The organism is Akkermansia sp. BCRC 18949, assembly GCF_045011645.1.
In the GTDB taxonomy this organism is placed as follows: domain Bacteria; phylum Verrucomicrobiota; class Verrucomicrobiia; order Verrucomicrobiales; family Akkermansiaceae; genus Akkermansia; species Akkermansia massiliensis.
Window position 1 is genome coordinate 1,263,791 of record NZ_CP123619.1, and the last position, 113,996, is coordinate 1,377,786.

Genomic DNA, 113,996 nt, shown 5'->3' on the forward strand with positions numbered 1-113,996 from the left:
TCCGCCTTGTACACGTGCAGTTCCGCCAGGCGGACCTTGCCCCCCTTCTGGAAGAGCTTGACGCGCAGCCTGTTGGTGGTGATAGGCTCAAACGTCCTCATGCACTTGATAAAGCCGTTGCCGGGGAGCTGGAGCATGCGCAGCACCTCCGGCTCATTGGCGTACATGGCTTTCTGCGCATCGCTGACGCCGGCGGTAGCGGCTCCCAGGGAACCCCAGTGGATGGGAATCCACTTGCCGCCCTTGTTGGCTTCAATGACGAGGCGGTTGTACCCCTTTTCAATCTTGATGTCCACGGCGCGCAGGGAGGCGGCGTTTTTCAGGGAGAGTTCCAGCACCAGGGGATCGTCTTCCGTGGGGGAGGCGTCCAGTTCCTCGATGGTGGTGGCGTCCCGGTCCAGCAGCTTGGCGGTGTCCACATGGCCTCCGGTGGAGGCTTTCAGCTTGTAGTCCGTGACTTCCTCCGTGGCGCTGCCCAGCAGCTTCAGTTCTCGCACGCGGCATTCCAGGCCGTGCCAGTCCGTGGAAACGCGGAACAGGCAGCGGGAGCCTTGCGTCAGGCAGGAGTCGTTCGGGGAGACCCAGGTTTTCACCTTCTTCTTGTCGGTTTCATCATACACCTCTATCTGGTTGCCCTGGGAGGCGGCGGAGATGTAGGTGCCGTCCGGCAGGTGGAAGGAGCAACCCCAGTTGCCGTGGTCGCGGATCAGGATGCCCGGCACCCACAGGTGGTTGCAGTTGGTGACCGGGTGGGCTTTTTCCCCGCAGCCCACTTCAAAGCCGCCTACGGCGATGGGGCGGTCATATTCCACGTCCAGGTCGTTCACGCGCCATTTGATTTTGGCGCTCATTTTCTGCACGCCCGGCTGGGTGGGGCCGCTGAGCTCCTTCTTGTAGGAGTACACGTTCCACTGGCCGCCGAATTTGGAGTCGGGGGTCCAGGAAATGGTTTCCATGGGGGAGAAGGTGGTGGCGTCACTGAATTGGACGGTGCCGGCAAAGTCGTACTTGTAGGCGGAATTGGCCTTTCCTTCCAGTTCCTTGTCGCGGTGAAGGCCCAGGGCGCGGCCCCCCAGCGGCTGCTGGACGTCCACGTTCAGGGAGTATTCCCCGGGCTGGGGCTTGTCGTCCTTCCGCTTGGGTTCAAAGAAGATGCGCACGTCCATGCCCAGGATCATTTCCGCACAGGTGGCCTTGGTGAGCTGGTCCAGGCCGGGAATGGCCATGATGGCCTTGGCGACGGGAAGGGCCCGGGCGTTGACGACGCTCATGAGCTTGAAGCGGCAGCCCTGTTCCACGGGGATGTTTTTCAGTTCCCGGATGGCGGATTTCAGGGAGCCGGGAGCCTTGGCGCCCAGCGCGGCGCTGACCATGGACCAGTTGCGCACATAGGTGTTCAGGAAGCGGGATTCCGTGTCAATGATGGGGGGAACCTTCCGGAAGGATTTGGCCTGGAATTCCGGCTTGCCCGTGATCGCCAGGTTCTGGCGTTCCGCGCACAGCGCCGTGATCCAGACGCTGGTGCGGATGTAGGTGCCGATGACCGGGTCTGCCGTCATCAGTTCCAGGCGGTTGGGGTTTTGCATCATGCCGCCGTCAAACGGGCGCAGGAGCGTCAGCTTCCAGCGGAACGCCTCCATGTTCTTGTAGTAGACTTCCGGGTTCGTGCGCCAGTAGGCGGGAAGGGCCCACATGATGGAGAGCGTCTCGGAGGAGTGGCCCTGGTCGCAGCCGCCGATGGGGCCTTCCCCGTACATGATGCGGCTGTTTTTAGTGTAGAGTTCCGGTCCCCCGCAGATGAGGGAGGCGATGTAGTACGGGCCGTGGCGGCCGGAGTAGGTGCCCCCGCATTCGCGGTTGGGTTCAAAGGTGAAGGCCTCCGTCATGCGGCCGTACGGGCCCATGCCGGTGGGGCAGATGGACTGGGCGTGGTCCATCATCTTGTCCAGCACGTCGTCTTCCGTGCGCGCCGGGGTTTTGCTGGCCAGCGCCAGGAACAGGCACATGTGGGAGCCGCCGATGCTGACGCCCGTGCCCGCATAGCCGGGGTGGATGCCGTGGCCGGTGACGAAGTCCCCGTAAAGAACCTCGTTTTTCATGCGCTGCACGCCGTTGCGGATGGCCGGCAGAACGGAGTTGTCCCGGTAGCGCAGCCAGTATTCGCACAGGAAGATGCCCGCGGAGGCCTGGGGGACGGCCCACCAGCACTGGGAGCCGGAGAAGGCGATGTACTGAGCCGCCTTTTTAATGACGGGATCATATTTCGGGTTGCCCGTGGCCATCAGGGCTAGCCCGGCCCAGCCCGTGTCGTAGTGGTTGCCGCAGTAGCCGCCCGGGCGTTCCCAGGAGCCGTCCTCGCGCTGCTGGGCCGCCAGCCATTCGCTCATCATGTGGACCACGGCCTTGCTCTTGGCGCAGTTTTTCGGGAAGCCGAGAGCGTAGCTTCCCAGCTGGGGAATCTTGAACGTGACGTTTTTCACGTATTTCTTCACGGAGTCCGGCAGGGTGGCGGAACCGCCCACATGGACAGCCACGCCCACGGAGGCCGCCCCTCCGGGCGTTCCGGTGCCTTTCAGCTTCCAGTCTCCCTTGGGAATGTCAAAGACCAGGGAGGAGACGGCGTGAGCCAGCCACACCTTGCGCTCGGGGTCATATTTGGCCGCGCCGTAGCCCACGCTGTATTGCAGGGGCTTGAGCTTGGTCAGCGGAACAGGGCCGCCGGGGCCTTCCAGCCTCAGGTCCGACCATTCGAAGCCGTCGCTGCCGATGCCGTTGCCGCCGTCATCCACATGAAGGCGCACCTGCTGGCCTCCCTTCACCGGAATGGAGAGGGAGACGGGCTTTTTGGCCCGTTCCTCCCGGAAGACTTCCTTCCAGAGCGGCTGGATGCCCTGGATTTTCTCCACATTTTCCGCAGGAATGAGGTTCAGGGTGATTTTTCCGGCGCCTTCCGCCTTGTCCACCAGCAGGCCCGCGTGCATGTCCAGGCCGCGCCTGTCCTGGTGCTGGTAGGGACCGTAAAGCACATCCAGGCTTTGGGCCGTCTTGAAGGGCTGGCCGTCAATGCCCAGGATCAGGTCGCCCTCCTTCACGTGTTTTTCAGCAGGGGAGCCTTCAATCACCTGGGTGACCATGTAGAGGTTCGCCACGGGTTCCCCATTGGGGTCCAGCAGGGTTTTTGGGAAAAAGCCGCGGAAGTTCGTGTCCGGCCAGGAGGCGTCCAGGCCGCGGGCGCGGAAGCCCAGAGGGCCGAAGGTGGTGATCCAGCCCTTGGCCACTTCCTCGGAGTTGCCGAACCAGCTCGTGTACAGGTTGGCGTACTGCTTCCTCCACTGGTTCAGCGTCATGGCCTTGGCGAATTTTTTCACGTAGGCGTTGACGTCCCCCATGTTGGTGGTCTGCCTGGCGGCTTTTCCGCGCGGACGGCCGGGGGAGGCGGGTTTGACGGCAGCTTGTGCCGCCAGGGCTGGAGCATCCTTCTGTTTGGTGGGAGTTTCCGGTTCCGGCTGTTCCGCAGACGTGGCGTCGTCTGCCGGAGCGTCCGCCTCTCCGGCAGGCTGTTCAGGTTCGGGAGCAGGTTCTTCCGCGGGAGTGGCGGAGCCGTCTTCGTCCTGTTCCTCAGGGGCACTGGCGGACGGCGTTTCTTCCGGCTGTTCCGCTGCTCCAGCCGGGGGGGCCTCCGCGGCGGCGCTTTCCTGTTCAAAGGGGTCTTCCACTTCCGCAGCAGGCAGGGCGGCTTTCTTTTCCGGTTTGGGTGCTTCCTTCTTCTCTTTTTTGGGCTGCGTACTGGACGGTTCCTGCGGGGCGGCGGGGGCCTCCGCAGGCTTCTGCGTGTAGTAATAGGCGCCGCAGGCGCCTCCCAGCAGAATCAGGATAAGGATCCAGATGCCGGCGGAGCTTTTCTTTTTCCGGGGCTGGGGAAGGGGTACCGCATGGACGGGGGCCGCTCCTGCTGCGGGAGTGGCCAGGGTTCTCTGGTCGCGCTGGAGGGGCTCCACGGGAGTAGCCGGAAGCGGGGACTGCTCCGCGGCGGGATGAACGCCGGGCAGGGCATAAACCAGGTACAGGGTGCCCAGGGCGGGGATTTCCCCCAGGGAGCCGGTGCGGAACTGGGCTTCAAAATCGTTTTTCAGCGGAAGGACTTCCTGTTCGATGTCCGTAGTTTCCGGATAACGCAGTTTTCCGCTTTCCGGATCGCGCACGGCAAGGCCCTGCGGACAGAATTCACGGACCAGGTATTGCACGTGGTTGGCGTCCGACGCGTAATAGACATGGCAGAGGGCATCCGTCTGCTTCAGTGACTGGATAAGGTAGCCGTTGATATTAAATCCGGAAGGCAGTGGGGGAGTGGTTTCCATGGTCAGGAGGCAATTGATAATCCGGCTACTTATTACCACATCCGGAGAGCTCTTTCAATGTAAAAGGGCGCTTTCCGGCTGCGGCGTGTGACGCGATTAATTGATTATTTACTTGAATACATGGCTATTATGTGGTGCAAGCAAGGCTCGATTTTCCGTTTTTTCATTACGATCATGAGTTCCGACATTAGATTAGATGCCTTGCAGTACCATTCCCAGCCCCGCCCCGGCAAGGTGGAAACGCTGCCCTGCAAGCCCTGCTTTTCGCAACGGGATTTGACGCTTGCCTATTCTCCGGGCGTAGCCGAACCCTGCCTCCGCATCAAGGAGGATCCTTCCCAGAGCGCCCTGTACACAGGACGCTCCAACCTGGTGGGCGTGGTGACCAACGGCACCGCCGTTCTGGGCCTGGGCAACATCGGTCCGGATGCGGCCAAGCCGGTGATGGAAGGCAAGGGCGTTCTGTTCAAGGTGTTCGCGGACATTGACGTTTTTGACATTGAATTGAACGTCAAGGAGCCGGAAAAACTGATCGAGGTTATCAAGACCATGGAGCCCACCTTCGGCGCCATCAACCTGGAAGACATCAAGGCCCCGGAATGCTTCATGGTGGAGGAACGCCTCCGCGAGGAAATGAACATCCCCGTGTTCCATGACGACCAGCACGGAACGGCCGTCATCTCCGGCGCCGCCCTGCTGAACGCCGCAGAACTGACGGGCCGCAAGCTGGAAGACATGAAGGTGGTCGTCGTAGGGGCCGGGGCCGCGGGCATTTCCTGCGCCAAGTTTTACATGACGCTGGGCGTCCGCCGCGAACATATCTACATGTTTGACTCCAAGGGGCTGATTCATACCGGGCGCATCGACCTGCACGCCACGAAGGCCCAGTTCTCCCAGTCGGAGGACTGCTCACTGGATGAAGCCCTCACCGGGGCGGACGTGTTCCTGGGGCTTTCCACCAAGGGGCTGCTCACGCAGGACATGGTGAAGCTCATGGCTCCTTCCCCCATCATCTTCGCCTGCGCTAATCCGGATCCGGAAATTACGTACCAGGACGCCAAGAAGGCGCGCCCGGACTGCATCATGGGTTCCGGCCGTTCCGACTGGCCCAACCAGGTGAACAACGTCTCCTGCTTCCCCTTCATTTTCCGCGCCGCCCTGGACGTGCACGCTTCCGTCATCAATGAACAGATGAAGATTGCCGCCGCCCGGGCGTTGGCGGATCTGGCGAAGGAACCCGTTCCGCAGGAGGTGGTTGACCTGTACGGGGGCGCTCCCCTCAGCTTCGGCATCGATTACGTGATTCCCAAGCCCATCGATCCCCGCATCATTGAATGGGAATGCCCGGCAGTGGCCCAGGCGGCCATGATTTCCGGCGTGGCCCAGTCCCCCATCCGGGACATGGAGGCTTACACGCTTGAACTGCGCAAGCGCATTGCCGCCGCCCGGGAGCGCGTTTCCGGCGTAGTGCGCAGTTATTTGTAAACGGCTCCGGCGTAAAGCCGGAAAATCCATGCCGCCGTAGTACGCGCCCGGCGGCTGCATTTGGCCGGGGGAGATTTGTTCCCCCGGTTTTTTATGCCGGGTAGCGGTGAGGCGGTGTTGAGCCCTTCATTTGGAAAGAGGCCTTCAGGGGGGGAACGCCTCCGGCCTCTGCCGCTTCCGGATGAATAGGCGGTTGAAGGACGCACTGGCTTTTCCAATGTTCGTTCGTCCGCGCTCCGCTTTTTCAGTTGCCGCAAGGGGTTGCGGCTCTCCATCCGGCTGAGGGGAGGGAGGGGGGCGTTGGGCGGAACGGTTCAGTGTTTAGCCAGCGCGTTTCTGACCTGTTCCGTCTGTTCCCGGTCCGGGATGAGTTCCGCGAGAACCTGGCTGTTTTCCTCCAGGGCGTCAAGCTGGTCGAAGTCTTCCGCCGTGCGGATGGCCAGGTAGCGCATGCCCCATTGTTCCGCAATGGCCTTGAAGGAGTAGGCGTGGGGCTGCACAAGCAGGTTACGCATGGCTTCCGAATGGACGTCCGCTCCGGGCAGGGCGCGGAAAATGCCGCCCCCGCCGTTGTTGATGACGCCGAGCACGCGGGTTCCCGTGTCCAGCTGGGGGAGGAGGGCCAGGGCGTTGGAATCGTACATGGCGGTCAGGTCCCCCACGAGGGCCCAGGAACGGGAACACCGGGCAGAGACCCCCAGAAAGCCGGAGATTTGCCCGTCAATGCCGTTGGCCCCGCGGTTGGCGCGGACGTTTTCCGTGGGGACGGCCATTTGGGCGAAGCTGTTCCAATACCGCACGGGCATGGAGTTGCCCAGGTAAATGCAGTCGCCGTCCGCGGCAAAGCAGGAGAAGGCGCGCACCATGGCCTGCTCGCTGTCCGGGCAGGTGATGAGCAGTTCCTCCATCAGGGCCTTCCTGCGCTTGTTCATGGCGCGCAGGCCGTTGACGTCCCCCACGGGGTCCACGTCGCCCAGAGCGTGCAGAATGGCTTCTAGGTCTCCGGTGACGACGGCGGAGGGCCGGGCCAGCCCGGAGAATCCGGTGCGGGTGACGGAGAAGACTTCCGTGGAAGGGATGTCCTCCAGGTCGCGCCAGAAGCGGGCCACGGGCACGTCCCCTATTCTGAGCAGGATGGCGGGCGGGTTTTCCCTCAGCAGGGCGTCCGCATCCGTCAGGGCCAGATGGGCCAGTTCCTCCCGGAGGCCGGAGGTGGCGTCCGCCACCACGGGGGCTTTCAGTTCATTCGCGAGCCACAGGGCAGGGGCCTGCTCCGTGGGGTCCAGTCCGCCGAGCATGACCACCAGCCCGCCGCGCGATTTGAAGCGCAGGGCTTGGGCCAGTTCCGCCAGGGAACCGCGGAATTCGCTGTCTTCCGGCGGTTCCGCCGGGTAAAGGTCGCAGTTGCCGGGATTCCAGGCGGGGTCCGGGTCCGGCAGGCAGACGTTGATGTGCAGGGGGGAGGCGTAATCCCAGTCTTCCAGAATGTCTTCCGGCAGGCTGTCCGGCGTTTCCAGATCAATCGTGGGCGCGTAAATGCCGAACAGGTCCGCCTGTTCGATGGCCTGCGGAGCGGCGGAGCCGCGGTAGTCCGCCGGGCGGTCCGCGGTGAGCAGGAGCAGGGGCCGGCGCTCATAGTACGCCTCCACTACGGCGGGGAGCAGTTCCGCCGCCGCCGTGCCGGACGTGGTGACCACGGCCACGGGAAGCCCCATGTCCTGAATGCGGCCCAGCGCGAAGAAGGCGGCGGACCGTTCGTCAAAGTGGGTCCATTTCACCAGGTCCTCCGCGGCGGCCAGCACCTGGAGCAGCGCCATGTTGCGCGCGCCGGGGCAGACCACCCATTCACAGATGCCGCCCAGACAGCACTGGGCCAGCAGGGATTTGACGAAGGATGCGGAGGCACTCACGGGAATCAGCCTTGTTTTTTGGCCGTCCTGGCCGCTTTTTCAGCCAGCTTGGCCTTTTCCTCTTCCGAGAGAATGCGGGGGAAGACGGGGGCCGGATCATTGATGCGGTGCCCTGCGGGAAGGATTCCCCAGGCCAGCGTATCCGGCGTGCGGCCCCGGAACAGGTCCGCGGCGTTGAGCTGGTCCAGGATGCGGGCGGAAGCGTCCGGCAGGACGCAGCCGATGAGGTAGCCCGTCTGGGCGCAGCATTCCAGCAGGTGGCGCAGCACGCAGCGGAGGCGCGGCGCGGCGGCCTCATCCTTGGCAAGCTGCCAGGGCTGCTGCTGTTCAATGTACGCGTTGCAGGCGGAAACCTGGGCGTTCAGGGCCGCCAGGGCGTCGGAGACCATGTTGTCGTCCATGTATTTGGAGAACAGGGTGACGGCCTGGTCCATGGTGACGCGCAGGGCCTTGGAGGCTTCGTCATCGTATTCCTCCGCACCGGAGATGACGGAATCGCAGTAGCGGCGCGTCATGTTGATGGAACGGTTGCACAGGTTGCCGAGGTCATTGGCCAGCTCCGTGTTGTACAGCATGACCAGGCGGTCCGCGTCAAAGTTGGCGTCCTTTCCGGTGGTGATGTCCCGCACCAGGTAATAGCGCACGGGTTCCGAGCCGAATTGTTCCGCCAGCAGGTTGGGGTCCACCACGTTGCCGATGGATTTGGACATTTTTTCCCCGTTGATGTTCCACCAGCCGTGGACGAGCAGGGTGGGCATTTCCTCGTCGGAGAAGCCCATGGCATGCAGCATGGCGGGCCAGTACACGCCGTGGGCGGGCACCAGGATGTCCTTGCCGATCACTTCGCAGTCCGCGGGCCAGAGCTTGGAGAATTCCGGCAGCCCGCTGTCCGGTTCCGCCAGGTAACCGGCGAAGGAGACGTAGTTGATGAGAGCGTCAAACCAGACGTAAGTCACGAATTCCGGGTCAAACGGAAGTTCTATTCCCCAGGAAAGGCGGCTCTTGGGGCGGGAAATGCAGAGGTCCGAGTCAAAGTCAATGGCATTGAGCACCTCCGCCTTGCGGAAGGCCGGAAGAACGAAGCCGCTGCTCTTTTCCACGAACTTCTTCATCCACTCCACATGGTCGGTCAGGCGGAAGTACCAGTTTTCTTCCTCCAGTTCCACCACTTCCCCCCATTCCGGGCCGAAGCTGCCTTCCGCGTCCCTCTCCTTGTCCGTCAGGAATTGTTCCTGGCGCACGGAGTAGAATCCCTTGTAGGATTTTTTGTAAAGCTGCCCCCTGTCCTTCAGGTTCGTCAGGATTTTCTGCACGCAGGCCTTGTGGCGCGGATCCGTGGTGGAGGCCCACCCGTCATTGCTGATGCCCAGGCGTTCCCACAGGGCCAGGAATTTGGCTGTGATGTTGTCCACATGCTCCTGCGGCGTAATGCCCAGTTTTTCCGCCGTCTGCTGTACTTTTTGCCCATGCTGGTCCACCCCGGTCAGGAAATAGACTTCCTCCCCCTTCATCCGGTGCCAGCGCGCGAGAACGTCCGCAAGGACTTTTTCATAGGCGTGCCCGATGTGGGGCGGTCCGTTGGTGTAGTCAATGGCCGTGGTGATATAGTACATGCGGGGAACGATACTCCTTTCCTTCCGTTTTGCAAGCAAAGTCACTCCCTGCCAGTGTTCGGGGAGTGAAGACCGGCGTTTGCCCTCACACTGCCGGGAGCGTGCATGCCGATGCGGCTGCTGAAAAAGAAAATGAACGCAGGAGAACGAATATTAAGAGAGCTTCCTTGAATAGCGGCCTTTGGCCGTGCATTTTTAATGCCACAGAGGCCGGCGGTGCTCCCCGGAGGTTTTTCCCGGACAACCCCGGAAAGGGGTGTTTAGCCGTCCTGTTCTTTCAGCGGTGTTTCTCCCAGACGCCGGCGGTGACCGGCTGGGAATCTGGTGAACCGCAAGTGCGTAAAGTTCATGTGATCGCTTTATCTCCGGTTTGTTTGCCTGTCGAACGTCCCATCATGATACAGCAAAGGGAAGCGTGAACGCTTCCCTTTGCTGAAATGGACCGGACCTTACGGCCTTGAAGCATTTTTGTCAGAAACCGCGCTCCCGGTAGGCCGCTTCCAGCTGGTTGAGCGCCCGTTCCAGGATGGAGCGCGGGCAGCCCGCGTTCAGGCGCATGAAGCCTTCCCCTTCCTTGCCGAAGATGGATCCGTCGTTCAGGGCCAGGCGCGCTCCGTCCACAAAGAATTCCGCCAGTTCCTTCTGAGGCAGGTTCAGTTCCCGGCAGTCCAGGAAAACCAGGTAGGAGGCGTCCGGAAGCATGGCCTTGATTTTAGGCATGCGGCGGCGCAGTTCCCGGTCAATGTAGCGGATGTTTTCCTGGATGTAGTCCACCGCTTGCTTGAGCCATTCCTCCCCTTCCGGGCCGGAGTAGGCGCTGATGAGCCCTTCGTAGGCAAAGACATGGCCTTCCGCCAGTTCCCTGCCGCTGACGAAGCTCTGGTATTTCCCGAAGAGGGCCGGATTCTGGCAGATCAGGTAGGAGCTTCCCAGTCCGGGCACGTTGAAGGCCTTGCTGGGCGCCATGTACGTGACGGAGTTCATGCGCGCCTGTTCGGAGACGGTGGCGAATACGGTGTGCCTGTGGCCAGGAAGGGCCAGGTCCGCATGGATTTCGTCAGAGACGACCAGCGTGCCGCTTTCCGCGCAGATTTCCGCCACGCGGCGGAGTTCCTCCGGGCTCCACACGCGGCCGCCGGGGTTGTGGGGGTTGCACAGGATGAACATGCGGCAGCCGCGCACGGCCTCCCGCATGTGGTCAACGTCCATGCGGTAGCGCCCATTTTCCAGAAGGAGGGGGTTGTTCACGATTTCCCGTCCGTTTTCCCGGATAATCATGGCAAAGGGATGGTACACCGGAGGCTGGATCATGATTTTATCCCCCGGTTCCGTGAAGCACTGGATGGCGCTGGAAATGCCGGGAACAATGCCCGGGGCAAAGCCGATTTCCGAGGCGCGCACCTCCCAGCCGTGGCGGCGGCCCACCCAGTTCCGGATGGCGTCAAAGAAGGCGCGGGGCTTGACGGTATAGCCCAGTATTTCATGTTCGCAGCGGCGGCGGATGGCCTCCATGATGAAGGGGGGCGTTTTGAAGTCCATGTCCGCCACCCACAGGGGGATCAGGTCATCCCGGCCCCAGCGGGGCAGCAGGGCTTCATATTTCAGGGCGCCGGTGCCGCGGCGGTCGATTATTTCGTCAAAGTCGTACTGCATGGAATGGTCTGTCTGCGCGGGCAAAGGTCAGGAAAGCGGGGTAACGCCCTTTTTCAGGATGATGTTGCCGTATTTGGCGGTTTCACCGGTAATGACGACGGCATAGGCCTTTTTGGCGCGTTCATAGAAGGCGTAGCGCTCCATTTGTTCAATGTCCCCGTCATAGTTCAGCGCCTTGCGGTATTTGGCCTCCACCGCCGGGTCCAGGGAGTCTCCCGGCACCGGGGCCATCATGATGACGGGCGTGGCGTAGGCGTCCAGTTCAAATAGGGGGATGACGGCGGCCAGCAGGGCGTCCGCCCCCAGTCCGTCCGCCCTCAGCACCGTGGGGTTGAAGGTGTGGCCGGGAAAGTGGGCGTCGGAAAAGACGATTTCATCGCCATGCCCCATTTCCGCAAGAATTTTCAGCAGGGAAGGGCTGATGAGGGGAGAGATGTTTTTTAACATGGTCCGCAGTATAGCACCTTCCCGCGTTCCGGTACTACCATAAAAGTTGAAGGAGCGCGGATGATTCTCCCTCAGCCGTTAACGGCATGAAAGCATTTACGGATGCATTCTTCCATTTCAGGCATCTGCTGTTCCATGCTTTCCACCAGCTTGAGCTGGGTGCGCGCCCGATGCAGGTTGTGGCGCTCCCTTTCCGTTTTAAAGTAGACGTCCCCTTCCAGGTAGTCCGTCAGGAAGCGGATGCCGGTTTCCAGCGTGATGAGCAGGCCGGAAAAGGCGAGTTTGGAGATTTCCAGCGGTGTGATGAAGTCTTTGACGGCATCCAGGTAGCCCTTGACGACGGCTTCAAACATGGGCATGCGCAGGTAGGTTTTGTCCAGGTCTTCCTCATCTTCCGCCGCAGGAGAGGTCATGGTGCGCACCATGTCCCCGAAGTCGTACAGGATGCTGCCGGGCATGACGGTGTCCAGGTCAATGACGCAGACGGCCTTGTCCGTTTCCCTGTCCAGCATCACGTTGTTGATCTTGGTGTCGTTGTGGACGATTCTGACGGGGAGTTCCCCGCGCTCCTGAAGGTCCAGCAGCACGTCCACGTACCGTTCGCGGCGGCGGATGAAGTCCAGCTCCCTCCGGCAGGAGTCCAAACGCCCGCGGGAGTCCCTGGCAGCCGCTTTCTGCAACCGGTCAAAGCGCTTGCGGGTGTGGTGGAAGAACGGGATGGTTTCATGGATGTCCTCCGGGTTCATGTCGCACAGGAGCTGCTGGAAGGCGCCGAAGGCGCGGGCGGCCTCATACGCCTGGCGCGGATGTTCCGCCACGTCAAACGTGTGTGTGCTTTCAATGCAGTTGTAGCAGCGCCAGAAGCCGGAACCGGGGATTTCCAGGTACTTGCGGCCTCCACGGGCGGAGTACAGGTTCAGCGTCTGGCGGAAGGGCGTTTTCAGCACCCGGAGCATCTTCCACCGGATGTGGTTGGTTACCTTTTCCACGTTGTGCATGACGTCCCTGGGGCACGGGAAAACGGCGTCATTCACGCGCTGGAAGATGTAGCGGTCCGTGGTGCCGTCCATTTTCCGGTAGGTGGCCCGGAAGGTCATGTTGATATGGCCGCTGTTGATGGTGTCGCAATGGAGGAATTCTCCGGCGATGGCGAAGGCGTCGCCCAGGGCGGCAACCTGTTCCTGGAGGGAATCAGTATGGAAAACGGCGGACAGAGGCATGAGCGGGGAAGGAAGAGGCTCCCGGCGCATGCGGGGAAGTGCCGGGAGCCGCGGGAGTAGGGATTGAAGGAGGCTTAGAAGGAGTAGGTGAGCCCCAGCCCCGCCACAAACGTGAAGTTGCGGTAAATTCTGGCGGGGATTCTGGAGGGGAAGCGGTCGGAAGGACCGCGGTAGTTGCCCGCCATGCCTCCGTTGCCCAGCCAGACGGTACTGACGAAGGGGGTGAGGACCAGGCGGTCCACCGCCTTGAAGGGCACGGCCACGGTCACGGAAATGCCCTGGGTTCCGTTGGCGTTGAGGGAGTCCCTGTCAAAGTAGCCGGCGGAGGCGTTCCAGGTTCCCGCTACAATCAGGGAGGAAGACGGGTTGAAGTCATATTTGTAGCCCAGCGTGTTGGTGAACCACCAGCCGGACATCCAGCGGAAGGTGTATTGCACGCGGCAGTCCCAGAAGAAGTTTTCCAGTCCTTTCCCGAAGTCGTGGTGGATGTCCAGTACAAAGCTGTGTTCTTCGGAACGGCTGTGTTCAAACGCCGGGAAGTCGCTGGAGGTCTGGCCCAGATGGACGTTCATCAGGCCCGGCAGGCCGCCGTTGACGAACTGGTAGCCCAGGGAGGCCATCGTATAGTCGCTGAATTTGCGGCTGACGCCCAGCAGGGCCGTTGCCTCGTCGGAAATGCCCGTGCTGTTGTGCGTCAGGTCATTCTGGGTCAGCCACTGGTATTTCACGCCGGCCAGGATGGAGTATTTTTTGTTGAGGTCGTAAGCGCCTATGGCTTCCACGGGAACCACATGGTCGCTGCCGGACTGCTGAAAAGCCAGTCCGCGGCTGACGTACTTGGTAGCGTAGCCCGTTCCCAGCAGGGCGGAAAACGGACGGGACGCGTCATAAGTGGAATTCAGCACCCGGAGGGGAACTTGAATATCGGCGGAAGCCATTCCTGAGAGAGCGAAGGCCGCCGTACATGCCGCAGCGGTAATAGTTGTATATTGCATGGTTTGCCGACATAGTAATGGCGCCGTTCAATTCCGCAAGACAATCTTTATAAATTCGAAAGAATTTTCAGTTAAATTACAGGGGGAAGTTATAATGGAATGAGTCGGAGAATCCATTCCTTCAATTTTAACAGGGTTCCTTCCAATTTAAGGGACAGTTCGCGGATGTGCAGCAGCCGGAACAGGCCGCTCCGCACGTAGTCGATCAGGGAGCAGGCGAGGTAGATGCCCAGGCTGGCTCCCAGCGCCCCGGCGGCCGTGAAGTACCAGGGGCAGGCCTGCAATTCCGCAAACCGCGCCTTGATGATGTTTTGCCAGATGAGGGGATTGTTATGGATGAGGTAAACGGCAAAGGAAAGCGGGGCGAAGAAGGAAATGAGGCGGATGGCGGTTCCGCTGCTGATGCGCATGCGCGCGCAGGCCATGAGCAGGAAGAAGGAGGACAGGCAGCAGAACGGCGCCGTATAAGAGACAAAGAGTTTTTCCGCAATGCCCGGATTGAGGGGAAGATACCCCAACGCGATTACTCCGGCGGTGGGGAGGATGCAGCACAGGACGTAGTAAAGCGCGGGCCGCTTTAACGTGCTCCAGAGCTGGAAGTGCCCCAGGCAGCCGCCGACGACGTACAGGCAGACCAGCCAGATGGCGCTGTAGCCGCCCTGGCTGAGCCAGTTCCCGTAGCCGGATATGGTGGAAAAGAGGGAGAAGACAATCAGGACCAGCAGGCAGAGCCACCTGGCGGATTCCCTGCTGAGGGAACGGATGGCCGGATTAAGGAAGGGAATAAAGCAGAACAGGACGGCATAAGCCGTAAAGTACCAGTAGGCCAGGCGCAGCACGGGAAAGAATGCCTGGATCATTCCCTTAAAGCTTACACTGCCCGGCACGAGCCATTTAAATAAAAAGGTTATTCCAGCGGTGTAAAAGAAGACCTGAAACCATAAGTTGATAAAACGGGAAATCCGGTACGGCACATTGACGCCCACGTAGCCTGTGATAAGGGCAAAGCAGTTGACGGCGCAGTAGGCGCTGAGTTCAAGATACCAGGAGACGGCGTAATTGGGCGTTCCGAGGAAGCTGTTGTCCAGGTTGCCGCCCTCCCCCCATTTGAGCACATGAAGAAGGACGACGAAGAACATGGACAGGCACCGGAGAAGGTCAATGCCGTGATTTCTGGAATGGGCCGGGGCTGCCATGAGAAATGCCAAGGAAAAGGTGATGCTGCTGGGATCTTACGCCGGGACTGCCGCCATTGCCTGCAAACGCTTCATGATTTTATTTTTCTTCCTCAACGTTCTTCGCGGCTCCCTCCACGGCTCGCGCCATGAATTCCTCCAGCGTGAGGTTTTTCCGGACGGCGGCTTTCATGGCAAGATTGATGATCCGGTTTTTCAGGGGAACCGTGATGAGGGAAGATACCTCATTGGAGGCGGCCAGGGCTTCCTGGCCGTCCATGAACCGCTTGATGAGGATTTGGGCATGCCGGGAGAGCTTTTTTCTGACAAAGTAGTTGTCGATGGCGCTTCTGTTCATGCCAATGGCCGAAGCCAGCGTGGAGCGGCTGATATGATTTTCAGCCATCCAACGCCCCAGCTCCAGAATATCCACAAGAGGTTCTTCCATGTGGGGTACTTTGCTCATTGTAATGATGAATCAAAGATTTTGAGCGGAGTATGATTGATAATCGCTCAATGAATGTCCTTGTTGAACACAATAAAGGGTGGGTGCCATCAATGAGTGTTGTGGATTCCCCGGAGAGCCGGGTAATTTTTGGAGGGAGGCATGCGCCTTCCTTTCTTTTCTGGATACTTCATCCATTGGTCAGAAATGAATAAAAAATCATCGGCGGCGTTCTTGCCGCGGCCCGTAATCCTTGTTGATTCCGTTAGGGACATTCTCCATTCTCCGGAATCTTATTGCTTGAATTAAAGTTTCCTTGCCCTTTCTTAAATTCTGCCCTGCCGCATTTGCAGGGGCCGGAACTTGGCGAATGCATCCGGGACAGGCGGCCATGGAAGATAACAAGGCGGTCCCGGAGGGACATGGACGGACAGCGCATCAATTCATGGAGATGCATGCAGCCGAACGGATGAGGGCACATTCTTTTTCTGCGTAAGGAATGTGTTTTATCCCAGGCAGAAACTGGCGGAAGCTTCCCCCATGTGGCTTGGGCGGCATTTCTCCGGCTGTGACCGGGTATCCTTTCCCGGTGGACGGGGCGGATGTCTTTAATGGGTCTTTGCCCTTTAAGCCGACGGCTTTCCTGACGGCCGTTTAACATGGGCCAGATACGGCAGCAGGAAAGGGGTGAAACGTTTCAAGGCAAAATAGAACAGCACAATAGCCGTGAATGCCAGCAGCGGGGTGAACAGGGAGAAGGCACCAAATTTCATGGATGAAGGAAGGCATTCGTAAATGGGCAGGTGCAGCATGAACGTCAGAAAACAGGCGGGAGCCAGCAGGGCTATTCTGGCGGCAACGCCGGGCAGACGCTTTTCCATCCAGATGCCTGCGTACATAATCAGCATGACTCCCAGCAGCATGCCCGCGACCGTTTCCGTCCACAGGGAAAGGATTCCGGCGGAGTGCAGCAGAACCATCGCGGAGGAAACGAGAATGCTCACGCAGAAGACGACGCCGAATTTTTTGTTCAGCACCAGATGGATGTCGTCAATCCGGCGGGAACTGAGCACGACGCCCAGCAGGTAGAAGGCGCAGGACCCCACGGAGAGCGTCACCAGGGGATCGGGAGCCATGTTGCAGAAGGAGAAAAAGAGGAGCAGCGCGGGCGGCAGCAGTATTTTAATGCGGGCCAGCAGCGGCGTCAGCAGGGTAAGAATGATGATGTCCCTCAGAAACCAGGAGGGGCCGATGGGGGGAACGTCGGGGGACTCGCTCCCAAAGGAGAAGAGGTCCATGCCCGGCAGGAAGACGTCCCGGATGCCGGCCAGGTCCGCAAGCTGGAAGGAGCTGCCGGCAGGGAGGGAGAGAAGGAACAGGTACAGCACGTTCCAGATCATGTACGGGATGAACAGCCATAAAGCCCGGTCAACTGCCTTGTTCCAGGTGATGTTTCTTGCCAGAAAGTAGCCGGCCAGCACCAGGAAGAAGGGAACCCTGCCGTTGTAGAAGAGGTGGATGCCCGTTGTCTTGAGCAAGGGGGAGGACAGGTGCACGTACATGATCAGGAGCGCTGCAAGCACCCGCGACACGTCAATCCATGCGACACGTTTTTTAGGGATTTCCATGGGAAGGGAGTTTTTCTGCGGCATGAGCCGGATATTGAGTTGGCAGAGGGTTGAAGTTAATGAAGGGCGGAAGGTAGGGAACCGTCCGGGCGTCATGATCTGCGGATGCGGTGGTACGCCCGTGCCAGGAGTTTTCTTCCTTTTTTCCTGAGCCGCCCCCACCGGGACGGCGGTCTCCTGGTCAGTTTTTTCTCCGTCAGGCGGCTGTATTCTGCCAGGGTGGCATCCCTTTCCCCGGAGAACGCCTGCTGAAGCCATTCCCGGGATTGCGAGATTTTCTGTTCCAGCAGTTCATTGACGGGAGCGTAGTCCATCGTGAGCGGGACGTTCTCCGGCAGGGCTTCCGCGTCTTCGGGCAGCATGCGGTCCTGAAGCCGGAGAAGGTTCAGCAGGGAGTGGAAGCGCCCGGAGCCGCGCATGGGATTGTTGATGCACAAGAACGGCTTGTTGAAGATCAGGGCGAAGCAGACGCCGTGGAAGGAGTCTGTAATGAAAAACTCGCAGTGGAGGATGTTGCCGAGCCATTCATATAACGTGGCTTCCTTCATGGTATTGGGCAGGTTCAGCCTGCCGAGGTTGTCCACCTCCTCTTTCTGGATGTCCACCATGTTCAGCAGGGGGAGCCCGAGTTTGGAGGAGGCGTCCAGCAGGAGCTTCCTTTTTTCCGCCGCCGGGTCCAGGATGTAGGAGACGATGCGGCCTTTGGCCGCCGGAGGCGCCTGCCGTGCCAGCTCCTCCCAGCGTTCCCTACCCAGCAGGAAGACGGGGTCCATCACCCAGGCGCTTTCACGCCCATAGTGCCGCTTGAGGTGCTCCACCATCGGTTTTTCCCGGACGGAAACGGCATCGAACCGTTTGAGCAGCATGGCCGTTTTTTTAAGATATTTCCCGGAAGGTTCCGTCAACTGCCCCATGGACGGCCCGTAGGCGATTTTCCGTTTCTCCCCTCTGGCGAAGTCCAGGAAGAAGAAGTGCCCCATGAAACCCTGGTTCCACACCTGGTCGGAGCCTACCATGAACGTGTCAAACTGGTCGTTTAAGTGGTAGGCGTAGTCCAGGGAGTGCAGCGGCGTTGTGGAAATGCGCTCCCGGACCAGGAATTTTCTGAATACCGTCGCAGGGTCTTTCTGCCGCTCCGTGAAGGAAAAATCAATCAGGGAAACGCTTTTTCCCATTTGCTCCAGCAGCCGGTAAAGGGCGAAGGAGGTGAGCACGGCTCCATAGTTGCACGTCATCCAGACGCCCAGCAGGCCCACCTCCGCCCGGGGTTTGAAGCGGGCCGTGTGCTGCGCCACCGCTTCCGTGAAGGGTTTCTGCCGGAGGTCCCGGAGGAAGTTCCGGCGCGCCAGCCGGGAGGGGAAGGCAGGCTTCCGCCGGATGCCCCTGTTGGTGTGTTTGACGGCCTGCCAGTTCTCCCGGTGCAGAAAGAGCTCCTTCCCGCATTGGTTTAAAAGTTCTTCCCCGCGGGGAGTGCTCGCCAGCAGCAGGGAGATTCCCCTGGAATCATCCCACTTGGGATGGAAGTATCCCGCGCCCCAGAAGTCGGCCAGGGTCAGGTCACTGGTGCGGGGGCCGGAAGCATGCGGGCAGTTGTAGCATGCTTCCCCCAGGCAGATGTCTGACAGGTACGCCTGCATGAAAAGGTCTTCCGTATAAATGCGCGCGCCGGAACCGGAGCCGTCCCGGTGGAATTTCATCACGGAGTAGTGATTCCAGCCGTGGGTTTTGTCCCGGAAGTTGATGCAGCTTATCTGCCGGCCCGTGCTCCGTTCATAATCCTGCCGGTACGCGTCAAAAAGGTTTTTGGAGGGTACGCCGTGGCAGGCGATGTCAATGATGAAGAGGCTGTCCCAGGGCTTTTTCAGATAGGCTCTCAGGGCCGCCGCCTGGCAGGGCGTCCCGGAAAACAGGACCGTTTTCCCCTCTTTCAGGTCCTTCTTGATGTCCCGGTAGGCGTGGCCGGGGTCCGCCTGAAGGTATTTGCTGCCGTTCAGGAGCTTGAGCTCCGGCAGGGAGTCCAGGCGCACATGGCGGACGGAAAGTTCCCTGTCCGTGTTCCACGCCACGCCGTAGACCACGCCTCCCTGTGCAAGAATATGCCGGGCCAGGATGGTGAATACGCCTCCGCTGGAGGAGTTCAGGCGCACGGCCTCGTCCAGCGCCCAGGCCGCGTATGCCCTGGGCTCGTCAAACGCCTGGGGGGGCCGTGCGGGCGCATTCAGGTCCGGGCAGGTTTTGGTGCAGAGGCCGCAGTGGACGCACGCTTCCAGATTAACCGCGGGCGTTAAGAAGCCGGAGGGGCTCCAGTTCATGGAAATAGCGTCCCTGGGGCAGATGTTGGCGCAGGCGGAGCAGCCCGTGCACAGGGTGGAGAGCTCAGGCGGGGCATCAGTTTTTATCATGGCGGGAAGGAATCAGTTTTTGCAGGGGGCCGAGAAACATGTCCCGTTCATCCCGGTTGAGGTAGAAGAACCAGATGGTTCCCACGGCCAGGAGGCCGTAGCAGAAGGCGAAGGCCAGGAAGGAGAACCAGTTGTCCAGCGTTAGCAGGGCAACCGCTCCCAGCCCCGCCAGGATCATGACGGCGGAGGGCAGCAGCAGGGGCCCGTAGGTGCGGCGGAAGAAGAGCCTCATGTCCAGACCGGCGGTGCGGGCGTAGTAGCGGTTGATCATCAGCACCTGGCCGATGAACAGGGAAATGGCGGTGCCGATGAACATTCCGATGGTGCCGTAGTACAGGGAGATGAAGTAGCCCAGGATGACGCAGAGCAGGGAGGAGTAAAAGAGGATGATGGCCCTCCCCTTGTGGATGTTGAGGGCCTGGAGGATGGCGAGTCCCGTGTTTTGAGTCAGCGGAACCAGCAGGGGGAGCAGCACGATGACGGCCCCCACCCAGACCGTGCCTGTCTGGTCCCCGATGGTTTTCCCCACCCACAGGTGCAGGAAGTCGTGGCCGCAGCTGATGAAGGAAACCAGGATGACGCTCAGCAGGGCCAGTTGAAGGCGCCCCACCCGTATCATCATGCGGGTGAGCTGCTCCTTGGTGGAATCCAGGGCCACCATCTGCATGATTTTGGGGGCAATGACTCCGGAAATGGCGGTGGAAGCCGTCATGAAGTACTGGGAGAACGAGATTCCCAGCGTGAACAGGGTGACCGCCTGGGCGCCCGCCGTCCTTGCCAGGATGGGAGTGCCCGCCCGCCAGTAGAACAGGTCCATGAGCTGGTTCAGCAGAATCCAGAAGGAAAAGGTGAACATCTCCCGGTACAGCTTCCAGTCAGGCTTGCGGAAAATGATGCGCACGCCCAGGCAGCGGATGGTGTAATACGTTCCCCACGCCAGGCTGGCTACGCCGATGCCCACGCCCAGGACGGTGAGGGCGATCGCCTTGTACCCCCACACCAGGAGCAGGACCGTAAGAAGCGTATTGAAGAGGGAGAGGCCCAGGCTGACCAGTCCGGGAACGATGAATTTCATGTAGGACCCAGGCACGCAGGACAGCGGCCGCAGGGGGAAGGCCAGGATGATGTTGCCCAGCGTCAGCAGGTACAGGATTTTCAGGGTGTCAAGCTCCGGCCCGGACAGATTGGGGAACAGGGCGCCCAGGTTCACGTAGCAGATCATGCCCGCCGCGAAGGTGAGCAGCCCCAGGAAGGAGAAGAGCATCATAGCCTGTCCCAGGAAATGGGCCTCCCGGTCGTTCTCCTTTTTCGCGTGATAGGTGGCGATGTATTTGTTGACGGTCACCCCCAGGCCGAAGTCCGTCAGGGACAGCCACGCAATCACGGAATTGCTGAGCATGAAAATGCCGTATTCATTCTCTCCCAGACTGGACAGGGTAAACGGGGTCAGAAAGAACTGCGTCGCCAGCCTGACGATGATGGATATGTAATTAATGCAGGCCCCCGTCTTGATTTCATTCATGTGGAATTTATTTCTTGTTGGCCAGCAGGTTCCCGAGCAGGTGCCCGTAATTTGATTTGAGGGAAAAGTAAAGTATCCGCGGCAGGTTGACAAGCGTCACATATTTTTTTAAGGCGGAAAAAGCTTCTTTCCGTATGGCCTTTTCCCGGTCGGGGTAAAGGCTTTTTATTCTATCCGCAAGAAGTTTATAGTTGGCATAGCAAAGCCTGAACAGGACCAGGAGGCTCCGGCTCCGCTGGAAATAGTTGCTGCTGTACGGGGAACGCCCGTCAATGCAGTTGCTCAGGTCCAGGATGGCGCGAAGGGCGTTCATGTAATCCTCCAGAGGCCTTTTCCGGTTGAAGAAATTGCTGGTAACCCCTGTTTCTCCGTCGGCGGAATATTGATAAAAAGGCTTGTTGATGACGGTTACGGAGCTGCAATGGCAGAAACATTGCGCCGTGAAATAAAGATCTTCCGCAAATTTGACGTTTTCCGGGAATTTAATTTTATTTTTAACCAGAATTTCCTTTTTATATATCTTGGCCCAGCAGGCCGGAATGTTGTTGTTTTCCACAAACGGTGTTCCCGCGTGGAAAACAGCCGTGGAATCCGGAGGCAGGGGGCGGATGGAAGGGGACATGAAGCCCGTCCATTCCGCCGCGCAGGAAACGAGGCTTGCGCCGAAGACGACCATGTCCGCTGCGGTCTCCCGCATCGTTTCATGGCAGGCCTGGAGCGTTTCCGGGAGGAGCCGGTCGTCCGCGTCCACAAACGCCAGATGCGGGGCATGCGCCAGGCTTATCCCCAGGTTGCGCGCCGCGGACACCCCTTCATTCCGCTTGTGGATGACGCGGAAGCGCGCGTCCTTCCGGGCGTATTCATCCAGAATCGCGCCGCTGCCGTCCGTAGAGCCGTCGTCAATGCAGAGGCATTCCCAGTCCGCCAGGGTCTGGTTCCTGACGGAATCCAGGCAGGCCGCAAGCTGCTTTTCATTCCGGTACACCGGGATGATGATGCTGAACAGGGGGGTGTACGCGTCCGGGGTCATGAAGGGAAAGTCAGGGGGGCGGCGGGTTCAACGGAAAGGGCGAGGGGGGAGTACATCTTCTTTTTGAGGAACAGGAACCTGCTCCAGCCCAGGGCATCGCATAATCTGGTGACTCCCAGGCAGGCCGCCAGCACCAGTGCCACGGACAGGGCGGCAAAGCAGATTCTGCTGGAATCAAAGGCCAGCACCGGGACCAGCGGCTTGCACAGGAGCGTGAAGGCGGGGGAAAAGATGACGATGGACAGGGAATTCCTGCCCAGGTAGGCGAACAGTTCCCGGATGGCCCTGCCTGCGGAATCGCAGGTTTTTACCAGAAAGCTGAGCGTGAGCATGCAGAGGCAGAGCCCCAGCATGCTGTCCCGGGAGGGGAGGGGGAAAAGGAGGCAGAGCGCGGCGGCGGGGACAGCCGCCCACAGGGTGGGGAAGAAGCATTTCAGGATGGGGAGCCCGGTCATCCGGAAGAAAGCCCCCAGGAGAAAGTAAGCGGCGTGAATCATTTGGAACGCCGGATTGAACCAGGAGACGGCGGCCAGGAGGGCGGCGCATACGGCCAGCCGGGCCGGAGGGGACAGGCGCGGAATGCGGGAGACGGCATAGTAAACGGGCAGGCATACGGCCAGCAGGTAGAGGTACCAGTACGTTCCGGCGGGGGCCAGCAGCAGCGCCTTCCAGAAGGCGGGGAACGCCGGGTCCAGCCGGTTGCTGGCGGGAACGGAGGCGGGCAGATGGGACAGGGCCAGGTAGTACAGCGATTCAAAGACCAGGTACGGCGCCAGAATGCCCAGCCACGTTTTCAGGAACTGGCCCGGAGTCTTGCCGGTATTGGCGAAGAAGCCGGAAAGGATGATGAAGCCGGACATGTGGAAGACGTACACGTACCGCGTGACGTCCAGGTAGTGCGTGGAGAACCAGGACAGGTGGAAAAGGACCATCAGGGTGATGAGAATTCCCTTGAGGTAGTCCACTTGCGGAATCCGGCCCCTGCCGGGCGCGGCTGCGGGCGGGGGAATGGCGCTGTCAATGGCTGCTTGCATGGCTGGAAAATGGGCGGCGGAAAAAAACGGTTGAGTGGCGCATGAGGCGTTAAAGATGCCTTGTTTTCAGCAGGAGATGGGCCATGCGGTACCTGCGTGCGGCCAGCAGGCGGCAGACCAGGTGGAAGTAGGGGCCGCACAGGCGCAGGTCAGCTCCGCGCGCGGCCAGTCCGCTGGAGAGGAAGTCCCGGAACACCGCCTTGCGGGCGGCGTAGGGCTGCTGCTGGAGGGCGTGGAAGATCACGTTGATTTTTTGCAGGATGTAGCCTTTGACCACGGGAACGTCTTCCTGCGGGAGGGCCAGCGTGTCCGTCCACGCCAGGAATTTGGCTGCCAGCATGTCTATGTCCTGCACGAGGTTGAAGCGGCTGCGCTTGGCCGCGCCGTTTTCCTCCTCCCGCACCCGGTAGTGGTAGAAGGCCCTTTTCACCAGGCTGATGCCCGGAGCGCAGGCGGAGAGGTAGTCCAGGACGAACTGGAAGTCCTCAAACACCACCGCGGAGGCGTTGAAGCGGATGCCGTTTTTTTCCAGAAGCTCCGTGCGGAACAGTTTGTTGCAGGAGGATTCCATGTCCAAGCTGGTCAGCAGGTAGCGCAGGAAGGCGCCCGTTTCTTCCGCGGGAATGTACTGGTCCCGGCTGGGCAGCGCGGTTTCCGTGCGGGTAAGGCGGCAGCCCGTGTGGAAGTCCTTGCTGATTCCGTAGCAGTGGAGCGCGGCTTCCGGCGTGCGGAGGGCGGCGTCATGAAGGCAGGCCAGCATGTCCGGCTCCACGGAGTCGTCCCCGTCCACGAAGGCGGTCCAGGTTCCCCGCGCCCGGGAAAGGCCCGCGTTGCGGGCGGCGCTCACGCCGCGGTTTTCCTGGTGGATGGCGGTGAAGCGCGCGTCCTTCCGGGCGTATTCGTCCAGAATGGCGCCGCTCCCGTCCGGAGAGCCGTCATTGATGCAGATGCATTCCCAGTCCGTCATGGCCTGGTTCCTGACGGAATCCAGGCAATCCCGGAGAAAGGGGCCGGAACGGTAAACGGGAATGATGATGGAAAAGAAGGGATTCATGGAAAAGCGGGAAGAAATGGGGGTTAGCGCGCCGTCTTGCCGGAGCCTTTTTTCTGTTTCTCAAATTGCCGGGCGTCCACGAGGGTCCTGTACCACCAACCCTGCATGAAATGCCACAAAAATCCTTCCCGTCCGTCCAGAAAACCCAGCTTGAGGAAGTAGCGGTAGCAGAAGTAGGCGAAGGAGCGCCAGAAGAGAGGCTGCCGGGCGTAGCGTTCCTTCATGGCGCGCTTCCTTTCCGCCTGCCCGTTGATGCCGGAGTCCGCCGCAGCGGAGGAAAGAATGTCTTCCAGGTCAGCCAGCTCCCGGGCGGAGTAGTCCACGTGCTTGTGCGCCCACCAGCCCAGTCCGTTCAGGTTCTCGTCCACGAAGTCGTGCTCGAATTCCACGGCGCGCCCGCGGCTGAGCTCCATGTGCTCGTCCATATGGCGCTGTTCGCATCTGGCCGCTCCGTAACGGAACAGGCGCAGCAGCTTGACGGGGTAAACGCCGTGCTTCATCCACCGGCCCAGGAAGATGTGCCTGCGCTTGTGGATGACTCCGGTGACGTCCGGGGGAAGGGCGGGCAATTTTTCCTTCAGCTCCTCCAGGGCTTCCGGCATGAACCACTCGTCCGCGTCCAGGCGCAGAACCCAGGCGGTGGTGATGGGGCAGTGGTCCAGCGCCCAGTTGAATTGCGGAGCGTAGAGGCCGGGCCATTCGTGCTGGATGACCTGCACGCGGGGGTATTCCCGGCAGATGGCGGCGGTGTTGTCCGTGGAAAAGCAGTCGATGACGAAAACTTCTTTGGCCGCCGGGAGGATGTTCTCCAGGCAGCGGCGGATGTGAAGTTCCTCATTCTTGGCAAGGATGATGACGGAAAGGTCGAGCATGGTTCAGCGGAGCGTGCGTTGTTTGATGAACTTGGCCGGGTTCCCTCCCACTACCGTCCAGGGGGCCACGTCCCTGAAGACGGCGCTGCGGGCTCCCACCACGGCTCCCGTGCCTATTGTCACCCCCATGCCCACGAAGGCCTGCGCCGCCACCCAGGCCCGGTCTTCCACGGTGATGGGGGCGGTGACGAGGGCGTGGCCGGGGTCTGAAATGTCATGGGAGGCCGTGCAGAGGAAGGTTCCCTGGGAGATGACGGCGTGGCTGCCGATGGAGATGGGGGCCTTGTTGTAGATTTCCGTATCCGGGCCGATGCAGGCATATTCCCCCATGGAGAGGTTCCACGGCGCCCATATCCTGCTGCTGGGGTACACGAGGGAGACGAGCGGTATTTTTGCCCCGAACAGGCGCAGCAGCAGATTCCGGGGCACCTTCATGGCGTTGGTGGCCATCATCCGGAAGAGGGTCCGGTTGATGACGTACCAGCCGTACCGTTTGAGGCGGTGGCTGAGGGAGTAGTGTTCCTGGTAACGGGACAGGTTCATGGCGGGAGGATGTCGTTTGAATGGTGAAAGGCGTTCAGGGCCGGGAGGCCGGGGCGGCGGAAGGTTCCGCGTCTGTTCTCATTCCGGTGGAGAAGGGGCGCAGGGGGCCGTCCGCGGATTCCCCTGCTTTCTGGAAATAGGCGGCCCGGAAGGCGGCTCCCTCTCCGCTGCCCCATAGCGGGGCGTTCCAGGGATGCTCCGGGTGGTGGAGGTGGCCCTCCCACAGACGCTGCATGTTGGCAAGCCGCGCGGATTCCGTGAAGGCGAGCGTGGGCGCGGCCTTGGCGAAGACGGAGAGGCTGGGCAGGGCCGCCAGCGCCAGATAGCAGACGCACCATGCGCGCCACGGGCGGGTGCCCACCGGCTCCGCAAAGATGCGGGTGAAAAGGAGGGCCAGGCAGAAGAAGCTGACGCTTGAGGCCTTGTAGCAGAACTCATTGTAGCCGCCCACGGAACCTATGTAAATGAAGTAGGTGAGGGTCAGAACGGCCAGCGCGGTCCAGAAGAGGTCGTCTTTTTTAAACCGGCGGAACAGGAGGACCGCCGGAGCTCCAACCGTCAGCAGCCAGGACCCGGCCAGCGCGCCCCAGAATTTCCAGCCGCCGTGCCGGAGCAGGTCAAAGGGGGAGTCCTCCCAGGTCAGGCGGATGCGGTTGTTCCCGTTGCTGCTCGTGAAGTAGATTCCGGCCAGCAGGACGAGCGCGCCGCCCGCCAGCACCGTCCAGGAGGAGAAGTACTGCCTGGCGGGGGTGTGGCGGACCAGCGCGCGGACGGCAATGAAGACCAGCAGGCCCAGCGAACCGATGGGGGAGGCCAGCAGGCACAGGGAGGCCAGGAAGAGCTGGTGCCGGGGCGGTATGTCCCAGGCAACCGCCATGGCGAGGAACAGCCACAGCAGCGTGGTGTGGTGGAAGGTGTAATGGAGCTGCATGGTGGGGGCCACGCCGCCGAAGAAGGCCAGCACCGTCAGGTAGAGTTCATGGGCCGTCTGCCCCTGCGGGTTGAATAAATGAACGCTCCATCTGACCACGCCGTCCAGCGGGCCCTGGAAGATGAGCAGGACCAGGAAGAGCAGGGTGGCCATGCGGAATTTGCCCCAGAGGACCGTGAGCGCCAGCGCCAGGCCCAGTTCAATCCAGGCGGTCAGGACATAGTTGACGATGAAGACGTCCGACCAGGAGAAGCATTTGCATATCAGGGCCGGAGGCAGCCAGAAGGCGAGGTAGTAGATGAAGTGCCTGCCGTCCGCTTCCGCCAGCGGCCAGTCGCACCGGATGAGTGTTTCGTAAATGGGGTTGCGGACCACGAAGTCCGCGTGCTGGAGGGCCACCCCCGTTATTCCTCCCGCCAGCAGCCACAGGAGGGAGAGAAGAAGGGCGCAGAGGTAAACGGCCAGCTGCCGCCTGGTGAAGTGAAGCGTGGGGACCGGGAGCTTCACGCACAGCAGGACGGAAGCCGCCGCCACGGCCATGGCCGCCGGAACGGAGAACAGGGGCCTGACCCAGCCCAGCAGGAAGAGGATGGTGGGCAGAGCCATATAGGCCACGGCGCAGGAAGCCAGGAGCCTGCCGCTGATGGTGAACGCTGTGTCCGTGTTTTTCCGTGTCTGTTCCATGAGGTGGCTGAATGAAGTTCTGCTAGGGGGTGGGCGTATTATTGCGGAAGACTTCCTCCCACTGGCGGACGACGTGTTCCCGCGTGAATTTCCGGCTTTTGGCGGCGGCTTCCCGCGCCATGGCGTGCAGGGCGGCGGGGGACTGCATCAGCCCGGCGGCCATGTCAGCCATCTGCCGCGCCTGGAACCCGCCGGACGCCGGCAGGATGCAGCCGTTCTGCCCGTGGTCCACCAGGTCATACGCGGAAGAGAAGCTCCCGTAGAGAAGAGGCACGGCGCCGAAGGACATGCCCTCCACCACGGCGAGCGGCAGTCCCTCGTATTCCGAGGCCAGAAGGAGCAGGGAGGCCTGTTCGTAATACGGGGCCGGGTTCCGGAAGCCCTCAAAGGAGACGCGTTCCAGGCGGCGCTCCGCGCAGAATGCCTGAAGGGCCTCCTTTTCCGGGCCGTCCCCCACCAGGCGGAGGGTCCAGTCCGGGAAGCGGGGTTCCAGCAGGGCCCACGTTTCCAGCACGCGGGAGACTCTCTTCTGGTTGGGTTCCAGCCGCCCCACAAAAAGAAGCTCCTTCTTCTTGAAGGCCGGATCATAGCGGAATTCCCGGTTTTCCACGGTGACGGGGTTGGGAATCGTCAGGAGTTTCCCGGTATTCTTCAGTCCGGTGATGTTCCGGAAGGCCCGGTGGAAGCTGTCGGAAAGGAGGATGTAACGGTCGCTATGGGCATAAACGTAGCGCAGGCTGGCCCCGGTAGCCATGGCGCAGCCTTTCAGCAGGAGGCGCAGGAAGGCCCTGTTTACCGGATTCCCCGCCCGGGCCATGCGCATTCTGAGGCCTTCCAGCCGCGCGTTGCAGTCCGAGGCGTTGTGGTGCACGGCCAGCAGGCGGCAGGAGAGGCCCCGCATGGCCTTCCGGCACAGCCGGGTGACGTGGAAGGGCAGGCACCACTGGTTGATGACGATGTCAATGCGGCGGGAGGAGAGGAGGTCCCGGAGGGCGGCGAGATTGGCCTGGCTGGAGACAGGATAGCCCAGCCGGTGCAGGGTGACGCGGCTGTCCAGCGCGGGGGAGGGCGTCTCCGTCACTTGTTCAAAGGAGACCACATGCACCTCATGGCCCCGTGCGGAGAATTCGTTCGCCAGAATGGCGGTGACGGTTTCCACGCCGCCTATGGAGGGGAATTTCCCAAGCAGAAAGAGGAGGTTCATGAAAGGTCGACGAATTCCGGTTTGGGTTCCTGCCCCAGCAGGTAACGGTACAGGCGTTTCATGCTGGCGGCCACCTGGGGCGAGGCGTAGGTTTCCATGATGAGGCTGCGCCCGCGGTCCCCCATGGCGCGGCTTTCCTCCGGCGTGAGGTTGAAGGCTTCTTCCAGCGCGGCGGCCAGGGCGGCGGGGCTGTTGTCGCGCCACCAGCCGCATCGGCGGGTATCCAGCTCCTCCCACGGCGTTCCTTTACTGGCGATGACGGGCGTTCCCGCCAGCAGACCTTCCGCAATGCTCATGCCGAAGTTTTCCTGATGGCTGGGAGCGCAGAGGACGTTGAGCGAGGCGAGCAGTTCGTATTTCTCCCTCCCCGCGGCGAAGCCCGTAAAGCGGATGCCGGGGCCGCCCACTTCCGCCGCCAGCCGTTTCAACTGCGCTGCGTAGTCCTCCGGGCCGTCCCCGATGAGAAGGAGCTCCGCGTCCCGGAGGTTGAGGCTGCCCCAGGCCCGGATGAGGCTTTCCAGATTTTTAATGGGGTGGAAACGGCCCAGGAACCCGGCGCGGAAACGCTCTCCCGCGCTCCGCCGGATCTGGCCAATCCATGAAGGCACGGCCACCGGATTGGGGATGACCGCCACGGGGTTGGCAAAGCCCAGTTCGCGCAGGTGCCGCGCTTCCTCCCGGCAGGTGGCGTGAAGGCAGTCCGCCTGCGCCAGGTCCCGGCGGTGGCCCAGCGCCAGCATGAGCTTTTTCCTCCACGGCTTGATGGCCAGCGCCTGCGGGTAAAGCATGCCGTGGGGGGAGGCCACGCAGGGCTTGCGCGTTTTCCGGGCTTGCGCGCAGGTAGCGTGGTTGACGTCCAGCCACAGGCCGTTGGTGTGGTAAAGGTCGTAGTCCCGCCAGGCTCCGAGCCGGCGGCGCAGATTCATGGAAATGCCCAGAGGGGTGCAGAGGTCGTTGGGGACGGCGCGGATGAAGGAGCTTTCCTCTTCCGCGGGACTCCCGGCCCTGTCTTCCACGGTGAGGATGTCCGTAGCGCAGCCGAGGTCGTTCAGGGCCTGCACCAGTTCGCGGGTGCAGGCCGTGGTTCCCCCGGACTGGGAGGCCATGGAGGCGATGGTGTGCAGGATCTTCATGATGCCGTTTCCTTGAGGGGAGCCCAGGGAGCTGCGGGGCGGTTTTCTTCCCGGCCTTCCGTATAATGAACAATATGGACCAGATAGCGGGCCGCCGCGGCTCCGCTGATGGTTTGTTCCGCCCACGCGGCGATGGCCTTCCGTTCCGCGGGGGAGAGGCGGCCCTTGTCCAGCCATTCCCGCAGGGCGCGGCGCAGGCTTTCCGGACGGTCCGGGTCAAAGGAGCCGCCGCGCTGGCGGCCGTCAAGCAGGCTGGCGGCTCCGCACGCCGTGGAGCACAGCACCCTCATGCCGGACTGGAGCGCCTCATTCACCACGGCGCCCCACCCGTCAAACAGGCTGGGGAGGACGAGCAGGTCGCACTGCCGCATCAGGCGGCGCGTTTCTTCATTTCCCAGCGTGCCGAGCAGGGAAATCTGCCCGCAGTCCTCCGTTTCCAGGGCGGCCTGTTCCCGCAGCGGGCCGTCCCCCACCACGAGGCAGCGGCGGAAGGCGCCGCGGCATTGCCGGGCCGCGCGGAGGAAGGGCAGGAGGTTCTTCCGGGGGATGAGCTGGCCCACGAACAGGAGATCGGGTTTTTCCCCGGGAGAGGGGGGAGCCATGGCGGGAGTTTCCGCGCCAGCCGCGGATGCGGCTGATTCCGTGAAATAGCCCCATTCAAAGACGGAGTCCGCCGGGAATCCGGCGCGGCGGTAGCATTCCACGCCCAGCCGCCCCGTCGCCAGCAGGGCCGCGATTTTTTTCCCGTACCGCAGGCGGAGAAAGCGGTACTTGACGCTCCTGAGCAAGCCGCGCCAGCCCTGGTGGCGGTAGGGTTCCGCGTACACCATGGTTTTCAGGCCGCGGCGGACGGCCTGCTTGAACGCCGCGTAAACCATCGGGTAGGTGCTGATGCCGGAAAAGACGTGGACGGCCGCGGGATGGGCGCGCAGGGTTTCCTCCACCGTCCGGGCGTCCGGGGAGATGAGGATGCGGGCGTTCCCCATGTCCGGCACCGTCCAGCCGCTGGATTCCCTCTCCCCTTCAAAGTCCGTCTGGACCGCCAGCAGGACGCCGTGCTCCCGGGCCAGCGCCTTGATGAGGGCTGACTGGTGGATGCTGATCATGTTTTGCCAGAAGACGAATTGCATGGTGTTATTTTCCTCCATTGGGCAGGTTGCGGTACGCATGGGCCCCCCCGATGACGGCCCAGAAGACGGCGGAAAGTCCGGAACCGGCTGCAAAGACGTACCCTTCCGCAATCATGTGGACGGCGAAGAGGGCCAGGGCCGCCTGCGCCGGGGAAACGGGCGGAGAGCCCGGCGCGCGGAACGGGCGTTTGAGCAGGTTGCCGAACAGGATGAAGAGGAAGGGAATTCCCCCCAGCAGGCCCGTCATGGCGAACACGGCCCCGTAGGACGTGCCCGGTTCAATGATGCCGGTCACCAGGGACTGCTTGAATGAAATGATTTTCTGGGAGGCGAACCCCACGCCGTACAGGGGGGAGGAAAGGAACTCCGTTGCGCGGTCTTCCCACAACTGGGTGCGGGAGGACATGGCGCTCCCCATGCTCAGGTTGGCCTGCTGCTTGGCAAGCGTGTTGGCGCCGAAGTGCTGGACAAAGGGCACCAGCAGAATGCCCAGGAAGAACAGGGCGAGAAGCACCCGGAAAAGCTTTTTGGGGGCATGCCTGAAGTACATGAAGAAGACGTACCCCACCCCCATCAGGGTGGCTACCAGGGCGGAGCGGGAGGCGGAAAGCAGGATGGAGCCCAGGCACGCGACCATCAGGCCCAGGCGGAGTTTGGTCTCCTTCCTGCCGGAATCCCGGTTTTCCAGATGGAGGACGGTCAGATAAACCAGCCCCAGCCCGGCGAGCAGGCCCAGCGTGATGGATTGCCAGACCAGCCCCCCGAAGAGGCCCGCCACATTGATCATCTCACTGGTATTGTAGCGCATGTAGTTGATGCCCAGGAAGTAGCCGATGAAGGAGCCGGCCCCGATGAAGACGCAGAAGCGCATGAGCCAGAGGAACAGGTTCAGGCGGAACGCGTTCAACAGGCGGGAGGAAGTCAGCGGGGTAAGCGCCAGCAGGAGGAGAAGGAAATAGGCCAGGCGGTACCAGGGCTTGAAAATGGCGGGCGGATGGTTGAACGCCAGGCTGAGGACGCATGCCGCCGCCATGATGACCAGGGGCATGCTGGTCTTCTTCATTTTCGTCACGCACACCGCGGCGGCCACCGCCAGCATCACCGGATACAGGGGGGCAAGAAAGGAGATGGCGCCCGTCATGGTGGAGGCGATCGCCGCCATTACCAGGAATGACCAGGTTCCGTGTTTCTTGATGTATTGCAGAAGGGATGCCATGCTGTTCAGGGGAAATTCATGCGGACGGGGAAGGCGTTCCTATCCGGTAGCCCAGGCGTTCCAGCTGCGGGAGCAGGGAGGCTATCCGCGCTTCCCAGGGAGCGTGCTCGCAGGCCGCCCGGTAGTTTTTATCCACCAGGTCCTGATAGGAGGAAATGTTCGTTAAAAGGTTCGTGATTTGTTCATGGGCGTTCCGTTCGCTTATTTCCACGACGGGATTGTACCCCAGCAGGTTGACCAGTTCCTGCGGGGCCCTGCCTGCCGGGAGCGTGCGGGACAGCATGCATTCCCAGTAGCGCTGGGTCAGGGTTTCCACCTCTCCGGCCATGGCCGGGTGCGTATCGCAGCGGGGGTAGGAGACGGTGATTTTTGCGGAGGCCAGCCCCTCGCAGAGGGAGCGGAAGTCCGGGAACAGGAGGGGACCCTCCGCGGCGGGGAACAGATGAACCCATTCGGGATGTTCCCGGCAGGCCCGGACGGCGGCGCGGTGGAAGAAGGGCATCTGCCTGCCGAGCTCCAGAATATCGGCGGGCCTTTCCCGGAGGTCCTTTCCGGGCAGGTAGCCCGCCGGGTCAATGCCTTCCGGAACGTGGACGGTCCGGATACGGGGCAGTTCCTTCCGGACGTGTTCGCAGACCTGGGAGGAGGTGCACAGGAAGGTGCGGACGCGGTGGCGCTTCAGGGAGGAGATGAGGCGCGGCCAGTACCGCGGCCAGACGTCCCACAGCATGGGGATGATTTCATGCGTGTAGGCATGCGGCCATGCGAAGGAGTCCGGATAGCCCGCGCCGGGGACCAGCAGGGCGTTCCGGCGGGAGGAAAGCGGGGGCAGGTTGGCGGACAGCTTCAGCCGGGCCACGGCCAGCAGCGCGGGCCAGGGAAGGGGGCGCCTGCGCTTGATGCCGCCCCCGCAGGCCTGCCACGCCCGGGCAAACCAGTCCATGAAGAACTGGTGGTTCCCCTTTTTGCGGACAGGTTCCAGCAGAAGAAGCTCTTTCATGGGTTCACCTCCTTGAGCATGCCGTTCCATTCGCGGATAATCCGTTCCAGCGTGAAAAATTGTTCCTGCGCGCGCGCCTTCCGCGCGTACAGTGCCAGGTCTTCCCCGGCCATGGAGTGCATGGCTCCGCACAGGGCGCGGCTGTCCCCGGCGGGGAACAGGCGCCCCGCTCCGCTGTCCCGTATGAGTTCCCGGCAGATGGGGATGTCTGCGGCGATGACGGGGAGGCCGCAGCTCATGGCCTCAATCTGCACGAGGCCGAAGCCCTCGCACCGGGAGGGGAAGAGCAGAATGGCGTGTTTGGGGTATTCCCGCTCCATGGCTGTGTGGCTGCCGTGCAGGCGAACGCGGGATTGCAGGCCGTGTTCCCGGATGAATTCCTCCATCCACGGGCGCAGGGGGCCGTCTCCATACACGTGCAGGTTCCATTCCCCGTTATTCCTGCTGAATTCCCCGAATGCCTCCAGGGCCAGGTCCGCCCCCTTGTGGGAGGACAGGGAGCCCGCGAAGACGAACGTTTTTGACGTCAGCGCGGAATGCCGTTCCGCCGTGAAGCTGGCCGGGTTGTAGATGCGCCGCGTTGCCAGGTGCTGGCGCGTTTCAAAGTTCCGCCTGTCGTGGTCCGACAGGACGACGATTTGGTCGAAGCGGTGGTAGAACCGCTTGAGCGCATGGCGGAAGTAACGGGAGAAATGGGGCCCCTTGAACCCGAAGTAGTCTTCATAGGCCGCGTGGGACCAGGAGATGATTCTGGTGCGGGGGGAAAGCTGCGGCCGGAGCAGGGCGAGCAGCAGGGAGTCCTCAAAGCCGGACCCGAAGACGACGGCGTCATATTGGTGGCGGTTGATGTGGCTGGTGAGGCGCTTTTTAAAGGAATGCGTGTACCGCAGGAAAGCGTACGCGCGGGCGCCTGCGGAGGAGGAGAACAGAGGAGTCCGGGTGACGAGCCTGTCCATCACGGAACGCCTCATTTTCTCGTAAACGTTCATTTCATGGTGGAAAAAGCGGATGTTCTCCAGGTCCAGCCCGTACGCGTTTTCCAGCGGTGGGCGCCGCAGGCAGTACACGCTGATTTCATGCTCCCGGCACAGCGCGTTCATGATGCGCGTCAGGACGCGGGAGACTCCCCCCACGCCGAAACGTTCCCAGGCGATGAAACAGATATTCATGAGTAAACGGAAAGGGTTCGGTTCATCTGGGCTTTTCCGCCAGCTTGGAGAGCAGGTTTTCCCACAGTCCGGCGATGCGGGATTTGCCGAATTTCCCGCTGCTCCGGAAGCAGGCCGCGGACATGGCTTCCCTCTTCCCTCCGTCCCTCATCAGGTCCAGGAGCCGGGCGGCGTACTGCTCCAGGTCAAAGGGAGGGACCAGGATTCCGGTCCGGTCCGGTTCAATGATGTCCCGCACGGCGGTAAAGGATTCAAAGGCCATCGGGATACAGCCGTGCTGCATGCCTTCAATCAGGACCATGCCGAAGCCCTCAAAGGTGGACGTCATGCACAGGATTCCGGCTTTGCGGTAGTATTCTTCCGGATGGTCCGTGGCTCCTTCAAAGGAATAGTTGGTGCAGCCGCATTCCTCCGCCAGCGCGGCCAGGTATTCCCGGTCCGGTCCGTCCCCCACGATGCGCAGGAACCAGCCGGGTTCCCGGCGGCAGACCATGCTCCATATCTTCAGCAGGCGGTCCACCCCCTTCACTGGATTGTCCAGCCTCCCCACGAACAGGACTTCCCTGGCCTTTCCGGAAGGGATGCTCCCGTTCTCAAAGGAATTCATGTTGGGGATGGCGGTGATTTTTTCCTTCCGGATTCCCGGCAGAAAGTCGTAAAAGTCCTGTTTGAAGGACTCTGACAGGACGACGAAGGCGTCCGCCTGCGAGATGCGGAGATAGAAATTCCTGCGCCACGTGACGTTGTAATACATCCTTTTCAGGAAAGGCGCGCGGAGGCGGCCGCGGATGTCCGAGTGGTGCATGTCGACAATGGCGGGAGTTTTCCCGGAAAAGGCTTCCAGAAGGCGCTTCCTGCCTGCCGGACCGGGGAACAGGGCTCCCGCCCCCAGCAGTTCCCCGTCATGAATGATGATATCCGGCTGCCGTTCCTCCAGGGCCTGCCTGAAAGCCGCCTGCCGCTCCTCCCTTATCCGGGAGGAAGGAGTGGGCAGGATTTTCTGAATCCCGGAAAAGGGCTCGTAGGGGGTGTTCCGGTACCAGCTCACGATGGCGCATTCATGCCCATGGGCCTGCAATTCATGAATCAGATTGCACATGGTGCGCTCCACCCCGCCGCAGGATGGATTGAGCGTGCCCATGAAACAAAAGAGAATCTTCATTGAAAGGTGGACGGTTAGTGCTGAAGCAGGGAGTTCCATTCCCGCACGACGTTCGCCGGGGAGAAAAGGGCGGCATGCTGCGGGCCTGCCTGCGCCATGGCGGAGCGGAGGGGGGCGTCCTGCATCAGGCGGAGGAGCTGGCGCGCGTATTCCTCCTCGTCAAAGGGGGGGGCCAGGATGCCGGTTTCACCGGGGATGACGAGGTCGCGCACGGCGGCGTAGCTGTTGAAGGCCATGGGAACGCAGCCGTGCTGCATGGCTTCCGGCAGAACCAGCCCGAAGCCCTCAAACGTGGAGGTCATGCAGAAGATGGAGGCCCTCCGGTAATAGGGGGCCGGGTTCCGGAAGCCTTCAAAGGAAACGTTGGAAAGTCGCAGGCGTTCCGCCAGTTCTTTCAGGGCGGCGGCGTCCGGGCCGTCTCCCACAATGTCCAGGTGCCAGTCCGGCAGGGATTTTCCGGCGCGCGCCCATATCCTCAGCAGTCTGTCCACGCCCTTGACGGAGTTGTCCAGCCTGCCGACGAAGAGGACGCGTTGTTCCTTTTCCTGCGGCAGGGGCGGCGCTTCAATCGGCGGGACGGGGTTGGGAATGGCCGCCAGTTTTTCCGCAGGCGTGCCGGGAGCCAGCAGCCGGAATTCCTCCATGCCGCCGCGGGAAAGAGTGACGATGCGGTCATAATTGGCCGCCAGTTCCCGGAACAGGCTTTTTTGCAGCCGCCGCGCCCGGAGCCGCTTCACGGGGAGCGCCAGTGCGTTGAACAGGAAGTCCCTGCATTTTCCGGAGAAGGAGGCGGCGCCCCGGCGCTTGTGGACAAGATGGTAATAACGCAGGGCGGAGTATTGGGAGCTGTGCTGCACGGCGACCAGCTTCACGGGAGCCTCCTCCATCTGGGTGCGCGTGCGGAAGATGCCCCAGCGGCCCGTGACGCCCCCCTCCGTCTGGTCAATAAGCACGTCCGTCTTTTCCTCCCGCAGCAGTTTCAGCAGGTAGTCCCTCTCTCCGCTGCGGGAAAGGCCGGAAGGAAGGAAGGCGAGGGGTACGGGCGCAAAGTACGTTTCCCCCAGCCTGTTTTTCTCACGGCAGAGCAGCAGAACCCTGTGTCCGGCGTCCCGCAGCATTTCAGCCAGGCCATGGGTGGCGCGCTCCATGCCGCCCTGCTTGCCCAGAGGCTCGTAAGGGAGATAGATGACGATGTTGCTCATGGTTATTCTTGCAGGCATTCCATCCAGAGGGGAATCACTTTTTCCGGTTGATAATTGGTTAATACCCTGGTGCTGGGCGGCACGTAGGGGCCGCTCATCAGCTCATCCAGCTCCCGGGCGAAGAGGCGCAGGCTGAAGGGCGGAATGAGCCGCCCCGTCTCCCGGTCCGGCAGCATATCTTCAGCAGCGTGGAAGCTGTTGAAGGCGATGGGGGTGCAGCCGTAGGAAAGGGCCTCGTTAATCACCATGGGCATGCCTTCGTGCGTGGAGGTGAGGCAGAGTATCCGGGCCTTCCGGTAGTAGGGCGCGGGGTCCTGCACTCCTTCAAAGTGGACGTTTTCCAGGTTCAGCCGTGCCGCCAGCCGTTCCAGGTTGCCGCGTTCCGGGCCGTCCCCTACCAGGTACAGGCGCCAGTCCGGATGCAGGGGCTGCACCCTTTTCCAGACCTTCAGCAGGCGGTCCGCCTTCTTGGGGGAATCCACCAGCCTCCCCACGTAAAGAACGGCTTTTTCCTTCCCGGAAATGCCGGGCTGCACGGGATCATAGGTCAGCAGGTTGGGGATGGCGTACAGGCGCGCCCTTTCCGGTGCGCCCGCCAGTTGAAGGGCGTCTTCCGTGTAGCGGGGGGAAAGGAACACCACCTTGTCCGAGCCGCGGAACATGTCCCTGTATTTCCTCCTCTTGTTGCTGACGGCCACATGCTTTTTGTACGGCAGGAGCGCCCGGCGCAGCAGCGTTTTCACGGTGTTGCCCCAGGTGCTGAAATCCTTCCGGAGCAGGGCGGAAAAGTAATCCAGCCCGGTATGGACGTCAAAGGAGATCCAGGAGACGATGGACGCCTGGACGGAAAGGCGCTCATGGCTGAAAAAGAAGGAGTCGTCCTGGTTGGCTCCGCAGTTGATGATGCAGTCCGTCTGCTGCCCGGCGCACAGGGTTTCCACGTACTCCCTGTTTTCCGCGCAGGAGAGCGTGCCTGTGCGGGGAAGGAGGAAATAAGGCGGTTCCGCAGGCAGTGAATCCGCGCCCCGGAGGGACAGGAAGGAAACCCGGTGGCCGTGCCGTGACAGGGCCTGCGCCAGAAGATACGCCGCCCGTTCCGTTCCGCCCGCATGGGGCAGGATGGGATGGTCAAAATAGAAGAGCAGGTTCATGGCGGCGGAACGGGAAGGCAAATGGGACAGTGAAAGGGGATATTACCGGGTTTGGAAAAAGTAGCGGACGGGATTGCCCGTGGTGCCCGCCTTGGACAGCAGCCGGGTGACGCCGTAGTGCCACGGGCACGGAAGGCTGTTTTTCCTGAAGGCCTGCCTGTTCTGGCGCGTATTGCGCAGGATGGCCCGCAATCCCGCCGTGCTGGAACCGCCGGTGCGCATGAAAACCATGTTGCGGTCGATATAGGCTGTGGAGATGCGGTTCTTTTCAATAAAGCGGAGCATCAGCTCAAAATCCGCCGCGCTGCCGATGGAGGGGTCAAAGCCGCCATAGCGGGTGAAGCAGTCCTTTTTGCAGTAGAACGTGGGGTGCGCCGGGCACCATCCGCGCTGGAAGGAGCCGGGCTTGTAGTCCGTTCCGCGCCATGTCCGGACGACTTTCCGGGCCGCATTGATGTAATGCAGGTTGCCGTGAACGGCGTCCGTCCCGTGCTGCGCGAAGGCTCCGGCAATGGTTTCCAGAACGCCGTTGTCCTGGTAATAGTCGTCCGCGTTCAGAAAGCCGACGACGTCTCCGGAACTCATGCGGACACCCTTGTTCATGGCGTCGTAAATGCCGTTGTCCGGTTCGGAAATCCATTTCAGCCGCCCGTGGAAGCGCCCTTCAACGTCCTGAAGCATTTCCAGGGTGCCGTCCGTGCTGCCGCCGTCCACGACCAGGTATTCATAGCCGGTCCAGGACTGCGCCAGCACGCTTTCCAGGGTGTCCTGGAGAGTGGCGGCGCTGTTGCGGCAAACGGTGATGACGGTGATTTTCATGGCGGCGGATGCAGGGAAAAAGCGGGCGTCCCGCCCTTCCCGGCGGAGAAGGGGTTACAGGCGGAGTTTGGTGAGCATGTTGGCATTGTGGGCGTCTGTTCCCCACCACAGGTACAGGTTTTCCTTCTGGGATTTCCGGGCGGCCGCCTGGCAGGATTTCCCGTAAAGCCCGAACAGGGAGCCTATGTTCCCCTGGAAGCTGATTCCCTGTGAGGCCAGGGCAGCCAGTTCCTCCGGAGGCATGATCTTCCCGTAGCGTTCCGGATGGGCCAGGACGGGAACGAAGCCTTTCTCCTGGACCAGTTGGAGCCTGTCCCTCCAGGCGCTGGGAAGGCGGAACTGGGGAAGCTCCACGAGCAGGTGGCTGCCGTCGTGGCTGAGCGGCTCTTCCTCCTCAAGCGCCTGTTCAAAATGGTGGTCCAGCATGTATTCCGCCGCCAGGCGCAGGTCGAAATCCCGGTCCGGCAGTGCATCCAGAAGCTGCTGGAAGCGGGCCTTCAGGCGGGCGGGCGTGTTGGAGGGATAGCGGCTGCTGATGTGGGGGGTGCAATAGGCTCCCCTGAATCCTTTTTCTTTCAATCGGGAAATGATTTCCAGACTGTCCCGGAGGATGTGCGCTCCGTCGTCCACGCCCCACAGCAAATGGCAGTGCATATCCATTCCGTCCGGACAGAGCGCAGCGGTTTTAAGCCTGGGTTGAAAGAGGGAGGAAAACAAGGCCGGGAATCAGGAGGGGTTGTTCTTGGAGGTGTTGCCGTAGTGGTAGCCGTAGCCGTAATAGCTGTAGCTGCTGGATTTGAAATCCACGGCGTTGATGACGAAGCCCATGTTGGGAAGCTGGCCGGATTCCGCAAGCTGCTGGACGGTGGCGATGTGCCGCTTGTCTATCCTGTTGCTGCGGATGACGTACAGGGAAATATCCGCGTGGCTGGCGAGGATGGCCGTGTCTGCCAGGATGCCGTATGGCGGGGAGTCAATGATGACGGCGTCATAGCGTTCCTTGAAGAGGCGGATGAGCTCCTCCATTTCCGGCAGGGAAAGGAGGGTGACCGGGTTGGGAACCTGGGGCCCGGCGTACAGGATGTCCACTCCGGGATGTTCCGGCAGGGTGCGGATGACGGAGAACGGGTCTTCCACCTTGCGGAGAAGGATGGTGCTCAGCCCCTTGCGGCCCTTGCCGTCAAGCTGCTTGGACAGGGAGGCCTTGCGCAGGTCCCCGTCAATGACCAGGACGCGCTTGCCGATGTTGGCAAAGGACATGGCGAGGTTGGCGGAGATGAACGTTTTCCCTTCCCCCTGCATGGTGGAGGTGAGGAGGATGACGTGCCCCTGGTTCCGGGTGACGGGGAGCATGGAGTCCGCATTGTGGCACAGGATCTGGAAATACTCAGAAATGACGGAGTGTTCATCCGTGAACATGCGGGCCACCTGCCGCTGCTCCTTCTTGGTCATGGCCGGAAGCTCCGCGACCACGGGAAGGTGCGTGACGGCGTTCAGGTCCTTCCTGTTCTTTATCTTGTTGTTGAGCAGGGCCAGCCCCAGGAAGCCGAGGATGCAGACGATGGCGCCCCCCGCCGCCGCGGTCAGCACGGATTTTCTGGTGTTGGGGGAGATGGGGTAATCCGTGCCGTGGGCGGATTCCAGCACGCGCGCGGAGGATTCCGTCAGGGCCAGCGTCAGGTCGTTTTCCAGCTCCTTGCTTAAAAGCGTCAGGTAAAGTTCCTCCTTCACCCGGTGTTCACGGTCCAGGGGGGTCAGCTCCCGGGCCTTTCCGGAGGTGGCCGTCAGCCGCTTGGCGATGTCCTGCCTCTTCCTGGTGAGTTCCTGGAGTTTCAGCTCCAGATTGTTGCGGAGATTGTCCAGGGACCTGGACGCCGCGCTGCGGGTGGCGTCCATCCTCTTCGTGAGGGTGACGACAATGGGGTTCTGCCCCCCGGCGCTTCCGGCGACCTTCTGGTATTCCAGGTAGGCGGCGTTGTAGGCTTCAATCTGCCGGGAAACCCCGGAATCCGCAATGCCGGTATCCAGGGAAATGAGACCCGCTTTGTGGCCCAGGGCGTCCAGGTTTTCCTTCAGGCCGTCCGCCAGCTTCATCTGCGTCTGGAGCTCAAAGATGGAATTGTCCAGGGTTTGGGCCGCGTTGAAGTCTGCGGAGATGGACGCTTCCGTGTCTGCGATGATGTCGTTTTTGATTTTGATATCATCCATTTTCTGGTCCACTTCCTTCAGGTCCGCGCCGATCTGGCCGCGCTGCCGCCGGATGAAATCCTTCGTCTTCACCGCCTTCGTGCGGCGTTCCTCCGTGGAGTGGTCATTGTAAACCGCGATCAGCTTGTTCAGCGTGTCCGCGGCCTTGTCCGGATTGGTGGAGGTCAGCGTCATTTGCAGGATGCTGGATTCCTTGGCGTCCGGACGCGTGACCGTAAAATTGGCAAGGAGCTGGTCCGCAGCGGCGTTCACGGGAATGCGGCGCACGGTGATGGTGGTCCCGGAAACGGTTTCCGGCATGTTGGAGGTGGGGTAAACCGTGACGGTGGCGAAGGGGAGGGAAATGGGGGCGTGGAGCTTCCCTTTCTCCTGGATGGGGTTGCCGGCGGCGTCATGGTACGTCAGCGTCACGGCGTTTTCCGGCTCCAGCGTAACGTCAAAGGTGCAGAAGCGGTTCTCCGCGATGTCGTCAAACGTCACGGTGATGGGGCTGTCCTTGTACAGGTCTATTTGGCGCAGGTCCTGCTGCTTCCAGTAGGAGACGTTCAGCGTCAGGTCCTCCACCGTGTTCCGCATCACTGTGCTTGAGCGGAGGATGAAGCTTTCATTGGCCAGGTTGGCGGCTCCGGAATCCATGCCCAGTTCCACCTTGATGCGGTCCGAGGAGGAGGAATCCTTGTTGGATTCCCGCATGATGACGCTGGCCGTTTTTTCAAAAATGTAATTCTGCTTGCCGGTCACGTAATAGGCTCCGGCGCCTCCGAGAAGGGCGAAGAGCAAAATCCAGTACCAGCGTCTCAGAAGGATGCTGGTGATGACATCCAGTGACAGGGAAGATTCCGGTTCCTCGGCGGGAGGGGCTGCGGGGGGAGCAGGAGTATCTGGCATAAAAAGGAATCAATCAAAGAAGGCTCCGCCTTTCCGGAGGACGGAAAGGCGGGAAATGGGGGGATGTGCGCTTACAGGGCGCACAGGGCAACGATGCCGATAATCAGGCCGAGGCCGGAAGCCGTCCAGCCGATGTATTGGACGGTATCGCTGCGGGTGTTGATCTTGCGTTCGGCAGGCGTCACGTAAATGGTGTCGTTCTGCTGAATGTAATAATAGGGGGACTGGAAGAGGTCCTTGCTGCGGAGGTCCACGGTGGCGATCTGGCGGCGTCCGTTGGTTTCACGGATCAGGGTGATGTCCCGGTTGCCGTCGATGTTCAGGTCTCCGGCGCGGCTGAGGGCTTCCAGAATCGTCAGGCGCTGGCCGTCCACGTTGTAGGTGCCCGGGGAGGCCACTTCACCCAGGACGGAGAACTTGAAGTTGGTGATCTGGACGTTGACGGAGGCGTCGCTGATGTAGTCCCTGTTCCGCAGGGTGGCGGCAATTTCATCCCCCAGCCGGGAGCAGGTCTTGCCGGCCGCCTTGATCTTTCCGATGACCGGCAGGACGATGTAGCCGTTGGCGTCCACCAGGTAACCCTTCCGTGAGCTGGTGCCCTGGCTGCTGGACCCTATTTCGGAGACGGCAAACGGAGCGGCCAGTTCAGGCTGCTTGCTGCTGACGGTGATGGATAACTGGTCGTCCTTCTGGATGACGGTCTGGTAATTCCCCTTGATCTTTTCATTGGTCTGTCCGGAGACGTCCTGGATATACAGGACTTCCTTGGGGCTGACGCAGGAGGGCAGGAGAGAGGAAGCGGCCAGCGCTGCGGAGCAGAGGGCGGCTTTGCTGATTAGGTTGTTGATGTTCATTGGTTGGAGAGAGGTTGGATGGAGGTATTCAGAATGATCTTCTGGGAAGGGGGGGAGGAGGGCAGGGAAAGGTCGTTATGAACGAGGGTCTGCCCCAGCTTGCTCTGGAACGCCTCGTTGCACTGCTGGATTCCTTCACGGATGACGACCGTGCGGGCCGTCTGGAAAAGGAGGGAGAGATCCATTCTCAGATTGACGTTCTGGACGTAGATCAGGTCATAGCAAAGGCGGCGGCAGAAGGGGATGCCGTTGCGGCCATGGATCTGGGCCATGCCGGTGATGCCGGGACGCACGGAGCAGCGCTTCCGGCAGTAGTTGGGCGGGAATCCCGCCATCTGGGTGGGGATCCAGGGACGGGGGCCCACAAAAGCCATGTCACCCTTCAGGATGTTGATGAGCTGGGGAAGTTCGTCCAGGGAGGAGCTGCGGAGGAAGCGCCCCAGCGGGAACAGCCTCTGCTCATCGGGCAGGAGCTGCCCGTTTTCATCCTTCCGGTCGTTCATCGTTTTGAATTTGATGATCTTGAACAGTCTTCCCCTGTACCCTACGCGCGTTTGAAGAAAAAACGGGGATTTCCCTGTAGAAAGTACAAGAAGTACCGAAACGGTCAGCAGCAGCGGAATGAGGATGATGAGAGCTATTCCGGCAAGGAGGCTTCCAAGAAACGGTTTGCAGATATGTATGTACATAAGCGGCGCGGCAGAATTACCGGATTGCAAATCCCTGAAACGTATTCCAATACCTGTTAGTGCGGTGAAAATCAGGTGATTGGCAGCAAGAGAAAGCCTTGCTTCACGCGGAATTACCCTATCCGGATGCGGATGGAATGAACGGCATCCTTGCCGAACTGGTCCTTCAATTTTCCCAGCAGGGCGCCCTGCCACTGCTGGAGGTGGTAGCGCATGGCCGGCTGAAGCACCTGGATGGTGGCAACTCCCTTGACGATGGAAAGCAGGTTGGATTGCTGGCCCAGGAATGGCCCCGCGGCTTTCAGCCAGCCTTCCCGGAGCAGCTCGGGGTCCATGCCTTCTCCATCCAGGGGGAGCTTGGACAGGATGTCTCCCAGCAGGGACTCCGCCGTATGGAGATTCCGTGTTTCACTGGTGGAGGGAGGTACCTGGAACCAGTCCGCCAGCGCCTGCCTCACCTCCTGTTCGTCACGGGAAAGGTATTCATACCGGGGCGGGGAGGCGTTGGGGTCCGGACGGTCCCTGTCCGGCATGTAGGGAGACCAGGGAGAAGCCATGAGTGGAAAATAAAAGCCCGGAGTGTTGGATGTCAACAGCCCCGGGCGGTTAAAAAATAATATGGAGAATATATTATTCGCCGTCGTCGCCGATAGCTTCCACGGGGCAGCCTTCCATGGCTTCCACGCAGGCTTCCTGTTCGGTTTCGTTGTCCGGCTGCTTCTTGACGTAGGAGACGCCTTCGTCGTCATCCCGTCCAAAGTTTTCCGGAGCCGTTTCGCGGCAAAGGTCGCAATCAATGCAGGAGCTGTCCACGTAAAACTTGCCGGGGACGTTTAGAGGTGTTTTTTCGTCGATGTCTGCCATTATGTATATGGGTTGTATGAACTGCGCCCACTATTTCCGCATTTGAGCAAATTTTGCAATCTTTTTTGTTGCAGGAATGAGTCAGCATGAGGAACAATGCCGCCATTCCCGTTCCTGGAATAAAAGGCTTTTTACGATGAATCCCGTTTCCCCTCCCACTCCCCGTCTCCTGCCCGTCTGGGCGGGCCTGCTGCTGGCTGCGTTTTCCGGCGTTCTGATGGCCTGCGCCTTCATTCCCGTGGACTGGGGAGGCTGTGTCTGGATAGGTTTTCTGCCGTTGCTGACGGCGCTGTGGTACGGCCGCCGCCGGGAGGGAAAAAAGGGAATCCTGGCGTATGCCCTGTACGGCTGGATGTTCGGCGTGGTGTTTTACGGCATCTCCTTCTGGTGGGTCAATGAAGTCAGCACGCTGGGCTATATTCCCCTGATGATATTTTACGGCGGCCTGTTTCCCGGCATCTGGGCGCTGGTCATGGGCGTGTTTTTCCGTCCGGACGCCCGGCCGCTGCCCGGGGCGCGGCAGACGGTGAAGGAACGCAGGGCGGCGTGGAAATCCTGGGCGGTGGGGGACATGCTGCCCAGCGCCTCCGCCGCGCTGGGGGGGGCGGCCCTGTGGGTGTGCCTGGAATGGGTGAGGGGCTGGCTCATACCGGGCTTCGGCTGGAACAACCTGGGCGTGGCCCTTTACGGAAATCCGCTGGCCCAGTGGGCGGAATATGCGGGGGTAACGGCCCTGGCCTTCCTCCCTGCCGTCTTTTCCGTCTGGCTCTGGCGCGTCTGCCGCCGGGCCGGAACCATGGTGGTCCATGAAGGCAGGCGCACCGTTCCGTGGGACTTTTTCACGCTGGTGGCGGTTCTCTTAATCATGTTCGTCACCGGCGTGCTCTGGACGGCGCGCTACTCCCCGCAATCCGCCGCAGCCACGGGGAACGGCAAATTCACCGTTCCCGTCATGACCGTGCAGCTTAACCTGAGCCAGAAGGAGAAATGGGACGCAGCCAACCGGGGCGCCATTTACCGGGCTCTGCTGGACACGACGGAGCAGGGGATGCTGGACCTCCAGAACAGCGCCCTGGAACAGGCCGCCAAAAACGGGACGGAAGCCTCCCTGGACATGCCGGCCTGGGTAATCTGGCCGGAGAGTTCCTTCCCCATTTCCACGTTTTACCGCGATTCCACGGGGGAACGCTTTCCGAACCAGGACAACGTCAACTTCCTGAGCGTGGAGGAGGACTACGTCCAGGCCCTCCGGAACGGGATATGCAATTTCATCCTGCTGACGGGCACGGATGACATTTACCTGTCCGATGAAGGCCGCGTGGCGCGGGCCTACAACTGCCTCACCGTCTTTGAAGGGGACTACTCCACGGCCAGGCCGCACGCCAAGGCCATGCTGGTCCCCTTCGGCGAATACATCCCCATGCGGGAAACTTTCCCGTTCCTGGAAAAGGCCTTTGAAGCCTCCGCCGGAACGGCAATGGGGATGAACTACACGCCGGGCGCCTCCTCCAGCCCCGTGCCCGTGCCCATGCGCCCGGGGAGCTCCGCCACGGTAGGAGTCATTCCGCTGGTTTGCTTTGAGGACGTAGTGGGAAGCTGGGTGCGCCGCTTCGCGCGGCAGGAACCCCAGCTGATGGTGAACGTCACCAATGACGGGTGGTTCAACCGCTCCTGCGCCAATGAACAGCATTGGCGCAACGCGGCGTTCCGGTGCATTGAACTGCGCCGCTCCATGGTCCGGGCCGCCAACACCGGCGTCAGCGTGGCACTGGCGCCCAACGGCGCGGTTATCGCGGATTTGAGGGATTCCTCCGGTTCCCCGTTCACCAGGGGGGTAATGACCGCCACGCTGCCCGTGGGCTGTACGGAAATGACCCTGTACGCCCTGCTGGGTGACTGGGCCGTTCTGGCCTGCTTCCTGCTGTTTGCGGCTTTGCTGCTGCGCAGGGCAGGCGCGGGAAAACGCGATGGCGCACCTGTAAAGGACGGCGTTTACCGGCGCGCAGCGGGCGCCACGCCCAGATAATTCCTGACCTGCTTGAACGCGGGATAGGAAATGCCGGACTCATGGCACCAGAAGGCGGAGGATGAGCCTCCGTCCAGGTTCAGGGCCGTCTTTACCCGGAAATTCCCCAGTGCGCCGGGGGTCGCCAGCCACTCCGCCAGTTCCCTCAGGGTGACGGAGGAGGATACGCCGATGCACCACCGCTTGCCTCCGTCCGTGGCGATGAAGGTGCGGTAGGTGGATTTCCGGGCGTTGAGCCCCTTGACGGCTGTGCCGTTCTCCACCAGGAAAGGCCCCCCCTGAATGGCCGCCTGCATGGCGGGCAGTTTTTTCATGCGCTTCAGCGCGGAGCTGCGGATGAGGAACAAGCCGTTCTTTCCGTTGTCATACACTACTCCGGACACGGCGAAGGAGCCCGTGGCCAGCGGGGAGAGGCGCTTGCCGTCCTGAACGACGAGGCCCAGGGGAGTTCCCTCCGCATCCGCGCCGAAGAATCCGCCGTTGACGCCTGCCGAACAGGGGCTCTTGCGCATGGCCTTGTCCAGGGAGCCGTACCGGGGCGCCCGGACGCTCCCCTCATCCCGCACCAGAAGGCGGTGCGTGTCAGACTGGAAAAAATAGACGTTCAGCTTGTCCCGCATGGACAGGAAGCCGTCTTTTCTGGTGAACACGCGGTGCTCCGCCTGGACGGAGCCGCAGAAAAATAAAAGGAGAAGGAGAAAACGCAGAAAAGGCATGATTGACAGTCAAAGGGATAGATGAAAAATCCTCCGTTCCGCACAGGTGCCTGCGGGCACGCGGGCGCCGGGCCAGACGACGCACTCCCTGAGGCGGCAGCCTTCCTCCACGACGGCGCGGGGGCCGATTACGCTGGCAGCGTCCACGGAGGCTCCGGAAGACACTTCCGCCCCGGGATGGATGCGCGGAGCAGGGGAGGGAAAGTCCAGATGGGCCTGGATATAGGCCTCCGGCGTGCCCATGTCCATCCACAGGCCATCGTCCGCCAGCACGCCGCGCAGGCGCCCCTGCCGGATGTAATCCAGAAACACGGGGATGATGGAAACGATCTCGCGGGGAGGGATGCGGCCGAACACCTCCGGCTCCATGCAATAGGCTCCGGTAAACTGGCAGGCGCCCGGATCGCGCCCCAGGGCGTGCCGCATGTCCGTCACCTGGCCGGAGGAAAAATCAAAACCAACGTTCCTCTTGTCCCCGGAGGTCCGCAGGGCCAGCGTCACGGCGGGGCGGTGCCTGACATGGTCCTCCATCACCCGGCGCAGGTCGAAGGTGGCTGCCATGTCCCCGTTGATCACCAGCAGGGGTTCTTCCGCGGAGGCCAGGGGCTCGATCTTCTTCACCCCGCCTCCGGAATCCAGCAGCACGGGTTCATGGCTGAAATGGACGGGGCAGCCGTTCCAGGAGCGTTCCGGGAACGCCTGGTCCCAGGCTTCCGCCAGATGGTGGGTATTGATGATGAACTCCCGGATGCCGCAGTCGTAGCAGCGGCGCATGGAATGCAGCACGAGAGGCTCATGGAAAAAGGGAATCAGCGGCTTGGGCAGCACGTGGGTAAGGGGCCGCAGGCGGGTGCCCAGCCCGGCGCCGAGGATGAATGCGCGGGAAATGCCGGGACCTGCTGTGATGTGCATGCAACATGACTAACGGGAGAAAGGCGTTTTTTCAAGCGCCCTTTCTCCGCTCCCTCTCCGGATGACACGCCGGAATGCCCTCCTTTCCCTGAATTTACAGGAAAATCCGTGATTTCGTGCTTTCCAAACGGGAGCTCATTCACTAGCATTCCCCGCATGGCATGTGGAAACCAAAGAACTGTCGGCTCTCCGGCCTCTCTGGCCGGTACCTCTTTGCATACGGGACAGCCCGTTACCCTGACCCTGAAGCCGGCCCCCGCCGACTTCGGCATTAAATTCCGCCGGGTGGATATTCCGGACCAGCCCTTCATCAACGCGGACGTGGAGAAGGTGCAGACCGTGGAGCGCGCCACCAGCCTGGCGGAAGGCTCCGTCAAGGTACACACCGTGGAACACATTCTTTCCGCCCTCACGGGCATGGGCATTGACAACGCCGTCATTGAAATGGACGCCAACGAACCGCCCATCGGGGACGGTTCCTCCGCTCCCTACGTGGAACTGATCAAGAGCGCCGGCATTGTGGAACAGGAAGTGCCGCGGCGCTATCTGGAAGTGCGCGAGGCCGTCACCATTGAAACCAAGGGCGGTTCCATCCTGACCATTCTTCCCTCCAAGCAATTCCGCGTCTCCGTCACCTGCGTGGGACCGGAAAACCGCATCACCCAGTACTTTGACGCGGTCATCACGCCGGAAACGTATGAAAAGGAACTGGCCCCGGCCCGCACCTTCACGTTCTACGAGGACATCAAGCCCCTGCTGGAAAAGGGCCTCATCAAGGGCGGCAGCCTGGAAAACGCCGTGGTCATCCGCGGGGAGGAGCTCATGAGCAAGGAGCCCATGCGCTTCATCAATGAATTCGCCCGCCACAAGGCCATGGACCTCATCGGCGACCTCAGCCTGTGCGGCAAGCCCATCCTGGGCCACGTGATCGCCATCAAGCCGGGCCACGGCCCGAACACCGAGCTGACCGCCAAGCTGAAGAAGGAACACCGCCGCAACCAGCAGATGGCGCCCAATCCCGTCAACGTGCCGTACGGAGACGCCGTGCTGGACATCAATGAAGTGATGAGCCTCCTGCCGCACCGCTATCCCTTCCTGATGGTGGACCGCATCATCGGCTTTGAAGGGGAAACCAAGTGCCGCGGCCTGAAGAACCTGACGATGAACGAACTCTTCTTCCAGGGCCACTTCCCGGGCCATCCGGTCATGCCGGGCGTCCTGCAGCTGGAAGCCATGGCCCAGGTCGCCTCCATCGTCATGCTGCGCCAGCCCGGCAACGCCACCAAGCTCGGCTACTTCATGAGCGCGGACAAGATCAAATTCCGCCGTCCCGTAGTTCCCGGCGATACGCTCATCATTGAGGCGGAGCTGACCAAGATGCGCGGCAACATCGGCCAGGCCCTCGGCCGCTGCCTGGTGAACGGCCAGGTGGTATCGGAAGCCGAACTCAAAGTCGGCCTCCAGGACATCTGAACCGGCTGATACCGGCCCCTGTCTTTATGGAACCCCCGGCCCGTGCTCCTCACGCCGGGGTTTTCCATGTCCTGCATCCCGCTTGGCCGCTTTTCTCCTGGTCTCTCTTGGAAATAAGGGCCTCCCGGCCCTTATGAAAAAGGCTGCTACGCGCGTGCAACAGGGAAAGCAGAAAAGCCAGAACTGGCTTCACTACGGAGACCGGAACCAAACCCCGGCAATTTGACGAATCATGAGGGGAAGGAGCCCCTCATTCCCAGGTCTGCCGCATCAGCAAGACACGCCGGGCAGACGGCACATCTCCGCATACTCTTCAAGGCGCCGGCGGAAGGTTTCCTCCGTCATGGAAAGGAGGGCGTCCGCGGAAAAGGACTCGCAGGTGAAGGAGGCCGCCACCGTGCCGTACACAATCCCCCTCTTCACTTCCTCAAAGGATGGAAGGCCGGGGGGCAGGGTGGCCAGGTAGCCGGCCAGCGCCCCCAGGAACGTATCTCCCGCCCCGGTGGGGTCCACCAATGTTTTCAGGGGATAGGCGGGACAGCGGAAAATTTGCAGATTGCCTGCGGAATCCCGCCCCAGAAGCGTGGCGCCGTATTCCCCCTGTTTCACCACGGCATATGCTGCGCCCTTGGAAAGCAGGAATTCCCCGGCTTCCAGCACGGTGGACGCCTGGGCGTACTCCTTCGCCTCGTCCTCGTTCATCATGGTGATATGGGAACGGCTGATCACGGCGTCCAGCAATTCCGGCTGGCGGCGCAGCCACTTGTCCATGGAATCGGAAAGCACCAGTGCCGCGTCCGGGCACTGTTCCATGCACTTGAGCTGCTGGGCCGGAACCATGCAGCAGCACACCAGGACGGGATGGTTACGCAAGGACTCCGGAACGTGCACGTTCCATTCCAGCATCACGGCATCATTGGCGCAGACGGTCCTGCGCTTGTTCATGTTGTCAAAATATTCCCCGGTCCAGGAAAAGGAAGGACCCTTCTTGCGTTCCACGCCGTCCATGCACAGCCCCTTGGCCACAAGGGCTTCTTCATAATGGGAGGGGAAATCCTCTCCGATGATGCTGACGGCGTCCACCCGGTCCGCAAAAAGCAGGGCGGCCACCGCCGCAAAGGACACCGAGCCGCCCAGAACTCCCTCCGCCCGGTTGCGGGGAGTGAGGATGGTGTCTATTCCAATGGTTCCGGTGACAAGGAGGGGCTGGGACATGGAAAAAAGGAAATACGTATTCAAACGCCGGGATCAAGAATAAAAGGCTGGAGATATGGAAAAAACGGGTTATTTTACCTGTACGCGCTTAAAGGAAATGAGGCTCTTCCCTGGGAACGCACCCTAAACCGCCTGCACGGCAGGCTGATGGCTTCTGTATCACACCGGATGCAGAAGCTTTGTATTCGGTGAAGGACATCCCCATACGAACATGAACGCCTTTACACCAATTTCCTCCGCCTTCTGCCGCCTTTCCCGGCAGCATCCGGCAACGGCATCCCTGGAATCTCGCCCGGAGTCTTATTCCCGTTCAACCGGAGAAAAGCCGCTATGATGAAAATGCTGCTGATGGTCGGGCTGGGAAGCTTTGCGGGCGGCGTGCTGCGCTTCCTGCTGACTCGTTTTGTCCAAATCAACTCCATGAGTTCCTTTCCATGGGGAACGACGGCGGTCAACTTGCTGGGATGCCTGGTCCTTGGCGTTCTCTACGGGCTGTTCAGCCGGGGTCTGCTGCTGCATACGGAAACGCGGCTTTTTCTTACCGTAGGCCTGTGCGGCGGCTTCACCACCTTTTCCACGCTGATGAATGAATCCTTCCTCCTGTTGAAGGAGGGGAACTTTCCCGCCTTCTTTCTTTACACCCTCCTCAGCTTTGCCGGAGGGCTCATTGCCATTGGCCTGGGATACCTGGCCGCCAGATAAGAGACAATCATGAACACTCCGGAAGAAAACCTCATGCTGCGCATCTACGTCAGCAGCACCGACACCGTCAGACACGTACCCGTCCACGAGGCCGTAGCCTACGCCACCCGCCGCTACGGCATGGAGGGCTGCACCGTGTACAAGGGACTGATGGGGGCCGGGCGGCATACGCGCCTGATGAGCCCCACATTCTGGGAAATTGTCGAGAAGGTGCCCGTCATCATTGAAATCGTAGACACCTCAGAACGCATTGAAACGTTCCTGGGCAAAATCTCCTGTTGGCTGGACAGGCTGCCTGGTGTGCACACAGCCTGTCCGCGTTTATCCTGTTGGCGGTACCCGCTCCTAGGAATAGGACTTTTCCAGGATGCTGACGACGTCCGCCGGAGTGAACTTGCAGCGGTCCAGCTCAAACAGGTTGCCCATGGTGGAAAAGGCCGTTCTGGCGTATTCGTCAAACAAATCCGGGGTAATGCCGAACTCGGACATCTTCAGTTTGTCCACGCCGCAGGCCTCCTTCAGCTTGTTCAGGCCGTTCAGGAAGCCGTCCACGGAAGCTTCCTGCCCCATGGCGGCGGCTACCCTGGCGTAACGTTCCGGGCAGGCGGTGGCATAGGCTTCATGATAGGCCCAGGAAATCATGATCAGGCCCGCGCCGTGCGGGAGAGCGGGATGGAACGCGCTGAGGGCGTGTTCAATGGAGTGTTCCGACGTACAGCAGGAAATGGTCTCCACAAAGCCGGAATAGGTATTGGCCAGGGCGACGTAGGCGCGCGCTTCCAGATCGTCCCCGTTGCTCACGGCGCGGGGAAGGTATTTGGCGATGTATTCAATGGCCTGTAGCGCGAACATGTCCCCCATGGGAGAGGCAATCGTGGCCATGTACCCCTCCACGGCGTGGAACAGGGCGTCAAAGCCCTGGTAGGCCGTCAATTTGGGCGGTACGGAAAGCATCAGCTCCGGATCCACGATGGACATGGTGGGGAAGGTGCCCTTGAAGCCGAAGCCGATCTTCTCCTGCGTATCCTCCTTCGTGATGACGGTCCACGGATCCGCTTCCGTTCCGGTCCCTGCCGTGGTGGTAATGCAAACGATGGGAAGGGGCTTGTTGGGAATGGGAAGCCCCTTGCCGGAACCGCCCTGGATGTAATCCCAGTAGGTTCCCGGATTGGCAGCCATCACGGCGATGCTCTTGGCGGAATCCATGCTGCTGCCTCCGCCCAGGCCGACGACGAAATCACAGCCTGTCTCCCTGGCAAGCGCGGCGGCCTCCATCACGTGCTCCACCACGGGGTTGGGCTGCACCTTGTCGAAAACGACGCTCTCCACTCCCTGGTTCTTCAACAAAGCCTGCACCCGGTCCAGATACCCGAGCCGCCTGACGGACGTGCCGCCGATGACAATCAGGGCCTTGGCGCCGGGCAGGGGAGCGGAACCAAGATTGTCCAAAGAACCCGCGCCAAAGAAAATTTGCGCGGGCATGAAAAATTGAAATGGCTGATACATGGCCCTACTGTATAAAACAGCGGCTCCGGACGTCAAGGATGCTCTGTGCATTCCATCAACTCCGGAGCCGCCGTGCAGGCAACAGCCTTTACTGAAAAGCGTTATGCGTCTTCAAAAAAATCGTCGCTCCGGGTGGGGTCCGGCTTGGGCGGCTTCGGCACATCCGTGCCGATGGCTCCGGGATCGTCCATTTCACGGCTGGTCGTGATCGTGGTGGGCGGCGTCTTCCTTCTGGGAGGCCGCACCGCGGGACGAGGGGAGGCTGAAGAGGAGGAGGAAGAACCGTCCGCCATGGTTTCATCTTCCGAGGAAGCGATCATGCTCTTCATGCTCTGGACCAGCTTGTCCCGGAGGGTGCGGATACCTTGTTCCCGGCGCACCGGGTCTACCGTCGTCCGGATCAGCGTCATCATGTTCCGCGTGGCGTTCGCCTGGTCGCCCAGGTCAAAGCAATCCAGTTCGCAGCGCCAGCGCAGGCGGTCCAGGACGGAGGAATCCTGTTCGTCAAACTCGTCTTCGGACGCATTGGCAATGCGTCCCTGCATGCCGGACTTCTTGCCGGTGGAAATGGCATGGCTTACCTTGCCGAGAGCCACTTCCATGGAAATTCTCTTGCCCCATGCCTGCCGGAGGGCCGGAAGATTGCGTGTCTTCCGGTATCCCGTGAAGAAAAGCTTGTCGAAAATCTCGTCCCGGTTTTTCATGGAATCCGGAAAGGCCTTGGAAGACATGCTGCCGATGCCCAGGGCCTCCCCGACCTCCGTATTCAAAACGGATTGTTCCGCAATGCGGGCGCCGGCTTTCCCGGCTCCACCTCCATTGTTATTTTTGGAAGAAGTGGAAGAGGGATCGACAAAATCAGGGTCGGAGCAAGCGGCTAGGTAGGCGTTCAGCAAATCCATGGCCGGCTTCTGAAACTCCGTAACGTCCAGAGTCTCCTCCTCCGTTCCGCCGGTGGAGCTTGACGTGGCGTTCATCAGGTTTTCCTTGAGGCGGGCCTTGAGGACGAGCACGCCCCACTGGTATTGAAGCATCAATCCCTTACGGGCATTCTTGTCCTGGTATTTCTTGGCCTCGCGGTCCATCCAGTCCTTCAGGGAATTGGAGGCAATCTTGGCGCTCTTGCCCTGGCTCTTGTCCTTCTCCTTTTCCGCTTCCATCAGGAACTTTTTGGACTGGATCAGCAGGTCGTACGCGGCGCTGGGATCCCTGCCGGCGGAATTCAGCTTGCTGATGGCGGCATTGATCACCTTGGTTTCCGCAGACCTGTTCAGGGCGAGCAGGTTATCCAAATCCTTGATCACCTTCTTCTTGGCATCGTTATCCATGTGCTGCGCATAACAGAGGGAGCCCAGGCTGAGGCCTCCGATCACGCAAAGAGAGACGAAAGTATTCATGCTTTTTTTATTATGACGGATGAATGACGGTCTGGCAAGAGAGAAGCGAGGGGAAGGGGTATCCGGATGAACTTTTAAGGAGGGAAAAGGAATTTTCCCGTTTCTGCCGCGTTATAATAGGTTAGTCAGTGAAAGACTTTTTATTTTTATGGAGAATACTTCAAAGCAGGAGAGGACGGCTAGACGGGGTTTTCAGCGACGGATGGGGATGGAAGAAAGGTTGGCAATACTGAAAACCCCTTTGAATGGAGAAATTTAATCAGGACGGGAGGCTCTGGTTCCCAGAAGTGAAGCCCACTGGAAAATACAGGGTGCATGGAATGTTCCCATGTTTTTGACAGGAAGCAGTCCCCCTGGAGAACGGAGGTTTGGTTCGTGCCTCTTTCAGGCTTCAAGCCTTCCGCTTTCCGTCCAACTGCAAAGCGGTTTCCCGGCCTTCGTACAGACGCGTGGACGGACAGCAGGAAGCGACGTATGAAAATCCCAGCAATGCTCTTATTGCCGGAAGAGAGCAGCTATCGGGAAATGGGGAGGAAAGTGAAAAAGCAATCTGGAGCGTTGCAGGCTTCTGAATCAATACTCGGCTAAAAGCCGTACTCTTTATTCATTCTATAACTCTTCGCAAACGCTCAGTCCAATATTTGTCCAGTTGCCGCAAACCCCTTCTGGCTGACGGGGGAGTGTAAAAACTCGAAGAAGAAGGAAAAACGGGCGGAGATTCACCCTGATTTAATACTTCGCATAATATATGTAATGCAAAATATGGAACTAGTGAAATAAACGCACTGGACTTTGACTTTAAAAGATATATGCCCGCAGAAGGCACATGGATGAGAATAGCTTTATTATCCCCTGGGATGGAAGCGGTGATGAATGGCATTCAGCCGCTGCTGTTCCAGATGCGTATAAATCTGGGTGGTGGAAATATCGGCATGCCCCAGCATTTCCTGAATGATGCGGAGGTCGGCGCCGTTCTCCAGCAGATGCGTGGCGAAGGAATGCCGGAGGATATGCGGGAAGACATGCTGTTCTATTCCCGCGGCCCTGGCGCGTTCCCGGAGAATCTGGCGTACCCGTTCCCTGGTCAGCGGCCGTCCGCGCACCGTCAGGAAAATATGGCTTTTCGTCCCCGGCTTGACCAGCCTGGGCCTCCCTTTCTCCAGATACGTCCTCAACGCCTCCAAGGCGGACCTACCCACAGGCACCAGCCGCGTTTTCTCTCCCTTCCCCAGCACGCGGACAAAGGCATCATTCATATCCAAACTCTCTAATTTGCAACTGATTACCTCACTTACGCGCATGCCGCAGGCGTAAATCATCTCCAGCAGGGCCCTGTCTCTACAGCCGAGAGGAATATCCTGAACGTCAACACTTTCAAGCAGTGTTGAAACGGTTTGCTGATCCAGCACATGGGGGAGCGACAGCCCCTGCCGGGGCATTTCCAGAAAGGCGGAGGGGTCTTTTTCCAGCATCCCCATCCCGGCCAGCCAGCGGAAAAAGATGCGCAAATGCACCATTTCCACCCGCATGGAGCTGCGGGCCATGCCGCGGGCCTGCAAATGCCGGAGGAACTCCGTAAGCGTGCCGATGTCCACACGGGAAAGATCAGCGTCTTCCGTACCCAGAAACCGGGCGAATTCCTCCAGCGTCTGCCTCACGGAAAGCTGGTAGGCGGCGCTCAAGCCTTTCTCTGCGGCCAGAAAACGGATGAAGCGTTCCAGATGGGCTTTCATGGTGTTACCTCCCCTGCCCGTTAAAACCGTTCCACCAGGAACAGGAACTCTGTCACGTTCTGCGGGCGGTTCCTCAAATTCCGGCTGCCGCGGAATGTGGCGTATGGCGTTTCCAGCGTGACGATATGTCCCAGACGGCCAAGGAAATTCGTCATTTCCTCATAACTGATGAAGCCCTCCGAACTGTACGAAAGGAGAATGAACTTGGCCGGGCAGTCCTCCAGCAGCCGGAACAGGGCCGCTGGGGCATGCTGCCGGCTGTTGTACGTGGAGCGTTTCCAATCCGCGGGAATGCCGGAAACACGGCTGGTTTCCGCCGGCTTCTCATAGGAGGACAGCAGGTTCAGCATGAAATAGTTGGAACCGTACGGATGCTGATTGTAGGGAGGGTCCAGGTACACCACATCCATCTCCGGCAATTCCGCGGCCAGTTCATTGGCGTCACGGCAGTGGATGGAAAACCGGCAGTTAAACCGGGAAAACACGGGGAACGGCAGTAAAATATCCCCCAGGATGCGGGAAAGAGCGTTGCCGGCCGTTCCGCCGAACTTGCCGACGCCGTGCCTGTCCTTGTAAAATCCCTTGAACACGCCGGATGTGTTCGTATGCACGGAAGCCTCCGCCAGAAGGGGGGCGATGAAATAGGGCCTTACCTCTTCCGGAAGCAAATCGATGGTCTGCCGGGCCGTATCCAGGTACACGGCGTTGCGGCGCGTATAAAAAACGCGGTCTTCCGGCGTGATGCTGTCCGGATTTTTGGGCGCGTACAACTCCGTGATGAACCCCGGGGACTCATGCGTCTCCATATACCGCAGCAGACGCCGGTAATGCCTCTCCAGCTCCAGATTCTCCACTTCCTCCGGATTGCTCAGGTAGCAGGTGTTGACGATGCGGCTATACTCTTCCAGATCATTGACAATCAACTCTTCCGAATGCTTTTTCAGGAAACGGGCTACAATGCCGCTGCCGGAAAACAGGTCCCCGGCCTTCAGCCTGTCCTTCCCCAGGCGGCTTTTCACCTGTTCCAGCCCCATCCCCAGGAAGTGCAGCAGGGAACGCTTGTTGCCCAGATACGTCACAATCTGTTCCGTCAGGTATCTGGGATCTTCCTCCATCTGCGGCGCTGGGAGGGATGATGGCTCGTTCCGGGTCATATACAGGTCTCAACCAGCATACGGCACTCCGGCCTTTCCGTCAAGTTGTGCCGGATACGGAAATGGAAGATATGCCCTTGGAATAAGGAAGAAACCCACACCTGCTGAAAGAGACGGGAGGGAAATATATGGAAGGGAAATACATTTTGAAAATTTCCCTGAATAGTGAGGGTGCATTTCACGCACGTCTCATGAATAGAAAATAAAATCATGAATAATTCATCTATGGATCAATTCTGCTCAGAGCTGGTAGCTAAGTCCGAATCCAAGCGGTTTCCGTCCGCGTTGCGGGAATTGGGGGAACACGTGGAAACATTTTTGCAGGAGGAAGAAGGTACATGCATTTGCGGGCACGCTATTAGAGAGCACTATATCATTCAAAACGAGATCAATAGTAAAAAATTGATCGCTGGGAATTACTGTGTGAAAAAATTCATGCACATCGGCACCTCAAAACACTTTGATGCCATGGATACGATTGGATCAGGAAGCCTGACCGTACCTCGCAGGAGGTTTTTCAAATGCTTAGCCGCAAATTTGATGGACTTCCTTCGTAAAAAAAGAAGAAGGTCGCCCGCTTCCTTTCCGGAACCTCTATGTAGCGTCCCTCCCCTGCTCCATGCGGACATGCCGGAAGAAAGGCCTTTCCAAAACAGCCGTGCATGTTATAGTGCCAACAATCATGAAAAGGCATCTTCTACCCTGCTCCCTGCTCTGCATGCTCCTGGCGGCAACAACGGCCCTGGGCGGTCCCGGAGACACATTTTACGAAGCCAACCTTTCCCTGACGCGCGCCGCGCGCCTGGAGAAGGAAGGCGATTACAAGGCTGCCCTGGAAAGCGGCAAAAAAGCCGCGGAGCTGCTTCAGTCCCTGAAAAGTTCAACTCCGGAATGGAATCCGGAGTGGGTGGCCGGGAAGCTGGACGCCGCCGCGCAGTTGCAGCAGCGTGTGGAGCCTCTGGCCCAAAAGGCCGGGGAGAGCAAGAAGGCGGATTATTCCCTGAAACCCGGAGAACGGAGGGACTTTACCCTGCAACGCGCCTACAAGGCCCATGAACAGCAAAAACTGATTGTCGGCGCCGTTCCTGCTCCCGCCCCCGTTCACGGTGCGGAACCCGGGAAATCTGCCGCTCCCGCAGCTTCCGGCCGCACGGAAATCCGCGTTGTCACGCCAGCCGCGGCCAGACCGACGGTTGTTTCCAGAAGATCCGCGCCTTCTCGCGGCCTGCCTCCCCGCACGGACCGGGACGGAAGGTTCCGCATCGGGAGCTGATATGAACAAAAGCGGAAGCTTCCGGAACAGTTCCGGTTTTGCTTTTCGCCTTTTCCTTTCAACCATAAAAAAGAGCCGCTTCCCCATTCATCGGGAAAGCGGCTCTGTGAATTTTAACAGCGTTCTCAGGCGTTCTGCCTGGCGGCTTCTTCAACAGCCACGGCCACCGCTACGGAAGCGCCGACCATCGGGTTGTTGCCCATGCCGATAAGGCCCATCATTTCCACGTGGGCGGGCACGGAGGAGGAGCCGGCGAACTGGGCGTCCGAGTGCATGCGGCCCATGGTATCGGTCATGCCGTAGGAGGCGGGACCGGCAGCCATGTTGTCCGGGTGCAGGGTGCGGCCCGTACCGCCGCCGGAAGCCACGGAGAAGTACTTCTTGCCCTTCTCGTTGCATTCCTTCTTGTAGGTGCCGGCTACCGGGTGCTGGAAGCGGGTGGGGTTGGTGGAGTTCCCGGTGATGGAGACGTCCACGCCTTCATTCCACATGACGGCCACGCCTTCGCGCACGTCGTCGCAGCCGTACACGCGCACAGCGGCCTTCGGGCCCTTGGAGAAAGCCTTCTCCTGGACGATGTTCAGCTTGCCCGTGGCATAGTCGAACTTGGTCTGCACGTACGTGAAGCCGTTGATGCGGGAGATGATGTACGCGGCATCCTTGCCGAGGCCGTTCAGGCAGACGCGCAGGTCCTGCTTGCGGACGCGGTTGGCGGATTTGGCAATGCCGATGGCGCCTTCAGCGGCGGCAAAGGATTCATGGCCGGCCAGGAAGCAGAAGCATTCCGTTTCATCGCGCAGGAGCATGGCGGCCAGGTTGCCGTGGCCCAGGCCCACCTTGCGGTCGTCCGCAACGGAACCGGGAATGCAGAAGGACTGGAGGCCTTCACCAATGGCTTCAGCGGCGTCCGCAGCCTTCGTGCAGCCCTTCTTGATGGCGATGGCGGCGCCCACCACATAGGCCCAGCCGGCGTTTTCAAACGCGATGGGCTGGATGCCGTTCACGATTTCGCGAACGTTGATGCCCTTGGAAAGGCAGAGTTGTTCCGCTTCTTCAATGGAGCCGATGCCGTATTTGGCCAGGGCTTCATTGATCTGCTTGATGCGGCGGTCGTAGGATTCGAAAAGAGGCATGATGGTAATAGTGCTTGAAGTTGATATACTCTTTTTAATTCAATCTCATTCGTGACGAGGATCGATGTACTTGGCGGCCTCGTCGAAACGACCGTAGTTGCCCGTGCACTTGGCGACGGCTTCGTTGGCGTCCACGCCCTTCTTGATCATTTCCATCATCGGGCCCATGCGCACAAACTCATAGCCGATGATTTCGCCGTCTTCGTCCAGAGCCAGCTTGGTGATGTAGCCTTCGGCCATTTCCAGATAGCGGGGGCCCTTGGCGCGGGTGCCGTACAGGGTGCCGATCTGGGAGCGGAGGCCCTTGCCGAGGTCTTCAAGACCGGCGCCGATGGGCAGGCCGCCTTCGGAGAAAGCGCTCTGAGTGCGGCCGTAAACGATCTGCAGGAACAGTTCGCGCATGGCGGTGTTGATGGCGTCGCACACGAGGTCCGTGTTCATCGCTTCCAGCACGGTCTTGCCGGGCAGGATTTCCGCGGCCATGGCGGCGGAGTGGGTCATGCCGGAGCAGCCGCTGGTTTCTACAAGGGCTTCCTCAACGATGCCGTTCTTGACGTTCAGCGTCAGCTTGCAGGTGCCCTGCTGGGGAGCGCACCAGCCCACGCCGTGGGTCAGACCGGAAATATCCGTGATCTCCTTGGATTGCGTCCAGTTGCCTTCCTGCGGGATGGGGGCCGGACCATGGTTGCAGCCTTTCTTGACGCAACACATTTGTTCGATTTCGTGTGTAAACTGCATGGTATTAGGATGTTAATATGAAGATGGGCCTGCAGTCATCGGACAGCCCCACCTTGAGCGGGACGGATCATACCAGCAAAATCCCGATTGGCAAACACGAATGATTGAAAACCGGGCGAAATGCTTCATCATCAGTCCGGAGCCCGCCCCGCATGAAGTCACTCCCGCGTCATCCCCTTCTCAACAAACTTGCAATCATCTCTGTCTCAATACTGATGATCGGCTTTTCCTTATTCATGTGGGCGTGGCAGGTGGAACCCAGGCGCGTGGAAACCGTCACGACCGCGCTGGAAGTGCCGCAGTGGAAGGAAAAAGGCGGCTCCCCGCTCCGGATCGTGATCGCCGGAGACTTCCACCTGCGCCCGAACGGCGACGACCAGGCGCGCCGGTACATGGAAAAAATCATGGAGGCCCAGCCGGACATGATCTTCCTGCTGGGGGACTACGCCAACGGCCACACCCGGGAGAGCAGCATGAGTCCGGAAACGGCCCGGGAATACTTCAAGATGCTAAAGGCCCCCCTGGGCATCTTCGCCGTACAGGGCAACCATGACCAGTACTACGGCTGGGACCTGTGGCGGAACATGTTTTCCGAGCTGGGCATCCTGCCCATGTGGAACGATTCCCTGCTGCTGCACCTCCCCGGAGGCAGAGATTTGCAGCTTTCCTCCGTTCGGGACGACTACCACCTGAGAATCAGGCAGGAGGAACTGCCGCTGCGTTTTTCCCCGGACATTCCCCACATCCTGCTCTCCCACGTGCCGGACATCTTTCCCCTGCTGGCTCCCGGCACGGCGGACGCCGTCATCAGCGCCCATACCCACGGCGGACAGATCTGCCTGCCCGGCGGCAAGCCTCTGGCGAACATCTCCCGGGAGAAAGCCAAATTCTCCTATCCCTGGTCCCAGTTGAACGGCACTCCCTTCCTCATCACCCGCGGGCTGGGATGCAGCGTTCTTCCTCTCCGCTTCTGCTGCCCTCCGGAAATCATCGTGCTGGAAATCCAATAAAAACAATCGTTCGCAACACTCCCTGCCCTCCTATGTCCTCTCCTTTTTATTCACATGATATTTACCTGTTATTAACAGTAACGTGCGTGGCCGTGGCGCTGGAATCCTGCTCCGCTCCTGTCAAGGCCCCGGAAGCCGTGGCCGGATGGTATGAAGGAACCCTCTACGAAGACAAACCCTTCTACATCACTAAAAACGCCATCAGCTGGACCAGCGGTAGGAAAAAGGCGGACTTTGGCCACTGGACGGCCTCCAGCGTTTACGACCCCGCCATCCGTCTGAAAGCGGAGGGCGGCACATTCACCATCTCTCCCGGCTATGGCTGGGACGGCGTCACCTGGGGAACCACCCCGCCGGACATGCTCCTCCCTTCCCTGTTCCACGACGCCATGCTGCACGCCAAAATGAACGGAGCCCCCATCGCCAGAAGCCAGATAGACCTGGCCTTCTACGACCTGATGACTACACAGCACGCCGGCAACAAGGGACTCTACTACCGCTTTATCCGCTTCTTTGGCTGGTGCTTCACCATGCCCCAGTACCCACGGACATTGACTGTTGAGAAGAACAGTTAATTCAAGGGAGCCTGTGACTGGCAAAACTCAACCTCCTTCTTTCCTCCCAAATGATGAAGCCTGAATTTGGCCACATCCACCAGATTGGCAAACTCCTTCAACTTGGGACCGGCAATCACTTTCTTCAAATACTCCTCCTCGCCATCAATGACCGGCAGATAGTCGACCGACAGACAGTTTTTTCCCGGCAATACCTTGATTGAAGGGTCATTGTAAGGATGTAATGAAAGAATCCTCAATTCCTTTTCATCCTTAAAAGCGGCATCTTTCACCAAATGCCTCAGGTAAATCAGCATTTCCAGGGCAGTCTGTTGATGGTCCTCACTGATTGCCTTAAAAGTATCCCGGATTTTTTTTAAGGATTTTCCAATGTCCTCAACTTTTTTCAGGTCGGATTCTTCCAGAGAAGTTTCCTCCATCTCAAAATTTTTATTCAGGCTGTGTTCGGTGCATGCGGGAGTATAGTAGACTTGGCCGGAATCGCGGTCGTAATACAGCACCCAATAGAGCGGAAGCTTGCGGCACGTTTCCAGCTCTTTCACAGAGACTGGCTCATGATCCCTTTTCACTGCAATCATGGATGTTTCTCCGGGACCGGCAAAAAAAGACCGGCTGAATACTAGGCAAAGCCCCGTCCCCTCTCTCCGTTATTCTTTCCATAAAGACGGAACTGGTTCAAGGAGTCAATGGTGGACGAGAAGGAGGTTTGCAGTACGGCAAGATTACTACGGATTCTTTGGGAAGAAGGCATACAATCTTCTCCCAGTAAGGACTGAAACACTGTTCCCTCCGTAGGGTCATTGGCTGCCGCCAAACTGCATAACAACAAAGGATTCGCTTTCCCCTTTGTTTCTTCCTGCTCTTGCAACAACGTTTCAAAGACGGCGGACGAGGTATAATGCCCCACCTGCTCAAGATCAGCACTAAGCAGATGTAATAGCCGGTATTGTTCCACCCACAGACGACGAATATATTGTAAATCCTTTCCTAGACAGTCTTTTAATTTCCCTCTGCTTGCTAGGATATTGAAATCATCATCTGCACTCCATAAATCCACATGGTTGTTGTCACGTAAGCTATCCCAAAATCCCTGACTTCCTATTAGGGCTCTTCGATTCTGTTTAGCTACTTCATTTTCAGGATTAATTTGGAGAGCTTGAATATAACAAGTTAATGCTTCTTCTGTTTTTTCTAGGTTAGATAATAAGTATCCTTTATTATTAAGTGTTATATCACTATAAGGATTAATTTCTAGAGCCTTGTCGTAGTTGGATAAGGATTCTTCTCTCCTCTTTAAGTTATTCAAAACTATCCCCTTGTTACAATAGAGACCGTCATTAAGAGGATTAATTTCTAGAGCCTTGTCGTAGCTGGACAAGGCTTCTTCCCACCTCTCCATATCACTCAGGACATTCCCTCTGTTGCCATAAGCTACATCATCACGAGGATCAATTTCCAGAGCCTTGTTATAACTGTCTAATGCTTCCTCTTTCCTTCCCAGATTATTTAGGACGTTGCCTCTGATGCAATAGGCAGCTTCATTACGAGGATTAATTTCCAGAGCTTTGTCACAACTAGCAACAGCTTCTTCTCTTCTCTCCAATTCGTTTAGAACATTTCCTCTGTTGCAATAGGCAGAGTCACTACGAGGATTGATTTCCAGAGCTTTGTTACAACACGCGAGAGCTTTGTCATTTCTTGCTAGCTCATGCAGAATTCTCCCTTTGTTGCAATAAGCAGCATCACTATGGGGATTGATTTCCAGAGCTTTGTCACAACTAGCAAGAGCTTCTTCCTTCCTTCCCAGTTCGCACAGGACGCATCCTCTGTAGCCATAGGCAGCCTCATTAAGGGGATTGATATCCAGAGCCTTGTTGTAGTTGTCCAGAGCTTCTTCTCTTTTCCCCAACCTATGCAGGTTAATTCCCCTGATGCAATAGGCAATATCATTACGAGGATTGATTTCCAAAGTTTTGTTACAGCAAGCGAGAGCATCCTTTTTTCTTCCCAGTTCGTTCAGGACAATTCCCTTATTGGAATAGGTAAAATCATCATCGGGATTGATTTCCAGAGCCTTGTCGTAGCTAGCTAATGCTTCCTCTTTTTTGTCCAAATCATACAATGTATTCCCTCTATTGAAATGGGCCGTAGCATTTTCAGGATCAAGTGCAATCTCACGATCCCATTTTTCCAGTTCTTCCTTCAATTTTTCTTCGTCCATGCCAAATCAATCTTGAATATATCCAATACTACCCAAAAGAAAAACCTTTGAAAAGCGGATAATAGAAAGGAAAGTAATTCAGCGGAGAAAAGAAGCCGTTTACTCATCAATCGGCGTCGCTTCGGGAATGTATTCATTCCCGGCGGGAGCCGTCTGGCGGGTTTCCGTGACGAAGCCAAGCACGCGGTCCACATCCAGCTGGGACAGGACGGAGCGCACATCCTGGTCTTCCAGGAAGCGGGTGAGCTTGACGTCGTTGTAAAGGCCCTGCATGTCCCCCTTCTCCACCAGCAGGCGGATGGCGGGGTCTTCGCTCAGGCTTTTCAGGCTCAGCACACGGCTGGTGATGCGGGAGCGGGGCATGTAGCAATCCAGCTGGGTGCGGCGCTGGTCGGAGAGCTCAGGGCTGAGCGTCACCAGGTAGGCAATCATTTTTGCCAGGGAGAGGCGTTCCGGGTCGTGTTCCGGGGAGATTTTCACCAGCCAGTTCAGGTGGGGATTGTCCGTGATGGACTTCTTGACGGAGTAAATGGCGGGCAGAGAAATGGTGCGGCTGGGATCCATGTGGTACAGCGCCAGTTCGCGGGCGCGGGTCATTTCCGCCATGGAGCCGTAGTAGAAGATGCACATGACGCCCACCCAGCAGACAACCGCCGCCATCAGGATGGTGGTGACGATGCCCTTGGCCCCGCCGAAGCCCATGCGCCGCCCCCAGGAGAAGACGTCACTGAACCAGAACAGGCCGTGCATGAAGATGAAGAAGACTGCCGCAGCCCCCCCGACGGACAGCACGGTGACCATCCATTCCCGCGGGTCGCTGGTGATGAAGGAGAGATAGGTAAAGCCGTATTTGGACAGCCAGAAGTACGCTGCCACGGCGGAGAGCACCGCCGCGCCGAACAGGAGCATCTTGATCATCCCCTTCAGCATGCCGAGCACGATGAAGCCGACCAGCAGCGCGCCCAGTACCAGGTAGAATGTGAGGGAGGAGTCCATGAATGACGGGAAAGAAGCCGCGTTACAACGCCTGCTGGCAGCGCTGGCGCAGATAGTGGTCGCACAGGCAGAGCCAGGCCATGGCTTCCACAATGGGCACGGCGCGCGGCAGCACGCAGGCGTCATGCCGTCCCCTGCCCTTGAGCCGGGCGTCCTCCCCTGCCTGGTTGACCGTCTGCTGGTCAACCATCAAGGTGGCGGTGGGCTTGAAGCCGATGCGCATCAGGATGTCTTCTCCGTTGGAGATGCCGCCCTGGATGCCGCCGGAGTGGTTGGTGACGGTGTGCACATGGCCGTCCCGCATGTAAAAAGGATCGTTGTGTTCCAGCCCGGTCATGTCCGCCGCTTCAAAGCCGGAGCCCACGGCAAAGGCCTTGGTGGCGGGAATGCTCATCATGGCGTGGGCCAGCGTGGCGTCCAGCTTGTCAAAAACAGGGTCCCCCAGTCCGGGAGGGCAGCCGCGCACCACGCATTTGACCACGCCGCCCAGGGAGTTGCCGGCGTCCCGCGCCTCCTTGATGGCGGCGATCATAGCTTCCGCCGCGGAGGGATCCGCCGTGCGGACGATGTTGCTTTCAATGACGGAGGCCGTCACGGCCTCCCAGTCCACGGAGGCTTTCACGTGATGCACCTGGTCCACCCAGGCTATGACCTCCATGCCGGGAAAGGCCTGCTTGAGCACGGCCCTGGCTACGGCCCCGGCGGCGACGCGCCCGATGGTTTCCCGTGCGGAGGCCCTGCCGCCGCCCGCCCAGGCGCGGATGCCGTATTTGGCGTCGTACGTGTAGTCCGCATGGGAGGGGCGGTACGTGTGGGCCATTTCATCATAGGCGGAGGAACGGTGATCCTTGTTCCGCACGCTAACGGCGATGGGCGTTCCCAAGGTTTTGCCGTCCAGTACGCCGGAGAGGATTTCCGCGCGGTCTTCCTCCTTGCGGGGCGTCACGATGTCGCTCTGCCCCGGCCTGCGCCGGTCCAGCTCCCGCTGAATGGCTTCTTCCGTCACCGGGACGAGGGACGGACAGCCGTCAATCACCACGCCTACCCCGGCTCCATGGGATTCACCCCAGGTGGAGATTCTGAACACCTGACCAAAACTGCTGGACATGGCGGCATTCTAGACGGCGGCGTCCATCCGGTCAAGCCGTGGACTCCCGCAGCGGGACATAAAAAAACACCCCGGTCCGCAGAGGACGGGGTGCTGAAAGAAAAGTGCTCTTTTGGGAAGCAGCTGCCGTCTTAGTCCTTCAGGGCGGAAGAGGCCTTGAAAGCAACCGTCTTGGAGGCGGGAATGTTGATCGCCTTGCCGGTCTTCGGGTTGCGGCCGGTACGGGCTTCACGGGTCTTGGTAGCAAACGTACCAAAGCCGATGATCTGCACCTTGCCGGATTCCTGCACGCCTTCCTTGATGGATTCCAGCACAGCGGCCAGAGCTTCTTCAGCGTGCTTCTTGGTCGTATCGGCACCCAGCTTGTTTTGAATCAATTCGATCAGTTGAGCCTTGTTCATAGGACTTCGGTGAATAGCATATGGAGCCCTGACAGTAAAGAAAAAATGCGGTACACCGGCAAATCAGGACCCAAAAACGGCGTTAATTGTCGTCATCCGGCTGTCTTTCCACCGCGGCTCCGATCGCCAGGAGCTTTTCGTCAATCATTTCATAGCCCCGGTCAATGTGGTACAGGCGGTGGATTTCCGTGGTGCCTTCCGCCTTCAGGGCGGCCAGCACCAGCGCGGCGGATGCGCGCAGATCGGACGCCATGACGGGCGCGCCGCTCAGGCTTTCCACGCCGGAGATGACGGCGGTGCCGTTGTCCACCTTGATATCCGCGCCCATGCGCTTGAGCTCGGAGCAGTGCATGAAGCGCTGCGGAAAAATGGTATCCTTCACCACGGAGATGCCCGGTGTGGTGGCAAAGAGGGCCGTCATCTGGGCCTGCATGTCCGTGGGATAGCCGGGATAGGGGGCCGTCTTGATTTCCCCGCATTTGGGCGTATTCCCGGCAATGATGGTGACCGTGTCCCCCCGTTCGTTGAATTCCACGTGGTGGCCGCATTTCCGGAGCAGGTCCGTCACCACGGTCATGTGTTCCTCACAGACGCGCCGCAGGGTTACGCCGTCCCCCATCATGGCCGCGGCCACCATGAAGGTGCCGGCCTCAATGCGGTCCGGAATGACGGTATGGTTGCAGCCGCGGAGTTTTTCAACCCCTTCAATGACGATCCGGCGCGTTCCGGCGCCCTGGATATGGGCGCCCATCTTGATCAGGAAGTTCGCCAGGTCCACCACTTCCGGCTCGGAGGCGGCGGATTCAATGACGGTGGTTCCTTCCGCCAGCACGGCGGCCATCATCAGGTTGTCCGTTCCCAGAACGGTGGGGCCGTGATCGCCCCTCAAATCTATGGTGGCTCCCTTCAACCCCCGGGGCGCTTCGATAACCAGGTTGCCGCGTTCAATCTGCACCTGGGCGCCCAGAGACTGAATGGCCCGGATGTGCAGGTCCACGGGACGGTCGCCGATCACGCAGCCGCCCGGCAGCGGAATCACGCACCGCTGCATGCGGGCCATCAGGGGGCCCATCAGGCAGATGGAGGCGCGCATCTTGCGCACCTGTTCATAGGCGGCTTCGGAATGCAGGTTCCTGGCCTCCACGCGCACGTTGCCGCTGGACCTCTCCACGGAGGCGCCCAGCTGGCCCATGATCTGAACCATGAAATTGGTATCGGAGACATCCGGCACACGGCGCACCACCACAGGCTCATCCGTCAGCAGGGATGCGGCCAGAATGGGCAGGGACGCATTTTTGGACCCGCTGATATTGACGGCTCCCCTCAGCGTAAAACCTCCGTGTACAACAAGCTTCTCCATAGTGGGTGGCAATTAGGTGACGGATTCTACACATTTGAGACGCCCATGCAACCCCAAAGAGCCCCCGGAACCGGACAATTTCCCGGACGTTTCCCTTCACGGAAAAGGAGGCGGAAAACATCCCGGCAAAAAAGACAGGGGCCGATCAGGTTCTGTAAGCCAGATTTTGTCCACCGGCCAAAGCCGGCTGTGCGGTCATTTTTCTCACGCGGTCTGCGGTGAAGCATTCCGCGCGCCCGTTCGTCTTACGGAACGGATGCGACTAATACCCGGGGATCCGGCGGGCAGGCAACCCTTCCCCTGTTTGTCTTGCATCGCGCGGGGTTTACCATGCCTCCTCGGTCGCCCTCGGAGCGGTGAGCTCTTACCTCCCCTTTTCACCCTTGCCCGCATGGGGATGAACCCCATCCGGGCGGTTTGTTTTCTGTGGCACTTTCCGTCCGGGAACCCTTGGGAGGTTCCCGTCTCCCGCTTTCACGGGACACGCTGCCTTGTGATGTCCGGACTTTCCTCTACCCCGGTCCGAAGACCGGAACAGCGACCACCCGAACCTGATCGGCACGGACTACATACGCTTTCAGCGGCGCGCGGTAAAGCCCAAAGCAGGACGGAGAGCATTTTTGTTCCCTTGCCTGTTCTCATCCGGGCTTAGGAAATCCCAGGCTCCTTCAGGCACGCCTCATAGCACGCTTTGTTAAGTGCCTTGCAGACGGCGGTATTGCCGCTCGCGGCAGGTACCGGATGAAATTTCTTTTCTCCTGGGGCATGCAGAAAAACGGCCGCCTCTTCCGGCTGAAGAGAGGCGCCTTTAGCCCATCCTTCCTTTAAGAGGATTTTGGCCAGGGATTCCACCTTGTAGGCGTCGCCTTTCAGAAATACCTTTTTAACAGGGTACTGCTTCCCCAGCGCATTCGCATATAAGGCGAACGGCCTTCTCTCCACCTCCACTCCGTCATCTTTCAACGTGACGTCGTACACAAGGGCACCGATGCTGACATGTACGGCCGCTTCCGCAACGGGCTGCACGGATTGGCGCTGGGAACAGGCGGCCACGACGTTCAGCGCGGTACAGAGAAAGACAGTCCGGACAATAAAACTCATCAGCTGTATTGAATATCAATTTTGAAACAAAGTAAAGCGGCCACAGGATCACTCCCGTGGCCGCTCCAACTTACTACCTATGAAAACCAGCTTGATCCATTGATCCTGAAAAGCTCTCTCCTTCCTTTCAGGCGGATGCAGCCGATAACGCGCCTTAATATACGTCACCGTTCCGGAAAATCAACCCCATTCTGGACCGCCGCCCAGCGCCTTCCCGGAGTCCCGGCGCTATCCTCTCCCCTCCCGCCCGTCTCGTAATTGGCTTGATTCAGCGGCCAATACAGGGTAGTTCTTCCGGACGTCCATGAACCTTCGCTCCCATTCCATTTCCTCCCTGCAAGGGGTACTGACCGTACCCGGAGACAAAAGCATTTCCCACCGCGCCGCCATCCTGGGCGGCCTGGCGAAGGGAGTGACGGAAGTGGATAATTTCCTGTGCAGTGAAGACTGCCTGAATACCCTGCGCGCCATGGAGCAGTTGGGGGCCAAGGTGGAAGTGCTGGAAGAACGGGAGGGATATGGCCCCGTCCGCTTCCGCATAACGGGCGTCGCCATGAAGCCCGCGGCTCCGGAACGGCCCATCGACTGCGGCAATTCCGGCACGGGCATGAGGCTGCTGGCCGGCATGCTGGCTGCCTGCCCCTTTGATTCGGAAATGTTCGGGGACGCCTCCCTGAGTTCCCGCCCCATGGGCCGCATCATGCAGCCTCTGGAACAGATGGGCGCGCGGATTGAAGCCCGCGGCGCCAAGCCGGGCTGCGCTCCGCTGTTTATCCACGGCGGCCGGGTGCGCCCCATTTCCTACACGCTTCCCATGGCGAGCGCCCAGGTGAAGAGCGCCATCCTGCTGGCCGCCATGTTTGCCGACGGGGCCACCACCGTGCATCAGCCCGCCGTCACCCGCGACCACACGGAGCGCCTGTTCCGCCATTTCAGCGTGCCCTGCACGGTAGACGGCCTCACCGTCAGTACCCAGGGTCCGGCGCTCCCCGCCGCCCATGACCTGACGGTTCCCGCAGACATCTCTTCCGCCGCCTTCTGGATGGTGGCCGCCGCCAGCCGTCCCGGCTCCCGCCTGACGCTGCGCCAGGTGGGCCTGAACAACACGCGGAACGCCGTCATCAGCGCACTGAAACGGATGGGGGTGCGGATGGACATTGTGACCACTTCTCCGGAGGATGCGGGCGAACCGTACGGGGATATTACCGTGTACGGTTCGGATTCCCTGCACGGCACCAGCCTGCTTCCGGAAGAAATCCCCAACCTGATTGATGAAATCCCCATCCTGGCCGTGGCCGGAGCCCTGGGCCAGGGAGACTTCATCGTCCGCAACGCCCGCGAACTGCGCGTCAAGGAAACGGACCGCATCGCCACCACGGCAGCCAATCTCCGGCTCATGGGGGTGGACGTGGAGGAATTTGACGACGGCATGGTCGTTCACGGAGGCGCTCCCCTGAAAGGCGCGGAATTGCCCAGCTACGGAGACCACCGCATCGCCATGAGCTTCCTGGTGGCCGGATTCAGCGCACAGGGAGATACCGTGCTGGCGGATGCGGAATGCATCAATACCTCCTATCCCGGCTTTGAACGGGATCTGGCGCAGTTCCTGTAAACAATCCTGAAGAAGCGCCGGAGGCTTTTATTCCTTTTCCACTTCCCTGGCACGGCACAAGTCCCGCCAGCCGGGGAAGTTCCATTTGTTGGGAAAGTCCCGGCACTGGCGCGGTTTGACGGGATTGATCCGGCAGCCTCCTTCCGCCAGCATCATGCAGGCGCCGTCCTCCGCATCCCGGATGGACAATCCGCGCCGGTTGGCCCTCAGGCGGCAGCATTCGTCAATGAAGGCCTGCTCGTCCATGTGGAGGAAACGGGAGATTTCCCGGACTTCATCCTCCTCAATGCACACGTCTCCAGCCCAGCGGCAGCATGCGCCGCACCTGGTGCATTCATATCGCACCGCCTTTCCGCTTTCCGCCATGCGCCTTTAAGTGAAAATTCCCCTGATGACGCCTATGTTCATGTGGGCGTCCCTCCACCGCGGGTTGTTGACGGCGGTTTCAAAGTCCTGCGGCAGTTTTCCGATGGTGCCGGGAGCCTGCGCCAGCCCGGTCAGAATCTGCCTGATTCTGGAGCGGGCGATGAGGGTGGGCTGGTTGGTCCATTGGAAAACCTCACTGTCAATGATGTAGCCTTCATCAATCTTGGTAATGTATTCGGGAAAGCGCAGATGGGGATTTTGTTCCACATAAACGCATCGGCCGATGGAACGCTTGGAGCGGAAAGGATGGAAGAAGCGCCGGATGCTCTTGATCCAGTCCGGTGCTTCCGACAGGCCTTCCGCATGCACCCACATGGTGGCCAGCTGCTCCACGGGATAAAAGTAGGAATACGTATAGGCGGCCTTGTAGCGCGTGCAGCCGCGCCAGGCATGACGCAGGCGCACCATGTCCGCCTGGCCGGAAATCAGCAGCTCCACCGCTCGTTTCAACTGGTTTTCCAGAGTTTCCCCGCGCAGGTGCTCCCAGATCATGCAGTCATCCTCAGCCAGCAGCACGTAATCCGTATCCAGCGCGTTGACCGCCGTATGGAGCGCCCCTATGAAGCCGCCCTCCGCCGGAGAAGACTCCGCGGAAAGTCCGTAAGAAAGCGCCGTTTCACATACTTTGCCAGCGCTTTCCGGAAAAACGACGCAGGCCTCGTCAAAATAATTCAGCAACCCGGACCTCTCATAGGACGCCAGCGTCATGGCCAGCGTATACGGGGCATTATCACACAACAGGGCCAGGCCGATTTTTTTATCTTGAAAGAGAATTCCCATCACGTAGAACGTTTTTGCAGTCTAAGACAATAGGAAGCCCGTTTCCAAGCAAAATAATTTTAAACAAATGTACTTTTATCCCGCCGCTTTTCAAGCAAAGGGAAAAAACAACCCACCCCGTTTCAACATCATGAAAGCATACGTTATTTTAAAAAACTCGCTGCTGGCAGCCGCCCTCGGATGCGCCCTGTCCAGTTGCTATGATCCTTATTATGACAGTTTCAGCGTATCAGGCTCCTACAGCAGCGGCGGCTCCGGCATGTCCTACATGTATGACAACTCCGGCTATCCCATTTACGGATATTACGGAGGCAGGCCCATCTATGCCTATGACACGTTCGGCAGCCCCATTTATTCCATCAGCCTGATCCGCCCGAATTACTACATCCCCACGTGGGGACCGGCCCCCTATTACCGCGGGCACTACATCCGCCCACATTACTGCCGCCCCATGGCGCGTCCGCCGATGAAGCCCCAGTACAGGCCGGATCATTTCCGTCCGGACCACCGCCCGGGCAACAACAGGCCGGTTCCGCAGCCCGGCAGGCCCAACCACCGCCCGGACTTCGGAAAACCCGGCAATTCCCACCGTCCGCCCGTAAGTAATCCGGGCGGCAGCCACGGCAGGCCGGACTTCGGAAAGCCGGGACAGCCCTCCCGCCCGTCCGTCAACAATCCCCACCGCCCCGGCGCCGGCAATTCCGGGAGCACGCATCGTCCGGGCATTAGCCGTCCGGAGGGGAACCGGCCCTCCAGGCCTGACTTCGGGCGTCCCAGCCGTCCATCCACGCCCTCCTCCGGGCCATCCGCCTCCCGTCCGGGTCATTCGGGCATGAACCGTCCCAGCAGCCCTCCATCCGTTTCCAGGCCTTCTTCCCCGCCGCCGTCCGCCAGCGCGCCCAGCAGGCCGTCTTCGCCTCCTGCGGCTGCGCCCTCCCGTCCGTCTCCCTCACCACGGCCTTCCGGCCCAGGAGGCTCCCATGGACCGCAGAGGAGATAATCCACCCCTGAAAGGTTCTCCCCATGGGGCCGTTTCGAGCAAGACGGGCAAACCGGAGGAAGACAAGCCCCGGATCATGTTATGAACCGGTCCTCCGGCCAGCAGGGGAGCCGCGCGCCCTGTGAGGAGCCGAAAGCGGACAAGGAAAAAGGGTACTTTAAACAATATGCGTCCTCCTTCCTGGGGTTTTTAAACATTCCAGGACATCCCGTACCGCAGGGAGAAGGCGGCCAGCGAACAAAGGAGGAAAGGAGAGGCCCTTCCCTGTGAATAAGGGATGGAACGAAAAGACGTTCTATTGTTTTTTCCAGCGTTTCAGCGTGGGAAAAAACAGGGTCATTTGAGCAATGGCTTCCTCTTTCGTATAGGAGGAACCATTCTCCTTGTTGAATTCCTCCACAAACCGGGCGCAATGTTCAATCATCTGCTCCATGGTGCATTCTGACGTAAATGCGCCGTCCTGAAAGCAATAACGGCAATATTCCTCACTGGAGGTTCCGTCATGGTTGGTGCCGCAGTCTTCCCTGCTTCCCAGAGGCATGCCGCAGCTTTGGCAGAATGGAGTATTCATAAAAGGAAATGGTTCTTGAAAAATAAAGAGGGTGAGGAAAGGATTAAAACCTGAATGACGGCTGATTTAAAGAATTTTGTTTTTCCGGAACAGGCCCTCCTGTGCCCTCATGCCCTGGAAAGGGGAATCCTGAGGGCAAAGCGGCATCCGTGGGAACTTTCTTCCAGGCACAAGTCTCCGCCCATGCTTCTCGCCAGTTCCCGGGATAAAGCCAGCCCCAGCCCCACGCCCGGCTGTTTTCCGGCGGCCTCCTCCGCAGATCTGGAAAAGGGACGGAACAGCTTCCCTTTCAGGGAATCGGAAATGCCTTTCCCTTCATCCTCCACACGGATGACCAGAAAACGCTTTTCCCGTGCTAGTTCCACCTTCAGGACGCTGCCGTCAAAACATGCGTATTTGGCGGCGTTGTCCGCCAGATTGTACACGATCTGCTCCACGGCGGTCATGTCCGCAGTCACGGCCTCCGCTTGAAGCTCCGGAGCCACGTAAAGCTGGGAGTCCATGCCCGCGGCGGCCAGCCGGGGGGAGATGCGGGCAATGACGGCGGAGGCGAGGTCCGTCACCGGAATTTTTTCCGGCTGGAGGGAGACCGAATTTTTCTCCACCCGCGCGTAACTCAATACGTTGTCCACCAGGTGCGTCAGCCTGCCCGCCTCATTTTTCAGAATATCCACATAGGCCATTTCCCTGCCCTTGGGAACCAGTCCGGAAGAAAGCATTTCCGTGTACATGTTGAACGTAGTCAGAGGCGTCCTTAGTTCATGCGTCACGGCGGAAACGAATACGGCGCGGCGTTCGCTCAGGCGGATGAGGCCGATCATGAAGCCAATGACCCCGCACAGGGCCAGAAGCCCGCAAAACCACGCCATCGCCATGGAACTCCAGACCGTCCGCATGGAATTGGCGGGCATGGAGGGAAGATTGCCCGGATTCAGCATGGCGGGAATTCCGGCCAGGGTCAGATAGCTTTCCTCCCGCCCGTCGGCGGGAGACAGGGTGGCCTCCGGCAAAATATCGGCTACGGACTCCAGCAGGTAGGCGGATAACTTGCCCCAGTCCAGCCAGATTCCCTGCACCCATACCTGGCCGTGGTCCGAGATGCGGCGCGTCAGGAAACATTCCTTCCCCTGCTGCCATCTGGGCTGGAGGGAGGAAATGGAGAACTCCCTGTAACTTTCCGGAGTTTTGGCGAACCCGTCACGGCGGGTGACGGACATTTCCGCCAGGCTTTCCTTTACCGGAACCGGATTCGCCTTTTGTTCATGAACCTCAAACTGGACCATCTTCCCGTCCAGAGTCAATGCCGCGGCACCCATATCCAGGAGAGCCGCAATATCGCCGGCCCCGCTTTCCAATTTTTTCCCGGTCCTTTTCAAGGAACCAGCCACATCCAGGCAATCCCCTTCCGGACTTTCCATGCCATTCACCTCCCCTGAAACGACCAGCCGTCCCGAATCCGCAATCTCCTTCTTTGCCCGCCGGGGAGGCTCCATGGCTTTCTTTTTCACCTTGACGCTGACATTGTACTCCTGCTGGCTGTTGGAAAGGTTTTTACGCATGTTGTAGTCTTCCATTCCCTGCTGGAAAGCCTTCCTGCTTTCCACTGCCAGCTCCTGCTGCAAGCCGTTCTTCTGCTGCTCCCTTCCATCCATGATGGCGACGGAAGTCACCTGTACCGCTTCTTCCGCAGGGGGGGCGGTCTCCGGCTGCACGGCATTCCCCGCGGAGATGGAGGCAGGCCTCGGCAAATTCTTCATGGCATCCACCACACGGCTGCCCCAGCCGGATCTTCCCAGTTGCAGGACATATTCCAGCCGTTCCCTGTCCTTCTGGGGAGAGGAAACGTTTCCCCGCGGGTCTATCTGGAAATACAGCTTGGCAAAGCCGGACAAATCCGGCATCGCACCTTCCTCCTTGCGGGCTTCCGCCAGCGCGTCCCCCTGGAAATATTCTCCGGGAGAACGGTTGTTCTCCCCTGCGATCATGGAGGCCAGCAGGGAATCCATGCGCCACAGGGCCAGGCGGCTCTGCTCCACCAGGCGGATCTGGTGCGTTTCCGCCAGCCTGCGCTTCTCCGCATCCAGCATGGAATGGCTGAGCCATCCCATCACCCCCAGCAGAATCAGCAGGCAGGACCACAACAGCAAATGGAAGGAAAAACGGCTGCTCATGCTCCGTCCTCCCAAACATATCCCCGCCCTCTCAGGGTGCGGATGACGGCGGCGTTCCTTTTCCCCATTTTTTCCCGCAGGCGGGCGATCGTGGTGTCAATGCTCCGCGTTTCCACCAGCCGGGGGTCCATCTTCCAGACCCTCGCCAGGATTTCCTCACGGGTGATGATTCTTCCGGCATTGGCCGCCAGATGGCGCGCCAGGTCAAATTCCTTGGTGGTCAGCACCACCCGCTCCTCCCCCAGAACCAGGGCGCGGGCGGCAAAATCCAGATGCCCTTCCGGCAGCATGACGCGGTTGACGGCGCTGGGCCTTTCCGGGGACCGCCTCAGCACGGCCTCTATCCTGGCCAGCACTTCCAGCAGGCTGAAGGGCTTCACCACATAATCGTCCGCCCCCAGCTTCAGCCCCTTCACCTTGTCCGCCTCCGCGCCCTTGGCGGTGAGCATCAGCACGGGAACGGTGGAGCGGTCTTCCCTGATGCGTTTCAGCAGTTCAAAACCGTTCGCTCCGGGCAGGACTACATCCAGCAGGGCCAGGTCATACTCCTCTGCATGAATCATCTCCATGGCTTCATAACCGTCCCTGGCGGACAAAACGTCATAGCCGGACACCGCCAGGGCGTCCGCCAGGCCGTTTCTAATGGCATGATCGTCTTCTACGACCAGAATGCGGTAGCGGTGCATGCGCGGAATAATCTATCAAATAGGAACGTTGCGGTAAAACAGGTTTTTTCAGAAGAAAAATTCTGCGGGGCCGCCGGCACTCCCGGACAGCCCCGCAGGAGCACTCATTTCTTCACTCTATCATTCATAGGGGAATCTTTTCCTTCCGTTTCGTTCTCTTCAACAAAGGAAAACTGCTTTTTGGAGGCCTGCTGCCGGACAGCCTGGATAATGGCGTCCTCCAGGGTGTTCGGTTTGGCGTCCCTGGAAGCGCTCTGCTGCTTCCATTTGGCCAGCCATTCATTGCGCCGGGCGTCCAGCTCCTTTACCTTCTTCTGCAGGGCTCCGCGCTCCTCCGCCTTCTTTTTCACGATGGCTTCCACTTCCTCCGCGGTTTTACCTTCCAGTTCCTTGGGGAGCTGTCCGGCAGCGCCCAAATCTCCCAGCGCCTGGACTCCGTTCCGGTCATAAAAATCCACCAGGTCCCATGAAGTATTGAAGTACGCCGCCTTGTTCGCCTTGGCGCTGGCCCGCCCTACGGCAGCCGCAGGCGACAGTTTCAGCGCCAGCGTATCCTGGCGTTCCTGCTTGCTCAGCCTTTCAGCCTGAACTTCCGGTGAACCGTAAGCCAGGTAAGTCGCATTCAGGGAGGAACTCAACTTGGCAAGTTCTCCGTCAAAGGGCGTTTCCGGGTCCGGGGGAGCCGCATTGTGGTCAATGTTGAGAAAACTGCCGTCCCCCTTTTTGGCTCCGTCCTTCCACAGGCGCGTATCCGAGTCTCCGGCATTGCCGCAATGAATGGTATTGACGGTAATGCCCCTCTCCAGCCCGCGCGCAATCGCTTCCGCATACGGCACGCTGCCCTGGTTGAAGGGTTCATTGCCGGCGATGAAGACCAGCTTCAGCGCATGGGGATCATCCGTATTCCATTTTAACTCCTTCACGGCCCGGTCAATGACGGCTCCGCAGCATTCCGTGCCGCCGTAGGTTTTCAGCTTGAACAATTCCTCGGAGACCTTGTCCAGGTCATCCGTGAACGGAAGCACCTGGCGTATCCAGGCGTCCCTGGAGGACAGCCCGTCGTTTCCATACTCATACAGGGCAAGCCGGATATCGGGCAATTTGCCGTTCTGGCGGGCCAGCGTCATGTCATTGACAATCTTCCACAAATAAGTGCGCGCCTGGTCGATGAGGCCGTTCATGCTGCTGGAGGTATCCAGCAACAGGGCAATCTGAACGACGGCGCGGTCATCTTTTTCCGCGGCGCCTTGGAAAGGAACCGCAGGAGTTCCGGAGGAAGCCTCCTCCTGCTTCGGCGTTACGCTGATCTCCGCCTCTCCGGGAGCCGTTCCGTCCGCAACGGTGACGGAATAGGCGGCGTCTTTCACCCCTTTGGCATTCCCCGTCACGACAGCCCGGGTAACGACCACATCCCCTTTTGCAGGAACGGCCGCCCCTCCGGAAGAAGTTTTTTCCAGACCGGGAGCCACGCTTATGGTCAGCTTTTCGGAGCCGCTCCCTTCCGTTTTGATGGAATAGGCCGCTTCCCTGACCGGTTCAACCGCGCTTGGCTTGATACGGAAAATACCTTCCTTCCCGGAACCGCCGGGAAGGCTTGCCGCCTTCCTGGTGATGAACACCCCTTCCTGCGGCGGAACGGCTGAAATCCCGGAAGAAGCTCCCTCCGCACGCGGCGTCACACGGATTTCCATTTCCCCCGGAGCGGTTCCTTTCACCGTAGTGACGGAATAGGCGGCATTCCGCGCTCCCATGGCTTTCTCCGGACCGGCGTTCACGGCCTTCGTCAGGACAACCCCGTTTCCGGTGGTGGTCACGGCTGATGCGGATTTTTCCGCGTCCACGCTTTTCACCGTAACCAGGACGGTTCCGGTTTTAGCGTCCTGTTTTTCCCCCTCCGGTCCCGGGGTGACGGAGTATCTGGCCTTTCCTTCCGGAACAGGCTTGCCGTCCGTTGGAACGGGAGTGGGTTCGGCCTGGGCGCAGAATGATCCTGCGCCCAGCAACCCTAATGCAGTACATGCGATGATACGGTTCATGATTGTTGATTACTAGTTGTTTGTTTATGGAAAACTGTTTTGCATCAGTACGGTTTCTCCATCCAGGAGAATCATGACGGAGCCATCCAGAGCCAACAGCCCCTGGCGGTTGGACTGGATGAGCCTGTTCGCCACGTCGGCATATTCCGGCGTGCCCACCTGGACCGTCTTCACGGCGCGGCCCGCGTCCGGCATGGCAAGAACCGTGCTTTCCATCCAGACTCCGTTCCTGTTGAAATATCCGTTCTGGGCAATCTGGGCCGTATTGTCAAAGGCCACGGCACGGCCCTCCCGGTCCATCTGGATGTTGTACTTGTTGAGGGTCAGTTCCCGCTTCTTGGCTACGGCATTTTCCTGCAGGGCAATGGCGCCCAGCCCTTCGCGCAATTCCTCCATCACCTTCCCCTCCAGATTCCCCCTGCTCCCCATGGAGGCATGATCCCGCCGCCATGGGCCGGAACTGCCGTCATCGGCAAAAAAGGAGGCTGCCGAGCTCATGATCCCGAAGTCCCGTGAAAGCCGCATGATTTCCTCCACCAATTCCGCCGTTTTGGAATTGGACCTCAGCGCTTCCGTGCCGGAGGAGCTGCCGCCCATATCCATCAGAGCGGTTTCCAGACTGCCTATCTTGCGCGCGGCCCACAGCCGGGCTACAAAATCATCCTTCATGCTGGCGATGCGCTGCGGATCCACGGTAATGGCAAAAGCCTGCTCCCTGTTATCCCGGTCCAGGCAGGTACCCTTAATCAGGAAAGGTTCCGTACCTATGTACCTCCCGGCCAGAACGGCGGGATTGCCGGAATAAATGTCCGGAAGAACCCCGGAGGGTATGGCATCCTGCACCCTTCCCGGCTGTTCCCTGCCGTCCGGGGAGCAGACGGTATAGCGCACCTTCCGGAAGACGGGGCCGTATAACTGCCGGAATACCTGCGAGAGCTTGACCTCCAGATTCTCCCCGGAAAGGATGTAGCACGGTAGCCCCCCGGAAATCTCCGCCATGCGCCTCAGCAGGGGGGCGTTGACGTCCTCCCCCACCCCGATGGTGAAAATGCGCCTTTCCGCCCTGTTTCCTTCCCCCGCCAGGGCCGCAATGGATTTTTCCGAAGTGCGGCCGATCGTGGGAAGGCCGTCCGTCAGGAAAAGCACCACGGGGAGCATCCCCTCGTGGGAAGGCTGGCTCAAGGCGGCGGCCAGCGCCTCGTGCATGTTGGTGCCCCCACGCGCCACGACGGCATCCAGCCATGCATGGGCCGCTTTTTCCGACGCGCCATTTTTTTCCACCGGGGCCGCTTCAAATAAATTGACGCCTTCATTATAGGTGATGATGTTAAACCGTTCTCCGGGATTCAGGCCGGAAACGATCTGCTTGGCCGCCTCCTTCACGCTGGCGAGCTTGTTCCCGCGCATGCTCCCGGACCTGTCCAGCACCAGCGTGACTTCCCGGAGAATGGAGTGTTCACCGGGGCGGACATCCTTGCCCACCATCGCCAGAAAATAGCCGTTTTTCCCGCCGGAGGCGTCAGGAGAGGCGTAAACGCTGGCTTCCGGCCCGGAAGAAGCTTCTCCTTTCTTCCCGCGCGCCTCCAGCCATGACAGGCGGAAAGGGCCCGGGTTCATCCTTTCCTCCGCCAGGGTCAGAACCACGGTTCCATTTTCCAGCTGATGGCGCTCCATCTGATGGGAGGGAGTGAAGATGTTGCCCGGACCGTCCTTTCCGGAAGCGAGCTCCACCCTCACCGTCCACGGAGCATCCCCGGAAAGAGCTTCCGTTCTGGGGAGCACGTAATCCAGACGCCCCTCCACAGGGGTCAGCAGTTGTTCGTAAACAATCCCCAGCTTTACGGAAGACCTGGGCGGAACCGGAAACACGCTGGACCGGATGGCCCCGAACCCCGCAAATTCCAGCAGGGCCGGATCCTTTCTGCGCGCCACAATGCGGTCATACAGGCGCCGCGCCTCGTCCGCTGGCATCAGGGAGGCCTTCCACTCCGCTTTTCCGTCCCCATAATAAAAACCTTTCACCACCACGCCCTCCGGAACGGGCAGCAACAGCTCAGCCTCCGCGGGGGAAGAACCGTTATTCCGCACATCCAGCTCCAGGGTGGTCACGGCGGAGCGTCCGTTCACCAGGATGCGGGCATTCACCTTTTCCATCGTGACCGGCTGCCGGACCGTCCGGTCCGCCGGAAGAATCACGCGCCTCTGCGGCAGAATGATATTCCGGGCACCCAGCTCGTCGCGGATTTCCTGGGAATGCGCCAGTCCGGCTATTCCCGCCCATACGGCTATCAGGCACCACGTGATGTTCATGTCCCCATGATGCCTGAAAAATCAATCCCGTGTGTTACAATCAGGTTACATTTTCAAAGAACCTTTCCCTGCCGCGGAAAATAATAAAAAAGGCCGCCTAGGCGGCCTCCGGCATTCAACTGCCGCAGAACGTTTTTTAATGCATCAGCCCCATGGACAGGAGCACCAGGGTCACGATGCCTATGGCGATGCGGTACCAGCCGAATACGGCAAAACTGTGCTTTTGCAGGTAGGAAACCATCCACTTCACAGCCAGCCATGCGGACAGCCAGCTCACCACCGTTCCCACGGCCAGGGCTTCCCACCCGAAGGATTCCAGCATCAGCGCCCCGTCCTTGTACGCATCATGGACGGTGGCCGCGCCCAGGGTAATCAGCCCCAGCAGGAAGCTGAATTCCACGGCCGCCTCCACGCTCAGCCCCACGAACATGCCGCCCAGCATGGTCATCAGGCTCCGGCTGGTGCCGGGAATCATGGCGACGCACTGGAGAGCGCCCACCGTCAGCGCCCTGGCCGGGGTCAGGCTCTCAATGGAGGCTCCGGAGTTCCCTTCATTGGAACGGCCTTCCCTGGCGCGCCAGGCGCAGTACGCCAGAATCACGCCGCCGCCCACAATCCAGGAATAAGCCACCGTGTAGGTGTTGAACAGGTATTCCTTGATCAGGGAGGCGCAACACAGACCCACCACGGCGGCGGGGAGGAAGGCCAGAATGAGGTTGACCAGCAGTTTCAGCCCGGCGGGATTATTGCCGCGCACGCCCTGCGCCATGGCCTTCACCCGCGGAAAATACAGGCTCAGCACCGCCAGGATGGCCCCGCCCTGGATGCAGACGGCCAGGGCGTCCAGAGCCTCCTTGCTCTGGGACATGTTCAGCAGGGATTCCGTCAGGAGCAGGTGCCCCGTGGAGCTGACCGGCAGGTACTCGGTCAGGCCTTCCACAATGCCCAGGATGATGATTTCCAGGAGATTCATGATAATGGCGCGGGTTGGATGTATTTACTGGTTGTAGGGAGAATTGTTGTTGTCAAAGTCTTCTTCAAACCGGGCGACTTCCTCCCGGGCGCGGGCGGCCTCCTTGCGCTCATGCATCCAGGCCAGGATAATGCATATTTCATACAGCGCATACATGGGAACGGCCATCAGCATCATGGTGGCTACGTCCGGCGTGGGGGTGATGACCGCGGCCAGGATGGCGATCGCCACAATGGCGTAGCGGCGCGTGGCCTTCATCATGTCGTAGGTCAGCACGCCCAGCTTGACGAAAGGCATCACCACCACGGGCAGTTCAAACGCCAGGCCGAACATCAGGATCATCTGCGTGGCGAAGGACAGGTAGTAGCCGATGCGCCATTCATTGGAAATGCCGAATTCCAGGGAATACGTGTAGAAGAACGTCAGCACCCTGGGAAGCACGATGAAGTAGCAGAACAGCGTGCCCGCCAGGAACAGCCCGAAGCCGATCGCCATGCACTTGTACAGCAGCCTGCGTTCATGCTCCAGCAGTCCGGGAATAATGAATTGCAGCAGGAAGTACAGCAGCAGCGGGAAGGAGATCACCACCCCGGCATACAGGGAAAGCTTGATGGTCAGCATGAACGCCTCCCCCGGCTGGAACGCGCTCATCATCTTGAGGGCGCCCCGCCCGGTGCCGTCCGTCAGAATGGCTTCCTTGGCATCCAGGGCCTCCGCCAGCTCCCGCACGGAGGAGGTGGGGCTGCCGTCCCTGATAAAAATCTTCTTCCTGTCCTCCGGCAGGGGCTGCGCGCCGCGGAGCACCAGGGCGGCCTCCGTCAAATCCCCCTGGGACGGGGAAACCTGCCGCAGAAGCAATTTCTTCTGGGAGTCGTCCAGGCTCGTCATGGCCGTAGCCATTTCCTTGGCCTTCCCCCATGCCTCCAGGCCTATTCCCGCGGGCAGGTGGGATTCCTCAAACATGTCCCACACCTGGTTGACGGGACGCCTCAGGATGTCCATCAGATTGGACGCAAACCCGGCGCACAGAATCGTGCTGACGGTCAGGCACAGCGCCATCCTCAGCAGCATGGTCCGCAGGTCATCCAGATGCTCCAGAAAGGGCTTTTCCTCATCATCCCTCTGAATCTGCCACTTCTCCCGCAGACGGAATATGTGCTTTAAAAAGAACACGGCGTTAAATGAAGCCTAAAAGCCCCTTCCAGGCAAGCCGCAAGGCCGACAACGCGCTAAAAAAAGCCCGTTGCCCCTCCCCGCCGCCGCCGCCCCGTTTTTTGGCATGCACCCCCTGTATCTGCTTGACGCGGGCAGGCTGGCCCTTACTCTCTTACCCATCATGAGTCACGTCAGAACAAGATTCGCACCTTCCCCCACGGGCTACCTCCACATCGGCGGCGCCCGCACCGCCCTGTTCAACTGGCTGTTCGCCCGCAAGATGGGGGGCACCTTCATTCTCCGCATTGAGGATACGGACAACGCCCGCAACACGGAGGAAGCCACCCGCGCAATCTTCACCGGCATGGAATGGCTGGGCCTGGACTGGGATGAAGGCCCCATGAAGGGCGGCGACTGCGGCCCCTACTTCCAGAGCCAGCGCAACGATATTTACGACGCCTATTTCAAGAAGCTCCAGGATGCCGGACGCGTGTACGAGGACGACGGCGCATGGCGCTTCCGCTTTGACCGCTCCAAGCCCGTCACCTTCCATGACCTGATCTGCGGAGACATCACCATTGACTACCGGGACGCTTCCAACACGCCGGACATGGCCATCCGCCGGGCGGACGGCTCCTACATCTTCCACTTCGTCAACGTGGTGGACGACATTGAAATGAAGATGACCCACGTCATCCGCGGGGAAGACCACATCATGAACACGCCCAAGCACATCCAGCTGTTTGAGGCCTTCGGCGTCACTCCCCCGGTCTTCGCCCACATGCCGCTGATCCTGAACCAGGACGGTTCCAAGATGTCCAAGCGCGACGTAGGCGCGGCCCTGGGCGCGTATCCGGAAGAAGGCTTCCTGCCGGAAGGCGTGATGAACTTCCTGGCCCTGCTGGGCTGGTCCCCCAAGGACGACACGGAAATCTTCTCCCCGCAGGAGCTCATTGAGCGCTTCTCCCTGGAAGCCGTCAACCACTCCGCCGCCAAATTTGACATCACCAAGTGCCGCTGGGTCAACCAGCAGCATATCATTGCGCTGGCTCCGGAGGAATTCACGGCCAGGGTGCGCCCCTTCTGCCTGAATGCCGGACTGCCGGACTCCCCGATTCTGGACGCCGCCATCGCCACCGTGCAGACGAAGGTGCAGACGCTGGCGGAGGTGCCGGACAAAATCCGCTTCTTCTTTGACCTGGGCATGGACCCGGAAGCCGTTGCCAAGGTCCAGCCGGAAGCCCTGGAACTGCTTTCCAAACTGGCGGACAGGCTGGAGCGGGAGCCGGAATGGGACGGCCATGAACTCATCGGCGTGCTGAAAGCCTTTGCCAAGGAAAACGGCGTGAAGATGGGAGCCGTCATGTTCCCCGCCCGCGTGGCCCTCACCGGGCTGAGCGGCGGACCGGACCTTTCCTCCGTCTTCTCCCTGCTGGGCCGGGAGGAATCCGTGCGGAGAATCCGTGCGTTCTCCCTGAACTGATTCCCGCAGGAACACAGTCTTCCTTTCAAACGCTCCGGAGAATATCCGGAGCGTTTCCCGTTTCCGTCAGGACAATCCCAGAAATGCGGAGGGATTGGCCGTCATCAGCTCCTGCCTTTCCTGCTCCGTAAACGTATTCCGGAAGTTCTCCATGTACTCCTTCATCCCGTCCAGAAAAAGAAGGTTCAGATAAAAATCGCTCCCGAACAGGAATTTGCGGCGCACCTGTTCCGGGGCCTTGAGAACGTACTCCCGCATCTCCCTGAGCTTCGCCGTCTCCGTGATGCAGGACAAATCCGTATGAAGTCCGGGAAACTTCTCCATCATGCCGTAAATCAGCTCCGTCCATTCCATGCCTTCGTCCTGGCAGCCGAAGTGGGCCAGGTTCAGCCGGAGGCGCGGAAAAGCTTCCATCACCTTTTCCCACAGCCGGGGATGGTTCAGGAGTTCCGCCTTCTCCTTCACCCAGAGCTTGTCCGTCAGGCGGTAGTGCCTGAACTCCAGAACGCCGTCATGCGGAACAACCTCTCCATTCCGGTAAACGTGGCCGTGCACCGTGATGGAAGGGGAAAAACTGGCAAAGCCGCCGCCGGAGCAATGGGCCGTCAACGGCGCCCCGTGCCGCTCGCAATACTCGTACAGGGCCATCAGCGCCGGGTCCGTCGGGGAATAGCCGTTGGGGCAATACAGCTTGAAACCGTAAAAACCGCCCTTCCCTCCCAATTCCGGAACCAGCCTGTCCGTCATGGGGGAAATGTCTATCGTCCCGTCCGGACCATGCAGCCAGTTGCCGGGGCGGCGGGGGTCCACCACGTAAAACGGAAGCACGCGGCCGGGATGCGCCGCCGCCAGTTTGAGCAGTTCTTCTTCCTGCGTCCGGAACGCATCCCGTTTCCCTAGGGGAAGCCGTTCCGTCCGCCTGGACAGGCGGCGGAGCGCCTGCTTCATCTCCCCGATTTCCCTCCTGTCCCCCCTCCCGGCCTGTTCCGCCAGCTCATCAAGCTCCTTCCGGAGCACGGCCCATTCCTTTCTTGCCGCCCTTTTCACCTTCTTCTTGCAGGCCTTCCGCTGTCCGGGCCCGTCGGAACGCCCGGCGCCCTTCATGCAGTAATCCAGGTCAAACATCAGCGGCACGACCGTATTGCAGGCGCCTTCCGCCAGCAGCTTGCCGTAAATGTTCTCCGTATCCATCAATCCGGTCTTGAAGAAACGGATGATCCTCTTCAACTCGCTGATGCCTCCCGCCGTTTCCAGACGCGCCCGCGTTCCCCGTGGACGCATGCGGGAAAGGATGAAATCCACCAGGAGCCTCCAGGAAAGGACTCCGTGATTGAACAAATGGCAGTGGACGTCTATGGTTAAAATTTCCGGCTCCTTCATACAATTCATGAAATTATTTATATATTACCCAATATTCCGTTAAAAAATCAATCATGAAATCAATAAGGGCCACCCGCCGGGCAGGGAATGCCAGTTTCTGAAAAAAGTGGCCGGATGATGCGCCGGAAAGCGCGCGCCTTCCCACTGCAAAGCCGTCTCAGGCAGCGGGGGAATATAACCTTGACCGTGATGCCCCCAGCCCCTAGAACTGGAACCGTTCATGAGCATCCCTGATTACCGGACGTTTTTCCGCTGCTGCGCCGCCTTTCTCCTGGCAGGTGTGCTGGCCGCGGGCCATGCTGCGGCACAGCAGGAGGGCGCGCCTGCCGCCGTTCCGGAACAGGTGCAGGAACCAGCCCCCGAGCAGCCCCAGGCGGAGCCTGACCACTCGGAAATGGACACCGTCATCATGGCCCTGTGCCATGAAATCACCATCCTGAAAAAGAATGAGGAAAAAAGGATGGCCGTCCGGGAGGCGCTGGTGAAGGAGGCGGACGCCACCTACAATTACTTTGACACCAGGGTGTATGAAATGTCCGCCGTGCTTTACGCCCTGGACGACCAGAAAATCTTCACGCTGGCCTTTTACTGCAAGGCCGCCACCAGCCTGGTCAAGACGTATTACGCCCAAAGGCCGGACTTCCAGGGACAGGAGGAACGGCTGGACAAGGAAATAGAGCGCATCAAAAAACTGGCGGAATCCCTGGAGGAAGTTAACACGGACAACCTGTCGGAACCCTCCCTGGTGCAGAGGGACGAGGCCCTGTACACCTGCCGCACCCTGGAAGAATCCCTGCTCAAGGAAAAGGAGCAGATCAGCTACCTCAAGGAGCTCTTCAACAGCCTGGGCGGCAAGATAGACGCCCTGAACAATGAAAGCGGCAAGCTGTTCACCTCCCTCTTCAACCGGGTATTCTATACACCGTCCAACGCGGCCCGGTACATCTTCCTCAAGCCGCTCAAGACGTATGAAATTTGCATGGGGGCCTGGGAAACGTCCGCAGACAGCAAGCTCCAGCTCCCGTCGGACCCGGAAACGCTCAAGCACTACGGGCTCATCCTGCTGGGCATCGTCCTGTGCTCCTACTGCCTTTCCCGCCTCATCGTCTTCCTGGGCTTCAAGAAAACGCTGGAAAAGACGGGCCACTACAACAAGCGCCACGCCTTCACCAACGTCACCACCATCCTCATCGTAGCGCTCGTCCTCGTCATCGCCTCCATGCGCACGCCGGACTACCTGCTGAAAAGCGCGGCCTCCCTGGGCGCGGAATTCCTCCTGCTGGTCAGCGCCATCCTGTTCTCCCTGGTGACGCGCCTCCCCTACGGCACCATTAACTCCGGCATCCGCATCTACATGCCCTACCTGCTCCTGGGCGGCTTCTTCATGCTGCTGCGCATGTTCATGGCCCCCAACATCATCGTGGACATTTCCATGCCCGTCCTGTTCACGCTGGTTTCCCTCTTCTCCCTGCTGACCTGGGTGCGGCAGCGGCACAAGCTTCCCCGTCTGGACCGCTTCTTCGCCACCGTCTCCCTGGTGCTCACCATCCTGGGCAGCGGCCTGTGCTGGGCCGGGTTCAGCTTCATGGCCTTCCTGGTGCTGATGACGTGGATCATGCTGATGACCAGCATCCTGCTCCTGGTGGGGCTGTGGAACCTGCTCCACCACTATGAAAACCGCCGGAAAGAACGGAACAAGCAGGCGATCCTGTGGTTCCGCCCCTTCGTCTCCAAGCTGGTGCTCCCCTGCCTGACCATCTTCCTCATCCTGTTCAGCATCATCTGGCCCGCCGCCACCTTCGACATGGGGGACCTCATCATCAACAAAATCTTCGCCACCACGGAAATCAAGGACCTGCTCACCTTCAGCTGGAGCCACGTCATCACGGTCATCCTGATTGCCATTGTGCTTAACTACCTGATCTTCATCGGTAAAAACACCCTGCATGAAGTCTATGGGGAAGACTATGAAGTGGGCATCATCCCCACCTTCGTGACGCTTTCCTCCCTGTTCCTGTGGGGGCTCTTCGTCTTCACGGCCCTCATCATCATGAACGCCAACTACAACGGGCTGCTGATGGTCATGGGCGGCTTGAGCATGGGCATCGGCTTCGCCCTGAAAGACACCATTGAAAACATCATCAGCGGCCTGTCCCTGATGCTGGGGCGCCTGCGGCAGGGGGACATGATTGAATGCGACGGCTACCGGGGCCGCGTCTCCTCCCTGGGCTACCGCTCCACCATGATTGAAACGCTGGACGGCTCCATCATCGCCTTCCAGAACTCCCAGCTCTTCAACAAGAACTTCCGCAACATGACCCGCAACCACAAGTTCGAATGCTCCAAGGTGGAAGTGGGCATCTCTTACGGAACGGACGTGGAGCGGGCGCGCCAAATCGTTCTGGAAACGCTGTCCTCCCTGCCCTTCCTTTCCAAGGTGAAAAAAACCAGCGTGGTGCTGGACAGCTTCGGGGACAGCTCCGTCAATCTGGGCGTATGGGTCTGGGTTCCCGTCATGACGAAGGCCTCCAGCCTTTCCTCCGTGCGGGAACACATCTATAATGCGTTCAACGAGCACGGCATCTCCATCCCCTTCCCCCAGCAGGACCTGTACGTGAAGGAATTCCCCGGCAGGGAACCCGTTCAGGAAAAAGACGCCGCCGCGCAGGAAAACTGAATTTCCACTACAACACAACATCAACCATCCATGTCCGAACCTCTGACTCTACTCGGCTCACAAAGCTCCTTCTTCACCAACCCTGACGACGCCAAGCTGGAATCCTTCCCCAACCGCGGCACGCGTCCCTACACCATCACGCTGGACACCCATGAATTCTCCTCCCTCTGCCCCGTCACCGGGCAGCCGGACTCCTGCCACCTGACGATCACCTACGTTCCGGATGAAAAGTGCGTGGAAACCAAATCCCTCAAATACTACCTGGCCTCCTACCGCAACTACCCGGCCTTCAACGAACAGATCGTCAACCGCATCACGGATGACCTGGCAGCCGCCATCTCCCCGCGGTGGCTGAAAGTAGAAGGCCGTTTCTCCCCCCGCGGCGGCATCCAGCTGACCGCCATGGCGGAGCACAACCCGGAAAACCGCCCCCTCTGACGCGCGCCATGGATAAGACGGAAACCGCCGTACTGCTCAGCGGGGGGCTGGACTCCAGCGTAGCCCTGCACTGGGCGCACCGGAACCACCGCGTGCGGGTGGCCCTCAGCTTTGACTACGCCTCCAACCACGCGGAACGGGAGCTGGAATGCGCCGCCTGGCAGGCCGCCAGCCTGGGCATAGAGCACCGCGTGATTGACATCTCCCCCATCTCCGCCCATTTGAAATCCGCCCTCCTCTCCGGCGCGGACGACATCCCGGACGGCTCCTATGACGAGGAGCTGATGAAGCAGACCGTCGTCCCCTTCCGCAACGGCATCTTCCTGTCCATCGCGGCCGGGGTGGCGGAAAGCTGCGGAGCGCAGCAGCTTGTCATTGCCGCCCATTCCGGGGACCACAGCATTTACCCGGACTGCCGGGAGGAATTCATGGCCGCCATGACGGAGGCCGTCCGCCTGGGAACCTATGCCGGGCTGGGCATCCTGCGTCCCTTCATCCGCACGTCCAAGGGCGGCATCGCCGCCATGGGCCATGAACTGGGCGTGGACTTCTCCCGCACCTACTCCTGCTACAAGGGCGGTCCCGTCCACTGCGGCGCCTGCTCCACCTGCGTGGAGCGCCGGGAAGCCTTCAGGGAAGCCGGAATCCCGGACCCGACGGTTTATGCGCCTGCGGCGCAGCGACCAAATACCGGGGATTAAATATTAAGGGAAAACTCCCGGCCTCCGGCCAGTGGAATACGCCTATTCACTAATCACTTCGGGAAAATTCCCGGAAAGGGCCTTCCGCACTCTTGCCGCCACTTCCTCCTTCCCGGCGTCCGCGTCCACGCGGAGCATCCAGGGTTCATGGATGGAGGCGAACACGTTGCGGCAGGCCGTCAGGCCCGCTTCCGTCTCAAAGGCATCGCGTTCTCCGCGGCTCCCGATGCGTTCCAGAGCCACGGAAACGGGAATATCCAGCCAGACCACGGCGTCCGGCACCGGGGCAAATTCTTCATTGGCGGCGCGGATGACGGAAGTATCCACCCCACGCGCGCCCTGGTAAGCCATCATGGAAAGGTAATAGCGGTCCAGCAACACCCACGCGCCGCGCACCAGAGCGGGAGCGATCAGCGTCTCCACATGCTCCCGCCTGTCTTTCAGGAATAACTCTACCTCATCCTCTACGGAAAGGCGCCCCGTCACGGCGGAATCCCGCAACATCCGGCCCCACTGCCCGCGCGTGGGCTCAAAGCTCTGCACCACTTCCAGCCCCTTCCCCTCCAGATACTTCCGCAACTGGCCGATGTGGGTGGACTTGCCCGTGCCGTCTATGCCTTCAAAGACGATCAGGCGGCCTTTTCTCTCTCCGGTAAAACTCATGACTCAAACGCATAACGCTGGCCCGGAACGGGAGCGATGATGGTGGAACCCGGCATTCTGGCGGACAGCGTATCGTGCATCCACTCCACGGCATCCGGATCACCGTGCACCAGAACCACCTGCCTTGGATTCAGCTTCACGGCATAATTGACAAGGGCGTCACGGGTGGCGTGCCCGGAAAAGTCAAAACAATCCACCGTGCAATTGCGGCGCACGGGCTGCCCGTTGGGCCGCATCTTCACCAGATCCCCCTCCTGCGCGGCCCGCAGCCGGCCCGCGGGGGAATCCGGGTCCGCATACCCTACAAAAAGAATGGCGTTTTTCTCATGCGGAAGAACCTGCTCCGCCATCACGTTGGAGAGCGTATTCTCCGTCATCATGCCGCTGGAAACCACGTAAATATTCCCGGGGGAACACACCAGCGGGGCTTTTCCCTTGCGCGGCAGGGGCACGGTCTTTATTTCCTCCTTCAGCTTGAACTCATGGTCGTGCCTGCGGGTCAGCCCGGCAAAACGGTCATAAAGCAGGGAAACCTTCGCACTCAACCCGCCGAAGTACACGGGCGTATTGGCGGGGATCACCCCCTGCTGCTTGAAACGGTGGATATTGAACAGCATCTCCTGGCTCTTGCCGATGGCGAATACCGGAATCAGCACGGCGCCGCCGCGTTCCAGCGTCTCCGCAATCGCCTTCCCGAACCGCACCATCTCCTCCGGGCGGGAATAATGGGCGCTGCGCTGGAAGCCGCCGCGCGTGCACTCCATAATCAGCGTATCCACGCCGGATTCCGGGAAATCCGCTCCGGGAATCATGCTCTGGTCCTCAAACTGCACGTCCCCCGTATAAAACACCGTATGGCCGCTCTCGCCTTCCAGCATCACGCCCGCGGACCCCAGAATGTGGCCGGCATCGTAAAACGTGGCCAGCACGTTCTGGCGGAAGCCCACGCGGAACACCTCGTTGCAGGACTTGGCATGCCAGGCGTCGCTCAGCCTGTCCAGATCGTTATGGGTGAAAAAGGGATACTCCACAATGCCCAGGTCCAGCCTCTTGGCGCTCATCACATTCACGGAATTGTGCAGCATCACTTCAGACAGGGCGGCTGCGGCGGGCGTCATGAATACTTCCGCCGCAGGCTGCTTCTCCTGAAGCACGGGCAGCGTTCCCAGGTGGTCCAGGTGGGAATGGCTTAAAAAAACGGCTTCCACGGAATTGGGCTCCATGGAATCAAAATCCGGCATGGCCGCCATCCCCTCCCTCTTGGGGTGCATCCCGCTGTCAAGCACGATCCGGGTGCCGTCCATTTCAAGCAAATAGCAATTGGCCCCAATCTCCTCGGCCCCGCTGATATTCGTAAAACTGATCATTATATGCCGCAGGAGAGTACCCCCTGCCCCCCGCCGTGTCAATGCCGCCTTCATGTTCGCCCAGGCCGGGAGAAAATGACCGCAGGCAAGCGGGAAAGGCAGCCTCTTCCACTCTCCATGAACCCTGCGCTCAGCTTCCTGACATCGCCGCACGGGCTTGGGAAACGGCAAGGAAAAATCTCCCCTCTCCTTTCATGCTGCGCTCTTTCCCTTATAGCATCATTTCATAATCAATGTAATCCCCGAAAAACCCGGTACGGCTTTCATTCCTCCTTTTCCCGCAAATTTTAAAACCTGCGCCTTCATACATTCGCCGGGCGGGAACCGAGCGGGCATTCGTGGTGACGATGATTCTTTTCGCTCCCCTTTTCACGATTCTTTGAAGCGCCTCCCGGAGCTGCATCCTGCCATACCCATGGCCCTTGCGGGAGGAGATAATGCAGTTGTGCCCTATCTCCACGTATTCGGGCATCTTCCTCGGATCCCACGACGCCAGCCCGACGGCTTTGCCATTCAAGACAGTTATAAAACCGTATTGGTCCGCAATCTGCGGGTTATCAAAGAAAAAATGATCAAACTCCTTCCAGTCGGAAGCGCAGCAATCCTCCCACCTCTCGTCAAAGGAATAGGCGTCCGACAGTAATTCAAACAATGTTCCCCGCTTAAAGCCGCTTACTTTCCTGAATTCAATGTTTCCATGGTTCATGAACAAAATAATTAAGGATTAAGGCAACTGGGAACCCCCGCCGGAAGATTCTCATTTTTATCCTGCAACAGGCGCAATTTGCCGCTCCACGGCTTGCTCCGGAGAATGCGAACCCTTTCACAATAGGCGTCCGACTCCTTCTGCGATTGCTTCAGGACGTCCGGATTACGTTGGACATAAGCCATTCTTGCATCGAAGGGAACGCTTCCCTCCAGCAATATCCAGAAAGTATAATCTATAATTTCATAAGCCCAGCTCTTTTCCAGCGCCAGCGCCTGTTTTTCATCCGTCATCCGTTCAAGGATGCCGATGGTCATTTTTATGGATTTAATAATTTGATGCTGGTAGCTTTGTAAAACTGATTCCTGCAAAAGGGAAAGAGCCTGGGGGGTGTTTTCCTTCACCAGAGAGGGAGAAGCTCCCGCATCACGCCACCGCCGGGGTTCTTCTTCCGCTCCGGAGGCGATCAGGAGGGGAATAATCCCGCAGCAGGGCGTGCCTCCTGCAGAAGAAGTGAACCCCGCAGGCTTCTTTTCCAAAGCCACGGTCATCGGTTCCGGCAATTCATGACTGTTGAGGGAAATAATATCGATTTCCCACCTGCTCCGCTTGTGCATGACTCCTGTAAAATAAACGGGCGCCAAATGGGGTGATTCATCATTGATCCAGACGGAAGAATCAACCTGCTCCCTGCCGCTATCAGGGGGAGAACTCTCGGCTTCACCTGCCAGCAAAGGTGAAAGCACTGCACCGAACAACATGCACAGAGAAAACAAAAACCACTTGTTCATCAGACGATTCCAGCACATCGCAAAAGGGAGTGCAACAAGATTCGGAGAAACGGAAGCAATTCCCCATGGAGCCCTTTCCTTTCCCTGCCGCGTTCTCTTGTCGGCACGCCATACCGTTTCTTCCTTCCGGCATCTATTTGGTGCCTGATTCTCTTTCCCCTCTGCCGGTTTGAATGTCATGAAGGGATATTCTGGAAAGAAGGTTCTCCCATATAACGTATTTGCCGTAAACGTTCCACTCTCTTTTAAACGGCAGGACACATACTCCCAGCGGCATCCGGGAATTGCTCTGGACGCAGCCGGAAGCGCATGAGATAATTTCAGAAAAGCTCCCTGATGAAAGAAAAGCCACCCATCAAAGACGATTACAGGCGGTCCCTGCTCTATGTTGCTTCCCAGACAAATAGCCGGGAGGCCATGATTGTGGCGCTCGTTATCATAGGCGGTATCATCTTCTCCTGCCTGCATTCATGCCTTTTCTCCCCGTAACGGAGCGTTCCTTTTCCATTTCCCGCAACTTCACCCTTGCAGCCCCATGAAAAACAAGCTTCCCATTCCACCCAACGGGTCCAGGCAGCAATTCCTGACCAGGGCCATCAATTATTTCCGCAGCCGGGAAGGAGAACCGCGCCTTTTCACTAAACGCAAGCTTGTTCTCCTGGTGCTGACGGCTCTTTATGCCTTTTCCCCCATTGACCTGATTCCGGATTTCATTCCCGGAGTAGGCCAGATAGACGACCTGACCGTCATCGCCTTCACATTCCTGGCCCTGTTCATGCCTCCCCTCAAGAAGGACGGTTCCCATGAAGACCCGGAACCCTGAGTTCCCGTCCCGTACAACGTTTCATGAGTGATACCCCCCCATCCTCCTTCCTGCATTCCCCTGCTGTCGTCGTTCTGGTTAAAGGCGCCGTCCTGATCGGGGCCCTGGCCATGCTGTTCTGGGGCGTGCGGTCCTGCATCACCGCCCCGGTGGAAAAACCGATGGAGGTGGCGGAAAAGTTGATTGAAGCAGGCAGGGAGGTAGGCCTCACCCTGATCAACAAGGGGTTTTCCTCCGACCACGGCGGCGTGGCCCTGATCGTGCAGAAGGACAAGAAGGTAGCCAACCTGGTGACCGTGGAACGGACGTTCGAGTATGAATACCGGTATTCCACCACGTGGTGGTGGAGTAAAAAGACGCTGATCCTGAAAGCGGCCTACCGCGCCCACGGAGGCATTGACCTGGAGGGACCCGAGCCGCTCCGGGTTATCATTCCCGCAGGGAACAAAGGTCCCATTACCGCGGAGGGGCTTCACGGAAAGCTGGTTTCCTGCGAGATGGTGGAGGGCTCCCTCAGAATCGTGAGGGATGACGCCGGCATCTGGAACAGGCTGACTTCCGAAGACGCCGCCATTGCCGTCAACCAGTTGAACGAAAGCGCCCGGAAGCACATCATGGAGAGCGGCTTGATACGCCAGGCGGAAGAAAATTTCCTGCGCCGCCTCCGGGAAGAAGCCGGACAGCCGGAAGAACCGCCCGGAAAGGACCGCTGGTTCTGATACTGCCCGTACGAGAGGCCCGGCGGCCATCAAGAGCTCCATGATGCGCACTTCCCCATTCCGTTCTTTTATCTTGCCAAAACGGGCTGGCTCCTATAAAGGAACGCACGTCATGGCCAATTTAACATTCACCCCTCCCACGGACGGCGCAGCCGTCACCATGCAGAACGGCAGGCTTTGCGTTCCGGACAGGCCCGTCATCCCCTTCATCATCGGTGACGGAACCGGGCCTGAAATCTGGGCGGCGGCTTCCCGGGTGATTGACGCGGCCGTGAAGAAAGCTTACCAGGGCAAGCGTTCCATTGCCTGGTATGAAGTTTTTGCCGGGCAGAAGTCCTTTGACAACCTGGGTACCTGGCTCCCGAATGAGACGGTGGAAGCCTTCCGGACCTACCTGGTCGGCATCAAGGGCCCCCTCACCACCCCCGTGGGCGGCGGCATCCGCAGCCTGAACGTTACGCTGCGTCAGGATCTGGACCTGTTCGTCTGCCTGCGCCCGGTGCGCTATTTCAACGGCATTGAAACTCCCGTGAAGGCTCCGGAAAAGGTGGACATGGTCGTTTTCCGTGAGAATACGGAAGACATTTACGCCGGCATCGAATTCAAGGAGGGATCCGAGGACGCCAAACTGTTTTTCGACACCATGAGCCGCATCTTCCCGGACCGCATGAAGAAGGTGCGCTTCCCGGAGAGCTCCGGCTTCGGCATCAAGCCCGTTTCCCGTGAAGGCACGGAGCGCCTGGTGCGCGCCGCCATTGATTACGCCGTGGAGAACGGCCGCAAGAGCGTCACGCTGGTTCACAAGGGCAATATCATGAAGTTCACGGAAGGCGGCTTCCGCGACTGGGGGTACGACGTCGCGAGCCGGGAATACGGCGCCCAGCCCATCGGAGACGGCCCCTGGCTGAAGCTTCCCAACGGAATCGTGATCAAGGACTGCATTGCGGACGCCTTCCTTCAGGAAATCCTGCTTCATCCAGAGAATTTCGACGTGGTTGCCACGCTGAACCTGAACGGGGACTATATTTCCGACGCCCTGGCGGCGCAGGTAGGCGGCATCGGCATCGCGCCCGGCGGCAACATCAATTACCTGACGGGTCATTCCATTTTTGAAGCCACGCACGGCACCGGGCCCAAACTGGCCGGACTGGACAAGGCCAACCCCAGCTCCGTCATCCTGTCCGCGGAAATGATGCTGCGCTACATGGGCTGGACGGAAGCGGCAGACCTGCTGATTCAGGCCATTGACCAAGTGATTTCCGCAAAAACGGTCACGTTCGACCTCGCGGAAATGATTCCCGGTTCCACGGAGCTTTCCTGCTCCGCCTACGGCGACAAGCTGGTGGAAGCCCTGAGCTGACCTTTTCCCCGGCCACTTTCATCCGGCTGCCTTCCCGGTACACGGTGCGGAGGGCAGCCTTTTTTTGCAGGGGAACCGATATCCGGGCCATCTCCATCAAACATTTCAAATACCATCCCATGAAGAAGAACATGAACAGAATGAACATCGTCTGCCTTGGAGTCAGGGACATGAAGAAGGCCCTGCAATTTTACCGTGACGGACTCGGTTTTAAAACGGATGAGACGGGCGGCCATCCGGACGTCGTCTTTTTCAGCACTCCCGGCACCAAACTGGAGCTGTATCCTCTGGATTTGCTGGCAAAGGACATCAACGGGGAGAATCCGCCTCCCATCGGCTCCGGCTTTGGAGGGATGACGCTTGCCTATAATGCAAAAACGAAGGAGGAGGTAGTTGAAGTCATTGAACTGGCCCGGAATGCGGGAGCCAGGATCGTCAAGGAACCCCAGGACGTTTTCTGGGGCGGCTTCCATGGCTATTTTGCAGACCCGGACGGCTATTACTGGGAGGTTGCCTGGGGACCGAACGATGAATTTGACGACCGGGACATGCTCGTCCTGTAATCCGGAACTTATTTAAATAAAAGGGCCGCCGCACCATATCCAGGTGCGGCGGCCCGTCATGTTTCCTGGGGAACGGCGTCAGTCCGTCACGGAAACTCTTTTCATTCAGACGCTCCCCTTTTCCGTCAGTTCGCAGGGTTCCGGCGGAACGGTCCGTTCAGGCACCGCTTCCCGGGATTTCCGGGAAGACAAAGCGGCGGGGGAAGGTTCCGCGGAGCCTCCGGCAAGTTCTTCCACTAGGGCGGCAACCATGTCCATGGGCCGTATTGGACCAGGAGCCTACGGAAACACAGGAGTTCCCTACCTTGATATGGTCCCCCAGGGCGGCTCCGGCGGAATTGGTGCCGACGGACATGGAGCCCGCAATGGTGCCCCGGTCATCCCTGGTGGAAGATTGATAACCTATCACGACATTGTCCGTGCGATTGTCGACGCTGGCATTTGTCCCGACAACACATTTTTGTCCGAAGCAATGGCGGACGTATTTTCCAAATTCATGGAATGGCATTTGCCTCTGTTTCCGCCGCGTATTCAAAAAGCGTAAAGCGTGGAATTTTTCCGCAACCGCCCTCCTGCATTGCTTGAAACCGTGCAGAAAAAACATGCCGCGCGGGGAGTGGCCGGCAACCGTAATGACATGTGCCGTTACAGCTCCCGGCGGATGGCGTCCATCTGTTCCGGCGTATAGGCCGCCTTTTCCACGCCGCCGAACTGACGGCGCAGGAACGTGAGCAGGTTCGCCAGGTCACGGGAATTCGTCACGCCGGGCGGCAGCATGGTGGAATTCCATTCCTTCCCGTTCACCGTGATCGGCCCGGTCAGCCCCTGGAGAATGATTTTGACGATTTCCGCATCAGGCTTTTCCTTCAGCCATTCGGACCCGGCCAGGGGCGGATAGGTCACCTTGTCCCCCATGCCGTCGTTGCCGTGGCAAATGGCGCATTTGGAAAGGTACACGCCCCTGCCTTTTTCCATGACGGCGGCCGCACGGGCTCTTTTCAGGCGTTCCATGTCCACCGTGGGAGGATGGGCGGCATAATCCGGATGAATGTGGGACAGGCCAGGAAAAGAATGAATCCGGTCGCGTTTCCGGGAGGGTTCCACTCTCCTGAGGGAAGCAAGATAGTTCAACAGCCGTTCCCCGCGCCCGGAAGGCACCAGTTCCCGGCCCTGCTCCATCCGGACAGGCAGGGCATCCAGGGAAGGGGCATTCCCCTCCACCGGGCGTTCTTCAAACATGCCGGGCATGGAGGGGCACACGGTCCAGGGCTTTTTAAACTGCGGTTCCCGCGGGTTGTAAAGATGAAGGGCCAGCCATTCCCTTACCTGCGCGGCGCGGCGCGTACCGCCGGATACCGCGTCTTCATATTCCAGCCTGCCTGCGGCGTATTCCGCCGCATTGCTCAAATCCGGCCCTACCGCCGCCACGCCCGCCTGCGGAGCGCCCTCCCCGTTGAATTCGGCATCCATGTCTTCCGGCTCGCTGACCCGGTAAGGGAAATCCGGGTCCGTGCCGCGGTCGATCGCCGTCTGCCAGTCCTTCCCGGACATGGAACGCCGGATGATTTGGGTGTGGCACAGGGCGCACCCCTCAGCGGCATAAATCCTGGCGCCTTCCGCATCCTGGACGGGCCGCCTGACCTCCAGTGAGTCCGGCGCGGGAGCATGCAGCAGGACAGCCGCCGCCGTAGCCAGCAACAGAACAGCCGCAACGGCGGCAATGAAGAAAAGACGCTGCGGAACCGGAGTTTCCATCTCCGGGTTCCCGGCATCCGCCGGACGCCACAGGCAAAGGCTTCCCGCTAGGCACAGGGCCATGGCAACGGCATGGACGCAGGCCGCCAGGCCCACCCAGCCGCTCATCAGTTCCGCGCGCCGGGCTTCCGGAAAAGCCTGAACATCCACCGCGGCAACCACGCCCACGGCATAAGCCAGAAGCACGCCGCAAACGCCGGCGCCCAACAGCCACCATGCCGCAGGAAACCGCACGGGCCCCTTCCTTCCGGCCATCATCAGCGCTCCGGCTCCCAGCAGGATCCACAATTCCGTCTCATGCCACGCGGACAGGGAAAACTGCATCAGCTCCGGCCACGCCCCGGCAAACACGTCCCACACTGCCAGCAAGGCAAGCAGGGAAACCGCGGCTTTCAGCCACGTCCCGGTCTCCGGACCGGATTTCATCCAAAGATACACCGCCATCAGCACGGCGGGAACCGCGGCGCACCACGACCAGACGGCCCCGGCCTCCGCCAGCGCCCAGGGCACGGGAAAACCCCGGAGCCCCCCCAGGCCGCCTACCACCGGAGCCGCCGCCAGCACGGCGGCCATCCAGACGGCCAGTATTCCAAAACCGCGGCCTTTGGCCATGTTCAAGCGGAACGCCGCCGCTCCCAGCGCGGCAAACATCAGCCCGCAGGACAGGCTGCCTTCCAGGGAGGAGGCGTCCAGCAGGCCGTTCATGGACAAAGCCTGCGTATAACCCAGCGCCAGAAGGGCCGCCGCCGTGCATCCCGCGGAGGAACTGAACAGCAGCCGCACGGGCCACGGGAACGGCCGGAACCACGCAGCGCACGCCTTGCCGGCGGCAAGGATGGCAAACACCGGGCAAACCCACCAGTCAAAGGGCATCAGGAGCAGGCCGCTTCCGTCTCCCGCCATAATCGTGGCCATCCCCAGCACAACGCAGAGGTGCCAGAGCCATTCCGCGGGTTTCAGCCGCCTGCATCCGTTCTCCGCCATGAAAGAAAACAGGACGGGGAGGGCCCAGCCGTACACCAGCGCACCGTAAAAGGAGAACATGAGGCGCCCAGCCGGCCACGGCAGCGGAACACCCGCCACCAGTCCGGAGGCATGGACCAGGGACCACACCAGCCCCAGCACGCAGGCCGCCGCCAGCCAGAACAGGGGCAGCCACTCGTCCGGACGGCGGCGGAACAGGGAAGAAACGGCGGCGGGAACATTCATCGTGATTCGGGAAATACCCTGCGGACGCTCAAGGCCCCCAGGAAGGAAAAACAGCAGATCAGGCCCATCGACACCAGGAGCAGGACGAGGGGGAGCCACGTGCCCCACGCAGCCGGTTCCAGCCCAAGGCCGGGGCAGAACATCCAGCACGCTTCCAGCAGGGAGCCAAGCAGGATGCAGATGCAGACCGCGCCCAGCGCAGACGGGCGGCGTCTCAACGCGGGAAAGAGCAAAACGAGGAAAGGCACCAGAAGCTGGAGCGCCAGAGCCGCGGACAGGAGCCCGGACCAGGAGAAGGCGGCGTCATAAAAAGACATTTCAGCCGGAAGGGAGGCATACCATGTAATCATGTACTGGGAGTACGTGATGTATGCTTTCACCAGCACCATGGCCGTCAGCATGCCGCCCAGGCGCGGCCACGGCAATCCCTTCCCTCCGTCCAGCTTCCTCAGGCACGCCGCGGCCAGCACCGCTAATGCCAGGGACGCCAGCAGGGCATACGCAACCATGTACACGGGGAACATGGAAAGAACGGCCCTTCCCGTCCCTGCCAGCATGTCAATCCCCAGCACGCCCAGCATCATCACCGTCACAATCATGCAGAAAGCGGCGCTCCCCCGGCGGAAGGAAGGCTGCCAGACGTTTTTTTCCGCCGCCAGCGTCTCCCATACCTGGGCCATGCTCCAGGCCAGCACTACGATGATTCCCATGCGCACATACAGCCACGCCGGATTCCACCACGCGGGATCAGCCAGGTCCAGTACGCCGAAGGTCTGGATGGCGGGAGAGGAAATATCCGCCACGCCCCAGTAGCGGGCCGCCTCCGGAAAGATGACGGTAGTCAGGCAGCCGACCGTTCCCGCCAGCACCAGAACGCCGGGTAAAAAGCCCCAGCAGGCCGCCGCCAGCACCCGTCTCAGCGTGATGCCCCACCCGGCTCCCGTCAGGGAAGACAGGCAGAGCCAGAACAGGCACCCCAGGCAAACGCCCGTACCGATGACGCCCACCGCCATTCCGGCGGCGGCAAACGGTTTTCTCCATTCATGCAGCCGGGTTCCGGCCACCGTCATCTCATCCCACGGCATGGCGTTAAAAGACTGGCGCATCAGCACGCACCACAGCAGCACGGAAATGATCCACAGGGCAAGGGCGGCGGAACGTCCGGCCCAGCCGAATCCCGGCCTGTCCCGGCGTTCCCTTCCGGTTGATGATGTATTGCTGTTCATGGACGGTGTTCCCCCTGTCTAGTAACGGGTCGCTCTTCCTGAGGGGGCGCAGGGAGCGCCTGAAGCCGGCGGACGAACGCCACCAGGCACCAGATTTCCCGGGCCGTGAGAATGTTTCCGAAAGCGGGCATGTTCCCCTGCCCCAGCCGAATGCTCCTGAACATTTTTCCGGGAGAATAGGCCGCATACTTTTCATCCCGGAAGGAGCCTATCTGGGGGTAGGTGTCATAAGCGGCCATGCTGCCGCGTCCGTTTCCATCCGCACCGTGGCAGACGGCGCAATGCGCCAGATACAGCGTGCGCCCCTCCGCCAGCACGTCACGGCTGCGGGAAACCCCGCCCAATTCCAGGGGCATGATATCCTCCTCCCCCCCCTGCATGCGGCCGGAGGAAAAATAGGAGCCCTCCGCGGCAAAGGAATCCCGGTCATTCCCCCGTTCACGGACTGCCTCCCCCGTTCCCAGGGATTGCGCGACGGCATGGGGCGGCGTCAGGCGGACCTTCCGGCCTGCGGGAGTGAAGGGCTCCCGCACCTGCTGGGCGTCCGCCAGCGGACGCTCGTTCATATTGTCAAACAAATGGGGCGCGGCATTCCTGCCCCCGTCATCCCTCACCATGAACCAGAGCGCCCCCAGCAGAACCAGGGCGGCTATCGCCGTTACGCCGCCTCTCATGAACGGCCCCCTTCCTCATGGATGTATTCGCTCGCGTCCGGATGCAGTGCCGCAGCAAGAGCGGCGGCACGATCTTCACGGCCGCCTTCCAGCAGAATGAAATAACCGTCCCCGTGTTCATCCGTCCTGAAGAAATCACACTCGAACGCCCAGTCGTTCCACTGGGGGAGAACGGCCCCTTTCAGGAACCCGGCGGCAGTCAGAAGTCCGGCCCCGAGCAAGGTCCCTTCAAACAGGGGGGGAACGTACGCGGGCCAGTTGTCCCAGCCCTGCACCCTGCCCTGGGTCATGAGAGGGTCCGCACAGAACTGCGTCCAGTAAAGCCACAGGGCCACGGCCAGGAATCCGCACACTCCGCCAACCGCGGCCCACAGCCGCACGCCTGCGCCTACGGCCCTCCCGGCATGGCGGTTGGCAAGCCGGACGGCGGCGCAGGGATAAGGCGCACAGACCTCCCAGAAGACGCCCTCCTCCTTCACCAGCGTCCGGACGGCCTGAAGGAGCGCTTCTTCTGAAGAAAAGGAAAGCACCCAGCCGGAAGTGACGCGCTTCTTCATGCCCCGCCCTCCTTGTTCAGGGATTGCTGTTCCCGCACGTCGCACAAGGAAAAAAACGGAGTCACGCGCACCAGCGCCATGTACAGCGCCGTGAACAGCCCCACGCTCCCGGCCATCATGGCCAGGTCCGTCAGGCTGGGGGAATAATCCCCGATATTGGCGGCCAGCAGGGAGGCTTTCAGGGAATTCACGACGATCCAGAAGCGTTCCATCCACATGCCGGCAAGCACGCCCAAGGCCACGACCGCAATCACCCACCGGTTGGTGCGCAGGGAGCGGAACCAGAACAACTGGGGCAGCAGCACGTTCCCGGCGACCATGGCGCCCAGGAACACGGCATTCACGGGATTCCTGCCCGGGAACAACGCCGGAGAGCCTCCATTCAGCACCACGGCCAGGTGCTCCCACAGATACATGGCCCCCATCACCAGGGCCAGGGCCAGCACGAAGCGGGAGCTCAAATCCAGAATGGCCGGCGTAATGGCCTGCCGGACGCCGCTGCCGGACATCAGGCGGCGCACCCCCAGAAGAATCAACTGGACCATCGCCATGCCGCTCAAAATGGCGCCCCCCACGAAATAGGGCGGAAAAATGCTCTGGTGCCACCCCGGCACCTGCGTCACGGAAAAGTCAAAGCTCACCACGGAATGGACGGATACCACCAAGGGAGTCAGGATGGCCGCAAAAAGCAGGCTGGCCTTTTCATAGGCGCGCCACTGGCGCCCCGTCCCCTGCCAGCCCAGAGCCAGCCATCCGTACCGCCGCCTCAAATGCCCCGCGCAGCAATCCCGCAGCAGCGCGAAATCCGGCACCAGCCCGATGTACCAGTACAACAGGGAAAGCAGGAAATACGTGCTGACGGCCATGACGTCCCACATCAGGGGGGAGGCCATGTCCGGCCAGATGCCGCTCACCTCCGGCAGGGGGGAGGCCATCCACGCCATCCAGACACGCCCCACGTGCACCACGGGAAAGACGGCGGCGCAGACCACCGCGCACAGGGTCATCTGTTCCGCCCCGCGGGCAATCGGGCTTCTCCATGACTGACGGGTCAGCAGCAGGACGGCCGAAATCAGGGTGCCCGCATGTCCCAGGCCTATCCAGAAGACAAAATGCACGATGTCCAGCCCCCACACCACGTTATTGTTCAGCCCCAGCACTCCCACACCCTCCGCGGCAATGCGCCAGGAACTCCACCCCACGCCCCACGCCGCCAGCAGCACGCTGGCGAGAAACACGCTCCACCATACGGGGCCGAGCGGCTTCCGCACCTCCGCCAGCATGGTCTTCACCGGAACGGCGGAGGAAAAAAGGGCTGGCGCTGGTCTGGTCATCATCTGCATATTGGGCGGAAGCTCGTTAGAGCTTACTTGAGTGCTTTTTCCCGTCAATTCAAAAGGGGAAGGCACGTGACATGACGCGAGGTTCTGTTTTTCCGGGGACATATTCCCGGGAGTAAGGGGCTCCGGCCCCTTACAAACTCCGGACAGGAAATGGAAAAAGGAAAAATCCCCTGCGCTATGCTGCGGAAGAGGTTTCACGCACGAAGGCCGGAGGCCTTCGCTCCCGGGAGAAGCTCCACAAACATTCAAATAGCTGGAATTCCCTGCCACAGCATTTTAACATGGCCCCCGCATGGACATAAGCACGCTGACTTCCGGAGCCCTGATCAGACACCCTTCCCGCGGCCTTCTTCTCGGGACCGGGCCCTTCCGGGAATCGGCCGCCCCCCCGGATTCCGGCCCCGCCTTCTATGTCAACACGTTTCGCCTGGATGACCCGCAGCCGTGGAAAATACCGTCCGCCCTGCATCCCATTCCGGAACCGGAAAGCCCCACGCCGCCCGCTCCGGAAATCCTGTGGACGGAACCGTCCCCGGACGCGTATGCCCAGGTATTCGCGGAAATGATTGAACAAATCGCCTCCGGACATCTGGTGAAAAGCGTTCCGGCAACGCCCCAGTTCGGAGAAATGCAGCCTCCCCACGTTCCCCGTGAACTCATCCTGCGGGCCGTCAACGGTTCCCCGCTCCACTACCCCTATGCCTGGTGGACGGAGCAGGAAGGCTTCTGCGGAGCCACCCCGGAAACCCTGTTCCACCAGCAGGGACGACGCCTGACGACCATGGCCCTGGCCGGAACGGCGCGGCCGGAAGACGAGGGCGTCTTCATCAATGACGACAAGGAAATCCGCGAGCATGAAATCGTGGCCGGCAGCATCCTTTCCCGCCTGTCCCCCTACGGCAGCGTCACCAGAACGGCCCGCAGCGTGCTGAACCTGGATACCCTGATCCACTTTGCCACCTACCTCACCCTGGAAGCGGACGAACTGCTGCCGCCGGACCACTGGATACGGCTGCTCCACCCCACTCCGGCCCTGGGATCCCAGCCCCGGACGGAGAAGACGCTCTCCCAGTTGGACGACTGGCGTTCGCGACTCCGCTGTCCGTCCCATTTCGGCGCTCCGTTCGGATTTCTGGAAGACGGAGACTTCTTCTGCCTGGTGGGCATCCGGTCCATGTACTGGCAGGGGCGGCGGCTCGCGCTCTGCACCGGGGGCGGGGTGGTGGCCTCCTCCACTCTGACGCATGAATGGCGGGAGCTGAAATTAAAGCGGGATACGGTCAGGCGCAGTTTCCTGCTTCCCTGACATTCCCGCCTGTCATTCCTCCGTGCCGGGGAAAAAGCCTTATTCCTCCGTCCAGCAGGCGGAAAGCGTCTCAAACTTGCCCTCTACCGGGATTCTCCATACCCGACCATCCCTCGCCACGCCGCGGCAGGGAACGCCGTCCATGCGCGCGCTGAGGGCAATCCCGGCAGGCAGGCCGTGCAGAACAACCTCCGCGGACTCATGGAACGCGCAGGGGTCCCCTTCGCACTTCCACGCCAGTTCCAGGGAATGGGAACCGGTGCCGCGGTAAAGGAACTCATGAACGGCGCATTCCCCGTTCCGGTACGCATAGCCGTCCCCCGCATCCTCATACAGGTGGGAGGCCACTTCCTCATCCGGCGCCCACCAGACGTCCAGCGTCAGCGGGGGCCGCGGCAGTTCGCCTGCGTGCTGCTGCACCGGCCAATGGGGAATGACCGCCCCGCCGCGCACGTACACGGGCAGGAAGGAAAGCGGGCATTTCACCCAGACGTCCTTTCCGGTATCCTCCATCAGGCTGTCCGTGTGGTAGGAATACCAGACGCCTTCCGGGATGTAGAGGAAGCGGCCGCCTTCCTGCGGCTCATGGATGGGAATGACGTACAGATGGTCGCCGAAGAAATATTCCGCCCCCCGCCAGTAGGTGTCCCTGTTCCTGAAGCATTGAAGGGCCAGGGAGCGCAGCACGGGCATCCCCGTCTCCGCGTAACGGCGGAACTGCGTGTAAATGTAGGGAAGCAGGCGGTAGCGGCCCTCAATGGCGGCTTTCACGTATGCGGTGGCCTCCTGTCCGAACACCCAGGGCTCCTGGCCTCCGAATTCCCCGGAGGAATGATTGCGGAAAAGCCCGTGGAACGCGGCCATCTGCATCCAGCGGCAAAACAGCTCCGGCGTGGGATGCCCCATGAAGCCCCCCGCATCCGCCCCCGCGAAGGAGATGCCCGAGGCGGCAAGCCGCTGGCACTGGAAATTGGCCAGCTTCAAATGCTCCCAGCTGGACCGGTTGTCCCCCGTCCAGGTGGCGGCAAAGCGCTGCAATCCGGCAAAACCGGACCGGGACAGCAGGAAGGGACGCCTGTCCGGAGCGTGGCGCTTCATGCCCAGCCAGGAGGCTTCCGCCATGCACTGCCCGTAAATGTTATGGGCCTTTTCATGGGAACAGGGCATGCCGTCGTACTCATGCCGCGTATCCATCGGGAACGTGCGGTCCGGAAAGACGACAGGCTCGTTCATGTCGTTCCAGAGGCCGCGCACGCCCACCTCTTCCAGATCATGCCTGAACAGGTCCGCCCACCAGCTGCGGACGGCCGGGGCCGTGAAATCCGGAAAATTGCAGAGTCCCGGCCAGACTTCCTCCGACAAAAGATTGCCCTCCGACCGCCGGCAGAAATAATTCCGTTCCAAACCCTCCGCCCAAACAGGATTGGCGGGGTTGATCTTCACGCCGGGATTCACGATCAGGACCGTCTTCACGCCGTCCTCCTCCAGAGAGCGGACCATCCCCGCCGCATCGGGGAAATTGTGCCTGTCCCACGTAAACCCCTCCTTCTGCTCCATGTAATGGTGGTCCAGATGGACGGCGTCGCACGGGATGCCCAGGTCCCGGAACCGCTCCACCAGGTTATACACGGCCTTGTCCGGATAATAGCTCCATTTGGACTGGTGGTAGCCCAGCGCCCACAGCGGCGGCAGTTCGGGCGTGCCGGTAAGGCGCGTGTAGGCGGCTACGATGTCCAGAGGGCTGCGGTCATAAATGAAGTAATAATTCATCAGGCCGCCGAACGACCCGAAAGCCAGCACCTTTTCATCCGAGGCGCCGAAGTCGAAGTACGAGCGGCACGTATTGTCAAACAGCAGGCCGTACGCCTTCCCTTCCCGCAGACTGAGGAAAAACGGAACGCTCTTGTAGAGAGGATCCGATTCCTCGTGAAAATCATAATGGTCCGCCCCCCACATGGAGAAATACTTGCCCCTCAGGTTCAGGGCGCAGGGCTTGTCCCCCAGCCCGAAAAAATGCTCCGTGTCCTGAAGCCTTTTCCGTATCCACACGCGGGCGTCCCCCGTCCAGTCCTTGGACTCCCGGCCAAAGCCGCCTTCATCCGCCAGCAGGGGTTCGTCCGTGACAATATCGTAAAAATCCACCTTTTGCTCCTCCGTACGGATGCGAATCCGCAGCAGGGACGTTTCAATGACATGCACTTCGGCTTCGTCATACTCCCGGACCTCCGCGCCGGGGGCGGAATACCCGGGGCTGACGGCATAGCTGGGCTCATCTTCCGGCACTGGTCCGGTGAAATACGTCACGCGGACAATTCCATCGTCCGCAAGGCACACGCTGAGAGTTATTTTAGAAACCGCATTGGTGTATTCCCATTTGACGAGACGCCCCCGGAGAGGGGGCGTTTTTCGTCTTTCAGGGATGTTGGGAGAGGTGCACATTGAAGCCAAACAGAAGAGAGAATCAAAAGCGTTCGATTCAGATTAAATTAATTTCATGACGAACGCAAGATTGAACTAAACCACCATTTTTCTTTTCATTATTAGGACAAAATTACTCATATTACTCTAGACCGAACATGAAAAATCTGGTTTTATTGCGTTGGTGCACAACACGGCATGAGGCCGCTTCCTTCCCGACACCGACAACCCACATCAACCAATGAGCACAATCCGAGTTCTTACATTAGGATGGGAATTCCCACCCCTGGTTAACGGGGGGCTGGGCATTGCCTGCCTGGGCCTTTCCAAGGCACTGGCAAAAAAAGTGGATTTAAGAGTGATCGTCCCCAAGGCCGATCCTTCCGTTCTTTTTGACGGGTTCCAGCTCACAGGTCTCAACAACGTCTCCTATCGGGAAGTGGAGCAAGTGGACCGGAAGTATTCCTATGACAGCTTCGCCCTGGTGGAGCACGCCCCCATTGAACTGGACCCCTACACCACCGTGGAGGGGGAATCCGGCGTGGTGCAGTTCACCAAGGAAGGCCGCATCACCTTCTCCAAGACGCATGAAGCGGACCTCCAGCTATTCAAAAACAAGGAGGACCTCTATGCCGGGGACCTGGCCCTGAAAGTCATCCAGTTCTCCAAAATCGCGGTAAAAGTCGCCATGCAGCAGGACTTCGACATCATCCACGCCCATGACTGGATGACTTACCTGGCCGGCGTGGAGGTGAAAAAAGCCACGGGCAAGCCCCTGGTGGTGCACCTGCACGCCTCCCAGTTTGACCGCGCCGGAGCGGACGCCCGCGGATGGATTTACGATATTGAAAAATTCGGCATGGAACAGGCGGACGCCGTCATTCCGGTCAGCAAATACACGGGCACCATCGCCAGCGGGCACTACGCCATAGACCCCCATAAAATCTTCCCCATCCACAACGGGGCGGACCCCGTCAAGGTTTTCAAGGGAAAGAAAAAATTTCCGGAAAAGCTCGTGCTCTTCCTGGGACGCCTGACGGCCCAGAAAGGTCCGGGCTTCTTCCTGCAAATTGCCGCCAAGGTTCTGGAGCAGACGGACGACGTGCGCTTCGTCATGGCCGGTACCGGGGAAAAACTCCGCCAGTTGATTGAATCCGGAGCCTTCAAGGGCGTGGGCGACAAATTCCACTTCACCGGCTTCCTGAACAAAGACAAGGTGAATGACCTCCTCTCCATCACGGACATCTACTGCATGCCCTCCGTATCGGAGCCCTTCGGCCTGTCGGCTCTGGAAGCCGCCCAATTCAACATTCCCGCCGTGATCTCCAAGCAGTCCGGCGTGGCGGAAGTCATGAAGGGAGCCCTGAAAGCGGACTTCTGGGACGTCAACAAGATGGCGGAACACATCGTCCATCTCTGCACGGATGAGGAACTGTACCGGAAAGTGGTGGAACAAAGCACGGAGGACATCAAGGCCTCCACCTGGGACGCCGCCGCAGACAAGGTCATCCGGGTTTACGAACATGTGCTGAACCGCTAAGAACCGCCTTTTCACCCCACACGATAACTCCCAGCCCTTTCCCCGTACATGAGCAACATTTCCCTCACTTTCGTGGCACACCAGCCCAACCGGCTGATTCATTACGACTTCTTCAAAATTGGAGAACACGCCTTCTATGAAGATGACGATCTGAATGCCCGCGTGCTCAGCACGGTGGCGGAACGCTGCTACTTCCCGGCCACCCGGCTGATGAAGCAGCTCATCGAACTCACAGGGGGCAAATTCCGCTTCGGGCTGGCCCTCAGCGGCGTCATTCTGGAACAGGCCCTGTACCACAGGCCGGACCTGATTGCCGCCTTCAAGGAGCTGGCTGAAACCGGCTGCGTGGACTTTCTGGTGATGCCGTACTACAACTCCCTCGCCTCCGTCTACTCACCGCAGGAATTTGCGGAGCAGATTGAAGAGCACCGGGAACTCCTTAAAAAACTCTTCCGCCAGGAATCAGACGTGCTGATGAACACCGGCATGCTGTACTCCAACGCCATTGCAGCGCAGGCGGAAACGCTCGGCTTCAAGGGCATCATGGCGGACGGCAATCCGGCGATGCTCAAGGGATTCACCAGCAATGAAGTATTCCTGGCCCCGTGGGTCTATAACACCACCACCATCTTCCGCAACCGGGAACTTTCCAATGACCTGGCGATCATGAGAACCGATCCGGAATGGCCGGAATACCCGCTTTCCCCCACCACCTTCGCGGACTGGCTGACGCACCAGCAGGGCAGCGTCACCACCCTGTCCATGGACTATGAGACGCTTGGCGAACGCCAGTCTGACGCTACGGGCGTCTTTGAATTCTGGCGCACCATGATCCTTGCCTGCGTGGATGCCGGCAACCGGTTCATGACCCCGTCTGAAGTGGTGCGTGAAATCAAGCCCGTCTCCGTCTGCGAATGCACCCAGGAAATGACCTGCTCCACCTTCGGAACCATGTCCCATTGGAACGGCAACGTCATGCAGGACGAAGCCATCCGCAAAATCTACCGCCTGGAAAAACCGGTCAAGGCCGCCAATGACAAGGACCTCACCCACGTCTGGCGCAAGCTCCAGAGCGCGGACCACTTCCATTACATGCAGAAGGAAAACTCCTTCACCCCGTATGCCTCTGCCTTTGACGCATACATCTACTACATGAACGCCCTGGCGGACCTGCAAATCCGCGTCAAAAGGGAATCACAGAACGCTCCGGTCCCTGCGGCAGCCTCCTGAAGCTCCCCTTGGAGCGCAGCGAGCATTTGCAGCATTCGACCTGAAACTGGAAGCGTCAGCGAACGCTCCTCCCCACCGTACGTTCTCCATCCGCACAAATGATTCAGTTTGCTGCAAAGGCTTGCGGTGCGGGAAAGCTTTAGACTAAATCCTTGGAATCCATATCCGGATAGCGGACGGCGGTCCGGTTTCAGGAATGATCCCATCAGAGCGGCTATCACGACACGCAGGAACGTGATAAACAAGTGTTCCCGTTCGGTCCTTCTCTTCATTTTTGTTGACCTCGCCGGGAATCCATATTAGAAATATTTAACATTAAAGTTAAATATAAAATGAATAATCCCTCTTCCCTGCAATCTACGCTCAGAGCCCTGGCTGACCCCACACGCCGTGAAATTCTGGAAATACTTAAAAACGGCGCCATGCCGGCCGGAGAAATCGCGGAACATTTCAGTATTACCGGAGCCGCTATCTCCCGCCACCTGTCTGTTTTAAAAGAAGCCGATCTCGTCCGCGACCACAGGGAAGGCAAATTCATCTTTTACGATATCAACCTGAGCGTTCTTCAAGAAATACTGGTCTGGATAGGCAATTTCAAGGCGGCCCGCGAAACATCCCCCGGAAAATGGAACAAAATCATCGGAACCCAGCCCAATCATTAAACGCCATGCAGCCAACCCCGCTCTCTGCTCAATCTTCCCCATCCTGGTGGATCGGGCCAATTTTCAACGAACTTGTCATAGCCCTGTTTCCCGTGCTGACTTACTATGCAGCCGTATCGTCACGGCTGCCCGCCCGCGTCGCCGTACATTTCAATGAATACGGCATGCCCACCCGTTTTGAGGACAAGAACAGCATGGACGCCCTTCTGGGATTCATTGGCCTGGGAATCCTCGGCTTCCTCATCGGGAAGATTCTCCGTCTGATCATCCTTTTGCCCATTCACTTCAGCAGGAATGAAAACAACAGGCGGATTGGCGCGAAGATGGCCACGTACGCGGAATTCTTCCTGGTCGTCCTGTCTTCCTATCTTTGCCTGACCATTCAAAAGACAAGCCTGGCAAATACGGTCAGCCTGGAAGACACAGCCAAAGTCATCTTCATAAGCCTGAACACATTTCTTCTGCTCCTGGCCAACGTTTGCCCTAAGATAACTCCCAACAAATGGTTCGGAATACGCACCCCTTACGCCTTCATTAGTAATGAAGCATGGGCAAGTGTTCAGCGACTGGGCGGCAGGTTTCTATTCTGCGGAAGCCTGTTCAACATCCTTGTGACGCTTCTCCTTCCCGGCTCCTTTCCTGCAATCTTCATTTTTAACATGGTCTCCCTTCTGCTCCAGGCATTGGCCATACTTCTTTGGAAGCCCCACAGGAACAGGACTGAACTTCCATCTTCGTCTGACAGCGACGTTTGTTGATAACCGCCCTTAATCATTAGTAGAAGAAAGAGCCAAGAAAGGATGGACAACTGGTTCGCAATGCCTCTGCGCCCCCATCTCTGCCCATGTACCTCAACGACCAAACGAAAGACCTGGCATGATCGGGAAGCTGGAAGGAGGAAGACACTCCTCCCTTCTCTGCACCGCAGAAAACCAAACAGCGGGACCACGAGGAATCATCACTCTATTTGAAGAAAAAGGGATCAAGATTTTCTGCGCGCCCCAATGGACTCCTTGAGCAGATGCGGAGTAAAATAAAGTTCATGGAGAGGGATTCAGGCACGTGCAGAAAGAAACCCAGTCCAGAAATTTCACAGCCCATTATGCCTCACGATGCAACAGACCGGCTAACCCCGCGCTTTATCGCGGCAGCTCAAGAGTGATTTCCCCCGCCGCCGGGACTTTTCGCCAAATAGGCGGCCCGATCCCGATCCGGGAAACCGTCAATACCCGGTAGCCAGGCGCTTCAATTTATTGCGCAGGGTGATCTTCTGGGCGGAAGAAACGCGCTCCACAAACAGGATGCCGTTCAAATGGTCGCATTCATGCTGCAGGCATCGCGCCAGCAATCCGTTGCAGTCAATCGTCACTTCTCTTCCATCTATCAGGAGCACCGTAGCTTTGACAAAATCCGGCCTCACGACGGAAGCGCGTATCTTGAGCACGCTCAAGCAGCCTTCATGGAAGGGATGCATGGGCCCGTAAGGCTCCAGGACGGGATTGGCAAACATCAGGGGCATGATGTCTGAAAGCTCCTTGTCCTCCCCGTTCACCTTCAGCCAGGTGACGGACTCTTCCTCCTCCGGAATATCAATCACCACCAGTTGAATGGGAATGCTCACCTGCGGAGCCGCCAAGCCGATGCCTTCTGCGGCGTACATGGTTTCCAGCATGTTTTCCGCCAGAGCTTTCAAGCCGTCGTCAAAATGTTCTACGGGGCGGCATTTTTCCTTCAATACCGGATTTCCATACTGTGCGATTTCCAATAACATCGGGAGGGAGGGGAGTATATATGTGTTAAGGCGCTTACTGTGCGCCGGATTTGTTGATTTCTATTCTGGCAGGAACATCCCCCGCGTCAATACCCACAGACGTCAGCGCGTCCCAAATGCCGACAATGACGCCAAACTCCGCCTTTTTATCTACGTCAAGCTGCAATTTGACGTCCGGTTTCTCCCTTTTCAGGGACTCCAGGGCGGCGGCCAGCTCATTCATCTCCACCAGGTTCCCGTTCAGGGAAATGGAGGATTTCCCCGTCACGGCCAGGACGGCCCGTTGCTCCGTGGAAGGAGCCCCTTCCATGAACTCCGCGCCCGGCACGTCTATTTTCAGCAGGGACTGCGGCTTTTTCCACTGGGTGTGAACGATGAAAAAGATGAGCAGAATGGTCAATATGTCAATCATGGGGACGATGGGAACCCCCATGGTTCTTGCTTTCTTGCGGTAAAATTGCATGGCCTGTTCAGCGTTGGGAATGATGGCAGCGGAAGGAAATCAGCTCCGTCAGCAGGACTTCCATGGAAGCGGAAATGCGCTCCAGCTTGCGGGAATAATAAACGTGGGCGATTACGGCGGGAGTGGCGATGGCCAGACCGGCAATCGTGGTGTTCAGCGCCTGGGCAATCCCCTGCGCGATCATGCCGTGGCTCTCATCCATCCCGAAAACGCTGAAAATCTGCACCAGGCCGCTGGCAGTCCCCAGAATACCGAACATGGGGGCGATCATCACAATCATGTCCAGCAGGGGAAGCCCCGCCTGGAGCGTCACGAACTCCTCGCGGGCCTTCACCTGGATCATCTCCTTCAGGGCGGCTTCATCCTCCAGAGGAGAATTCAGGGCGTCCAGCACCAGGCGCCCCTCCACGGAACCCGAATCCGCGGCCATCCTCTCCAGTTCGCTGCGCTCCAAGGCCCCGCGGGTATACTGCTCCACGGCCCGGGTCAGCCTGGCGGGACAGATGGTGCTCCTCTTCATATTGAACATGCGGTAAATGATGGCCGCAATGAGAAGAACGGAACAGGCCGCCAGCGGATACATGAAAACGCCGCCTGCCTGGAAGAATGTGATGCAGTCCTTGATAAAGTTCATGGTGAAGTATCAGTGAATGATGTTGTTGTAGGATGGTAGGTTGTTAAAAATTGAAGTCGAAGTACATTTCCAGCGAATCCCCGACGAGCGCGTTCCTCACCTCCGGCGGCATCGCGGGCAGCCGGGCGAGTTTAATGGCGAGGAAGGTGAAGGACTTCTGGACCTCGCTGGCTCCCACGCGGGAAGTCTGCCTCATGGAGGAAACCTTGCCGTTCTTGTTAATCAGGATGCGGATGCGCACGGTTCCGGTGACGATCAGGTCGCGGTTCAAGTCACACTGACGGTACCACTGCTCCCCGATGGCCCGGTAAACGATCGCCTGGTACGTCCCCATGGGGGTGGCTTCCACATCCAGTGTCGGGCGGCGGCCAAAGCTGAATTTGCCCGTCTGCTTGGTTTTCTGCTCATGCGTCTTGAAGCCGGGCTGGCTCTCCGCGTTAAACATGGGGTCGTATAAAGGCTGCTTCTGCGCCGGCCTCGTATTGGGAGGCAGGTTCAGGTTGGGAAGATTGAGGGGAGGATTGTCCGCCCCCTTCGCAATGCTCTTGGCCAGTTCCTGAAGGGCGTCAGGCTTCTCCGGTTCACCGGGCCGGGGCAATGTCACCGCATGCGGAAGCTGCATGGCCCTTTCCTGCGCGGGGCGGCGGTTCTGCCGGGCCAGTCCTTCCTCGCTTGCCTTGCCCGGAACGCCCTCCCTGTTGGGAGAATGGTCTACGGAATCCGGATGGCCCGCGGGAGGCATGGACGGCTCCAGGGGCTGGTAGGGAACGTTGGCGGCCGCTCCGGGAGCGGCATTCTTGTTGCCGTCCCGTTCATGGCTCAGGTCGCCATCCTGCCTATTCTGGTCAAAAAGGACAATCTCCCCATTCTCGCGCTCCACGCCGTCCTGGGCAGGCATGTCCCTGCTGCTGTCCGGGTCCTTTCGGCCGCCTTCCGCACGCGTGTTTCTGTTGCTCTGGAATTTGGGGGCCTCCGGCCTGGTGGCGCTTTCCTGCTCCTCATTAGTCTTCACGATGGCAGGCAGATGCTCCTTCGGCGCCTGCCTCCGGCCCTCCGGGTGAGGCTCCACCTTCTTCACCATGCGCGCGCTCACCACCACCTGCCGCCGCGCCGCTTCCGCCGGGCGCGGGGAAGCCAGCCATTCCTCCGGAACCAAGTAGCTTCCCGCCAGCAGGAACAGGTGCGCCAGCACGGACAGCAAAAGGCACATGCTCCAGGAAACCCGGAACAGTCCGTTTCGCCGCCGTTGCTTGAAACTCATGGAGGTGAAGTTTTCACGGTTCCATGACGAATGCAATGTAGAAAGGAGACATGATGAAGAACGATTCCGCAATTTAGTATTGCACAAAATCACGTGCAGGGCCATAGTTGCTAGCG

At 59.8% G+C, this 113,996-nt stretch carries 98 protein-coding genes, 1 other RNA gene, 2 pseudogenes and 1 riboswitch (1 of these 102 cut by a window edge); of the genes and pseudogenes, 24 read left to right on the top strand and 77 right to left on the bottom strand.

Features of this window, described 5'->3' with window-relative positions; genetic code table 11:
- Window positions 1–4,358, bottom strand: partial view of a DUF6288 domain-containing protein gene (locus P8A25_RS05215; RefSeq protein ID WP_215443591.1) — the 5' portion only. The gene continues 25 nt to the left of window position 1, outside the view; only the first 4,358 of its 4,383 coding nucleotides appear in the window; its start codon is at window positions 4,356–4,358; its stop codon lies off the left edge, out of view.
- 174 nt (window positions 4,359–4,532) lie between these two features.
- Here P8A25_RS05215 and P8A25_RS05220 point away from each other — a divergent pair, with 174 nt between their 5' ends.
- Entirely contained in the window at window positions 4,533–5,843 is a 1,311-nt protein-coding gene (locus P8A25_RS05220; RefSeq protein ID WP_102722480.1) for a malic enzyme-like NAD(P)-binding protein, read from the top strand.
- Window positions 5,844–6,157: 314 nt separating this feature from the next.
- On the opposite strand, the gene menD is transcribed toward P8A25_RS05220, so the two are convergent.
- The 34 genes and pseudogenes from menD to P8A25_RS05390 all read right to left on the bottom strand — a co-directional run bounded on the left by menD (window position 6,158) and on the right by P8A25_RS05390 (window position 43,690).
- Window positions 6,158–7,753: a 2-succinyl-5-enolpyruvyl-6-hydroxy-3-cyclohexene-1-carboxylic-acid synthase gene (gene menD / locus P8A25_RS05225; RefSeq protein WP_215443589.1), complete on the bottom strand. Its 1,596-nt coding sequence runs from the start codon at window positions 7,751–7,753 to the stop codon at window positions 6,158–6,160.
- Between the two features lie 5 nt (window positions 7,754–7,758).
- Complete coding sequence (locus tag P8A25_RS05230; protein ID WP_404838800.1) at window positions 7,759–8,268, bottom strand: hypothetical protein; 510 nt, start codon at window positions 8,266–8,268, stop codon at window positions 7,759–7,761.
- A gap of 18 nt (window positions 8,269–8,286) precedes the next feature.
- Window positions 8,287–9,414 (bottom strand): annotated as a pseudogene (locus P8A25_RS05235) (class I tRNA ligase family protein); the annotation flags it as partial.
- A gap of 423 nt (window positions 9,415–9,837) precedes the next feature.
- Window positions 9,838–11,019 (bottom strand): MalY/PatB family protein, encoded by a 1,182-nt coding sequence (locus P8A25_RS05240; RefSeq protein WP_215443628.1) that lies wholly within the window; start codon window positions 11,017–11,019, stop codon window positions 9,838–9,840.
- Window positions 11,020–11,046: 27 nt separating this feature from the next.
- On the bottom strand, window positions 11,047–11,466 hold the full coding sequence (gene fucU / locus P8A25_RS05245) for an L-fucose mutarotase (RefSeq protein ID WP_102727121.1): 420 nt from the start codon (window positions 11,464–11,466) through the stop codon (window positions 11,047–11,049).
- 71 nt (window positions 11,467–11,537) lie between these two features.
- On the bottom strand, window positions 11,538–12,686 hold the full coding sequence (locus P8A25_RS05250; protein ID WP_102729501.1) for a phosphotransferase enzyme family protein: 1,149 nt from the start codon (window positions 12,684–12,686) through the stop codon (window positions 11,538–11,540).
- 74 nt (window positions 12,687–12,760) lie between these two features.
- On the bottom strand, window positions 12,761–13,681 hold the full coding sequence (locus P8A25_RS05255; RefSeq protein WP_022397327.1) for a hypothetical protein: 921 nt from the start codon (window positions 13,679–13,681) through the stop codon (window positions 12,761–12,763).
- 89 nt (window positions 13,682–13,770) lie between these two features.
- Window positions 13,771–14,877, bottom strand: a complete 1,107-nt coding sequence (locus P8A25_RS05260) for an acyltransferase (protein ID WP_022397326.1) — start codon at window positions 14,875–14,877, stop codon at window positions 13,771–13,773.
- A gap of 79 nt (window positions 14,878–14,956) precedes the next feature.
- Window positions 14,957–15,322, bottom strand: coding sequence for a hypothetical protein (locus tag P8A25_RS05265; RefSeq protein WP_022397325.1), 366 nt, complete (start codon window positions 15,320–15,322; stop codon window positions 14,957–14,959).
- Between the two features lie 605 nt (window positions 15,323–15,927).
- Window positions 15,928–16,953, bottom strand: a complete 1,026-nt coding sequence (locus P8A25_RS05270; RefSeq protein WP_215443585.1) for an acyltransferase family protein — start codon at window positions 16,951–16,953, stop codon at window positions 15,928–15,930.
- Between the two features lie 68 nt (window positions 16,954–17,021).
- Complete coding sequence (locus P8A25_RS05275; RefSeq protein WP_215443583.1) at window positions 17,022–19,331, bottom strand: polysaccharide pyruvyl transferase family protein; 2,310 nt, start codon at window positions 19,329–19,331, stop codon at window positions 17,022–17,024.
- The gene (locus tag P8A25_RS05280; protein ID WP_022397322.1) at window positions 19,318–20,853 is read right to left on the bottom strand and encodes an oligosaccharide flippase family protein; all 1,536 of its coding nucleotides are present in this window, start codon (window positions 20,851–20,853) and stop codon (window positions 19,318–19,320) included. Before P8A25_RS05280 ends, P8A25_RS05275 begins: the two co-directional genes overlap by 14 nt.
- Window positions 20,854–20,860: 7 nt before the next feature.
- Window positions 20,861–21,883, bottom strand: a complete 1,023-nt coding sequence (locus tag P8A25_RS05285; protein WP_215443581.1) for a glycosyltransferase — start codon at window positions 21,881–21,883, stop codon at window positions 20,861–20,863.
- Window positions 21,880–22,917, bottom strand: coding sequence for an acyltransferase (locus P8A25_RS05290; protein ID WP_102727127.1), 1,038 nt, complete (start codon window positions 22,915–22,917; stop codon window positions 21,880–21,882). Before P8A25_RS05290 ends, P8A25_RS05285 begins: the two co-directional genes overlap by 4 nt.
- A gap of 49 nt (window positions 22,918–22,966) precedes the next feature.
- A complete protein-coding gene (locus P8A25_RS05295; RefSeq protein WP_102727128.1) occupies window positions 22,967–23,971 on the bottom strand; it encodes a glycosyltransferase in 1,005 nt (334 codons plus the stop codon).
- A gap of 23 nt (window positions 23,972–23,994) precedes the next feature.
- Window positions 23,995–24,843, bottom strand: coding sequence for a glycosyltransferase family 2 protein (locus P8A25_RS05300; protein ID WP_215443579.1), 849 nt, complete (start codon window positions 24,841–24,843; stop codon window positions 23,995–23,997).
- A 3-nt stretch (window positions 24,844–24,846) separates the two neighbouring features.
- On the bottom strand, window positions 24,847–25,386 hold the full coding sequence (locus P8A25_RS05305) for a transferase hexapeptide repeat containing protein (protein ID WP_022397317.1): 540 nt from the start codon (window positions 25,384–25,386) through the stop codon (window positions 24,847–24,849).
- Window positions 25,387–25,420: 34 nt separating this feature from the next.
- Window positions 25,421–27,001: a hypothetical protein gene (locus P8A25_RS05310; RefSeq protein WP_102727131.1), complete on the bottom strand. Its 1,581-nt coding sequence runs from the start codon at window positions 26,999–27,001 to the stop codon at window positions 25,421–25,423.
- Between the two features lie 22 nt (window positions 27,002–27,023).
- Window positions 27,024–28,205 carry a glycosyltransferase gene (locus P8A25_RS05315; protein WP_404838788.1) on the bottom strand — a complete coding sequence of 394 codons (1,182 nt, stop codon included), beginning with the start codon at window positions 28,203–28,205 and terminating at the stop codon, window positions 27,024–27,026.
- Window positions 28,202–29,338 (bottom strand): glycosyltransferase, encoded by a 1,137-nt coding sequence (locus tag P8A25_RS05320; protein WP_102722467.1) that lies wholly within the window; start codon window positions 29,336–29,338, stop codon window positions 28,202–28,204. Before P8A25_RS05320 ends, P8A25_RS05315 begins: the two co-directional genes overlap by 4 nt.
- Entirely contained in the window at window positions 29,335–30,486 is a 1,152-nt protein-coding gene (locus tag P8A25_RS05325) for a glycosyltransferase family 4 protein (RefSeq protein WP_215443577.1), read from the bottom strand. The genes P8A25_RS05320 and P8A25_RS05325 overlap by 4 nt, the downstream gene beginning before the upstream one ends.
- Window positions 30,473–31,684, bottom strand: coding sequence for an O-antigen ligase family protein (locus tag P8A25_RS05330; protein WP_102731329.1), 1,212 nt, complete (start codon window positions 31,682–31,684; stop codon window positions 30,473–30,475). Before P8A25_RS05330 ends, P8A25_RS05325 begins: the two co-directional genes overlap by 14 nt.
- Window positions 31,685–31,700: 16 nt before the next feature.
- Complete coding sequence (locus tag P8A25_RS05335) at window positions 31,701–32,684, bottom strand: hypothetical protein (RefSeq protein WP_022397310.1); 984 nt, start codon at window positions 32,682–32,684, stop codon at window positions 31,701–31,703.
- Window positions 32,681–33,853 carry a glycosyltransferase gene (locus tag P8A25_RS05340; RefSeq protein ID WP_102731327.1) on the bottom strand — a complete coding sequence of 391 codons (1,173 nt, stop codon included), beginning with the start codon at window positions 33,851–33,853 and terminating at the stop codon, window positions 32,681–32,683. The genes P8A25_RS05335 and P8A25_RS05340 overlap by 4 nt, the downstream gene beginning before the upstream one ends.
- A gap of 22 nt (window positions 33,854–33,875) precedes the next feature.
- Window positions 33,876–35,015, bottom strand: a complete 1,140-nt coding sequence (locus tag P8A25_RS05345) for a glycosyltransferase (protein WP_215443575.1) — start codon at window positions 35,013–35,015, stop codon at window positions 33,876–33,878.
- 14 nt (window positions 35,016–35,029) lie between these two features.
- Window positions 35,030–36,235 carry a glycosyltransferase gene (locus tag P8A25_RS05350; protein ID WP_215458373.1) on the bottom strand — a complete coding sequence of 402 codons (1,206 nt, stop codon included), beginning with the start codon at window positions 36,233–36,235 and terminating at the stop codon, window positions 35,030–35,032.
- The gene (locus P8A25_RS05355) at window positions 36,220–37,368 is read right to left on the bottom strand and encodes a glycosyltransferase (RefSeq protein ID WP_022397306.1); all 1,149 of its coding nucleotides are present in this window, start codon (window positions 37,366–37,368) and stop codon (window positions 36,220–36,222) included. The genes P8A25_RS05350 and P8A25_RS05355 overlap by 16 nt, the downstream gene beginning before the upstream one ends.
- A 42-nt stretch (window positions 37,369–37,410) precedes the next feature.
- On the bottom strand, window positions 37,411–38,187 hold the full coding sequence (locus tag P8A25_RS05360) for a glycosyltransferase family 2 protein (protein ID WP_215443572.1): 777 nt from the start codon (window positions 38,185–38,187) through the stop codon (window positions 37,411–37,413).
- Between the two features lie 54 nt (window positions 38,188–38,241).
- Window positions 38,242–38,841 carry a tyrosine-protein phosphatase gene (locus P8A25_RS05365; RefSeq protein WP_404838789.1) on the bottom strand — a complete coding sequence of 200 codons (600 nt, stop codon included), beginning with the start codon at window positions 38,839–38,841 and terminating at the stop codon, window positions 38,242–38,244.
- 72 nt (window positions 38,842–38,913) lie between these two features.
- Window positions 38,914–41,283: a tyrosine-protein kinase gene (locus P8A25_RS05370; protein WP_022397303.1), complete on the bottom strand. Its 2,370-nt coding sequence runs from the start codon at window positions 41,281–41,283 to the stop codon at window positions 38,914–38,916.
- 71 nt (window positions 41,284–41,354) lie between these two features.
- The gene (locus P8A25_RS05375) at window positions 41,355–42,137 is read right to left on the bottom strand and encodes a polysaccharide biosynthesis/export family protein (RefSeq protein WP_022397302.1); all 783 of its coding nucleotides are present in this window, start codon (window positions 42,135–42,137) and stop codon (window positions 41,355–41,357) included.
- A complete protein-coding gene (locus tag P8A25_RS05380; RefSeq protein WP_022397301.1) occupies window positions 42,134–42,826 on the bottom strand; it encodes a sugar transferase in 693 nt (230 codons plus the stop codon). The genes P8A25_RS05375 and P8A25_RS05380 overlap by 4 nt, the downstream gene beginning before the upstream one ends.
- Before the next feature lie 113 nt (window positions 42,827–42,939).
- Complete coding sequence (locus P8A25_RS05385) at window positions 42,940–43,383, bottom strand: DciA family protein (protein WP_102722070.1); 444 nt, start codon at window positions 43,381–43,383, stop codon at window positions 42,940–42,942.
- A gap of 73 nt (window positions 43,384–43,456) precedes the next feature.
- A complete protein-coding gene (locus tag P8A25_RS05390; RefSeq protein WP_022398284.1) occupies window positions 43,457–43,690 on the bottom strand; it encodes a ferredoxin in 234 nt (77 codons plus the stop codon).
- Window positions 43,691–43,766: 76 nt separating this feature from the next.
- On the opposite strand from P8A25_RS05390, the gene lnt reads away from it, so the two are divergent.
- Window positions 43,767–45,716 carry an apolipoprotein N-acyltransferase gene (gene lnt, locus P8A25_RS05395; RefSeq protein ID WP_215443399.1) on the top strand — a complete coding sequence of 650 codons (1,950 nt, stop codon included), beginning with the start codon at window positions 43,767–43,769 and terminating at the stop codon, window positions 45,714–45,716.
- On the opposite strand, the gene P8A25_RS05400 is transcribed toward lnt, so the two are convergent.
- Together P8A25_RS05400 and P8A25_RS05405 are read right to left on the bottom strand one after the other, a co-directional pair.
- Window positions 45,683–46,432, bottom strand: coding sequence for a phosphodiester glycosidase family protein (locus P8A25_RS05400; protein ID WP_022398286.1), 750 nt, complete (start codon window positions 46,430–46,432; stop codon window positions 45,683–45,685). The genes lnt and P8A25_RS05400 overlap by 34 nt on opposite strands.
- Before the next feature lie 9 nt (window positions 46,433–46,441).
- Window positions 46,442–47,344: a nucleotidyltransferase family protein gene (locus tag P8A25_RS05405; protein WP_022398287.1), complete on the bottom strand. Its 903-nt coding sequence runs from the start codon at window positions 47,342–47,344 to the stop codon at window positions 46,442–46,444.
- Between the two features lie 156 nt (window positions 47,345–47,500).
- Between P8A25_RS05405 and P8A25_RS05410 the strand changes: the two genes are divergently transcribed.
- On the top strand, window positions 47,501–48,817 hold the full coding sequence (locus P8A25_RS05410) for a bifunctional UDP-3-O-[3-hydroxymyristoyl] N-acetylglucosamine deacetylase/3-hydroxyacyl-ACP dehydratase (RefSeq protein ID WP_404838790.1): 1,317 nt from the start codon (window positions 47,501–47,503) through the stop codon (window positions 48,815–48,817).
- 270 nt (window positions 48,818–49,087) lie between these two features.
- On the opposite strand, the gene P8A25_RS05415 is transcribed toward P8A25_RS05410, so the two are convergent.
- Window positions 49,088–50,032: a PfkB family carbohydrate kinase gene (locus tag P8A25_RS05415; protein WP_215443397.1), complete on the bottom strand. Its 945-nt coding sequence runs from the start codon at window positions 50,030–50,032 to the stop codon at window positions 49,088–49,090.
- Window positions 50,033–50,116: 84 nt separating this feature from the next.
- A riboswitch (Fluoride riboswitch) is annotated at window positions 50,117–50,196 on the top strand.
- Between the two features lie 169 nt (window positions 50,197–50,365).
- On the opposite strand from P8A25_RS05415, the gene crcB reads away from it, so the two are divergent.
- Together crcB and P8A25_RS05425 are read left to right on the top strand one after the other, a co-directional pair.
- Window positions 50,366–50,734: a fluoride efflux transporter CrcB gene (gene crcB, locus P8A25_RS05420; protein ID WP_102722093.1), complete on the top strand. Its 369-nt coding sequence runs from the start codon at window positions 50,366–50,368 to the stop codon at window positions 50,732–50,734.
- 33 nt (window positions 50,735–50,767) lie between these two features.
- Window positions 50,768–50,953, top strand: a pseudogene (locus P8A25_RS05425) (DUF190 domain-containing protein); the annotation flags it as partial.
- Window positions 50,954–51,079: 126 nt separating this feature from the next.
- Here P8A25_RS05425 and P8A25_RS05430 read toward each other — a convergent pair.
- The 4 genes from P8A25_RS05430 to P8A25_RS05445 form a co-directional block, all read right to left on the bottom strand.
- The gene (locus P8A25_RS05430; RefSeq protein WP_102730974.1) at window positions 51,080–52,240 is read right to left on the bottom strand and encodes an iron-containing alcohol dehydrogenase; all 1,161 of its coding nucleotides are present in this window, start codon (window positions 52,238–52,240) and stop codon (window positions 51,080–51,082) included.
- 101 nt (window positions 52,241–52,341) lie between these two features.
- The gene (locus tag P8A25_RS05435; protein WP_022398293.1) at window positions 52,342–53,637 is read right to left on the bottom strand and encodes a hypothetical protein; all 1,296 of its coding nucleotides are present in this window, start codon (window positions 53,635–53,637) and stop codon (window positions 52,342–52,344) included.
- 845 nt (window positions 53,638–54,482) lie between these two features.
- Window positions 54,483–55,370: a tyrosine recombinase gene (locus P8A25_RS05440; RefSeq protein WP_102726310.1), complete on the bottom strand. Its 888-nt coding sequence runs from the start codon at window positions 55,368–55,370 to the stop codon at window positions 54,483–54,485.
- 20 nt (window positions 55,371–55,390) lie between these two features.
- Window positions 55,391–56,485 carry a DNA adenine methylase gene (locus P8A25_RS05445; RefSeq protein ID WP_102726311.1) on the bottom strand — a complete coding sequence of 365 codons (1,095 nt, stop codon included), beginning with the start codon at window positions 56,483–56,485 and terminating at the stop codon, window positions 55,391–55,393.
- Between the two features lie 721 nt (window positions 56,486–57,206).
- On the opposite strand from P8A25_RS05445, the gene P8A25_RS05450 reads away from it, so the two are divergent.
- Window positions 57,207–57,797: a hypothetical protein gene (locus tag P8A25_RS05450; RefSeq protein WP_022398297.1), complete on the top strand. Its 591-nt coding sequence runs from the start codon at window positions 57,207–57,209 to the stop codon at window positions 57,795–57,797.
- Between the two features lie 125 nt (window positions 57,798–57,922).
- On the opposite strand, the gene P8A25_RS05455 is transcribed toward P8A25_RS05450, so the two are convergent.
- A complete protein-coding gene (locus P8A25_RS05455) occupies window positions 57,923–58,930 on the bottom strand; it encodes a GGGtGRT protein (RefSeq protein WP_022398298.1) in 1,008 nt (335 codons plus the stop codon).
- A 45-nt stretch (window positions 58,931–58,975) separates the two neighbouring features.
- Window positions 58,976–59,668 (bottom strand): iron-sulfur cluster assembly scaffold protein, encoded by a 693-nt coding sequence (locus P8A25_RS05460; RefSeq protein ID WP_022398299.1) that lies wholly within the window; start codon window positions 59,666–59,668, stop codon window positions 58,976–58,978.
- Window positions 59,669–59,883: 215 nt separating this feature from the next.
- Here P8A25_RS05460 and P8A25_RS05465 point away from each other — a divergent pair, with 215 nt between their 5' ends.
- The gene (locus tag P8A25_RS05465; protein WP_022398300.1) at window positions 59,884–60,678 is read left to right on the top strand and encodes a metallophosphoesterase; all 795 of its coding nucleotides are present in this window, start codon (window positions 59,884–59,886) and stop codon (window positions 60,676–60,678) included.
- A gap of 32 nt (window positions 60,679–60,710) precedes the next feature.
- Window positions 60,711–61,253, top strand: coding sequence for a hypothetical protein (locus tag P8A25_RS05470; RefSeq protein ID WP_215443395.1), 543 nt, complete (start codon window positions 60,711–60,713; stop codon window positions 61,251–61,253).
- Here P8A25_RS05470 and P8A25_RS05475 read toward each other — a convergent pair.
- The 8 genes from P8A25_RS05475 to P8A25_RS05510 form a co-directional block, all read right to left on the bottom strand.
- Window positions 61,250–61,831 (bottom strand): hypothetical protein, encoded by a 582-nt coding sequence (locus tag P8A25_RS05475; protein WP_215443393.1) that lies wholly within the window; start codon window positions 61,829–61,831, stop codon window positions 61,250–61,252. The two genes, P8A25_RS05470 and P8A25_RS05475, sit on opposite strands and share 4 nt — an antisense overlap.
- A 41-nt stretch (window positions 61,832–61,872) precedes the next feature.
- A complete protein-coding gene (locus P8A25_RS05480) occupies window positions 61,873–63,474 on the bottom strand; it encodes a tetratricopeptide repeat protein (RefSeq protein ID WP_215443391.1) in 1,602 nt (533 codons plus the stop codon).
- A gap of 99 nt (window positions 63,475–63,573) precedes the next feature.
- Window positions 63,574–64,470: a hypothetical protein gene (locus P8A25_RS05485; RefSeq protein WP_215443389.1), complete on the bottom strand. Its 897-nt coding sequence runs from the start codon at window positions 64,468–64,470 to the stop codon at window positions 63,574–63,576.
- A gap of 22 nt (window positions 64,471–64,492) precedes the next feature.
- Complete coding sequence (aroC, locus tag P8A25_RS05490) at window positions 64,493–65,578, bottom strand: chorismate synthase (protein ID WP_022398306.1); 1,086 nt, start codon at window positions 65,576–65,578, stop codon at window positions 64,493–64,495.
- Between the two features lie 131 nt (window positions 65,579–65,709).
- Window positions 65,710–65,979 (bottom strand): HU family DNA-binding protein, encoded by a 270-nt coding sequence (locus P8A25_RS05495; RefSeq protein WP_022398307.1) that lies wholly within the window; start codon window positions 65,977–65,979, stop codon window positions 65,710–65,712.
- 82 nt (window positions 65,980–66,061) lie between these two features.
- A complete protein-coding gene (gene murA, locus P8A25_RS05500; protein ID WP_215443387.1) occupies window positions 66,062–67,339 on the bottom strand; it encodes a UDP-N-acetylglucosamine 1-carboxyvinyltransferase in 1,278 nt (425 codons plus the stop codon).
- Window positions 67,340–67,478: 139 nt separating this feature from the next.
- Window positions 67,479–67,896: RNase P RNA component class A (gene rnpB, locus P8A25_RS05505), an RNA gene on the bottom strand.
- A gap of 91 nt (window positions 67,897–67,987) precedes the next feature.
- Window positions 67,988–68,440, bottom strand: coding sequence for a hypothetical protein (locus P8A25_RS05510; protein WP_102728203.1), 453 nt, complete (start codon window positions 68,438–68,440; stop codon window positions 67,988–67,990).
- A gap of 304 nt (window positions 68,441–68,744) precedes the next feature.
- Between P8A25_RS05510 and aroA the strand changes: the two genes are divergently transcribed.
- Window positions 68,745–70,052, top strand: a complete 1,308-nt coding sequence (gene aroA / locus P8A25_RS05515) for a 3-phosphoshikimate 1-carboxyvinyltransferase (protein ID WP_022398310.1) — start codon at window positions 68,745–68,747, stop codon at window positions 70,050–70,052.
- 27 nt (window positions 70,053–70,079) lie between these two features.
- Here aroA and P8A25_RS05520 read toward each other — a convergent pair whose 3' ends face one another.
- Window positions 70,080–70,418 (bottom strand): YkgJ family cysteine cluster protein, encoded by a 339-nt coding sequence (locus P8A25_RS05520; protein WP_102728201.1) that lies wholly within the window; start codon window positions 70,416–70,418, stop codon window positions 70,080–70,082.
- Window positions 70,419–70,424: 6 nt separating this feature from the next.
- Window positions 70,425–71,261: a hypothetical protein gene (locus P8A25_RS05525; RefSeq protein ID WP_146017785.1), complete on the bottom strand. Its 837-nt coding sequence runs from the start codon at window positions 71,259–71,261 to the stop codon at window positions 70,425–70,427.
- Between the two features lie 127 nt (window positions 71,262–71,388).
- On the opposite strand from P8A25_RS05525, the gene P8A25_RS05530 reads away from it, so the two are divergent.
- On the top strand, window positions 71,389–72,258 hold the full coding sequence (locus P8A25_RS05530; protein ID WP_215443385.1) for a hypothetical protein: 870 nt from the start codon (window positions 71,389–71,391) through the stop codon (window positions 72,256–72,258).
- Between the two features lie 295 nt (window positions 72,259–72,553).
- Here the strand turns inward: P8A25_RS05530 and P8A25_RS05535 are convergent, their stop codons facing one another.
- The 7 genes from P8A25_RS05535 to tatC all read right to left on the bottom strand — a co-directional run bounded on the left by P8A25_RS05535 (window position 72,554) and on the right by tatC (window position 82,178).
- Window positions 72,554–72,829, bottom strand: a complete 276-nt coding sequence (locus P8A25_RS05535) for a zinc ribbon domain-containing protein (RefSeq protein WP_102722048.1) — start codon at window positions 72,827–72,829, stop codon at window positions 72,554–72,556.
- A gap of 107 nt (window positions 72,830–72,936) precedes the next feature.
- Window positions 72,937–75,000, bottom strand: a complete 2,064-nt coding sequence (locus tag P8A25_RS05540) for a HAMP domain-containing sensor histidine kinase (RefSeq protein ID WP_215443383.1) — start codon at window positions 74,998–75,000, stop codon at window positions 72,937–72,939.
- Complete coding sequence (locus P8A25_RS05545; protein WP_215443381.1) at window positions 74,997–75,686, bottom strand: response regulator transcription factor; 690 nt, start codon at window positions 75,684–75,686, stop codon at window positions 74,997–74,999. Before P8A25_RS05545 ends, P8A25_RS05540 begins: the two co-directional genes overlap by 4 nt.
- Window positions 75,687–75,790: 104 nt before the next feature.
- Window positions 75,791–77,722, bottom strand: coding sequence for a vWA domain-containing protein (locus P8A25_RS05550; RefSeq protein WP_215443379.1), 1,932 nt, complete (start codon window positions 77,720–77,722; stop codon window positions 75,791–75,793).
- 24 nt (window positions 77,723–77,746) lie between these two features.
- Window positions 77,747–80,032, bottom strand: coding sequence for a VWA domain-containing protein (locus P8A25_RS05555; RefSeq protein WP_215443377.1), 2,286 nt, complete (start codon window positions 80,030–80,032; stop codon window positions 77,747–77,749).
- Between the two features lie 136 nt (window positions 80,033–80,168).
- Window positions 80,169–81,005, bottom strand: coding sequence for an undecaprenyl-diphosphate phosphatase (locus tag P8A25_RS05560; protein ID WP_022398320.1), 837 nt, complete (start codon window positions 81,003–81,005; stop codon window positions 80,169–80,171).
- 24 nt (window positions 81,006–81,029) lie between these two features.
- Window positions 81,030–82,178, bottom strand: coding sequence for a twin-arginine translocase subunit TatC (gene tatC, locus P8A25_RS05565; RefSeq protein WP_022398321.1), 1,149 nt, complete (start codon window positions 82,176–82,178; stop codon window positions 81,030–81,032).
- Window positions 82,179–82,341: 163 nt separating this feature from the next.
- On the opposite strand from tatC, the gene gltX reads away from it, so the two are divergent.
- Window positions 82,342–83,643, top strand: a complete 1,302-nt coding sequence (gene gltX / locus P8A25_RS05570) for a glutamate--tRNA ligase (RefSeq protein ID WP_215443375.1) — start codon at window positions 82,342–82,344, stop codon at window positions 83,641–83,643.
- A 66-nt stretch (window positions 83,644–83,709) separates the two neighbouring features.
- Here the strand turns inward: gltX and P8A25_RS05575 are convergent, their stop codons facing one another.
- Complete coding sequence (locus P8A25_RS05575) at window positions 83,710–85,032, bottom strand: amidohydrolase family protein (protein ID WP_215443373.1); 1,323 nt, start codon at window positions 85,030–85,032, stop codon at window positions 83,710–83,712.
- A 211-nt stretch (window positions 85,033–85,243) separates the two neighbouring features.
- Between P8A25_RS05575 and P8A25_RS05580 the strand changes: the two genes are divergently transcribed.
- Genes P8A25_RS05580 through queC form a run of 3 tightly spaced genes read left to right on the top strand, consistent with a single transcriptional unit; the run spans window position 85,244 to window position 88,839 of the window.
- Window positions 85,244–87,700, top strand: coding sequence for a mechanosensitive ion channel family protein (locus P8A25_RS05580; protein ID WP_215443371.1), 2,457 nt, complete (start codon window positions 85,244–85,246; stop codon window positions 87,698–87,700).
- Window positions 87,701–87,730: 30 nt separating this feature from the next.
- Window positions 87,731–88,138, top strand: a complete 408-nt coding sequence (queF, locus tag P8A25_RS05585; protein WP_215443369.1) for a preQ(1) synthase — start codon at window positions 87,731–87,733, stop codon at window positions 88,136–88,138.
- An 8-nt stretch (window positions 88,139–88,146) separates the two neighbouring features.
- Entirely contained in the window at window positions 88,147–88,839 is a 693-nt protein-coding gene (gene queC / locus P8A25_RS05590) for a 7-cyano-7-deazaguanine synthase QueC (protein ID WP_102722039.1), read from the top strand.
- Window positions 88,840–88,881: 42 nt separating this feature from the next.
- Here the strand turns inward: queC and tmk are convergent, their stop codons facing one another.
- The 4 genes from tmk to P8A25_RS05610 all read right to left on the bottom strand — a co-directional run bounded on the left by tmk (window position 88,882) and on the right by P8A25_RS05610 (window position 92,834).
- Window positions 88,882–89,502, bottom strand: coding sequence for a dTMP kinase (gene tmk / locus P8A25_RS05595; protein ID WP_215443361.1), 621 nt, complete (start codon window positions 89,500–89,502; stop codon window positions 88,882–88,884).
- On the bottom strand, window positions 89,499–90,869 hold the full coding sequence (locus tag P8A25_RS05600) for an MBL fold metallo-hydrolase (protein WP_215443353.1): 1,371 nt from the start codon (window positions 90,867–90,869) through the stop codon (window positions 89,499–89,501). Before P8A25_RS05600 ends, tmk begins: the two co-directional genes overlap by 4 nt.
- A 211-nt stretch (window positions 90,870–91,080) precedes the next feature.
- Window positions 91,081–91,521 carry an N-acetyltransferase gene (locus P8A25_RS05605; protein ID WP_215443351.1) on the bottom strand — a complete coding sequence of 147 codons (441 nt, stop codon included), beginning with the start codon at window positions 91,519–91,521 and terminating at the stop codon, window positions 91,081–91,083.
- Window positions 91,522–91,586: 65 nt separating this feature from the next.
- Window positions 91,587–92,834: a hypothetical protein gene (locus P8A25_RS05610; protein WP_404838791.1), complete on the bottom strand. Its 1,248-nt coding sequence runs from the start codon at window positions 92,832–92,834 to the stop codon at window positions 91,587–91,589.
- Window positions 92,835–92,901: 67 nt separating this feature from the next.
- Between P8A25_RS05610 and P8A25_RS05615 the strand changes: the two genes are divergently transcribed.
- The 4 genes from P8A25_RS05615 (at window position 92,902) to P8A25_RS05630 (ending at window position 95,831) form a co-directional block, all read left to right on the top strand.
- On the top strand, window positions 92,902–93,189 hold the full coding sequence (locus P8A25_RS05615) for a YkvA family protein (protein ID WP_022398332.1): 288 nt from the start codon (window positions 92,902–92,904) through the stop codon (window positions 93,187–93,189).
- 23 nt (window positions 93,190–93,212) lie between these two features.
- On the top strand, window positions 93,213–93,908 hold the full coding sequence (locus P8A25_RS05620; RefSeq protein WP_215443344.1) for a DUF4230 domain-containing protein: 696 nt from the start codon (window positions 93,213–93,215) through the stop codon (window positions 93,906–93,908).
- Window positions 93,909–94,020: 112 nt separating this feature from the next.
- Complete coding sequence (icd, locus tag P8A25_RS05625) at window positions 94,021–95,268, top strand: NADP-dependent isocitrate dehydrogenase (RefSeq protein WP_215443342.1); 1,248 nt, start codon at window positions 94,021–94,023, stop codon at window positions 95,266–95,268.
- A gap of 131 nt (window positions 95,269–95,399) precedes the next feature.
- A complete protein-coding gene (locus P8A25_RS05630) occupies window positions 95,400–95,831 on the top strand; it encodes a VOC family protein (RefSeq protein WP_215443403.1) in 432 nt (143 codons plus the stop codon).
- A gap of 105 nt (window positions 95,832–95,936) precedes the next feature.
- Here P8A25_RS05630 and P8A25_RS05635 read toward each other — a convergent pair whose 3' ends face one another.
- Window positions 95,937–96,083 (bottom strand): hypothetical protein, encoded by a 147-nt coding sequence (locus tag P8A25_RS05635; RefSeq protein WP_404838792.1) that lies wholly within the window; start codon window positions 96,081–96,083, stop codon window positions 95,937–95,939.
- On the opposite strand from P8A25_RS05635, the gene P8A25_RS05640 reads away from it, so the two are divergent.
- On the top strand, window positions 96,082–96,375 hold the full coding sequence (locus P8A25_RS05640; RefSeq protein WP_215443338.1) for a hypothetical protein: 294 nt from the start codon (window positions 96,082–96,084) through the stop codon (window positions 96,373–96,375). The two genes, P8A25_RS05635 and P8A25_RS05640, sit on opposite strands and share 2 nt — an antisense overlap.
- A 101-nt stretch (window positions 96,376–96,476) precedes the next feature.
- On the opposite strand, the gene P8A25_RS05645 is transcribed toward P8A25_RS05640, so the two are convergent.
- From P8A25_RS05645 to nrfD, 5 genes are read right to left on the bottom strand one after another with little or no spacing between them, the layout of a single operon-like run.
- Entirely contained in the window at window positions 96,477–98,795 is a 2,319-nt protein-coding gene (locus tag P8A25_RS05645) for a cytochrome c (RefSeq protein WP_102736579.1), read from the bottom strand.
- A complete protein-coding gene (locus P8A25_RS05650) occupies window positions 98,792–100,021 on the bottom strand; it encodes a hypothetical protein (RefSeq protein ID WP_215443336.1) in 1,230 nt (409 codons plus the stop codon). Before P8A25_RS05650 ends, P8A25_RS05645 begins: the two co-directional genes overlap by 4 nt.
- On the bottom strand, window positions 100,018–100,695 hold the full coding sequence (locus P8A25_RS05655; RefSeq protein ID WP_022398340.1) for a c-type cytochrome: 678 nt from the start codon (window positions 100,693–100,695) through the stop codon (window positions 100,018–100,020). The genes P8A25_RS05650 and P8A25_RS05655 overlap by 4 nt, the downstream gene beginning before the upstream one ends.
- On the bottom strand, window positions 100,692–101,252 hold the full coding sequence (locus P8A25_RS05660; RefSeq protein WP_215443335.1) for a quinol:electron acceptor oxidoreductase subunit ActD: 561 nt from the start codon (window positions 101,250–101,252) through the stop codon (window positions 100,692–100,694). Before P8A25_RS05660 ends, P8A25_RS05655 begins: the two co-directional genes overlap by 4 nt.
- Entirely contained in the window at window positions 101,249–102,589 is a 1,341-nt protein-coding gene (nrfD, locus tag P8A25_RS05665; protein WP_215443334.1) for an NrfD/PsrC family molybdoenzyme membrane anchor subunit, read from the bottom strand. Before nrfD ends, P8A25_RS05660 begins: the two co-directional genes overlap by 4 nt.
- 298 nt (window positions 102,590–102,887) lie before the next feature.
- Between nrfD and P8A25_RS05670 the strand changes: the two genes are divergently transcribed.
- A complete protein-coding gene (locus tag P8A25_RS05670; protein WP_022398343.1) occupies window positions 102,888–103,901 on the top strand; it encodes a chorismate-binding protein in 1,014 nt (337 codons plus the stop codon).
- 39 nt (window positions 103,902–103,940) lie between these two features.
- Here the strand turns inward: P8A25_RS05670 and P8A25_RS05675 are convergent, their stop codons facing one another.
- The gene (locus P8A25_RS05675; RefSeq protein ID WP_251827997.1) at window positions 103,941–106,340 is read right to left on the bottom strand and encodes a TIM-barrel domain-containing protein; all 2,400 of its coding nucleotides are present in this window, start codon (window positions 106,338–106,340) and stop codon (window positions 103,941–103,943) included.
- A gap of 220 nt (window positions 106,341–106,560) precedes the next feature.
- Between P8A25_RS05675 and P8A25_RS05680 the strand changes: the two genes are divergently transcribed.
- The 4 genes from P8A25_RS05680 to P8A25_RS05695 all read left to right on the top strand — a co-directional run bounded on the left by P8A25_RS05680 (window position 106,561) and on the right by P8A25_RS05695 (window position 110,509).
- Window positions 106,561–107,859: a glycosyltransferase gene (locus tag P8A25_RS05680; protein WP_022398345.1), complete on the top strand. Its 1,299-nt coding sequence runs from the start codon at window positions 106,561–106,563 to the stop codon at window positions 107,857–107,859.
- A gap of 48 nt (window positions 107,860–107,907) precedes the next feature.
- Complete coding sequence (locus tag P8A25_RS05685) at window positions 107,908–109,089, top strand: glycoside hydrolase family 57 protein (RefSeq protein ID WP_022398346.1); 1,182 nt, start codon at window positions 107,908–107,910, stop codon at window positions 109,087–109,089.
- A 332-nt stretch (window positions 109,090–109,421) separates the two neighbouring features.
- Window positions 109,422–109,751 carry an autorepressor SdpR family transcription factor gene (locus P8A25_RS05690; protein ID WP_102722025.1) on the top strand — a complete coding sequence of 110 codons (330 nt, stop codon included), beginning with the start codon at window positions 109,422–109,424 and terminating at the stop codon, window positions 109,749–109,751.
- 92 nt (window positions 109,752–109,843) lie between these two features.
- Window positions 109,844–110,509, top strand: coding sequence for an SdpI family protein (locus P8A25_RS05695; protein ID WP_215443332.1), 666 nt, complete (start codon window positions 109,844–109,846; stop codon window positions 110,507–110,509).
- 464 nt (window positions 110,510–110,973) lie between these two features.
- Here the strand turns inward: P8A25_RS05695 and def are convergent, their stop codons facing one another.
- The 4 genes from def to P8A25_RS05715 are packed head-to-tail and all read right to left on the bottom strand — an operon-like array spanning window position 110,974 to window position 113,880.
- Window positions 110,974–111,522, bottom strand: a complete 549-nt coding sequence (def, locus tag P8A25_RS05700; protein ID WP_102722023.1) for a peptide deformylase — start codon at window positions 111,520–111,522, stop codon at window positions 110,974–110,976.
- A 34-nt stretch (window positions 111,523–111,556) separates the two neighbouring features.
- Window positions 111,557–111,985: a biopolymer transporter ExbD gene (locus P8A25_RS05705; RefSeq protein WP_102722022.1), complete on the bottom strand. Its 429-nt coding sequence runs from the start codon at window positions 111,983–111,985 to the stop codon at window positions 111,557–111,559.
- A 7-nt stretch (window positions 111,986–111,992) separates the two neighbouring features.
- Entirely contained in the window at window positions 111,993–112,619 is a 627-nt protein-coding gene (locus tag P8A25_RS05710; protein ID WP_022398351.1) for a MotA/TolQ/ExbB proton channel family protein, read from the bottom strand.
- A gap of 43 nt (window positions 112,620–112,662) precedes the next feature.
- Window positions 112,663–113,880 (bottom strand): hypothetical protein, encoded by a 1,218-nt coding sequence (locus P8A25_RS05715; RefSeq protein ID WP_102722021.1) that lies wholly within the window; start codon window positions 113,878–113,880, stop codon window positions 112,663–112,665.
- Window positions 113,881–113,996 lie beyond the last annotated feature (116 nt).

What these genes read in the sequence shown, in the direction of transcription:
- P8A25_RS05220 (WP_102722480.1), top strand. Translation starts at nt 4,533, where the DNA reads ATGAGTTCCGACATTAGATTAGATGCCTTGCAGTACCATTCCCAGCCC.
- P8A25_RS05230 (WP_404838800.1), bottom strand. Translation starts at nt 8,268, where the DNA reads ATGACGCGCCGCTACTGCGATTCCGTCATCTCCGGTGCGGAGGAATAC.
- P8A25_RS05240 (WP_215443628.1), bottom strand. Translation starts at nt 11,019, where the DNA reads ATGCAGTACGACTTTGACGAAATAATCGACCGCCGCGGCACCGGCGCC.
- fucU (WP_102727121.1), bottom strand. Translation starts at nt 11,466, where the DNA reads ATGTTAAAAAACATCTCTCCCCTCATCAGCCCTTCCCTGCTGAAAATT.
- P8A25_RS05250 (WP_102729501.1), bottom strand. Translation starts at nt 12,686, where the DNA reads ATGCCTCTGTCCGCCGTTTTCCATACTGATTCCCTCCAGGAACAGGTT.
- P8A25_RS05255 (WP_022397327.1), bottom strand. Translation starts at nt 13,681, where the DNA reads ATGCAATATACAACTATTACCGCTGCGGCATGTACGGCGGCCTTCGCT.
- P8A25_RS05260 (WP_022397326.1), bottom strand. Translation starts at nt 14,877, where the DNA reads ATGGCAGCCCCGGCCCATTCCAGAAATCACGGCATTGACCTTCTCCGG.
- P8A25_RS05265 (WP_022397325.1), bottom strand. Translation starts at nt 15,322, where the DNA reads ATGAGCAAAGTACCCCACATGGAAGAACCTCTTGTGGATATTCTGGAG.
- P8A25_RS05270 (WP_215443585.1), bottom strand. Translation starts at nt 16,953, where the DNA reads ATGCCGCAGAAAAACTCCCTTCCCATGGAAATCCCTAAAAAACGTGTC.
- P8A25_RS05275 (WP_215443583.1), bottom strand. Translation starts at nt 19,331, where the DNA reads ATGATAAAAACTGATGCCCCGCCTGAGCTCTCCACCCTGTGCACGGGC.
- P8A25_RS05280 (WP_022397322.1), bottom strand. Translation starts at nt 20,853, where the DNA reads ATGAATGAAATCAAGACGGGGGCCTGCATTAATTACATATCCATCATC.
- P8A25_RS05285 (WP_215443581.1), bottom strand. Translation starts at nt 21,883, where the DNA reads ATGACCCCGGACGCGTACACCCCCCTGTTCAGCATCATCATCCCGGTG.
- P8A25_RS05290 (WP_102727127.1), bottom strand. Translation starts at nt 22,917, where the DNA reads ATGCAAGCAGCCATTGACAGCGCCATTCCCCCGCCCGCAGCCGCGCCC.
- P8A25_RS05295 (WP_102727128.1), bottom strand. Translation starts at nt 23,971, where the DNA reads ATGAATCCCTTCTTTTCCATCATCATTCCCGTTTACCGTTCCGGCCCC.
- P8A25_RS05300 (WP_215443579.1), bottom strand. Translation starts at nt 24,843, where the DNA reads ATGCTCGACCTTTCCGTCATCATCCTTGCCAAGAATGAGGAACTTCAC.
- P8A25_RS05305 (WP_022397317.1), bottom strand. Translation starts at nt 25,386, where the DNA reads ATGAACCTGTCCCGTTACCAGGAACACTACTCCCTCAGCCACCGCCTC.
- P8A25_RS05310 (WP_102727131.1), bottom strand. Translation starts at nt 27,001, where the DNA reads ATGGAACAGACACGGAAAAACACGGACACAGCGTTCACCATCAGCGGC.
- P8A25_RS05315 (WP_404838788.1), bottom strand. Translation starts at nt 28,205, where the DNA reads ATGAACCTCCTCTTTCTGCTTGGGAAATTCCCCTCCATAGGCGGCGTG.
- P8A25_RS05320 (WP_102722467.1), bottom strand. Translation starts at nt 29,338, where the DNA reads ATGAAGATCCTGCACACCATCGCCTCCATGGCCTCCCAGTCCGGGGGA.
- P8A25_RS05325 (WP_215443577.1), bottom strand. Translation starts at nt 30,486, where the DNA reads ATGGAGGAAAATAACACCATGCAATTCGTCTTCTGGCAAAACATGATC.
- P8A25_RS05330 (WP_102731329.1), bottom strand. Translation starts at nt 31,684, where the DNA reads ATGGCATCCCTTCTGCAATACATCAAGAAACACGGAACCTGGTCATTC.
- P8A25_RS05335 (WP_022397310.1), bottom strand. Translation starts at nt 32,684, where the DNA reads ATGAAAGAGCTTCTTCTGCTGGAACCTGTCCGCAAAAAGGGGAACCAC.
- P8A25_RS05340 (WP_102731327.1), bottom strand. Translation starts at nt 33,853, where the DNA reads ATGAATATCTGTTTCATCGCCTGGGAACGTTTCGGCGTGGGGGGAGTC.
- P8A25_RS05345 (WP_215443575.1), bottom strand. Translation starts at nt 35,015, where the DNA reads ATGAAGATTCTCTTTTGTTTCATGGGCACGCTCAATCCATCCTGCGGC.
- P8A25_RS05350 (WP_215458373.1), bottom strand. Translation starts at nt 36,235, where the DNA reads ATGCCTGCAAGAATAACCATGAGCAACATCGTCATCTATCTCCCTTAC.
- P8A25_RS05355 (WP_022397306.1), bottom strand. Translation starts at nt 37,368, where the DNA reads ATGAACCTGCTCTTCTATTTTGACCATCCCATCCTGCCCCATGCGGGC.
- P8A25_RS05360 (WP_215443572.1), bottom strand. Translation starts at nt 38,187, where the DNA reads ATGAAAATCACCGTCATCACCGTTTGCCGCAACAGCGCCGCCACTCTC.
- P8A25_RS05365 (WP_404838789.1), bottom strand. Translation starts at nt 38,841, where the DNA reads ATGCACTGCCATTTGCTGTGGGGCGTGGACGACGGAGCGCACATCCTC.
- P8A25_RS05370 (WP_022397303.1), bottom strand. Translation starts at nt 41,283, where the DNA reads ATGCCAGATACTCCTGCTCCCCCCGCAGCCCCTCCCGCCGAGGAACCG.
- P8A25_RS05375 (WP_022397302.1), bottom strand. Translation starts at nt 42,137, where the DNA reads ATGAACATCAACAACCTAATCAGCAAAGCCGCCCTCTGCTCCGCAGCG.
- P8A25_RS05380 (WP_022397301.1), bottom strand. Translation starts at nt 42,826, where the DNA reads ATGTACATACATATCTGCAAACCGTTTCTTGGAAGCCTCCTTGCCGGA.
- P8A25_RS05385 (WP_102722070.1), bottom strand. Translation starts at nt 43,383, where the DNA reads ATGGCTTCTCCCTGGTCTCCCTACATGCCGGACAGGGACCGTCCGGAC.
- P8A25_RS05390 (WP_022398284.1), bottom strand. Translation starts at nt 43,690, where the DNA reads ATGGCAGACATCGACGAAAAAACACCTCTAAACGTCCCCGGCAAGTTT.
- lnt (WP_215443399.1), top strand. Translation starts at nt 43,767, where the DNA reads ATGAGTCAGCATGAGGAACAATGCCGCCATTCCCGTTCCTGGAATAAA.
- P8A25_RS05400 (WP_022398286.1), bottom strand. Translation starts at nt 46,432, where the DNA reads ATGCCTTTTCTGCGTTTTCTCCTTCTCCTTTTATTTTTCTGCGGCTCC.
- P8A25_RS05405 (WP_022398287.1), bottom strand. Translation starts at nt 47,344, where the DNA reads ATGCACATCACAGCAGGTCCCGGCATTTCCCGCGCATTCATCCTCGGC.
- P8A25_RS05410 (WP_404838790.1), top strand. Translation starts at nt 47,501, where the DNA reads ATGGCATGTGGAAACCAAAGAACTGTCGGCTCTCCGGCCTCTCTGGCC.
- P8A25_RS05415 (WP_215443397.1), bottom strand. Translation starts at nt 50,032, where the DNA reads ATGTCCCAGCCCCTCCTTGTCACCGGAACCATTGGAATAGACACCATC.
- crcB (WP_102722093.1), top strand. Translation starts at nt 50,366, where the DNA reads ATGAAAATGCTGCTGATGGTCGGGCTGGGAAGCTTTGCGGGCGGCGTG.
- P8A25_RS05430 (WP_102730974.1), bottom strand. Translation starts at nt 52,240, where the DNA reads ATGTATCAGCCATTTCAATTTTTCATGCCCGCGCAAATTTTCTTTGGC.
- P8A25_RS05435 (WP_022398293.1), bottom strand. Translation starts at nt 53,637, where the DNA reads ATGAATACTTTCGTCTCTCTTTGCGTGATCGGAGGCCTCAGCCTGGGC.
- P8A25_RS05440 (WP_102726310.1), bottom strand. Translation starts at nt 55,370, where the DNA reads ATGAAAGCCCATCTGGAACGCTTCATCCGTTTTCTGGCCGCAGAGAAA.
- P8A25_RS05445 (WP_102726311.1), bottom strand. Translation starts at nt 56,485, where the DNA reads ATGGAGGAAGATCCCAGATACCTGACGGAACAGATTGTGACGTATCTG.
- P8A25_RS05450 (WP_022398297.1), top strand. Translation starts at nt 57,207, where the DNA reads ATGAAAAGGCATCTTCTACCCTGCTCCCTGCTCTGCATGCTCCTGGCG.
- P8A25_RS05455 (WP_022398298.1), bottom strand. Translation starts at nt 58,930, where the DNA reads ATGCCTCTTTTCGAATCCTACGACCGCCGCATCAAGCAGATCAATGAA.
- P8A25_RS05460 (WP_022398299.1), bottom strand. Translation starts at nt 59,668, where the DNA reads ATGCAGTTTACACACGAAATCGAACAAATGTGTTGCGTCAAGAAAGGC.
- P8A25_RS05465 (WP_022398300.1), top strand. Translation starts at nt 59,884, where the DNA reads ATGATCGGCTTTTCCTTATTCATGTGGGCGTGGCAGGTGGAACCCAGG.
- P8A25_RS05470 (WP_215443395.1), top strand. Translation starts at nt 60,711, where the DNA reads ATGTCCTCTCCTTTTTATTCACATGATATTTACCTGTTATTAACAGTA.
- P8A25_RS05475 (WP_215443393.1), bottom strand. Translation starts at nt 61,831, where the DNA reads ATGATTGCAGTGAAAAGGGATCATGAGCCAGTCTCTGTGAAAGAGCTG.
- P8A25_RS05480 (WP_215443391.1), bottom strand. Translation starts at nt 63,474, where the DNA reads ATGGACGAAGAAAAATTGAAGGAAGAACTGGAAAAATGGGATCGTGAG.
- P8A25_RS05485 (WP_215443389.1), bottom strand. Translation starts at nt 64,470, where the DNA reads ATGGACTCCTCCCTCACATTCTACCTGGTACTGGGCGCGCTGCTGGTC.
- aroC (WP_022398306.1), bottom strand. Translation starts at nt 65,578, where the DNA reads ATGTCCAGCAGTTTTGGTCAGGTGTTCAGAATCTCCACCTGGGGTGAA.
- P8A25_RS05495 (WP_022398307.1), bottom strand. Translation starts at nt 65,979, where the DNA reads ATGAACAAGGCTCAACTGATCGAATTGATTCAAAACAAGCTGGGTGCC.
- murA (WP_215443387.1), bottom strand. Translation starts at nt 67,339, where the DNA reads ATGGAGAAGCTTGTTGTACACGGAGGTTTTACGCTGAGGGGAGCCGTC.
- P8A25_RS05510 (WP_102728203.1), bottom strand. Translation starts at nt 68,440, where the DNA reads ATGAGTTTTATTGTCCGGACTGTCTTTCTCTGTACCGCGCTGAACGTC.
- aroA (WP_022398310.1), top strand. Translation starts at nt 68,745, where the DNA reads ATGAACCTTCGCTCCCATTCCATTTCCTCCCTGCAAGGGGTACTGACC.
- P8A25_RS05520 (WP_102728201.1), bottom strand. Translation starts at nt 70,418, where the DNA reads ATGGCGGAAAGCGGAAAGGCGGTGCGATATGAATGCACCAGGTGCGGC.
- P8A25_RS05530 (WP_215443385.1), top strand. Translation starts at nt 71,389, where the DNA reads ATGAAAGCATACGTTATTTTAAAAAACTCGCTGCTGGCAGCCGCCCTC.
- P8A25_RS05535 (WP_102722048.1), bottom strand. Translation starts at nt 72,829, where the DNA reads ATGAATACTCCATTCTGCCAAAGCTGCGGCATGCCTCTGGGAAGCAGG.
- P8A25_RS05540 (WP_215443383.1), bottom strand. Translation starts at nt 75,000, where the DNA reads ATGAGCAGCCGTTTTTCCTTCCATTTGCTGTTGTGGTCCTGCCTGCTG.
- P8A25_RS05545 (WP_215443381.1), bottom strand. Translation starts at nt 75,686, where the DNA reads ATGCACCGCTACCGCATTCTGGTCGTAGAAGACGATCATGCCATTAGA.
- P8A25_RS05550 (WP_215443379.1), bottom strand. Translation starts at nt 77,722, where the DNA reads ATGAACCGTATCATCGCATGTACTGCATTAGGGTTGCTGGGCGCAGGA.
- P8A25_RS05555 (WP_215443377.1), bottom strand. Translation starts at nt 80,032, where the DNA reads ATGAACATCACGTGGTGCCTGATAGCCGTATGGGCGGGAATAGCCGGA.
- P8A25_RS05560 (WP_022398320.1), bottom strand. Translation starts at nt 81,005, where the DNA reads ATGAATCTCCTGGAAATCATCATCCTGGGCATTGTGGAAGGCCTGACC.
- gltX (WP_215443375.1), top strand. Translation starts at nt 82,342, where the DNA reads ATGAGTCACGTCAGAACAAGATTCGCACCTTCCCCCACGGGCTACCTC.
- P8A25_RS05575 (WP_215443373.1), bottom strand. Translation starts at nt 85,032, where the DNA reads ATGAATTGTATGAAGGAGCCGGAAATTTTAACCATAGACGTCCACTGC.
- P8A25_RS05580 (WP_215443371.1), top strand. Translation starts at nt 85,244, where the DNA reads ATGAGCATCCCTGATTACCGGACGTTTTTCCGCTGCTGCGCCGCCTTT.
- queF (WP_215443369.1), top strand. Translation starts at nt 87,731, where the DNA reads ATGTCCGAACCTCTGACTCTACTCGGCTCACAAAGCTCCTTCTTCACC.
- queC (WP_102722039.1), top strand. Translation starts at nt 88,147, where the DNA reads ATGGATAAGACGGAAACCGCCGTACTGCTCAGCGGGGGGCTGGACTCC.
- tmk (WP_215443361.1), bottom strand. Translation starts at nt 89,502, where the DNA reads ATGAGTTTTACCGGAGAGAGAAAAGGCCGCCTGATCGTCTTTGAAGGC.
- P8A25_RS05600 (WP_215443353.1), bottom strand. Translation starts at nt 90,869, where the DNA reads ATGATCAGTTTTACGAATATCAGCGGGGCCGAGGAGATTGGGGCCAAT.
- P8A25_RS05610 (WP_404838791.1), bottom strand. Translation starts at nt 92,834, where the DNA reads ATGCAGGCAGGAGAAGATGATACCGCCTATGATAACGAGCGCCACAAT.
- P8A25_RS05615 (WP_022398332.1), top strand. Translation starts at nt 92,902, where the DNA reads ATGAAAAACAAGCTTCCCATTCCACCCAACGGGTCCAGGCAGCAATTC.
- P8A25_RS05620 (WP_215443344.1), top strand. Translation starts at nt 93,213, where the DNA reads ATGAGTGATACCCCCCCATCCTCCTTCCTGCATTCCCCTGCTGTCGTC.
- icd (WP_215443342.1), top strand. Translation starts at nt 94,021, where the DNA reads ATGGCCAATTTAACATTCACCCCTCCCACGGACGGCGCAGCCGTCACC.
- P8A25_RS05630 (WP_215443403.1), top strand. Translation starts at nt 95,400, where the DNA reads ATGAACAGAATGAACATCGTCTGCCTTGGAGTCAGGGACATGAAGAAG.
- P8A25_RS05640 (WP_215443338.1), top strand. Translation starts at nt 96,082, where the DNA reads ATGTCCATGGGCCGTATTGGACCAGGAGCCTACGGAAACACAGGAGTT.
- P8A25_RS05635 (WP_404838792.1), bottom strand. Translation starts at nt 96,083, where the DNA reads ATGGTTGCCGCCCTAGTGGAAGAACTTGCCGGAGGCTCCGCGGAACCT.
- P8A25_RS05645 (WP_102736579.1), bottom strand. Translation starts at nt 98,795, where the DNA reads ATGAATGTTCCCGCCGCCGTTTCTTCCCTGTTCCGCCGCCGTCCGGAC.
- P8A25_RS05650 (WP_215443336.1), bottom strand. Translation starts at nt 100,021, where the DNA reads ATGAACAGCAATACATCATCAACCGGAAGGGAACGCCGGGACAGGCCG.
- P8A25_RS05655 (WP_022398340.1), bottom strand. Translation starts at nt 100,695, where the DNA reads ATGAGAGGCGGCGTAACGGCGATAGCCGCCCTGGTTCTGCTGGGGGCG.
- P8A25_RS05660 (WP_215443335.1), bottom strand. Translation starts at nt 101,252, where the DNA reads ATGAAGAAGCGCGTCACTTCCGGCTGGGTGCTTTCCTTTTCTTCAGAA.
- nrfD (WP_215443334.1), bottom strand. Translation starts at nt 102,589, where the DNA reads ATGATGACCAGACCAGCGCCAGCCCTTTTTTCCTCCGCCGTTCCGGTG.
- P8A25_RS05670 (WP_022398343.1), top strand. Translation starts at nt 102,888, where the DNA reads ATGGACATAAGCACGCTGACTTCCGGAGCCCTGATCAGACACCCTTCC.
- P8A25_RS05675 (WP_251827997.1), bottom strand. Translation starts at nt 106,340, where the DNA reads ATGTGCACCTCTCCCAACATCCCTGAAAGACGAAAAACGCCCCCTCTC.
- P8A25_RS05680 (WP_022398345.1), top strand. Translation starts at nt 106,561, where the DNA reads ATGAGCACAATCCGAGTTCTTACATTAGGATGGGAATTCCCACCCCTG.
- P8A25_RS05685 (WP_022398346.1), top strand. Translation starts at nt 107,908, where the DNA reads ATGAGCAACATTTCCCTCACTTTCGTGGCACACCAGCCCAACCGGCTG.
- P8A25_RS05690 (WP_102722025.1), top strand. Translation starts at nt 109,422, where the DNA reads ATGAATAATCCCTCTTCCCTGCAATCTACGCTCAGAGCCCTGGCTGAC.
- def (WP_102722023.1), bottom strand. Translation starts at nt 111,522, where the DNA reads ATGTTATTGGAAATCGCACAGTATGGAAATCCGGTATTGAAGGAAAAA.
- P8A25_RS05705 (WP_102722022.1), bottom strand. Translation starts at nt 111,985, where the DNA reads ATGCAATTTTACCGCAAGAAAGCAAGAACCATGGGGGTTCCCATCGTC.
- P8A25_RS05710 (WP_022398351.1), bottom strand. Translation starts at nt 112,619, where the DNA reads ATGAACTTTATCAAGGACTGCATCACATTCTTCCAGGCAGGCGGCGTT.
- P8A25_RS05715 (WP_102722021.1), bottom strand. Translation starts at nt 113,880, where the DNA reads ATGAGTTTCAAGCAACGGCGGCGAAACGGACTGTTCCGGGTTTCCTGG.